The organism is Cohnella sp. GCM10027633, assembly GCF_042675445.1.
Taxonomy (GTDB): Bacteria; Bacillota; Bacilli; order Paenibacillales; family Paenibacillaceae; genus Cohnella.
Genome location: NZ_JBHTGV010000005.1, coordinates 57672 through 173014 on the forward strand (window position 1 = coordinate 57672; position 115343 = coordinate 173014).

The 115343-nt window shown below is 54.2% G+C and carries 100 protein-coding genes, 1 tRNA gene, 3 pseudogenes and 1 riboswitch (2 of these 105 cut by a window edge); of the genes and pseudogenes, 62 read left to right on the top strand and 42 right to left on the bottom strand.

The window, feature by feature from the left end; all coding sequences use genetic code 11:
• The 7 genes from ACFQZG_RS13860 to ACFQZG_RS13890 all read left to right on the top strand — a co-directional run.
• Window positions 1–2536 carry the 3' portion of a carbohydrate binding domain-containing protein gene (locus ACFQZG_RS13860; RefSeq protein ID WP_378153430.1) on the top strand. The gene continues 242 nt to the left of window position 1, outside the view, so the window shows 2536 of its 2778 coding nt (coding positions 243–2778); its start codon lies off the left edge, out of view; it ends in the stop codon at window positions 2534–2536.
• 211 nt (window positions 2537–2747) lie between these two features.
• Window positions 2748–4013, top strand: coding sequence for a beta-galactosidase (locus ACFQZG_RS13865; RefSeq protein ID WP_378153432.1), 1266 nt, complete (start codon window positions 2748–2750; stop codon window positions 4011–4013).
• A gap of 13 nt (window positions 4014–4026) precedes the next feature.
• Entirely contained in the window at window positions 4027–5805 is a 1779-nt protein-coding gene (locus tag ACFQZG_RS13870) for a sensor histidine kinase (protein ID WP_378153434.1), read from the top strand.
• The gene (locus ACFQZG_RS13875; protein WP_378153436.1) at window positions 5780–7414 is read left to right on the top strand and encodes a response regulator transcription factor; all 1635 of its coding nucleotides are present in this window, start codon (window positions 5780–5782) and stop codon (window positions 7412–7414) included. The genes ACFQZG_RS13870 and ACFQZG_RS13875 overlap by 26 nt, the downstream gene beginning before the upstream one ends.
• 133 nt (window positions 7415–7547) lie before the next feature.
• Entirely contained in the window at window positions 7548–9269 is a 1722-nt protein-coding gene (locus ACFQZG_RS13880; RefSeq protein ID WP_378153438.1) for an extracellular solute-binding protein, read from the top strand.
• Between the two features lie 114 nt (window positions 9270–9383).
• Window positions 9384–10310, top strand: a complete 927-nt coding sequence (locus ACFQZG_RS13885) for an ABC transporter permease (protein WP_378153440.1) — start codon at window positions 9384–9386, stop codon at window positions 10308–10310.
• A 17-nt stretch (window positions 10311–10327) separates the two neighbouring features.
• On the top strand, window positions 10328–11206 hold the full coding sequence (locus ACFQZG_RS13890) for a carbohydrate ABC transporter permease (protein ID WP_378153442.1): 879 nt from the start codon (window positions 10328–10330) through the stop codon (window positions 11204–11206).
• A gap of 90 nt (window positions 11207–11296) precedes the next feature.
• On the opposite strand, the gene ACFQZG_RS13895 is transcribed toward ACFQZG_RS13890, so the two are convergent.
• Genes ACFQZG_RS13895 through ACFQZG_RS13910 form a run of 4 tightly spaced genes read right to left on the bottom strand, consistent with a single transcriptional unit; the run spans window position 11297 to window position 15456 of the window.
• Window positions 11297–12112 carry a carbohydrate ABC transporter permease gene (locus tag ACFQZG_RS13895; RefSeq protein ID WP_378153444.1) on the bottom strand — a complete coding sequence of 272 codons (816 nt, stop codon included), beginning with the start codon at window positions 12110–12112 and terminating at the stop codon, window positions 11297–11299.
• Between the two features lie 13 nt (window positions 12113–12125).
• On the bottom strand, window positions 12126–12998 hold the full coding sequence (locus ACFQZG_RS13900) for a carbohydrate ABC transporter permease (RefSeq protein ID WP_378153446.1): 873 nt from the start codon (window positions 12996–12998) through the stop codon (window positions 12126–12128).
• Window positions 12999–13000: 2 nt separating this feature from the next.
• Window positions 13001–14311 carry an ABC transporter substrate-binding protein gene (locus ACFQZG_RS13905; protein WP_378153448.1) on the bottom strand — a complete coding sequence of 437 codons (1311 nt, stop codon included), beginning with the start codon at window positions 14309–14311 and terminating at the stop codon, window positions 13001–13003.
• A complete protein-coding gene (locus tag ACFQZG_RS13910) occupies window positions 14308–15456 on the bottom strand; it encodes an LLM class flavin-dependent oxidoreductase (protein ID WP_378153450.1) in 1149 nt (382 codons plus the stop codon). The genes ACFQZG_RS13905 and ACFQZG_RS13910 overlap by 4 nt, the downstream gene beginning before the upstream one ends.
• 294 nt (window positions 15457–15750) lie before the next feature.
• On the opposite strand from ACFQZG_RS13910, the gene ACFQZG_RS13915 reads away from it, so the two are divergent.
• The gene (locus tag ACFQZG_RS13915) at window positions 15751–16224 is read left to right on the top strand and encodes a MarR family winged helix-turn-helix transcriptional regulator (RefSeq protein WP_378153452.1); all 474 of its coding nucleotides are present in this window, start codon (window positions 15751–15753) and stop codon (window positions 16222–16224) included.
• A 66-nt stretch (window positions 16225–16290) separates the two neighbouring features.
• On the opposite strand, the gene ACFQZG_RS13920 is transcribed toward ACFQZG_RS13915, so the two are convergent.
• Together ACFQZG_RS13920 and ACFQZG_RS13925 are read right to left on the bottom strand one after the other, a co-directional pair.
• Window positions 16291–17883 (bottom strand): glycoside hydrolase family 3 protein, encoded by a 1593-nt coding sequence (locus tag ACFQZG_RS13920; RefSeq protein ID WP_378153454.1) that lies wholly within the window; start codon window positions 17881–17883, stop codon window positions 16291–16293.
• Between the two features lie 18 nt (window positions 17884–17901).
• Window positions 17902–20280: an AraC family transcriptional regulator gene (locus ACFQZG_RS13925; protein ID WP_378153456.1), complete on the bottom strand. Its 2379-nt coding sequence runs from the start codon at window positions 20278–20280 to the stop codon at window positions 17902–17904.
• Between the two features lie 253 nt (window positions 20281–20533).
• Here ACFQZG_RS13925 and ACFQZG_RS13930 point away from each other — a divergent pair, with 253 nt between their 5' ends.
• The 12 genes from ACFQZG_RS13930 (at window position 20534) to ggt (ending at window position 37115) form a co-directional block, all read left to right on the top strand.
• Window positions 20534–21631, top strand: coding sequence for an SGNH/GDSL hydrolase family protein (locus ACFQZG_RS13930; RefSeq protein ID WP_378153458.1), 1098 nt, complete (start codon window positions 20534–20536; stop codon window positions 21629–21631).
• A 12-nt stretch (window positions 21632–21643) separates the two neighbouring features.
• Complete coding sequence (locus tag ACFQZG_RS13935; protein ID WP_378153460.1) at window positions 21644–24172, top strand: glycoside hydrolase family 2 protein; 2529 nt, start codon at window positions 21644–21646, stop codon at window positions 24170–24172.
• 30 nt (window positions 24173–24202) lie between these two features.
• Window positions 24203–26662, top strand: coding sequence for a hypothetical protein (locus ACFQZG_RS13940; RefSeq protein ID WP_378153462.1), 2460 nt, complete (start codon window positions 24203–24205; stop codon window positions 26660–26662).
• A 235-nt stretch (window positions 26663–26897) separates the two neighbouring features.
• Window positions 26898–27797 (top strand): ABC transporter permease, encoded by a 900-nt coding sequence (locus ACFQZG_RS13945; protein ID WP_378153464.1) that lies wholly within the window; start codon window positions 26898–26900, stop codon window positions 27795–27797.
• Window positions 27798–27813: 16 nt separating this feature from the next.
• Window positions 27814–28722 (top strand): carbohydrate ABC transporter permease, encoded by a 909-nt coding sequence (locus ACFQZG_RS13950; RefSeq protein ID WP_378153466.1) that lies wholly within the window; start codon window positions 27814–27816, stop codon window positions 28720–28722.
• 92 nt (window positions 28723–28814) lie between these two features.
• Window positions 28815–30377 (top strand): DUF3502 domain-containing protein, encoded by a 1563-nt coding sequence (locus tag ACFQZG_RS13955; RefSeq protein ID WP_378153469.1) that lies wholly within the window; start codon window positions 28815–28817, stop codon window positions 30375–30377.
• Between the two features lie 92 nt (window positions 30378–30469).
• Window positions 30470–31534, top strand: a complete 1065-nt coding sequence (locus ACFQZG_RS13960) for a zinc-binding dehydrogenase (protein WP_378153471.1) — start codon at window positions 30470–30472, stop codon at window positions 31532–31534.
• A gap of 28 nt (window positions 31535–31562) precedes the next feature.
• On the top strand, window positions 31563–32558 hold the full coding sequence (locus tag ACFQZG_RS13965; RefSeq protein ID WP_378153473.1) for an SGNH/GDSL hydrolase family protein: 996 nt from the start codon (window positions 31563–31565) through the stop codon (window positions 32556–32558).
• A gap of 193 nt (window positions 32559–32751) precedes the next feature.
• Window positions 32752–33453, top strand: coding sequence for an FHA domain-containing protein (locus ACFQZG_RS13970; protein ID WP_378153475.1), 702 nt, complete (start codon window positions 32752–32754; stop codon window positions 33451–33453).
• 17 nt (window positions 33454–33470) lie between these two features.
• Window positions 33471–34766, top strand: coding sequence for a UDP-N-acetylglucosamine 1-carboxyvinyltransferase (gene murA / locus ACFQZG_RS13975; RefSeq protein WP_378153477.1), 1296 nt, complete (start codon window positions 33471–33473; stop codon window positions 34764–34766).
• Between the two features lie 89 nt (window positions 34767–34855).
• Complete coding sequence (locus ACFQZG_RS13980) at window positions 34856–35299, top strand: carboxymuconolactone decarboxylase family protein (protein ID WP_378153478.1); 444 nt, start codon at window positions 34856–34858, stop codon at window positions 35297–35299.
• A 223-nt stretch (window positions 35300–35522) separates the two neighbouring features.
• The gene (ggt, locus tag ACFQZG_RS13985) at window positions 35523–37115 is read left to right on the top strand and encodes a gamma-glutamyltransferase (protein WP_378153480.1); all 1593 of its coding nucleotides are present in this window, start codon (window positions 35523–35525) and stop codon (window positions 37113–37115) included.
• 841 nt (window positions 37116–37956) lie between these two features.
• On the opposite strand, the gene ACFQZG_RS13990 is transcribed toward ggt, so the two are convergent.
• The 4 genes from ACFQZG_RS13990 to ACFQZG_RS14005 form a co-directional block, all read right to left on the bottom strand.
• The gene (locus tag ACFQZG_RS13990) at window positions 37957–38541 is read right to left on the bottom strand and encodes a hypothetical protein (RefSeq protein ID WP_378153482.1); all 585 of its coding nucleotides are present in this window, start codon (window positions 38539–38541) and stop codon (window positions 37957–37959) included.
• Between the two features lie 28 nt (window positions 38542–38569).
• Window positions 38570–39511 (bottom strand): S8 family peptidase, encoded by a 942-nt coding sequence (locus ACFQZG_RS13995; RefSeq protein ID WP_378153484.1) that lies wholly within the window; start codon window positions 39509–39511, stop codon window positions 38570–38572.
• 68 nt (window positions 39512–39579) lie between these two features.
• Entirely contained in the window at window positions 39580–40626 is a 1047-nt protein-coding gene (locus ACFQZG_RS14000) for a hypothetical protein (protein ID WP_378153486.1), read from the bottom strand.
• A 741-nt stretch (window positions 40627–41367) separates the two neighbouring features.
• Window positions 41368–42087, bottom strand: a complete 720-nt coding sequence (locus tag ACFQZG_RS14005) for a hypothetical protein (protein WP_378153488.1) — start codon at window positions 42085–42087, stop codon at window positions 41368–41370.
• Window positions 42088–42263: 176 nt separating this feature from the next.
• On the opposite strand from ACFQZG_RS14005, the pseudogene ACFQZG_RS14010 reads away from it, so the two are divergent.
• Window positions 42264–42991 (top strand): annotated as a pseudogene (locus tag ACFQZG_RS14010) (SOS response-associated peptidase).
• Window positions 42948–43583, top strand: a complete 636-nt coding sequence (locus ACFQZG_RS14015; protein WP_378153490.1) for a hypothetical protein — start codon at window positions 42948–42950, stop codon at window positions 43581–43583. Before ACFQZG_RS14010 ends, ACFQZG_RS14015 begins: the two are co-directional and overlap by 44 nt.
• 127 nt (window positions 43584–43710) lie before the next feature.
• On the opposite strand, the gene ACFQZG_RS14020 is transcribed toward ACFQZG_RS14015, so the two are convergent.
• Together ACFQZG_RS14020 and ACFQZG_RS14025 are read right to left on the bottom strand one after the other, a co-directional pair.
• Window positions 43711–44562: a hypothetical protein gene (locus ACFQZG_RS14020; protein ID WP_378153491.1), complete on the bottom strand. Its 852-nt coding sequence runs from the start codon at window positions 44560–44562 to the stop codon at window positions 43711–43713.
• 249 nt (window positions 44563–44811) lie between these two features.
• A tRNA-Arg gene (locus ACFQZG_RS14025) sits at window positions 44812–44886 on the bottom strand.
• Window positions 44887–45303: 417 nt separating this feature from the next.
• Between ACFQZG_RS14025 and ACFQZG_RS14030 the strand changes: the two genes are divergently transcribed.
• Window positions 45304–46320: a LacI family DNA-binding transcriptional regulator gene (locus ACFQZG_RS14030; protein ID WP_378153493.1), complete on the top strand. Its 1017-nt coding sequence runs from the start codon at window positions 45304–45306 to the stop codon at window positions 46318–46320.
• Window positions 46321–46393: 73 nt separating this feature from the next.
• On the opposite strand, the gene ACFQZG_RS14035 is transcribed toward ACFQZG_RS14030, so the two are convergent.
• From ACFQZG_RS14035 to ACFQZG_RS14050, 4 genes are all read right to left on the bottom strand, one after another.
• Window positions 46394–48967: an ABC transporter permease gene (locus ACFQZG_RS14035; RefSeq protein ID WP_378153495.1), complete on the bottom strand. Its 2574-nt coding sequence runs from the start codon at window positions 48965–48967 to the stop codon at window positions 46394–46396.
• Window positions 48964–49656 (bottom strand): ABC transporter ATP-binding protein, encoded by a 693-nt coding sequence (locus tag ACFQZG_RS14040; RefSeq protein WP_378153497.1) that lies wholly within the window; start codon window positions 49654–49656, stop codon window positions 48964–48966. The genes ACFQZG_RS14035 and ACFQZG_RS14040 overlap by 4 nt, the downstream gene beginning before the upstream one ends.
• A gap of 107 nt (window positions 49657–49763) precedes the next feature.
• The gene (locus tag ACFQZG_RS14045) at window positions 49764–51089 is read right to left on the bottom strand and encodes a sensor histidine kinase (protein ID WP_378153499.1); all 1326 of its coding nucleotides are present in this window, start codon (window positions 51087–51089) and stop codon (window positions 49764–49766) included.
• Window positions 51077–51778 (bottom strand): response regulator transcription factor, encoded by a 702-nt coding sequence (locus tag ACFQZG_RS14050; protein WP_378153501.1) that lies wholly within the window; start codon window positions 51776–51778, stop codon window positions 51077–51079. The genes ACFQZG_RS14045 and ACFQZG_RS14050 overlap by 13 nt, the downstream gene beginning before the upstream one ends.
• A 257-nt stretch (window positions 51779–52035) precedes the next feature.
• Between ACFQZG_RS14050 and ACFQZG_RS14055 the strand changes: the two genes are divergently transcribed.
• Window positions 52036–52308 (top strand): Spo0E family sporulation regulatory protein-aspartic acid phosphatase, encoded by a 273-nt coding sequence (locus ACFQZG_RS14055; RefSeq protein ID WP_378153503.1) that lies wholly within the window; start codon window positions 52036–52038, stop codon window positions 52306–52308.
• On the opposite strand, the gene tadA is transcribed toward ACFQZG_RS14055, so the two are convergent.
• Entirely contained in the window at window positions 52240–52695 is a 456-nt protein-coding gene (tadA, locus tag ACFQZG_RS14060) for a tRNA adenosine(34) deaminase TadA (protein ID WP_378153505.1), read from the bottom strand. The genes ACFQZG_RS14055 and tadA overlap by 69 nt on opposite strands.
• A gap of 258 nt (window positions 52696–52953) precedes the next feature.
• Between tadA and ACFQZG_RS14065 the strand changes: the two genes are divergently transcribed.
• The 3 genes from ACFQZG_RS14065 to cuyB all read left to right on the top strand — a co-directional run bounded on the left by ACFQZG_RS14065 (window position 52954) and on the right by cuyB (window position 56262).
• Window positions 52954–53712, top strand: a complete 759-nt coding sequence (locus ACFQZG_RS14065; protein WP_378153507.1) for a hypothetical protein — start codon at window positions 52954–52956, stop codon at window positions 53710–53712.
• A 300-nt stretch (window positions 53713–54012) separates the two neighbouring features.
• The gene (locus tag ACFQZG_RS14070) at window positions 54013–55494 is read left to right on the top strand and encodes a Mur ligase family protein (protein WP_378153509.1); all 1482 of its coding nucleotides are present in this window, start codon (window positions 54013–54015) and stop codon (window positions 55492–55494) included.
• Window positions 55495–55545: 51 nt separating this feature from the next.
• On the top strand, window positions 55546–56262 hold the full coding sequence (gene cuyB / locus ACFQZG_RS14075) for a cysteate racemase (RefSeq protein ID WP_378153511.1): 717 nt from the start codon (window positions 55546–55548) through the stop codon (window positions 56260–56262).
• Between the two features lie 73 nt (window positions 56263–56335).
• Here cuyB and ACFQZG_RS14080 read toward each other — a convergent pair whose 3' ends face one another.
• Both ACFQZG_RS14080 and motA read right to left on the bottom strand, forming a co-directional pair.
• Entirely contained in the window at window positions 56336–57151 is an 816-nt protein-coding gene (locus ACFQZG_RS14080; RefSeq protein WP_378153513.1) for a flagellar motor protein MotB, read from the bottom strand.
• Window positions 57132–57938: a flagellar motor stator protein MotA gene (motA, locus tag ACFQZG_RS14085; RefSeq protein ID WP_378153515.1), complete on the bottom strand. Its 807-nt coding sequence runs from the start codon at window positions 57936–57938 to the stop codon at window positions 57132–57134. Before motA ends, ACFQZG_RS14080 begins: the two co-directional genes overlap by 20 nt.
• Window positions 57939–58175: 237 nt before the next feature.
• Window positions 58176–58362, top strand: a riboswitch (cobalamin riboswitch).
• A gap of 295 nt (window positions 58363–58657) precedes the next feature.
• Between motA and ACFQZG_RS14090 the strand changes: the two genes are divergently transcribed.
• From ACFQZG_RS14090 to ltrA, 8 genes are all read left to right on the top strand, one after another.
• Entirely contained in the window at window positions 58658–61405 is a 2748-nt protein-coding gene (locus ACFQZG_RS14090; protein WP_378153517.1) for an S-layer homology domain-containing protein, read from the top strand.
• Between the two features lie 54 nt (window positions 61406–61459).
• Window positions 61460–62188 carry a DUF4430 domain-containing protein gene (locus tag ACFQZG_RS14095; protein WP_378153519.1) on the top strand — a complete coding sequence of 243 codons (729 nt, stop codon included), beginning with the start codon at window positions 61460–61462 and terminating at the stop codon, window positions 62186–62188.
• Entirely contained in the window at window positions 62185–63078 is an 894-nt protein-coding gene (locus tag ACFQZG_RS14100) for an energy-coupling factor transporter transmembrane component T (protein ID WP_378153521.1), read from the top strand. The genes ACFQZG_RS14095 and ACFQZG_RS14100 overlap by 4 nt, the downstream gene beginning before the upstream one ends.
• Entirely contained in the window at window positions 63051–64760 is a 1710-nt protein-coding gene (locus tag ACFQZG_RS14105) for an ABC transporter ATP-binding protein (RefSeq protein WP_378153523.1), read from the top strand. The genes ACFQZG_RS14100 and ACFQZG_RS14105 overlap by 28 nt, the downstream gene beginning before the upstream one ends.
• A complete protein-coding gene (locus tag ACFQZG_RS14110) occupies window positions 64757–65581 on the top strand; it encodes an ECF transporter S component (RefSeq protein WP_378153525.1) in 825 nt (274 codons plus the stop codon). The genes ACFQZG_RS14105 and ACFQZG_RS14110 overlap by 4 nt, the downstream gene beginning before the upstream one ends.
• 19 nt (window positions 65582–65600) lie before the next feature.
• Window positions 65601–65888, top strand: a complete 288-nt coding sequence (locus tag ACFQZG_RS14115) for a 4a-hydroxytetrahydrobiopterin dehydratase (RefSeq protein ID WP_378153527.1) — start codon at window positions 65601–65603, stop codon at window positions 65886–65888.
• A 51-nt stretch (window positions 65889–65939) separates the two neighbouring features.
• Window positions 65940–67673, top strand: a complete 1734-nt coding sequence (locus ACFQZG_RS14120; protein WP_378153529.1) for an ABC transporter ATP-binding protein — start codon at window positions 65940–65942, stop codon at window positions 67671–67673.
• A gap of 462 nt (window positions 67674–68135) precedes the next feature.
• Complete coding sequence (gene ltrA / locus ACFQZG_RS14125; protein WP_378153531.1) at window positions 68136–69527, top strand: group II intron reverse transcriptase/maturase; 1392 nt, start codon at window positions 68136–68138, stop codon at window positions 69525–69527.
• 86 nt (window positions 69528–69613) lie between these two features.
• Here the strand turns inward: ltrA and ACFQZG_RS14130 are convergent, their stop codons facing one another.
• Together ACFQZG_RS14130 and ACFQZG_RS14135 are read right to left on the bottom strand one after the other, a co-directional pair.
• Window positions 69614–69817 carry a DUF378 domain-containing protein gene (locus ACFQZG_RS14130; protein WP_378153533.1) on the bottom strand — a complete coding sequence of 68 codons (204 nt, stop codon included), beginning with the start codon at window positions 69815–69817 and terminating at the stop codon, window positions 69614–69616.
• Window positions 69818–69932: 115 nt separating this feature from the next.
• On the bottom strand, window positions 69933–70418 hold the full coding sequence (locus tag ACFQZG_RS14135; protein WP_378153535.1) for a GNAT family N-acetyltransferase: 486 nt from the start codon (window positions 70416–70418) through the stop codon (window positions 69933–69935).
• 148 nt (window positions 70419–70566) lie between these two features.
• On the opposite strand from ACFQZG_RS14135, the gene ACFQZG_RS14140 reads away from it, so the two are divergent.
• The gene (locus ACFQZG_RS14140) at window positions 70567–71769 is read left to right on the top strand and encodes an MFS transporter (protein WP_378153537.1); all 1203 of its coding nucleotides are present in this window, start codon (window positions 70567–70569) and stop codon (window positions 71767–71769) included.
• Between the two features lie 4 nt (window positions 71770–71773).
• On the opposite strand, the gene ACFQZG_RS14145 is transcribed toward ACFQZG_RS14140, so the two are convergent.
• Window positions 71774–72088: a hypothetical protein gene (locus ACFQZG_RS14145; protein ID WP_378153539.1), complete on the bottom strand. Its 315-nt coding sequence runs from the start codon at window positions 72086–72088 to the stop codon at window positions 71774–71776.
• Window positions 72085–72450: a DUF6864 domain-containing function gene (locus ACFQZG_RS14150; protein ID WP_378153541.1), complete on the bottom strand. Its 366-nt coding sequence runs from the start codon at window positions 72448–72450 to the stop codon at window positions 72085–72087. Before ACFQZG_RS14150 ends, ACFQZG_RS14145 begins: the two co-directional genes overlap by 4 nt.
• Window positions 72451–72547: 97 nt before the next feature.
• Here ACFQZG_RS14150 and ACFQZG_RS14155 point away from each other — a divergent pair, with 97 nt between their 5' ends.
• The gene (locus ACFQZG_RS14155; protein WP_378153543.1) at window positions 72548–73045 is read left to right on the top strand and encodes a cysteine hydrolase family protein; all 498 of its coding nucleotides are present in this window, start codon (window positions 72548–72550) and stop codon (window positions 73043–73045) included.
• Between the two features lie 106 nt (window positions 73046–73151).
• Here the strand turns inward: ACFQZG_RS14155 and ACFQZG_RS14160 are convergent, their stop codons facing one another.
• Complete coding sequence (locus tag ACFQZG_RS14160) at window positions 73152–73637, bottom strand: hypothetical protein (RefSeq protein ID WP_378153545.1); 486 nt, start codon at window positions 73635–73637, stop codon at window positions 73152–73154.
• 206 nt (window positions 73638–73843) lie between these two features.
• Here ACFQZG_RS14160 and ACFQZG_RS14165 point away from each other — a divergent pair, with 206 nt between their 5' ends.
• Window positions 73844–74692, top strand: a complete 849-nt coding sequence (locus tag ACFQZG_RS14165; protein WP_378153547.1) for a sulfurtransferase — start codon at window positions 73844–73846, stop codon at window positions 74690–74692.
• 681 nt (window positions 74693–75373) lie between these two features.
• On the opposite strand, the gene ACFQZG_RS14170 is transcribed toward ACFQZG_RS14165, so the two are convergent.
• Entirely contained in the window at window positions 75374–76252 is an 879-nt protein-coding gene (locus ACFQZG_RS14170; RefSeq protein ID WP_378153548.1) for a hypothetical protein, read from the bottom strand.
• A gap of 216 nt (window positions 76253–76468) precedes the next feature.
• Here ACFQZG_RS14170 and ACFQZG_RS14175 point away from each other — a divergent pair, with 216 nt between their 5' ends.
• The gene (locus tag ACFQZG_RS14175; RefSeq protein ID WP_378153550.1) at window positions 76469–77458 is read left to right on the top strand and encodes an ankyrin repeat domain-containing protein; all 990 of its coding nucleotides are present in this window, start codon (window positions 76469–76471) and stop codon (window positions 77456–77458) included.
• Window positions 77459–77565: 107 nt separating this feature from the next.
• Here the strand turns inward: ACFQZG_RS14175 and ACFQZG_RS14180 are convergent, their stop codons facing one another.
• From ACFQZG_RS14180 to ACFQZG_RS14245, 14 genes and pseudogenes are all read right to left on the bottom strand, one after another.
• Window positions 77566–77868 (bottom strand): hypothetical protein, encoded by a 303-nt coding sequence (locus ACFQZG_RS14180; RefSeq protein WP_378153551.1) that lies wholly within the window; start codon window positions 77866–77868, stop codon window positions 77566–77568.
• Between the two features lie 548 nt (window positions 77869–78416).
• A pseudogene (locus ACFQZG_RS14185) lies at window positions 78417–79433 on the bottom strand (tyrosine-type recombinase/integrase).
• A gap of 150 nt (window positions 79434–79583) precedes the next feature.
• Window positions 79584–80408: a YecA family protein gene (locus ACFQZG_RS14190; protein ID WP_378153553.1), complete on the bottom strand. Its 825-nt coding sequence runs from the start codon at window positions 80406–80408 to the stop codon at window positions 79584–79586.
• A gap of 9 nt (window positions 80409–80417) precedes the next feature.
• Complete coding sequence (locus ACFQZG_RS14195) at window positions 80418–80936, bottom strand: hypothetical protein (protein WP_378153554.1); 519 nt, start codon at window positions 80934–80936, stop codon at window positions 80418–80420.
• A gap of 39 nt (window positions 80937–80975) precedes the next feature.
• Window positions 80976–81626 (bottom strand): Cap15 family cyclic dinucleotide receptor domain-containing protein, encoded by a 651-nt coding sequence (locus tag ACFQZG_RS14200; RefSeq protein ID WP_378153556.1) that lies wholly within the window; start codon window positions 81624–81626, stop codon window positions 80976–80978.
• Window positions 81627–81635: 9 nt separating this feature from the next.
• Entirely contained in the window at window positions 81636–82541 is a 906-nt protein-coding gene (locus tag ACFQZG_RS14205) for a nucleotidyltransferase domain-containing protein (RefSeq protein WP_378153558.1), read from the bottom strand.
• Window positions 82542–83572: 1031 nt separating this feature from the next.
• Window positions 83573–83875: a hypothetical protein gene (locus ACFQZG_RS14210; RefSeq protein ID WP_378153560.1), complete on the bottom strand. Its 303-nt coding sequence runs from the start codon at window positions 83873–83875 to the stop codon at window positions 83573–83575.
• A 76-nt stretch (window positions 83876–83951) separates the two neighbouring features.
• Window positions 83952–84599, bottom strand: a complete 648-nt coding sequence (locus ACFQZG_RS14215) for an HNH endonuclease (protein WP_378153562.1) — start codon at window positions 84597–84599, stop codon at window positions 83952–83954.
• Window positions 84599–85834, bottom strand: a complete 1236-nt coding sequence (locus tag ACFQZG_RS14220) for an AAA family ATPase (RefSeq protein WP_378153564.1) — start codon at window positions 85832–85834, stop codon at window positions 84599–84601. The genes ACFQZG_RS14215 and ACFQZG_RS14220 overlap by 1 nt, the downstream gene beginning before the upstream one ends.
• Window positions 85835–85904: 70 nt before the next feature.
• Window positions 85905–86894, bottom strand: coding sequence for a DUF4062 domain-containing protein (locus tag ACFQZG_RS14225; protein ID WP_378153566.1), 990 nt, complete (start codon window positions 86892–86894; stop codon window positions 85905–85907).
• 740 nt (window positions 86895–87634) lie between these two features.
• Window positions 87635–88861: a hypothetical protein gene (locus ACFQZG_RS14230; protein WP_378153568.1), complete on the bottom strand. Its 1227-nt coding sequence runs from the start codon at window positions 88859–88861 to the stop codon at window positions 87635–87637.
• 259 nt (window positions 88862–89120) lie between these two features.
• The gene (locus ACFQZG_RS14235) at window positions 89121–89537 is read right to left on the bottom strand and encodes an IS3 family transposase (RefSeq protein WP_378153570.1); all 417 of its coding nucleotides are present in this window, start codon (window positions 89535–89537) and stop codon (window positions 89121–89123) included.
• Between the two features lie 76 nt (window positions 89538–89613).
• Window positions 89614–89895, bottom strand: a complete 282-nt coding sequence (locus tag ACFQZG_RS14240) for a helix-turn-helix domain-containing protein (protein WP_378154062.1) — start codon at window positions 89893–89895, stop codon at window positions 89614–89616.
• A gap of 36 nt (window positions 89896–89931) precedes the next feature.
• Window positions 89932–90288, bottom strand: coding sequence for a helix-turn-helix domain-containing protein (locus tag ACFQZG_RS14245; protein WP_378153572.1), 357 nt, complete (start codon window positions 90286–90288; stop codon window positions 89932–89934).
• Between the two features lie 237 nt (window positions 90289–90525).
• On the opposite strand from ACFQZG_RS14245, the gene sigY reads away from it, so the two are divergent.
• The 11 genes and pseudogenes from sigY to ACFQZG_RS14300 form a co-directional block, all read left to right on the top strand.
• Window positions 90526–91083: an RNA polymerase sigma factor SigY gene (gene sigY / locus ACFQZG_RS14250; protein WP_378153574.1), complete on the top strand. Its 558-nt coding sequence runs from the start codon at window positions 90526–90528 to the stop codon at window positions 91081–91083.
• Window positions 91058–91420 (top strand): DUF5345 family protein, encoded by a 363-nt coding sequence (locus tag ACFQZG_RS14255; protein ID WP_378153576.1) that lies wholly within the window; start codon window positions 91058–91060, stop codon window positions 91418–91420. The genes sigY and ACFQZG_RS14255 overlap by 26 nt, the downstream gene beginning before the upstream one ends.
• Window positions 91417–91605, top strand: coding sequence for a hypothetical protein (locus tag ACFQZG_RS14260; protein ID WP_378153578.1), 189 nt, complete (start codon window positions 91417–91419; stop codon window positions 91603–91605). The genes ACFQZG_RS14255 and ACFQZG_RS14260 overlap by 4 nt, the downstream gene beginning before the upstream one ends.
• A gap of 28 nt (window positions 91606–91633) precedes the next feature.
• On the top strand, window positions 91634–91828 hold the full coding sequence (locus ACFQZG_RS14265) for a PLD nuclease N-terminal domain-containing protein (RefSeq protein WP_378154064.1): 195 nt from the start codon (window positions 91634–91636) through the stop codon (window positions 91826–91828).
• Between the two features lie 2 nt (window positions 91829–91830).
• Complete coding sequence (locus tag ACFQZG_RS14270) at window positions 91831–92754, top strand: ABC transporter ATP-binding protein (RefSeq protein ID WP_378153580.1); 924 nt, start codon at window positions 91831–91833, stop codon at window positions 92752–92754.
• Window positions 92751–93545, top strand: a complete 795-nt coding sequence (locus tag ACFQZG_RS14275) for an ABC transporter permease (protein ID WP_378153582.1) — start codon at window positions 92751–92753, stop codon at window positions 93543–93545. The genes ACFQZG_RS14270 and ACFQZG_RS14275 overlap by 4 nt, the downstream gene beginning before the upstream one ends.
• Before the next feature lie 112 nt (window positions 93546–93657).
• The gene (gene tpx, locus ACFQZG_RS14280; RefSeq protein ID WP_378153584.1) at window positions 93658–94176 is read left to right on the top strand and encodes a thiol peroxidase; all 519 of its coding nucleotides are present in this window, start codon (window positions 93658–93660) and stop codon (window positions 94174–94176) included.
• A gap of 27 nt (window positions 94177–94203) precedes the next feature.
• The gene (locus ACFQZG_RS14285; RefSeq protein WP_378153586.1) at window positions 94204–94854 is read left to right on the top strand and encodes a peroxiredoxin-like family protein; all 651 of its coding nucleotides are present in this window, start codon (window positions 94204–94206) and stop codon (window positions 94852–94854) included.
• A gap of 32 nt (window positions 94855–94886) precedes the next feature.
• Window positions 94887–95558, top strand: coding sequence for a Crp/Fnr family transcriptional regulator (locus ACFQZG_RS14290; RefSeq protein ID WP_378153588.1), 672 nt, complete (start codon window positions 94887–94889; stop codon window positions 95556–95558).
• Window positions 95559–95671: 113 nt separating this feature from the next.
• Entirely contained in the window at window positions 95672–96454 is a 783-nt protein-coding gene (locus ACFQZG_RS14295; protein ID WP_378153590.1) for an alpha/beta fold hydrolase, read from the top strand.
• A 120-nt stretch (window positions 96455–96574) separates the two neighbouring features.
• Window positions 96575–96859, top strand: a pseudogene (locus ACFQZG_RS14300) (VCBS repeat-containing protein); the annotation flags it as partial.
• A gap of 64 nt (window positions 96860–96923) precedes the next feature.
• On the opposite strand, the gene ACFQZG_RS14305 reads toward ACFQZG_RS14300, so the two are convergent.
• Window positions 96924–97346 (bottom strand): hypothetical protein, encoded by a 423-nt coding sequence (locus tag ACFQZG_RS14305; protein ID WP_378153592.1) that lies wholly within the window; start codon window positions 97344–97346, stop codon window positions 96924–96926.
• A gap of 192 nt (window positions 97347–97538) precedes the next feature.
• On the opposite strand from ACFQZG_RS14305, the gene ACFQZG_RS14310 reads away from it, so the two are divergent.
• The 3 genes from ACFQZG_RS14310 (at window position 97539) to ACFQZG_RS14320 (ending at window position 99306) form a co-directional block, all read left to right on the top strand.
• Window positions 97539–97964, top strand: coding sequence for a MarR family winged helix-turn-helix transcriptional regulator (locus ACFQZG_RS14310; RefSeq protein ID WP_378153594.1), 426 nt, complete (start codon window positions 97539–97541; stop codon window positions 97962–97964).
• A 134-nt stretch (window positions 97965–98098) separates the two neighbouring features.
• Window positions 98099–98863 carry an SDR family NAD(P)-dependent oxidoreductase gene (locus ACFQZG_RS14315; RefSeq protein WP_378153596.1) on the top strand — a complete coding sequence of 255 codons (765 nt, stop codon included), beginning with the start codon at window positions 98099–98101 and terminating at the stop codon, window positions 98861–98863.
• A gap of 17 nt (window positions 98864–98880) precedes the next feature.
• Window positions 98881–99306, top strand: coding sequence for a hypothetical protein (locus tag ACFQZG_RS14320; protein WP_378153598.1), 426 nt, complete (start codon window positions 98881–98883; stop codon window positions 99304–99306).
• A gap of 1 nt (window position 99307) precedes the next feature.
• Here ACFQZG_RS14320 and ACFQZG_RS14325 read toward each other — a convergent pair whose 3' ends face one another.
• On the bottom strand, window positions 99308–99994 hold the full coding sequence (locus ACFQZG_RS14325; RefSeq protein WP_378154066.1) for a polysaccharide deacetylase family protein: 687 nt from the start codon (window positions 99992–99994) through the stop codon (window positions 99308–99310).
• A 272-nt stretch (window positions 99995–100266) separates the two neighbouring features.
• On the opposite strand from ACFQZG_RS14325, the gene ACFQZG_RS14330 reads away from it, so the two are divergent.
• The 9 genes from ACFQZG_RS14330 to ACFQZG_RS14370 all read left to right on the top strand — a co-directional run bounded on the left by ACFQZG_RS14330 (window position 100267) and on the right by ACFQZG_RS14370 (window position 114504).
• On the top strand, window positions 100267–101337 hold the full coding sequence (locus ACFQZG_RS14330) for a Gfo/Idh/MocA family protein (protein ID WP_378153600.1): 1071 nt from the start codon (window positions 100267–100269) through the stop codon (window positions 101335–101337).
• Between the two features lie 12 nt (window positions 101338–101349).
• Window positions 101350–102486 (top strand): SGNH/GDSL hydrolase family protein, encoded by a 1137-nt coding sequence (locus ACFQZG_RS14335; RefSeq protein ID WP_378153602.1) that lies wholly within the window; start codon window positions 101350–101352, stop codon window positions 102484–102486.
• Window positions 102483–104951, top strand: coding sequence for a hypothetical protein (locus ACFQZG_RS14340; protein ID WP_378153604.1), 2469 nt, complete (start codon window positions 102483–102485; stop codon window positions 104949–104951). Before ACFQZG_RS14335 ends, ACFQZG_RS14340 begins: the two co-directional genes overlap by 4 nt.
• Before the next feature lie 17 nt (window positions 104952–104968).
• On the top strand, window positions 104969–105751 hold the full coding sequence (locus ACFQZG_RS14345) for a sugar phosphate isomerase/epimerase family protein (RefSeq protein ID WP_378153606.1): 783 nt from the start codon (window positions 104969–104971) through the stop codon (window positions 105749–105751).
• Window positions 105752–105823: 72 nt separating this feature from the next.
• A complete protein-coding gene (locus ACFQZG_RS14350; RefSeq protein WP_378153608.1) occupies window positions 105824–108169 on the top strand; it encodes an AraC family transcriptional regulator in 2346 nt (781 codons plus the stop codon).
• Window positions 108170–108349: 180 nt separating this feature from the next.
• A complete protein-coding gene (locus ACFQZG_RS14355; protein WP_378153610.1) occupies window positions 108350–109252 on the top strand; it encodes an ABC transporter permease in 903 nt (300 codons plus the stop codon).
• 12 nt (window positions 109253–109264) lie between these two features.
• Window positions 109265–110173, top strand: coding sequence for a carbohydrate ABC transporter permease (locus tag ACFQZG_RS14360; RefSeq protein WP_378153611.1), 909 nt, complete (start codon window positions 109265–109267; stop codon window positions 110171–110173).
• A gap of 74 nt (window positions 110174–110247) precedes the next feature.
• A complete protein-coding gene (locus ACFQZG_RS14365) occupies window positions 110248–111843 on the top strand; it encodes an ABC transporter substrate-binding protein (protein ID WP_378153613.1) in 1596 nt (531 codons plus the stop codon).
• 90 nt (window positions 111844–111933) lie between these two features.
• Window positions 111934–114504, top strand: coding sequence for a beta-mannosidase (locus tag ACFQZG_RS14370; RefSeq protein ID WP_378153615.1), 2571 nt, complete (start codon window positions 111934–111936; stop codon window positions 114502–114504).
• Between the two features lie 143 nt (window positions 114505–114647).
• On the opposite strand, the gene ACFQZG_RS14375 is transcribed toward ACFQZG_RS14370, so the two are convergent.
• A protein-coding gene (locus ACFQZG_RS14375) for a Gfo/Idh/MocA family protein (RefSeq protein WP_378153617.1) crosses the window boundary here: on the bottom strand, window positions 114648–115343 show its 3' portion. It continues 381 nt past the right edge of the window; 696 of the gene's 1077 nt are visible here — the last part of the coding sequence; its start codon lies beyond the right edge, outside the window; its stop codon occupies window positions 114648–114650.

Below are 115343 nucleotides of genomic sequence, written 5' to 3' on the forward strand. Positions count from 1 at the left end.
GGTGGCCAACGGCAACTGGAGCGCCAACCTGACCAGTTCGGAAGTTACCGCATCAGGCACCTGGACCCAGCATACGCTGAACTTCAATTCCGGGTCCAACAGTACGGTGAATTTGCAGTTTCAGGATACGGGCAACGTTGCCGGCACGCTGTACATCGACGACGTGTTTCTCGGCGTGAACGGCGGATCCAATCTGATTGCCAACGGCGAATTCGAATCGGGTGCGTCCGGCTGGTACATTCCGTCTAACGCGTCCGGCATCTTCTCGATCGTTGAATTGCCGCCCGGTTCTCCCTACGGCAACGCGCACAGCGGGTCGTGGTCGATGAAAGCCGCGGTGAGCGGCTCGCCGTCCGGGCAGGGCGCGACAGAGGACAATCTGGCTGTCTCGCAAAACACCAATTACGTGCTCAAGTTCTGGGTATACGGCTCGGGCAAAATGACCGCCAAGGTGGCCAACGGCAACTGGAGCGCCAACCTGACCAGTTCGGAAGTTACCGCAACAGGCGCCTGGACCCAGCATACGCTGAATTTCAACTCCGGGTCCAACAGCATGGTCAATTTGCAGTTTCAGGATACTGGCAATGCCTCCGGCACGCTGTACATCGACGATGTGTTTCTCGGCGTGAACGGCGGTTCCAATCTGGTCTTGAACGGCGGATTCGAATCGGGTGCGTCCGGCTGGTATATTCCGTCGAACGCGTCCGGCATCTTCTCGGTCGTCCAATCCGCTTCGGGGCCTACCCCTACGCCTACTCCTACTCCTACGCCTACTCCTACGCCTACTCCGACACCGACGCCCGCCGGCAATGCGCACAGCGGGTCTTGGTCGATGAAGGCCGCGGTGAGCGGCTCGCCGTCCTGGCAGGGCGCGACAGAGGACAATCTGTCTGTCTCGCAAAACACCAATTACGTGCTCAAGTTCTGGGTATACGGCTCGGGCAAAATGACCGCCAAGGTGGCCAACGGCAACTGGAGCGCCAACCTGACCAGTTCGGAAGTTACAGCAACAGGCACCTGGACCGAGCATACGCTGAATTTCAATTCCGGTTCCAACAGTACGGTGAATTTGCAGTTTCAGGATACGGGCAACGTTGCCGGCACGCTGTACATCGACGACGTGTTTATCGGCGTGAACGGCGGATCCAACCTGATCGCCAACGGCGGATTCGAATCGGGTGCTTCCGGCTGGTACATTCCGTCTAACGCGTCCGGCATCTTCTCGATCGTCCAATCCGGATCGGGACCGACACCGACGCCTCCGCCCGGCGGTGACGGACGAAGGACCTTCATTAGCGGCGTGTATGAGGGCAACTCGATCGAGAACGTGCAGACCTACGAATCCTGGTTCGGAAGAGGCGACTTCTACTTGTACCACGCCACGGGATTCCAGAACTGGAGCGACTACAATTCGTCGCTGACGTTCCTGATCGACAACTTCTGGGAACCGCTCGGCAAGAAGGTGTTCTGGAACATCCCGATCATAACGTCGACCGAAGGTACGCTCGCCGGAGCCGCCACCGGCGCATACAATGATTACTATAGAAGCCAGGCAGAGCGCATCCTCGAATTCGCCGGCGACGAGGAAGACATCTACGTACGGACGGCGTGGGAGTTCAACGGCTGGTGGTTCCCGTGGACGATTGTCGCCGGACCGGGAGAAAACCAACAGCAAAAAACGCAGGACTTCATCAACGCGTTCCGGCAATTCGCCGACACGTTCCACTCGGTGTCCGACAAGTTCAAGATCGAATGGAACGTAAATATCGGCGAACCGATCGCGCTCGAAACGGCGTATCCGGGCGACGCGTACGTCGATATCATCGGCATGGACGTATACGACGAGACGATATGGTCGGACATCAGCGACCCCGCCCGGCGATTCCAGTACACGATAACCAGAGAATACGGCTTGAACTGGCTGCGCGATTTCGCTAAGCAACGGGGCAAACCGGTCTCATTCTCCGAATGGGGGGTCGGCAGCAACGGCTCCGGCGACAATCCGTACTTTGTCGAAGCGATGTACAAATGGTTTAACGCAACCGGCGTCGAGTTTCAGTCGTTCTGGGATTTCGCCGAAGGCCAGCATCGTCCTCCGACGGATTATCCGAATGCGGCAGCCAAGTACAAGCAATTGTTCGGCAGCTACACGGGACCGTCCGCCAGCAACACGTCCGGCAATGTCATCGCCGCGGTGACGTCGCCCGGCGGGGTTAAGCCGAGCAACGCGACCTGGAATCTCGTTTCGGCACCGACGGAAATCCGGGGCATCGCGCTCGATCCCGACGGAAACCAACACATCAGCGGCGTTACGGTCACGATTCAAAATTCGTCGGGCCAATACCTGAATCAGGCTGCGCACTCGTTCGGAAGCACGCCGGTTTACAACCCGGCGGCGTACGATCCGGCAACAGGCTACTGGACGCTTAGCCTGTCAGGCACGAACCTAGGGTCGGGAACCGGTACCTACACGGTTCGCGCTTATCCGAACGACGGCGGTTCCAACACGCCGGGCATGTCCGAATTTACGCGCTGACCCGCGAAACCATGAGGTCGTCTGCGACAGGATTATCTGTCGCGGACGACCTGTTTTTTTTCGAGAACAACAACAAAGCCTTGAGGTTCAAGTACCGAACTGAAAAAACTCGCTAACGGAAAACAATCCAGCTTCAAGGTTTCCAATACTCAAGGCCGCGCCTTGCAACTACGATGAGACTGAACCGCAAATCGAAGGGAGCACGAGCGATATGTCGAAGCGATTTTACACGACGGGCCGGAAAGAAGACGGAGGCTGGGCGCTGCTCGATCCGAACGGCAAGGAATTCTTCTCGCTCGGGGTCAATTGCGTATTCCTTCCGGATAGTTTGAATAGCGCCCAATTACAGGAGGCTTACGGCAGCGACGGCCAATGGTTCCAACGGTTCGCGGACCGGAAGCTGGAGCAGATTCAAGAGTACGGCTTCAACACGCTGGCGGCGTGGCACGAGAAGTACTATTGGGGCAATTCTTTTCCGAAGACGATCGAGCTTCGTCTGTCCCAACACGCGAACAAAGTCAACGTGGATTGGGGCGTGGGCTTTCCGGACGTCTTCTGCGACAGCTTCGTGTATTCGATTCAACGCGTGCTGACCGAACATTTCCACGGCGAAGGACGCATGCTGGAAGACGACCCTTCGCTGATCGGCTACTATACGGACAACGAATTGCATTGGTGGGGCAAGGGCGGCCAATGGGGCATGGACGATATGAAGCAAGGAGCCGATCCGACGAATCTGCTGCAGGACTATTTCGAACTCCCCTCGACCGCGCCGGGGAAGAAGAGATGGGTCCGCTTCCTCGAGGATCGTTACGGCGACATCGACAGCTTGAACAAAGCATGGAACGGCGAATATTGGGCGTTCGACGATCTGCTTACCGTCTTCAGCTATACGGCGGACACCGAGGCATTCGAGCAAGACAAGCTGGATTACTTGAAGCTGATCGCGGAGACCTACTATAGCACGACGACTTCCTTGCTAAGAACGTACGATAAGAACCATCTGATCCTGGGCTGCCGATTGGTCGGAGCCAGCACGCCGGAAGTCGTCTTGGAAGTCATGGGCCGATACTTGGACGTCGTATCGCTCAACTTCTACACCCGCGAATTCCCGGGCAAGTGGTTGACGCGAGTGAGCGAATTGACCGGCAGGCCGGTCATGGTAACCGAATTCAGCATCTGCGCCGGGCGCCAAGCCGGTTACTTGAGCAGCACGAACGGCGCGCAGCACGCCACGGTGAAAGATCAGAGCCGCCGGGGACAATTGTATGATAAATTTATTAAACAGGCTGTCGCGTTACCGTCGTGCGTGGGCGCCCATTGGTTCGCCTTATACGATTTCCGCTCCGTCCGGCACCCGTTGAATGGCAATTACGGGCTGCTGACCGCCGACGATGCGCCGTGGGAGGAGTTCACGGAAGCCGTAAAGGCGACGCACCGCGATGTCTTGAGCGCAAGCCCGACCCAATCGTCGTAAAAGGGGATGTGCGATGTTGCTGGACCGTCTGACGATCTTCCATAAGGTAATGCTGTTCATCGTGTTCCTGCTCATTCCGATCCTCGTCTTGCATGCCTATTCGAACCGGGTATCGGTCGGAGTCGTGCAGAACGAGATCGAGAACGCGATAGAGAGCAGGCTCGCCTTCGCGCAGAGCAGTCTGAACCTGCAGCTTGACCATCTGACCAAAGCCGCTATGCAGCTGGGAAGCGATCCGATCGTGAAGTCGTTCGAGACGATCGAAGGGTTCGAGAGCTATTTCGACATCGTCGACACGAAGCGGAAAGCGGAAGAGCGAATTACCATACAGAATAACTTGTCGGATTGGCCCTCGCGGAGCACGATCTATTTCCCCAAGAAGCAAGAAGCGATCGATCCGGCCGCTTTGATTACTTATCATGCCGATCAACTGGCGGGACGAGTCGCCAACGAGTGGGTGACCGAGAAGAAGGAAGGCGCTTCGAGGCCGAATTACCAGTTCTTCTACTACTCCATTCGTTCCTCGTCGGGATACAGCGATCCGCTCAAGGCCGACAACGTCGTCGAGCTGCGGTTCGACGACGACAATCTGATCCGGTTGCTCGACAATTATAAGGCCACGGGCCAAGGAGATCCGTTCATGTTCCATGCGGAGCTCGGCATCGTCGCGAATCCGAAGCAAAACGAGAATCTGACCGAACAAGTGGCGAGGTTGCTAAGGCAACGGCCGCTTGAGCGGTCGGATTCTTTCCGTGCCGAGCTGTCCGGCCAAACTTATCAGGTGAACTACTTCCGGACGAATCTCAAGGGCTGGGCGATCGTCGATTACGTCCCGATGCAACAGGTGCTGTCTCCGATCGTGAGCAGCACCCGGCTGTTCTACGCTTCGATCGCCTTGCAGCTGCTGCTCGGCGTATTCGCCGCTTTCATGCTGTATCGGCACGTCCAGCGCCCGATTCTAACGCTGATGCGAAGTCTGCGCAAGGTGAAGAACGGCGATTTCAACACGCGGATCCAAGCCGTCAAGAACACGGAGTTCAGCTTCGTCTTCCAGCGGTTCAACGATATGACGGAACAGATCCAACGACTGGTCGAGAACGTATACTCCGAGCAGCTCCGATCCCGGGACGCGCAGCTTAAGCAGCTTCAATCGCAGATCAATCCTCATTTTCTGTACAACTGTCTCTACTTCATCGTGAATATGGCTCGGTTGGAGAGGCTCGAGCCGATCGAACGCATGGCGATCAACCTGGGCAACTTCTTCAAATACACAACCCGGTTGGAGAAGCCGGACACGACGATCGCCGACGAGCTTCTTCTTATTCAGAACTATCTGGAGATTCAGAAGCTGCGGTTGAACCGAATCGACTATACGATCGAAGTGCCGGAGAAGCTTAAGCTATTCGAGATTCCGCGATTGCTGCTGCAGCCGATCGTCGAGAACGCGGTGATCCACGGGATCGAGCCGAAGCCCGGGGGCGGCAGCATTCTCATCACCGGGGGCATGGAGCAAGACGGCGTATGGCTGGAAATCGAGGACAACGGGGTCGGAATGTCCGAGAAGCGGCTTCAGGAAGTCGTACAGCGATTGAAGCAACCGGTCAGCGATAAGACCGGATACGGCGTCTGGAACGTGAATCAGCGGCTGGCGCTGCGATTCGGGGATCAAGCCAGCGTGCAGTACCGTCCCGCGGAGAACGCGGGAACGATCGTAAGGCTGGCATGGACGCCGACCGATTATAACGGACCGGAAGGAGAGGGTACGGATGTTCCGAGTGATGATCGTCGATGACGAATACTCCGTCATCGAAGGGCTTAAGTATACGATAGCTTGGGATAAGCTGGACGTCGATCACGTATACACGGCTTCTTCCGCCTACGAGGCGCTCGAACAGCTGAACCAGCATCATGTCGATATCGTCATTACGGATATCCGCATGCCGGGGATGAGCGGGCTGGAGCTGATCCGCCGAATTCGCGAGCGCTGGTCAGGCACCCGCTGCATTATACTGTCGGGACATGGGGAGTTCGATTATGCGCGCGAAGCCATACGGGCGGACACGACGGACTATCTGCTGAAGCCGATTCACGAGGACGAGCTGGCGGAGACGGTACGCAGGGCGCAAGCGAAGCTAAGGGCCGAGTGGGAGCAGATCAGCGAATACAACGCTTCCGTCGTCGCCTTGCGGGAGCATATGCCGCTCTTAAGGCACAACCTGCTCGGGGATCTGTTGCAAGGACGAGTGCCGGACCGGGAGGCTTTGCAGCTGAAGCTGGGGTTGCTCAAGCTGCCGTTCGCGCAGGGCGATTCCATCGCGTTGCTGCTCGTCCGGCTGGAGGACGAATTCTATAGCAACGGCGCGCGCAGTCCGCATCTGCTCGAATATGCCGTATGCAACATTACGGAAGAGATTTTCGGAAAGCGATTCGATACGTGGCACCACTCGGATACCCATTCTTATCTGGTATTCGTCCTCCGGCTCCGGGAGCAAGAGCAGGGCTCCGACGCGGCAGAGCCGGCTCGGCCGGAAGAGGACAAGCTGCGGCTGGTGGAACGGTTAGCCGCGCAGGTGCAGACGAGCGTCTTCACTTACTTGAAGGGCACGATCTCCATCATGGTCAGCGATTGGGGCGCGTTCCCCGGCGATATTCGCGGGTTATATGAAACGGCGATGACTTCGTTCCGCAATCGGATCGGCAGCAGCAGCGGGTTGTTCTTCTCGATGGGCGACGACGATCGGAAGGCTGTCAAGACGATGGCTCTCGACGAGCTGTACCGGCTGCCGACGCTGCTTAATTTGCTGGATACGGGCAAATGGGACGAAGCGGTCCATAAAGTCGATGTTATCTATCAGGATTTGTTGGGCCGCTTTCCTACTTCGCGAGAGCATCTCATGGAAGCTTACTACTCCATCGCGTCGAGCTTCCTGCATTTCGCCCATAAGAACGGCCAACAGGTGTCCGAGAGCATGATGGACGGCGTCATGCCAGGCAACGATAAGTTCCGCTCGGCTTCCCTGCTCAAGGAATGGGCGATCTCCGTTCTGGGCCGTCTCCGCGCCAGCGCAGACGACTATACGACCGACTCGCGCAAGGAACTATTGGCGAAGGTTCAGTCCTATATCGTCGATCATCTGAAGGAAGACGTGTCCTTGCAGTCGATTGCCGATTACGTTCATTTTCACCCCGTATACTTGTCCAAGATCTTCAAACAGGAGACCGGCGAGAACTTGCGGGACTATATCCACCAGATTCGAATGCAAAAAGCGGTGTACCTGCTGAAGCACTCCGATCTTAAAATCTACGAAGTCGCTGAGCAGGTCGGACTTGACCATGCGTACTTCAATAAAGTATTCAAGAAGCAGTTCGAACGCACGCCCCAGGAGTATAGGGAAAGTTAAAAACACCCCGTTGTCTGAATAGTTAATAAAGTCATAACCATCTTGCGTTCTTCCAATATCCCCTCATGGAAGCGCTATCTATACTGGAGTTAGCCAACCAAATCAATGAATTGAGGAAGGGGATCGCTAGGATATGCAGAGACGACTATCGATGGCAATCGCGGTTTCGGTAATCACGGCATCACTGCTCGCGGCGTGCAGCAATAACAACGGGAACAACGCAAGCTCGCCCTCCACGTCGGCATCTTCATCGGCTTCCACGACGACCGAGGCATCCTCCAGCCCGGAGAGCTCGTCGGGCGCGGCCGTCATGAAGGACGGCAAATACGATCCGCCGATCGAGATCACGACCGTGAAGCAGATCGGTCCGGAGCTGAAGTTCAAGAACGGAGAGACGCTCGACGACAACGTGTTCACGCGTTGGTTGGAAGATCGGATGGGCATTAAGCAGAAGATTCTCTGGACGACGCCGACGACCAACGACGCGTTCAAGACGAAGCTCATGCTGACGTTGACCGCGAACGAACCGATGCCGGATTATCTCTACGTGCCCGCGGACGTCGCGCACACGTTGATCGATTCGGGCAAGTTCCAGCCCATCGACGAGCTGTGGGAGAAGTACGCTTCGGACGAGTGGAAGGCGGCGATGGCGGAGACGAAAGACGTATGGCTCCCGTATAAGCGCGATGGGAAAACGTACGGCATCCCGATGATCGAGGCGTCGCTCCTCCACGACGACGTCATGTGGATTCGCCAGGACTGGCTGGATAATCTGAATCTGAAGGCGCCGACCACGACCGAGGAATTGGAAGCCGTCATGGACGCGTTCGTGAACCAAGATCCGGACAAGAACGGGAAGAAGGACACGATCGCTCTCGCCGCCGCGTTGAAGAACGTCAAATACAACTTGGCGACTTGGATCGGACTGAATCCGATCATGGGCTCGTACGGGTCCTTCATGAGCATCTGGCATCAGAACAAGCAAGGGGAAATCGTGTACGGCACGACGACGCCGGAGACGAAGACGGCGATCGGCAAGATCAAAGAGTGGATCGACAAAGGCTATCTGCATAAGGAAGCCGGCATTCAGGACGAGGTCAAGGCGATGGAACTGTTCACGTCGGGCCAGGCGGGCATCTCGTTCTCGACCCAATGGGCTTACAGCTGGCCGTTCAACGCAACGGAGGGTAACGTCAAGGGCGCGAACGTCCAGCCTTATCCGCTTCCGGCAGGACCGGACGGCCAGATCGGCCAGATCGGCAATGGGCTTAACCACTGGCTGGTGCTGCTCGTCAACAAGGATATGAAGAATCCGCAAGCGTTGTTCGAGTATCAGAACTATCTATACGAAGTGTACGAAGATCCGCCGAAGGGCGGGGAGTTCGAATTCGGGTTCGCCAGAGGCTACGATTACGACTTCGTCGGAGGCAAGCGGGTGACGACGGAGAACGAAATTCCGGGCGGCAGGCACGCGCCGCAGTTCCTCTTCATGGCTCCAGTCGTACCGTCCAAGCAGATTAAGGCGTTGGCGGAGCTGGCCGACGGCAGAGCGCCGGCGACTCCTTACGAAGAAACGTTGAACACGTTCCCGATGCAGTCGAAGCTGGCGGCCAAGTATATTTACGAGCAGCGCGAGCACACCGTGAACAATCTGTACAACGGTCCGCAGACGCAGACGATGAAGGATAAGCAGGAGAACCTAGACAAGATGGAAGCGGAAATGTTCAGCAAGATCATCTACGGCAAAGAACCGATCGATTACTTCGACAAGTGGGTTCAAGATTGGAAGAAAGCCGGCGGGGATCAAATCCAGCAGGAAGTCGCCGAATGGTATAAAGCCGCGAACGGCGGGTAATCGTCGAAGGTCGATTCAAGGAATTCGGAACGTGGCCGCAGATTTGCCCGCGCACGCAAGGCAGGCGGATCTGCGGCCGACTCATTCTTCATAGAGAGCAAGGAGTGGAGGAAGATGGGCAAGGCAATATCGCGGCGAAGCCGCAAGTGGAACCTCGAGCGCAATTGGCCGCTGCATCTGATGCTGATTCCCGGCGTTCTGCTCACTCTTGTGTTCGCTTACGTTCCGATGGGCGGAATTATCATGGCGTTCCAAGATTTCAAGCCTTGGACGGGGCTAACCGATTCGCCGTGGGTAGGATGGCGGAATTTCGAGAAGCTGTTCGAACAGTCCGATAGCGTCCAAGTCATGTGGAACACGTTGATTATCGCCGTATCGAAGATTATCGCGGGCTTGATCGCCCCGTTCTTGTTCGCGCTGCTGCTGAACGAGGCGCGAATCTCCTGGTTCAAGCGTTCCGTGCAGACTCTCGTTTACTTGCCGCACTTCTTGTCTTGGGTCATCCTAGGCGGCATTCTGCAAGAGATTCTGTCTACCGACGGAGGAATGATCAACAAGCTTCTGGGAACGGCGTTCGGCATCCAGCCGATCTTCTTCCTAGGCGACGGAGAATGGTTCCGAATTACGGTAGTCATCAGCCACGTCTGGAAGGAATTCGGGTTCGGAACGATTGTGTTCCTCGCTTCGCTCGCGGGCATTAACCCCTCGTTGTACGAAGCCGCCGTCGTCGACGGCGCGAATCGATGGAAACAAACCTTGTATATTACGATTCCGGCCATGATGCCGATTACGATCGTGCTTGCTACGCTCTCGCTCGGCAACGTTCTCAACGCGGGATTCGATCAAATATTCAATCTGTACAATTCGCTCGTGTACGACAAGGGCGACATTATCGATACGTACGTCTATCGAACGGCGATCATTAGCGGCAATATGGGTCTAGGAACCGCGGTCGGCCTGTTCAAATCCGCGATCGGATTCGTAATGATCGTGGCCGCTTACCGGCTTGCCTACAAATTCGCAGGTTACCGCATATTCTGACGGAAGAGGGGATCGGCATGCTCTATCGTACGAACGGCTATCGTCTCTTTACTTGGTTCAACACCGTCGCGCTCATCGTTATCAGCCTGTGCTGCGTGCTTCCGATGGTTCATATTCTGGCCGTTTCCTTAAGCGGAAGAGATGCGGCGATGGCGAACTTGGTGTACTTATGGCCGGTCGACTTCACGTTCGACTCGTTCATCGATACGTTGTCCAACGGCAACTTCAGCCGTTCGCTCCTCGTATCGGTGGAGCGGACGCTGCTCGGCACCGCGATCTTCCTCGTCATCGCCGCCGTTACGGCGTACCCGTTATCCAAGGAGTCTTCCAGCTTCAGAGGCCGTTCCCTATACGCTTGGTTCTTCGTATTCACGATGCTGTTCTCGGGCGGCCTCGTGCCGAACTATATTCTGATTCTGAAGCTGGGCTTGAACAATTCCTTGTGGGCGCTCGTCCTTCCGACGGCCGTGGAAGTATGGTCGATCATCCTGCTGCTCAACTTCTTCCGCAACATTCCGAAGGAGCTGGAGGAGGCGGCGTTCATCGACGGAGCCAGCCATTTCAAGACGATGTGGAACGTCTACTTGCCGTTGTCGCTGCCGGCTCTCGCCACGCTATCCTTGTTCACGATGGTGTTCCATTGGAACGAATGGTTCCATGGCATGCTCTACAATACGGACGCGAAGAATTACCCGTTGGCGACGTTGCTGCAGACCATTATCGTGCAGCAGGATTTCACCAAGATGGCCATGAATCCGGAGGATCTGGAGAATATATCGAATAAATCCGTCAAGGCGGCGCAAATCTTCATCGGCGCTCTTCCGATTCTGCTCGTGTATCCGTTCCTGCAGAAGTTTTTCGTCAAAGGGATCGTGCTCGGGGCGGTTAAGGAGTAGGGTCGGGGAGAAAAACGGATCGGGGAGAAAATCGGGCGTAACCAACGCAAGGAACCGCACGCCTGTGCGGTTCTTTGCGTTGATTCCTGCTTACCCCTTAAGCGCTCCCGCCGATATGCCAGCCACGAACTGCTTCTGCAGCAGCGCGAACATGACGATCATCGGCACGTTGATGACGACGACGGCCGTAATCAGGCTCGGATAATCGGTCCCGTATTCCCCGCGGAACTGCAGCATCGCGAGCGGAAGCGTCAGCTTGGAACGCTCCGAGATGAGCAGCAGCGGGAACAGAAGGTCGTTCCAGATGCCGACGAACAGCAGCGTCGCGGCCGCGGCCAGCGGCGGAACCGACAGCGGCACCGCGATGCGGAGGAACATTCGCCACTCGCCCGCCCCGTCGATCGCCGCCGCCTCGAACAGTTCGCGCGACAGCTGCCGGACGAAGCCGGTGATGAGGAAGACGGAGAACGGCAGCATCATCGACGCGGAGACGACGATCAACCCGGTTCGGCTGTTCGTGAAGCCGAGCTGCTGGATCATCGAATAGATCGGAATCATGTTCACTTGCGAGGGCACGAGCAGACCGGCCAGGAATAATCCGAACATGATCTTGCCCGCCCGCCCCTTCGACCGGTAAATGCCATAGGCGATCATGGTTGCCAACAACAGGACCAGCGCCACGGTCGTTACCGCGACGATGACGCTGTTGGCGAAATACGTGACCATCGGTTGCTTCTTGAACAGGTCGACGTAACGATGGAGGCTAGGCGCCTGCGGCCAACCGATCGGGTTCGTATAGAACTCGCCGGTCTCCTTAAGAGAGGTGAGCAGAATCTCGACGAGCGGAACGGCGATCACAAGACCGAGCGCCAGCAGGAACAGGGATCCGGCAATTCGTAACGGCATAGGTCAACCTTCCTTACTGCGTAATGCGATTCGCTCGCAAGCTCTTGAATTGGATGAACGTAATCAAGGCGATGATCGCCATGAAATAAACCGAGGCCGCGGACGCTTCGCCGAACCTGTAGTTCTGGAACGCGGCCGTGTAAATGTAGGTAGACAAAATCTCCGTCGAATAGGAGGGACCGCCCTTCGTCATGACGAAGATCAGATCGAACGCCTTGAACGAGCCGATCGTCGTCAGCGCGACCGCGATCGTCGCGGTCGGAGCGAGCAGCGGCCACGTAATCCAGCGGAATAGCTGCCACCGGTTGCCTCCGTCGAGCGTCGCCGACTCGTACAGGTCGGCGGGAATGCCTTGAATGCCGGCAATATACAGGAGCGCCATCTGGCCGAGGTGAGACCAGATCTGAACGGCCGCGACCGAGTAGATCGCCTTGTCCGGATCGCCCAGCCAGTTGCCGGCGAGCGAATCCAATCCGATGCTTGTGAGCAGATTGTTCAGAAGCCCGAGCGTCGGATCGTAGACGAAAGCGCCAATGAAGGCGATCGCGACGGACGAGATGATCGCCGGAAAGAAGAACAAGCCCCGAAGGGCTACGTTCTTCCTGCTGTTGGCCGACAACAGCAGGGCGACGAGCAGCGACAGCACCGATTGAACGATGACGACGGCCGCCATGAACTTCAGATTGTTGAAGAACGCCTTATGGAAGATGAGATTCTCCGCCACGTTCTTGAAGTTGTCCAGTCCGACGTAGCGGAACGTCTCCGACATGCCGTTCCAATCGGTGAACGAATAGCGCAGCCCGTTCAGCGTCGGGAAGACGAAGACGACGAGGTACAACAGCGTACCCGGGACGAAGAACCAGGCTATCGTTCTGGAGGTAGCCATGATTACTTCTTCACTTGCTGATCGATGATCGCCTGCGAGTCCTTGGCCGCCTGCTCCGGCGTCGCGCCGGACAGCACCGATTGAATCGAGCTGACGACGGCCTTCTGCACTTCGATGTTCTGGATCAGATAGCGCGGTTGGAACCGCGTCTTGCGGGTCGTCCATTCCGCGATGTCCTTAAGCTCCGGACTCGTGTACTCGACGCCCTTGATCGTGACGTTCTGACCGGTCTCGTTCGCGTACTTCGCGGCGATATCGGCGCGGCTGAGGAACGAGATGAACGTCTTGGCCGCTTCCTGATGCTTGGACTTGCTGTTGACGCCGATCATGAACGTCGTCGTATGGATGCCTTCGAATACCGCTTGGTCGGCCGGTACCGTAATCGGCGCGAGCAGCTTCATCTGCAGGTTCGGGTTCGCTTTCTTCAAGCCGACGATCGCATACGAACCCGCCGCGATCATCGCAGCCTTCTCCTGGACGAACAGGGCCACAGCCGCTTCCGAGTTCGAGCCGGAGGCGTCCTTCTGGAAGAATTCCTTGTCGTTCAGTTCCTTGATCTGGGTCAGCGTCTTAATCCACCATTCGTCGCCCAGCGTCGTCTCTCCGGCTTCGAGCTTCTGGAAAATCTGCTCGTCCGGCGCGTTGTTCATCATCATCGTGTTCATGAATTGCGAAGCGTCGCCCGGGTAGGCGATCGGGATGATGCCTTCCGCCTTCAGCTTCTCGCCGAGGGCGAGGAAGCCGTCCCAATCCTTCGGCGGCTCGAGGCCAAGCTTCTCGAACAGGCCGACGTTGTATACCGGCATGTTGTAGACGAGCTGATAAGGCAACGCCAGCTGCTTGCCGTCCTTCTGCCCGGCTTCTATAAGCGTAGGCTCGAAATTATCGATGAAGGGGGAGCCGGTCAGATCCGCGTACAGGTCGGACTGCGCGATCATCGAGAATTGCGCGCCGGGGAACGAAGCGAACACGTCGCCGACGGAGCCGTCCAGCAGCTTCTGCTGCGCGATGGACTGATATTCGCCGGACGGGAACGTCTGCATCTCGACCTCGATGTTCGGATATTCCTTCTCGAATTGATCGATGATGGCGTTGAACGAATCGGCGTCCTCGGAGCGCCAGTGGATGAAGCTGATCTTCTCGTGCTTGGCAGGCTCGGCGGATGTCGTCGCCGCGGGGCTTGCGCCGGCGGATGCGCCGTTGCCCGCCGCCTCGTTGTTGCCGTTATTGCTTCCGCATCCGGATACGGCCATTGCGATTGCCAGCAACGCCGCCGGAGCTCCGAATATCATACGCGATTTCAATTTACTCATGATTGAACGACCTCCAACTGTTGTTTTCTTTTCTCGTATTTCTCGTAGAACAAGCCGATCGCTTTCTCGCCGAAGATCTTCGCTTCCTCCAGGTGAGGATAGCTCGAGAGCACGAAGCTGGAGATGCCCAGATCCACGTACTCGAGCAATCTGTCCGTCACCTGATCCGGCGTGCCGACGAACATGAGCGCTCCGCCCGACCGGACGAGCGAGATACCGGCCCATAGGTTCGGTCCGACGATATAATCGTTGTCCTTGGCCGATTCGAAGATTTCGTTCTGCCGGCTTTGGTTCGTCGTCTTAATATTGTTCAGCGCGGCACGGCTTGCCTCGGCGACGCCGGGATCGACCTTGCTGATGATCTCCCATGCCGCTTCCCAAGCTTCCTCCTCTGTGTCGCGAACGAGCACCTGCGCCCGGAGACCGTAGTCGATCTTGCGCGGCTCGCCGGAAGTTTCTTCGTATTCGCGCCGCAGCTTCTCGAGATCGTCGATCTGTTCCTTGATCATCGCGAGCGGCTCGGCCCACATGAGGTACACGTCCGCATACTTCGAAGCGACGCGCTTGCCGGCCGGCGAGCTGCCGCCGAAGTAGAGCGGCGGATGGTCTTGCACCGGCGCCGGGTAGCTAACTCCGCCGTTAATGCGATAATACTTGCCTTCGAAGTACATCTTTTCCTTGATGTTCGGGAAGTCCTTCGACTGCGCCCAGACGCTCTTGACGATGTGGAGGAATTCGTCGGCCCGCTCGTACCGGCCGTCGTGGTCGTGCGCGAGCGGATCTCCCAGCGCCAGCAAGTCCTCTTCGTGGCTGCCCGACACGATGTTGATGCGCGCGCGCCCCTCGGACAAGTAGTCGAGGCTCGCCGCCATCCGCGCCGCCTGCACGGGCTCGATCAATCCCGGACGCAGCGCCGCGAGCGGCTTCAGCTTCTTCGTGTGGCTGATGATCGCCGACGCCACGGGCCAGACGTCGACTCCCGTCGGGATGAGCGTGAATTCGAAGCCGGCTTGCTCGACCGTCTGGGCGAGCTCGATGATGAACGCGAGGTCGGCTTTGCGCTGCGGAGGCACCCCGAGATATTTGCCGTCTCCGAACGTCGGAATGAACCAGCCGAACTCCACTTTTTGGTCATGATCGGACATTGTTGTTCAAGCTCCTTTCGCTGATGTCGCACGGATATATGCCAAAAAAGACACACTCCCCGCGTATGCGGTAGGGTGCGTCTCTGGCTGTCCAGTGGACTCATAATTCCTAGTGGAATAGTATGATATTGTGCTGTTTTCTTATCATAGTAGGGGGCTCGGATTTTGTCAATGCATTGACTAAATTTTAATGTTTACTTAATATTTCGATTTAAGGTCGAATTTCGATTGGTTAAACCAGATGAATGCGCTATCTTAATAGAAGTTGGTAAAGTTGACGGGGGCGGAGCCGGCATGGTCGAGAGGAACGAAACGTTGCGCAAAGCGTCGCATATCGTCATTGAGACGATCACGACATCCAATCTATTGCAGAAGACGACCGCCTACATGGTGTCCGAGGTCGGCCTGTCCAGCGGGCAGCAGTGGCGGATGCTGCAATTGATCGAGCGCGGGGGAGAGGTATCGCCGCAGTCGCTGATCGACCGGCTCGTCGTATCGAAGCAGAACGTCGCGGCGATGATCGACCGGCTGGAGCAGGACGGTTTTCTGGTGAAGAAAGTTCATCCGACGGATAGAAGGAGCATTCTGCTGAGCATCACCGACAAGGGACGCCAGGCGCTCGAGGTGATGGAAGGGATCGGCGCCAGGTATCGCGAGCTCGCGTTCCGGGACTTCGACGCGGAGGAGATCGCGCGCTTGCACGCGCTGCTCTTGAAGCTGCAGGGGAACTTGATCGGGTTGGCGGGGCCGGGTACGGAGCGGTCTTAGAGCGCACCAATAACGATGAAACGATGTAAGAACCCCGTCATGGCGATGACGGGGTTATGCGCTCAATCAATTATGGGCGAACAACCGGGCGTTGATCGGACGAGCCCCCGTGATCGACTCCAATAGCAGTTCGGCCGTACACTCGATATCTCCGTACGCATTCACGATCGTGTCGATCGAAGCCTCGTATTCCTTATGAACGAAGGGATGGAAGTGGGCGATGAAGATTACCGGAGTCCCCAGCTTCGTCCAGCCCCCCATCATATTCCGCGCCACTTCGTCATGCAGCCGAACGACATTGAGCCCGTAGCTCAGGCGGCTGCCGATCGAACATAGGATGACATCGTACGTTTGCTCGCGGGCGGCTTCGAACAAGGCATCGGGGCCGGGATCAAGCCATTGGTCGACCGTCCCGGCGAGCTTCCCGACCTCTCGCTTCATCCGTTCCCATAGCTCTCCGTAACGCTCGTGATCATTGACGATGACCGCATGAAGAACCTTCGTCTCGGGCGTCATGCGGTAGGGGAGCAGTTCTCCGCGGTCTCTGACGACGGTAATGCTTCGTTCCGAGACCTCCTTCGCTACCGCGGCGTTCGCCGATTTATCGAGAATGAAGCCTCCTTGATCAATGGACGAGGACGAATCATCGAACAGATGGAATTGCTGCTTCAGGGAAACGATTCGGCTAGCCCGATCCCTGAGCGTCTCCAGCGTCAATCTTCCGTCCTTATGCCGCTGCTCCATCTCCTGATAGAAGCGCTCGTCCATTCGCGGGAACAGCAGCATGTCGCAGCCGTTCGTAAGCGCCGCCGCGCAGGCGTCGTAATAATTCATGTAGCCTACGACGCCGCCCATCTCGATCGCATCGGACACGACCAATCCCTCGAAGCCCATCTCCTGCCGAAGCAGGTCGATCAGCAGCTTGGACGATACCGTCGCCGGCGGGTACAGGCCCCGTTCGTCGGGCTCGTCGAAGGCGGGGAGCGCGATATGCCCCGGCATGATCGTCATGGCCCCCCGATCGATCAAGGCTTGGAAGACGCGCCCCGGTCCGTTCCTCCACGCCGCGGCATCGAGCATGAGCTTCGGCGTGGTGAGATGCTGGTCCCAAGAGGAGTAACCGTCCCCCGGAAAATGCTTGATCGTCGCCATCATGCCATGCTCCTGCAGTCCGTCCATGTAAGCTCCGGCGATCTTGATCGCTTGCTCGGGCCGATTGCCGGCGCTTCTCGTGCTTACGACGGGACTGTCGGGATCGATCGCCAAGTCCGCTACCGGTGAGAACGTCCAATTGTAGCCGATCTCGCCGGCTTCCCCGGCGGCGATCCGACCGGCCTTGTAGGCGAGCTCCTCCGAATTCGTCTGGCTTAACCCCATCATCGAAGTGAACTTCGTAGCGCCCAAGATCATGTTGCCGGGACCGCATTCCATATCGCTGACGATGAACGGAGGAATGTCGGACACTTCCTTCAACCGGCGAATGGAGCGTTCCAGCTCCGCGCGTTCCATGGGGTGGAAGAACATCGCTCCGAATTCCTCCAGCTTCTCTGCTCCGATCCGGCCCAAGGTCGGGCAGCAGACTTGCTTCAATAGCCGATGGAAACCCATTTCCTCGACCATGCTCTTGGCTCGGTCCGTCACGATAATACGATACTTCATCGGGAGTGGCCTTCTCTCTTATTTCGAATGGGAAATCGATTGTTTGAGCTGATTGACGTTGTTCTTAAGCGCGTACTCCTTAGGCGTGAGGCCGAACCGTTTCTTGAACAGGCTGAAGAAGTAGGTTTCGTTCACGACCCCGACCTGTTCCACGATTTCGCGTACGCTGAGTTCGCTTCCGGTCAACAATTCCGCCGCTTTGGTCAGCCTCGTCTCGTTAATGAAGTCGGCGATGGATACATGCATGGATTCCTTGAACAGATTGCCGAGACGCCGTTGCGTGATCTTCATCATCGAAGCGATCGAAGCCAGGCATAGCGTCGGTTCGTTGTAGTGCGTCGCGATATATTCGGACACCGTCTCGACGACGTAATGATTGACTTTAGGCGACGCGTCTACGCCTCCTTCGCGGGTTTGCAGCACTTGCCGAAGTGTATCCATGAACGTGTCGAAGATGCCGCTTAACGTCTCGTTCTCCATGATCGGAATCGAGAACGCGGACAGATCGACCGGTAGCGGGGACAGAGACGCGCCGGGTCGCAGTTCCAGCGTTTTTTTGGTCGTTTCCAGCAATCGGAACGTGGAAGCCATCGCGTTGTAGTAGCTGAGCTGAGTCATCTCGTGAAACAGCGGCCTCAAGGCGCGTTCGATCTCGGTCAAGTCGCCTTTGACGATCGCTTCCTGGTAGCGCTCTTCCAGAGGCTTGGAGTAACCGGTGTTAGGGCTGGATTCGTTGACTTGAACGAGCTTCGAATCGATGAACGAATAATGGCCGTAGTGGAACCGATAGACGGATTGTTCCAACGATTTGTTATATAGGGCAGGCAAAGATTCGATACGATTCATCGCAGGACTGAGGGAAGCGGTGAACGTGATTTTGTAATACCGCTCCACGAATTGCTGCGCTTCTTGCGCGAGTGAGGCCGTCTCCTCCTCGAAGCGCCCGTCTTCCGGCGGGAGACTCATAATCAGGGCGACGTGGTCGTCTCTCAGATTCAGGCCTTCGTTCGCGTATTTCTTAGAGACCCATTCCGACACGATATTGATGATGGCGAAGCGAATCGTCTCTTGATCCCGCTCGGAGAAAGTCTGCCGGAAGTGCTTGTAATTATCGATCTTCAAGAGCAATACGGCATAAGTTCCGTCCATGGGCAAGTCGATCTTCGTATCGCGGAAAATATCCGTCATCTCGGCCTGGCCGATGTTCACCTTCTCCGTCAGAAGACGATTGAGCCAATAATGCTTCATGACGTCCTTGTACTGGTACCTCTGCGAATCGAAGAGGTTCAATTGCTCCAAGGAATGCTTATAGACGGAGTCCAGATACGAGATCTCGTCTCTTCCGCCTCGCGGATCGAACGTATGCATGCGTCCGGAGGAGACGGTCTGCACCAGGTTGCCGATCGGGCTGTAGATCTTGCGGGAGATGCTCACGGAAATGACGATGGCGATCAGGAAGACAAGGACCGTAATGAGAACGATACTGGTCTTGAAGCTCTGAATGTATCCATAGACCTCTAACGCGGGCTGCGTCTTCAATAAGGTCATGCCGATGCTGTCGATATAACTGAACGTGACGACGTACGGGGCGCCCATATATTTGACCTTGAAGGAGCCCTCGGTCGCCGCCGAGGGATGGGACTGCTTGTAGTGCGCGAATTTCTCCCGGAACCAGCTCAGTTCGTCTTGGTTACCGACGGGTTGATCGGTATTCACGATGCCGTCGTTCTGATCGAGGAGGATGATGCTGCTCTTCTGCCCGCGATCGTTCATGTTGATCTGCTTGATGTTCTCGAACAACCATCCCGGCTTGACGTTAACGACCAACGCGCTCGGTTTCTTATCGTCCTTCGAGGTTTCGTACATGAAATAGGAGAGAACGTATTCGCTGTCGAGGCGTTCGTTCACGACTTTGTGGATATCGCGGTACACCGGTTTCAGCTTGGGCAGCACTTGGTCGGACGACAGCATGTCCGTCAGCTGCGGATCGTCGAAGAATACGGGGGATCCCGCATTGTAGAATTGATTCAGGCTGCGATTGTAGATGCTGATGGAATGCACGTACGGATAAGGGGACGTTAAGGAAGCGACGGCCGTATTCATGCGGACGATGACGTCGACCATATTCTCTTCTTCGGCGTACATGATCTTATTGACATCTCCGTTTAAGTACATGGATTGAGTGAGCCTGATAAGGGCATCGTTCATCTGGTTCGTATTGTACTCGACTTGGAAAAGAATTTTTTTGCTGTTGTCGGCTTCTCTTTGGACCATTAAGTTCTGCGCGTTCCAATAGATGACGACCGACAATACGCCCACGATGAATAGGGCGGACGCGCTGAACGACAACGCCATCTTCAAGAGGATTCTCGATTGGATTCTCGTCTTATGCTTCAAGCGTATCATCCCCTTATATGCCTAGTCGAAGTGACAATATATCAGCAGGCGGGAAAAGTAAATACAACGGACAAATCTCGAAGAAACGAACATTAATTAAAGAGTTTATTGCCCTATTCTAACGCCGACAAGCAGGGAGACCGGTCGTCTCTGCTTCTATTCTCGCGTATTCGAAGATAACGACGTAAATCAAAGTATACACGCAAACCGAGTGTCGCTAGATTGAAGGGAACCGATAGAGAGGAGGAATGGAATGGAAACGATTAGGAACCGGAACGGCCTGACGGAGACGAGGAGGAAGCTGCAAAGCGGCGCTCTGACGTTAGGTTATATCGGCGGATCGATAACGGAGGACGGAAGACCGTCGCACAATTGGCCGGAGCCCGTCACGCGTTGGTTCGTTGAAATGTACCCTCAGGCCCGAATCGTCGTCGAGAATGCGGCGATCGGCGCCACGGGAAGCGATCTGGCCTTATTTCGCGCGGAACGCGATCTCATTAACCGCCATTGCGATCTGGTCTTCATCGAATACGCCGTGAATGACTATCTGACGGATTCCGGGAAGCGAATGAAAGCAAGAGAAGGGTTAATCCGCAAGCTGCTTGCGGACGGCCGAAGCGAATTGATTCTGGTCTATACCTATTCCCAGAGAATGTACGAGGACATGTCCCGCAACCGTGTGCCGGATTCGATCGCCGAGTTCGAGCAGCTGGCCGAGCATTACGGGATAAGCTCGGTATGGGCCGGACTTCATGCGTGGGAGGAAGTCGCCAGAGGACGAATGGCTTGGGACGAATGGTTGCCGGACGGCCTGCACCCGACTCATCGGGGCAGCTTGAGCTATGGCCGGAGCGTGATCTCTTTATTGGAACGACAGTTAACGGAACAGCCGCGCGCCGATAAACCCGTACCGAAACAGCCGTTGCCGCAGGCCCTTCATCGGGATCATTGGGAGCATACGGAGATTCTGCCTTTCGCGGAAGTACGACTGGAAGGGCCTTGGACGATCAAGCGGGCGACCGCCCTGATGCCTAGAGTCGATCAGTTGCTATGCACGTCGGCGATCGGGGCGAAGATGTCTTTCACCTTCAAGGGGAGGGGACTGGCTCTTGCGTTCGACTTCGGCAAGAAGTCGTCCGAATTCAAGTATCGGATAGACGGGGGCGAAGTTATTACCTCCAACCGCGATAGGCCGGCATGGTGCGGAGACGGAGGCTGGCTTCGGACGTACTGGATCGCGGACGAATTGCCGGACGGAGAGCATCGTTGCGAGCTCGAGGTCGTTCACGGGGACCGCGACGAATGCAGGGGGACGAATTTTGCATTAGGGATAATCGGAATCGTGAAGTAGGGGGATCTCCCATTGAGACAGCTAGCGTTAAATGACGATTGGTTCGTTCGTTGCGAGGAGCTTCACGCGGGGCCGGAGAAGGCTTCGGAGGTCATGCGGAAGGAGGGCGGCTGGCTCCGCGCTTCGATTCCTTGCGACATCCATATGCCGCTGATCGAAGCGGGGATTATCAAGGAGCCGTTGGAAGGGATGAACTCCTTCGACTGCGAATGGACGCAGTTCAAATCCTGGTGGTTCAAGAAGAGCTTCATCGTCGACCCGGCGTTCATGGCCTGCGAGACGGTCGAATTGACCTTGGAGTCGCTGGACGCCGAGGCGGATATCTTCCTGAACGGCGTCCATCTCGGGCATCATCGCAGCGCCTTCTACCCGTTCGCGAAGAAGGTGAGAGAGGCGTTACGGGAAGGCGAGAACGTGATCGCGGTGCGCGTAACTTCCGGCGTGGAGCACTATAGCGACCAGGATACGGCCTTTCTTCGCCATAACTTGATCGACTGCGAGGCGTACGGAAGAGGAGACAGCCGCAGAACGTTCGTCAGGAAGCCGCAATACGGGTTCGGTTGGGATTGGGGACCTAAGGTGCCGACTTGCGGAATCATGGGGGACGTCACGCTAACCGGATACCGGGAACTCGCCATCCGGGGAGTCAGGGCCTATACGAAGAAGGCGGACGCAAGGGCGGAGCTTCGCGTGGAAGTGGAGATGGAGAGCTTGCGCCCCTTGTCCACGACGGAAGCGACGATAACCGTCGAGGTTCTCGACGGCGAACGCGTCGTCCTTACGCTCGAGGAAGAAGCGTGCGTCCGTTCGGGGATTCATTATCTCGATCTGGAAGGCATCATTGAAGGGGCCAAGCTGTGGTGGCCGAACGGGATGGGAGCGCCTCACCTCTACGAGATTCGGGTTGCGGCGAGGACGGAGCGGGAGAGCGTCCACTTTCCGAGCTTCCGCTACGGCATTCGTTCCGTTCGCTTGCTGCAGGATAGGGTGAACGGCGATGAAAGGCTGTTCGCGGTCGAGATCAACGGCGTCCGTACGTTCGGCAAAGGGGCGAATTGGATTCCGGCCGATTCCGTGTATGCCCGGGTTTCGGACGAGAAGTACGCCACGTTGATCGGGGAGGCGAGGGAGGCCCAATTCAATATGCTGCGGGTGTGGGGCGGGGGCCTCTACGAACGCGATGCGTTCTATCGTCGATGCGACGAGGCCGGCATCATGGTCTGGCAGGACTTCATGTTCGCCTGCGGCCTGTTCCCCGATCACTTGGAATGGTTCCGCCGGGAGGCGGAAGCCGAGATGGACTATCAGACCCGCCGCCTGCGCAACCATCCTTCGATCGTCCTCTGGTGCGGGGATAACGAGGACCATTGGGCGATCGTCCAATGGACCGCGGAAGGCCGGAAGCCGCCCTTCTTCGGAGGCGCGATTCTCTATAACGAGCTGGCACCGCGGACCGTCAGGCGCAACTGCCCGGACATTCCGTATTGGAACGGATCCCCCTACGGCGGAGAGCAGCCGAACGATCATCGCATGGGAGACGTGCACCATTGGCACGAAGGCATGATGAGCCCGGTCATGGAGAAGCGCATTACGCCCGAGGAATACGATCGCTTGGACGCCAAGTTCGTCTCCGAATACGGTTACGTAGGGCCCGGCCGTAAGTCCTCGATCGAGCGCTACCACGGCGAAGCGCCGCTGGATCGGAACGGGGACATCTGGAAGTATCACAATAACTTCTTCGAGAAAGAAACCGTCGCCGCCGGCGTAAGCAAGCATTATATCGATGCCGACGGCTTGTCGATCGACGACTATCTGCACTATGCGGGCGTGTGCCAGGGACTCATGTACGGCTATTCGCTGGAATCGTTCCGGTATCGGGAGCGATGCTCCGGCGGCCTGTTCTGGATGTATAACGATTGCTGGGGCGAAGTCGGGTGGTCGATCATCGATTATTACGCGAAACGCAAAATCGCCTATTCCTACGTCAAGCGGGCGTTCGATCCGGTCAAGCTTATCGTTCGCCGGGAAGGCGACGTCGCGAGAACGATCGGGATCAACGAAACCCCGGAGCCGATTCGGCTGGAGGCGGAGGCGGGGTATCTGTCCTTCGACGGGCGACGGCGCGATACTCGTCCAATTACGATCGAGCTGCCTCCTTATTCGCGCAACGAGGTCTTGTCGTTGCCGTTAGGCGAGTACGATTATCTGCGAGGAACGATGGTCGTTATTCCGGCCGAGCATCATCGTCGGAAGCATGGGGTCGCGCCGGCAGCGCTTCGAACGGACGTCTTCCGCAAGCTGACCGTTCCCGAAGCGAAGCTATCGATTACGTCTTTCCAAGCGCGCGATAACGAGGCGACCTTCACGGTTCGTTCGGACGTATACGCTCACGCGGTCCACTTCGGCTTGGACGACGGCGCGAGGCTGTCCGACGAGTACTTCGATCTGCTTCCGGGCGAGAGCAGGCAAGTGACCGTGCACGGGGTCGATGCTTCGTTCGATAGCGCGAGTCTTCGGCCGACGTGCATTAACAACAACTAAGGCAAATCGAATGTTCCGGGAGGATAAGCAATGGGTACAGCAAGCGAGAAGTCGGCTCTGAAGAGAGTCACGTTGGAAATGAGTCTGAAGCCGTTCACGAGCATGGAGCCGTCGGCCATCGATCGCGTATGCGAAGAGGCGATTCGGCAATGGCTGCCTCTGATCGGATTGGCGGATAGCTGCTCGATGCTTCTCTGGGTGGCGGACGGCAGCGAGATCTTAACCTGGAACGGCGACTTCGACGGCGAGATCGAATGGGGCCGGTATATCGGATTCGCCAACGAAGAGAAGTTCGGCCATATTAAGAGCAAAGACGATCCCGCGGTCGCCAAGCTATATCGGGATAACCCTTGCCGGATCACCTACGGGGACTTGCGGTATATCGTCGCGGCGTTCAAACGGATCGCCGACCTGAAGTTCGGCATTCGCATGGCGGTGGGCGCCACCTTCGACGCCGGGCCCGAGTTCGCGTATTCCGACTTCAAGTACAAGGATCATCCGGAGATCAACAAGGCCGAGCTCGGCGGGCAATACGTCGCGTTGAGAGCGGACTATACGGTCGTCTGCACGTGGTCCAAGCTGCGCGAGGACAAGGTCGCGTATGCGGCGTTCCCGGACGGAATACCCGAGGGCACGCCGTTCGGCCGGTTCCTGGGACGGCAATGCGCAAGCTTCCTGCCGGCGCTCGGGTTCGATTACATCTGGTTCTCCAACGGCTTCGGGTTCTCGTACTTCCCCTGGACGTATCTCGGCGCGAACTTCGACGGGACGACGCTGCCGCTGGCCGATTACGAGGAATTGTCGGGCAAGATGCTCTCCTTCTGGGAATTGTTCAAGCAGGAGTGCCCCGGTTACCGGATCGAGGTTCGCGGCACGAACTTCGGAACGGGCATGGACTTGGCGAAGGATTTCATTCCGCTGAAGCAGTTGTACGAGTCCGGATACATCGAGTATCCGCCTCCGAACTCGCCATGGGGCGCGCTGAACTTCGACTTCGGCCTGGAAGTGACCGCTTATATGTCGCGAATAGCCGTCCTTCCCGGAGAGACGTATCCTTACCGCTTCTACGCGAACGATCCGTGGTTCTGGCAGAATCCGTGGCGGGATCTGTACGACAGGGAGCCTCACGATATCTATTGCCCGCTGTCCGTCGCCAGAATGAACGCGCAAGGGGAATTGGAGAATCCGGGCATCGTGGAGATCTTGACCGTCGATACGGAGAAAGGCGAATTGATCGAGACCTGTCCGCAGGAGGTCATTCCGCATATTCGCAAGGCGATCGAAGACTTCCCGGACGAACCGGGCATTCTGACGTGGCTGTATCCTTTCGGAGAGTACCATGCTTCCGTAGCCGAGTCGGCCGACCGTTCGAGAAGCATCCTCTTCGAAGAGTGGTTCGTGCGCAACGCGGTCAACGAAGGCTTGCCGCTGAATACGGTGCTTAACACGGACGACTTCAGGGGCATGGGCGAAGCCGGCCGAAGGAAACTGCATCGAACGGTGATATTCACGCCGACCTCGTGGTTGAACGCGGGGAATGCCGACGATCTTCTGGCTTACGTTCGCGACGGAGGGCAAGTATTATTGTACGGACCGGCGCTCGACCCTGCCCTGCAAGAGCTGTTGAACGTGCGACAGGAGAAGGGCCTCGAAGGAGAAATGGACGTTTCGATCGCGCTGACCGAGGATTCCATCGCGGATAACGGCCCATCGACGTTCGTCATCGATCATGATCCGCTTATCGGCGGCGGCGGAATCGGCGAAGCGATCGCGGATGCGGGCGATCCTTATACGCGCGTCTGGTCGGTCGCGAAACAAGACGGACAAGAACGCGTCATCGCCTTAACCCGACAGTGTCCGGAATGGAACGGTGGGAAGGTAGGCTGGGTTCGCGGATCGTTGCCGTTCCAGAGGGGCAACGTCACGGATTTGCCCGTCAGACAATCGAGTCGCTATAGGGACGTGTCGGTGCTCGCCCGTTACGTGCTATCGCAATTCGGGTATTCCCTCCTGCAAGAGAAGCAAGATGCCGCCTCTAAGCCGGCATTGCTGTTCATCGCCCGCCATGACAATGGATTCCTCTTCACCGGCTGCCGCCAGGATACGTCCGTAGCTCTGAAGATGCGATTCCCCGACGGCGTTCCAATCCTTATCGGCCAGACGACGAAGGTAGGCGAAGGCTCGTCCTTATATTCGATGGATAAGACCTTCCACGACGAATGCCGCCTATTCGTCCGTCAATCGAACGGGAGCTTGGTATCGTGCAGAGAGCATTCGCCGATGCCCACGCCGAACAAGAGCTCGACCCGTCTGCTCGCGGTTACCGGACTAAGAGAGGCCAGCCTGACGATCTACCCGCCGCTGGCCGCTCTCCGAGCGGCAAGGGTCGAAGTCAAATGCGGTAACGGTTATCTGGAGCTGGGGGATTATGCGTCGAGCGATTGCATCAAGCTCGATCACGTAGACGGCGCAATCGAGATTTCCTGGTAAACGCCCTGCAGAACGAAGAGTCTCGCGGTCGATTCATCGCCCGCCGAGGCTCTTTTTCGATACCCGGAAGCGCGCGTTCAGGCCATTATCGAAGTTTCGTGCATATATCGGAGTCCCCTAAAGCCCGGTTTTCCGCCGAAAAAGCATTATTCGAAGAAACGGACAAAGTTCAAAATATACGGATCGCGCCGAGTGTCCTATCGTTGGGGTATCACCTCGAGCAAGGAGCAAGCCAATGAAAACGTTGAGAAAAAACTACGGGTTAACCCTACTGGCATTGCCGGGCATCGTGCTGCTCTTCATCTTCGATTACGTTCCGTTGTATGGATTGCTGCTTCCTTTCAAGGACTACAAATACAATCTGGGAATCTGGAACAGTCCGTGGGTAGGCTTCGACAACTTCGAGTTCCTGTTCAAGGGCGACGTCCTGCGAAGAGTGCTCAGGAACACGATTCTGTACAACTTCGTGTTCATCGCGCTAGGTACGGCGGTCTCGGTCGTCGTCGCGCTGCTTCTTCGGGAAGTCGGCAAGAAAGCCGTGAAGGTGTATCAGACGGTGTTGTTCATTCCTTACTTCATCTCGTGGGTCGTGGCGGGCTTCGCATTCCAAGCGCTCTTGAACATGGACTACGGGGTGCTCAACAAAGGGTTGGCGTTGTTCGGAATAGAGCCGGTCATGTGGTATAACGATCCGACCTATTGGCCGTACATTCTCATCCTCGTGGCGATATGGAAGGGACTCGGTTACGGGGCGGTCATCTACTACGCGGCCATCATCGGAGTCGACACGGAGTATTACGAAGCCGCGAAGATCGACGGCGCGACCAAGCTGCGGCAGGCGGTATCCATTACGATTCCGATGATCATGCCCATTATCGTCATGATGGTCATCCTGCAGATCGGCAAAATCTTCTATAGCGATTTCGGTCTCTTCTACAACGTGACGATGAATTCCACGTTGCTCTACCCGACCACGGATGTCATCGATACGTTCGTCTATCGCTCCCTGGTCGATCTGGGCGACATCGGCATGGCCGGAGCCGCGGGCTTCTTCCAATCGGTGGCCGGGTTTACGCTCGTCATCCTGACCAATTACGTCGTCAAGAAAATCAACTCCGACAATTCGTTATTCTAAGGAGAGAGTATCCGCCATGTCTACGCCGACTAATCCGCTCGCTCGCTCGCCTTATATAGGAAGCCGAATGATCATTCATTGCATCTTTCTTCTGGTATGCTTCGTCTGTATGTATCCGTTCTTGGTCGTCTTGGGGACGTCGTTCCAGAACGAGAGCGAAATCCTGATCTCGGGTTACGCCGTCTTCCCTAAAAATTTCGATCTGGCCGCGTATTTCGTCATCCTGCACAATCCCGGCGTCTTGCTTAACGCGTATATGGTCAATATTTATACGACGGTAATCGGGGCCGTAGCGGGACTCTGGATCACGACCAGCTTCGCCTTCGCGATCTCCCGGAAGGACTATGCGTTTCGGAAGCAGCTATCGTTCTATGTATTCTTCACGATGCTGTTCCAAGGAGGGATGGTTCCCTCGTACATTCTGATGGTAAGCTGGTTGGATCTGAAGAATAACATCCTGGCGCTGATTCTCCCCTTCCTCATCACCGGCTGGCACGTATTGCTGATGAAGGGCTTCCTGCAATCGCTGCCGGACGCGCTGTTCGAGTCGGCCAAGATAGACGGAGCGAACGAGTTCAGGATCTTCACGCGCATCGTTCTGCCGCTTACCAAGCCCGCGCTTGCGACGCTCGGCCTGTTCCTGGTGCTGCAGTATTGGAACGATTGGTGGCTTACCTTGTTGTATATCGATAACGAGAACTTGATGAAGCTGCAGTATCTGCTCATTCGCGTACTGCGCAACATGGAGTTTCTGAATAGTGCCGAGGCCATCCAATACGGATTGGTTAAGCCGGGACAGCAAGTCCCGAGCCTCAGCGCGCGGATGGCGATGTGCATTCTCGCGGCCGGGCCGATGTTGGTCGTCTTCCCGTTCTTCCAGAAGTATTTCGTGCAAGGGTTAACGGTAGGTTCCGTCAAAGGATAGCTTGCGCTTGGGATCAATACGGGCGCATGGATCCGCGGTCCTGCGACTGTTTGATATAGATTCATATACCTATAAACCAGGGAGGCCTTTGCATGAAATTAGGCAAGTTCAAAGTAGAGAATAAGTTGGGCGTTATTCTATCGGCGGGCATGCTAGCTCTCGCGATAAGCGGATGCAGCTCGAAGAACGACAACGCAACGGAATCAAGCCCGGCCGCAAGCGTAAGTCCGTCGTCGCCAGCTGCCAGCCAAGCGGCGGATCCGATGGATGAATTCGTCGACGTAAGCTGGTATATCCGCAAACCGATCGACACGATCAAGGATCAGGAAGCAATCGAGGCGGAAGTCAACAAGGGCATCAAGGAAGCCATCAACGCGAACTTGCACATCAACTTCATCGACGCGGCCAGCTGGGACGACAAGATGAAGCTCATGTCGGCGTCCGGCGACGATTACGATCTCGCGTTCACCGCGAACTGGACGAACGCGATCGACTTGAACGTGCAGAAGGGCGCGTTCCTGCCGCTTGACGATCTGCTGAAGGAATACGGCCAGGATATTCTCGCGAAAGTCGACGAGCGCGCTTGGAAAGCGGTCACTTATAACGGCAAGATCATGGCCGTCCCAAGCCAGAGCCCGTTCTCGACGCCGGGCGGCATCGTATTCAAGAAGGACTTGGTCACCAAGCATAACTTCGATTATGCCAACGTTCATACGCTGCAGGATCTGGAGCCGTATCTGGCCCTCATCAAGCAGAACGAACCGGGCATCACGCCTCTGCTCGTTACCAAATCGGTGAATGCCCCGGGCGATTACGTCACCGACCATACGAACATTACCAAAGGCATCCGCTACGACGAGATTGCGGGCAAAGCCGTGTGGGAGCTCGATATTCCGCAATTCATCAATAATTACCGCACGATGAGCGAGTACTACAAGAAAGGCTACGTGGCTAAGGACGCGGCCATCAAAACGGACTTCATCGCCGAAGCGAAAACCGGGAAATACGCGGTCATGCGCGATTCCGGCGGCTATACGGAGGACGGCTCGAAATCGACGGCGCTATTCGGTTACCCGACCGTGGAGTCGCTCGCGAGCTACCCGATGATCGGCACGCCGAATATGGTGACGGCGGCGACGGCCATCAGCGCGACGTCCAAAAATCCGGAACGGGCGATGCAATTGCTCAATCTGGTGTGGAAAGACAAGAAACTGTCCAATACGCTCGCCTACGGTCTGGAAGGGAAGAACTATACCGTGAAATCGGGCGCCGGAACGGACAGTCCTTCCATCGAAGCGAAGAGCGGCGCGGAGCAAACTTGGGCGATCTGGCATAACTGGGTCGGACCGTTGTGGGATCAGTGGGATTCCAACTGGAACTCGACGGCTTCGCTCGAACGGATGCAGAAGAACAACGACGAAGCGAAGACGTCGTCCATCCTCGGGTTCCTCTTCAACGGGGAAGTCGTTAAATCCGAAGCGGCGCAAGTTAACGCGGTATACTCCGAGTTGTGGCCGGTCATGCAGACGGGATCGATGCCGGACTACGACAAATTCGTAGCCGATATGAGACAACGGTTGACGGATGCGGGCTTGGATACAATCCTGGCCGAAGTACAGAAGCAAATCGACGCTTGGAAAGCGCAAAATCAATAATAGTGAAGTTACGAGGCTGCTAAGGCTTCCACCGTAGCGGTGGAAGCCTTAGGTTTCGATTGGGCCTTACAAGGCAGAAACGGAGGATCCGTATGGGCAAGACAACCATCCGCGCTATCGTCTTCGAGCAAGAGAATCAGGTCGGCTTCGGCGAATTCGAATTACCCGATAGGAAGGAAGATCAAATGCTCGTCAAGACGCGCTACACCTTCGTCTCTAGCGGTACGGAGACTCGCGTACTTGGCGGCCACTACGGCGCCGCGGGCAAGTTTCCGCTCATTCCTGGGTACGCCGCCGTCGGCGAAGTGGTCCGCTTGGGGCAGGAAGTCAAGGGGTACCGCGTAGGAGATTACTTAAGCTATAATCCGCAGACGGGTCCGGCGGGCATCCATTCGCAATGGGGCGGTCAGGCGAGCTACCATCTCGTAGGGATGTCGGACAAGCCGGTCGTCTTGCCGAAGGATGCCGATCCCTTGGACTATGCCGCGAGTCAAGTGGCGGCGATCAGCTTGAGAGGCGTCATGGCGGCGCAACCGCAGCCGGACGAGTGCGCCGTGGTCATCGGACAGGGGGCGATCGGCGCGTTCTCCGCCGGATTCCTTGTCGGCAAGGGATGCAAGGTCATTGCGGTCGATCTTGCCGAAGCCAGATTGCAACGCTCCTTAAGCTACGGCGTCCATGCCTGCGTGAATGCGTCCGACCCGGACGTCGCCGAGCGAATTCTCGCTTATTGCGACGGCGGAGCGAACATCGTCGTCGAAGCTTCGGGCTCCAAGCAGGGGGCGGCGCTGGCGCACAAGCTTATCCGGAGAACGCCGAACAATTACCGGGACCCGAAGACGTATTACGTGAACCCGATATCCGGATTGATCGGTCACTGGCCGCGCATCGTCTATCAAGCCAACTATCTGGATCGGTTGAGCCTGGATCCTAGGCACGATCTGAATTCGGAAGGCGTCCTCCTGCTTATGCCGGGCGACCGGGGGGCGGAAGATCGGTTGAACGCGGTAGAGGCGATTCGGAACAAGCTCATCGATCCCAAGCAGTATATCGATCGCGTCGTTCCTTATACGGAGGCGCCTCTCGCGTACGAGCAATTGCGGCTGCACCCGGACCAAGTATTCTCTGTCGTCTTCGATTGGTCCGAAGCGAGATAGATGAGCCAAGGAGGATGGAGCGATTCAGATGGTTAGCATGCAGAGGGCGGAAGCGTTCGTGTTCGTGAAGGAAGAGCCGTCGCCTCTTCGATACCGGCCGTTGCCCGGACAAGCGTTGGAATTGCGCAGCCATTCGGACCCGGCCCATCCGGGTAACGTTCGCTTCGAGGAAGGCAAGGATTACATCGTCGCTTATGACGAGGGATCAATTCGTCGAGTGGTGGGAAGCCGCATTCCGGACGGTTCTCGCCATCCTTTGTACGGAGTGTGCCCGTTCGACCAAGCGAACTATCCGGACTACAGCAATCGGGCCTATACGGTATACGCGGATTATCCGATCGAAGCCGGCCAGAACGAAGCGAGCGTGACGGTCGCGGACGTGGAACGATCCGGGCTGCTCGATCGCTTAACCCGCAAGCTCGCTCGAGGAGAAGAAGCCGTCTACGTCATTTACGGCGATAGCATCAGCGTCGGCAGAGAAGCGAGCGAGCCAAGGCTCGCCTATGGCAATCGGCTCGCGGAGCAGTTAAGGCGTCTATACCCCGGCGGCCGTCTAAGCGTCGTTAACCTGTCGGTCGGCGGAGAGTCGAGCATTGGCGGCGTTAACCGGGTGCAGGCCGACGTGATTCCGCTAATGCCGGATTTGGTGTCGATCGGCTACGGCATGAACGACCAGTACAAGCTCGATAACGGCAACGGCGTACCGTTGGAGGATTACGAGAAGAACCTTCGCCTCATGATCGATACGATTACCGAGAAGTGCGGCAGCGACATCGTATTGGTATCCCCTTGCGAGCCGAATCCGAACTGGCTGTACGCGAGCGGAGATATCCATCTGTATGCCGAGACGATACGAAGGTTGGGCCGGGAGTACGGGGTGGGAGTGGCAGACGCGCATGCCTTATGGCGGCAGGAGCTCGCCGCGGGCAAGACGCCGGAGAGCTTGCTCCTCAATAACATCAATCATCCCAATGATTACGGTCATTGGATCTATAGCCGCGCGTTCGCGATGATGTTGAAGTAGTTGTGGCGAATCACCGCGCATTACAAGAAGAACCGCAGCCGCTGCGGTTCTTTGCTTTAGGTTTAACGTTACCGAAATGTGAGCGCGGCGTCAGCGAAAAGCGGTTTAACTAATCCTCGACTTAAGTTACGATTATTAGTGGCAATAATAGTAATCGCGGTCGATCGTCTGCACTAGCCAACGGAGGTGCAACATGGAAGAGGACTTTGCATGCCTGTACGTGATTCGGGGAGAACCATACCGCTCGGGCACATGCGTGAATCTAAGCGCGGATGAAACGTTAGTCGGCAGGGTGTCCCACTTGGTCATTCCGGATCTGACCTTCACGAATGCGTTCATTTCCCGGAAGCATTTCATTATCCGCAAGGAGCATGACCAGGCGGTGCTGTACGACTTGGGGAGCCGTCACGGCACGGAGATCAACGGCGCAAGGCTAACGCCGCACACGCCGTATACCCTTAACAACTTCGATATTATTAAGCTCGCCAAGGGAATGATCGTCCTTCACTTTTCATACTTATTCGCCGAGCAGACTCTCGAATTCGAACCGTTGAGCCTGACTAAGCAGCTGGAAATCCCGGAATCCCGACCTACGATCCATTGGGAGAAGAGAGAATGCGTGGTTGGAGACAAGCGGATTCCGATGTCGGACAAAGAATATTCGCTTATTCGCGTGCTTCATGAGAAAGCGAACCAGCTCGTTACGCTCGAGGAGATTCGATCCAAGGTCTGGCCGGAACGTTCGCTCGGGGCGAACGGTTTCTCCGACGTATCTCTCGACGAACTGAACGCTTTGGTGTACCGGATTCGCAAAAAATACGGCAAAGACACCTTCCTTATTAGCGCGGTACGCGGCAACGGCTACGTACTCGAATCCGAATTGAAATCGTCCTAACGAAAGCGGGTATCTTCATGAGATATATCCAGATGGAGACTTCAGGCTCGTTGAACGGAACGGTACATATACCGGGAGCCAAGAACAGCTCCCTTGCCTTGCTAGCCGCCGCTTGTCTGGCAGACGATGTCGTAACGCTCGGAGGAATTCCGCGCATCGAGGATGTAGGCATCATCGCGGGAATCAGTCGGGATATCGGCATGGCGTTCAAGCAGGAAGGCGGCACGATCGTCATCGACCCGCGCAACATTCACAGCGCCGTCATCGATCCGGGCAAAGCTTCGAGATACCGGGCTTCTTACTATTACGCGGGCGCGCTGTTGTCCAAGTTCGGCAAAGTCACGATCGGATTCCCGGGAGGCGACGATTTCGTCTCGAGACCGATCGATCAGCATCTTAAAGTTTTCAAAGCGCTCGGGGCGAAGGTTCATATTTTCGAGGACTATTACGTAGTCGAAGCAGCGGAACTGACGGGAGCGGACATTTATTTCGATATGCTCACTTCCGGCGCGACGATCAACGCGATGCTGGCTGCGGTTCGTGCAAGAGGACGTACGATACTGCACAACGCGGCTTTGGATCCGGAGGTGGTTGATACCGCCGCGTTCTTGAACCGGCTCGGCGCTCGGATCTACGGGGCGGGAACGGCGCGTATCCGCATTGAAGGCGTCCCTTATCTGAACGGGGGAGCTCATTCGGCGATTCCGGACCGATTGATCGCAGGGGCTTTCCTGATGGCGGCCGGAATCCACGGGGGGCGGGTTACCGTCAAGGATGTCATTCCCGAGCATCTGGGCGCTTGCCTCGCCAAGATGGAGGAAATCGGGATGGATGTGGAGCGCGGCGAGAACCACATTACGGCAAGTCGCGCCGGCTCGATCAAGGCGACGCGGATCCGCGCGGGCATGTACCCTGGATTCGCCACCGATCTGCAGCAACCGATGACGGCGCTGTTGCTTCAGGCCAAGGGCAAGAGCATCGTTACGGACCGCGTCTTCCCGAAGCGATTCGCTCACGTGCCGCAATTGCGGCGGCTCGGCGCGGAGATCGAGCTGCGCAGAGAAAGCGCCTTTATCCGCGGGGGTCTACCGCTGCAAGGCGGATGGGTGCACGCTACGGACGTGCGCGCGGGCACGTGCCTGATTCTAGCCGGGTTAGCGGCCGAGGGCCGTACGTGTATAACGGGCGTCGAGCATATCGAACGCGGATACGAGGATGTCGTCGGCAGCTTCCAAGCGATCGGCGCCAAGCTATCGATGCGTGAACTGGATGCGCAGGAATCGCCTGCCCGGAACCGTATGAATCGTATGTGATTCGAACTTGGTTAGTCGTGTTGTCACATAACGCGTTCCCGTATTGTCTATAATCCGTACAGACAAATTACAGGAATGGAGAGATTCGCATGAACGCAAGGTTCGACTTCTACAAAGCCAATCCGGAGGTTAGAGCCGCGATGCTGAAGCTGGAGGAGTTCATCGCCGGCAGCGGACTCGACAAACGGTTATACGAGTTCATTAAGCTACGCGCATCGCAGATCAACGGCTGCTCGTATTGCATCGATTCCCATGGGGCAGATTTGATTAAAATGGGGGAGTCCGTTCAGCGGCTGCTGCTTCTGCCGGTCTGGCACGAGGTGACGATCTACTCCGAGGAAGAACGCGCCGTGCTGGCGCTGACCGAAGCGGTCACCAAGATCTCCGAAGCCGGCGTGCCGGACGACGTGTACGAGCAGGTGCGGAAGCACTTCGACGAGCGTCAGTTCATGGCGCTGATCATGGCGATCAACACGATCAACAGCTGGAACCGCATCGGGATCTCGACGAGACTGTTGCCGGCCGCGAGATAGATAAGCATGAATAATCGCAACGTTAAGACCCGCACACTGATGCGGGTCTTAAACATTTCTAAGGACGGCGCGCCCGATACGATTCGAAACAACATAGATTGAATCATGCACAATGAACCTCTCGATATTTAGGTGGTCCGACAAAATCGCGCGGATCGATTGACTCGTTGGTCGAATCGAAGAATAATGAGTCAACGTTAACTTCATTAGGAGAGTGGGATAGATGGGGAGCGGGATGACGATCGGGAGTCGCGCCATGGTAGCTTCTCCTCATGCGGGGGCGAGCGAGGCGGGGGCGGAGGTTTTGCGCAGGGGCGGCAACGCTTTCGATGCGGCGGTAGCCGTAAGCGCGGCGTTGGGCGTCGCGTACCCGCACATGACGGGGTTGGGCGGCGACGCTTTTTTCATGCTTTACGAAGCTGGCTCCGGAGAGCTTGTCGGTTATAACGGCTCCGGAAGGGCGGCGGCGGACGCAACGATCGGCGCATACGCGAATCGGGGGTTGGAGGCGATTCCGAAGCGCGGGCCGTTAAGCGCGATAACGGTGCCGGGGATGGTCGACGCTTGGGAGCAGGTTTGGGCGCGTTACGGCCGATGTTCTTGGGAGCAGGTGTTGGAGGCTGCCGTCGGGTACGCGGAACTTGGTTGTCCGGTGTCTCCGAATTTGCGCGAGTGGATCGTCCGCGATGAATCCGATATAAGGGCGAACGCGGCAATGGCGGACGTGTTCCTCCCGGGAGGAACGATTCCCGCGATCGGCGACATGATCGTGCAGCCGGATTTGGCGAACGCGCTGAAGGCGATTCGGGCCGGCAGGAGCGAGGCGTTCTACCGGGGCGAATTGGCGAGGAGCATCGCGAAAGACGTCCGGGAAGCGGGGGGATTCTTGGGCGAAGGGGATTTTGCCGCGCATCGCGGGGCCTGGGTTAAACCGATCCATACGGATTACCGGGGTACTCGAATCTATCAAATGCCGCCGAACTCTCAAGGATTTACCGTCCTCATGATGCTGAATATTTTGGAGCGCTTCGACCTGACGTCCATTAAGAGAGGGTCGGCGGACTTTTATCATCTTATGGCGGAGGCCGTCAAGCTCTCGTTCCGGGATCGGGACCTTTATTTGACCGACCCGGAATTCGCGGATATTCCGCTGGACGATCTGCTGTCCAAGGCCTACGCGAAGCGTCTGGCGGCCTCGATCGACCCGAATGCCGCGAGCGGAAGTTTGTCCGCTCCGATGGGGCAAGATACTGCCTATGCGGCCGTCGTAGATGAAGAAGGCAATGCGGTTTCGTTCATTCAAAGTCTTTATTTCGATTTCGGTTCCTGTTATATGCCGGGAGGGACCGGCGTCATTCTGCAGAATCGCGGCTCTTACTTTTCATTGGATCCGGCTCACGTGAACGCCTTGGAGCCGGGTAAAAGAACGTTCCATACGCTCATGCCCGCGATGGCGTTCAAGAACGGCCTGCCTTGCCTGCTATTCGGCACGCAGGGGGGAGAAGGGCAGCCGCAAACCCAGCTTTCGATCGCCACGGGCGTTCTGGACTACGGCTTCACGGTGGAGGAAGCGATCGGGCAGCCGCGCTGGGTGTTCGGCAGGACGTGGGGGCAAGATAGCGACAGTCTCAAAATCGAGGGGAGAATCGCGGAGGAGGACGTGAAGGCGCTCGAGCGGAAAGGGCATCGCGTCGAAGTCGTGCGGGAGTGGGATGGGCTCATGGGTCAGGCGCAGGCCATTTGGATCGACAGGGAGAACGGGCGTCTTCACGGCGCGGCGGATCCGCGGGGCGACGGCATGGCAATCGGGTGGTGAGAGGGTGACGGGGCGGCGGTCGCGCTGCTTGCCTACGATTTCAAACCTCATCGTTATGGACGCACCGGACGAATCCTCGCCCCAAAGTACGATTCCTCTCGCATATCCATGAACACAAAAAGAACCACGCGGTCGCGTGGTTCTTAGTACTTGTAAGGTGGCGGCCCCGAGATGAATTGAACATCCGACACCACGTTTAGGAAACTGGAGATCGCGGGGCTATCCTTTTGTATTACCCCAATACTTCAAGCCTTTCCCTGACGCGGTCAAGCCGGTGTCTAGCTGTTGTCACGATACTCAAAGTAAGTACTTTCAATGGTTCTGTGACGTCGGGAATTACAGAGGGAGACACAATATCAAATTGGCAGGAAACCAAATAATTTCACGAATACTAATATAATTGTAAACACAAAAGTAAAATCTCAAGATTTATAGTGATTTCGTGCAGATGTAAGTCGCTGACTTGACTGTTGCAAAAACTTATCGTCCAGGAATTAAGACTAAAGCTATTTCTTTAGAAGCTTCGTCAAAAGAATAAACAGAAGAAGGACAACGCTTTTGGATGGAGAAATTGTTGGGCAAATCATCGTTTAGGTGTATCAAGCCGTTATTCGAAATTCTGAGGCATCTTAAGAGCCGTGCCTAAACTGTCTTTAACCAGTACTACTACAGGTGTGCCCATTTTCGGTTTTCAAGCAGGAAATCGAGCAGTTTAGTAAGTTACTAAGTCCCGAGTTAAATCACCTTTGCTTAAAGATCCACTTGATCCTCGACGAAAAGAAATGGTGCATAAAGAGAAATCGATGTCTTCTCGAATTAATTTTACAAATTCCTTAAAACACTACCATAATTGGCTAAAAACTTCGTTGTCATGTTTATCCAACCCAATGAGTTGTTCTAGTTTGTGGTTTTTTTCACTTACAGAATAGGTTAAATAACTTCTCTTCGTTTGTGTCAAAGAAAAAATATTATTAGTTAAGTCTGAGAACCTAATAATTATAGTTGTTATTCTAGGATCATTCACTGTACCAGATATAATTTCATATCTCCGTTTCAAAGATTCATCTAAGTCACCAATCACCTGTAGTTTAGTAATTGGTGACTTAGTATCTCTTTTCGTTTGTTCAAATCTTTTAATGACATATCTATTCTTTGACTTGACTGCGTAGCCGGATCCTTCATAACTAGTATTATCGGCAACAAACGTATACGCCAAAAATATATGATTCTGTTCGAAATATTTTATTTCATTTACATTAAACTCTGTAACATTTCCAATATCTATTGTTGCCTTTTTTTCCATTTCATTAAACAAATCTTCTTCTGTACTTTCGATTGTTCCATCTCTATTATCAATACCAGTGCTACACCCTTGTCCTTGTAGCAGAAGAATTAAAACAAAAATAACAGTCAATAGGTTCTTCATTATAAATGTCTCTCCTCAAACACTTATATTAGGATAGAGATGATTCAAAGTTAATTATCCTCACTTTTTTTCTTTCGTGCTTCCAGTTACTTGAGATTTGGATAGATGAACTAATAATTTTTGATTCTATATCCTTTGGAGAAAATTTTGGGTATTTTGCTTTTAACAATATTGCAAGTGCAGTTGCAACTGGAGCTGCAAGTGAAGTTCCAGTTTGATTCATAATTAAATACTTGCCATTAGTATATGAAATAGTGGGTATACTTTCGCCAGGCACATAAATATCTATACGATCATTATAAGTAGAATTCTGAAGAATGTTATACTCCTCATCCAAAGCCCCCACAGAAATTAATCCTTGTATTTGAAAGGATGCAGGATAGTTATATTGATTACTGCCACTATTCCCCGCCGAACATATTATTGTTACTCCATTAGCAATAGCAGTCTTAATGCTTTCAAATAACGTCGGGTCATCAGCAAATGTTCCCATGCTTATATTAATAATGTCGACCCTCTTACTAAGAATAGTTATAGCCTCAGCCAGACTCTTGGCATTTATATCAGTATCCGCTAAATTATATCCAATAAGATCGATTCCCGGAATTACCCCTAAATAGTCTAGTCCATCAATTTTTTTAGATGCTATAATACCGGATACAAACATCCCATGCATGTTTGTGGGTTGTTTGATGATTTCATTACTAATAATTTCCATACTAATCCCTGGAAAATTATGAATTAATCCTGAATCAATAATTCCAACTCTGATTTTCTTTACTTTTTCTAAACTAATATTGGTCTTTAATGGGATGTTATTAATTGTATTTAACTGTGAACTTCCCAGTGTATTAATTGTAAACATTTCAATGTGAGATTCAAACTTTGCTTTTTTAATAAGAAATAACAAAAAGAAAATTAACAAAGTGAGAAAGAGAACTTTACTAGTTTTATTAAGTAAACTACCCAATGAGGATTCCCCTTATTTATAAGCAATTCCCTCACAGTGAGGGAATTGCTTATAAATTTCATTTAAAATTATGCATATTTTCCAGCGAAATAAAAGATACTTGATTCTCCGTTAGCTTCTACAATTGCATACTGATGCCACTGTCCGCCGGTGGTAACACTTATTCCCAATCCAAAGTAAGAAGCGGTGAATGCACCTGTAACTTCCATCCATGCGTCTGTATATCCTTGTACATACTTATTTAAACCACTTCCCGAGGATTTTGGGGACCCAATATTTTCCGACTTAACTAGCGCTACTCCATAAGCTGCAGTAACTCCTGTATTGTTGGTTATATTTAATGTCGATCCTTGAAGAGAACCATCGGAGTATGTAGTTGCTACATAGTTGAATGATATTGTGTCTTTAACTTTAGACCAGCTCACAACTGCATCGAACTTCCATTCTAGCCAAGCGTTATAGTATTTGGTAGTCGTGGGCCATTGATAACCGTTGTCGTAATATGCTTTTCCAAATTCGTAATTGACGCAGGTGGATGAATTCCAATTACCAGAGATATGAGGGGTTACATTATTGCAAGCGGTATTGGTAGTTACTTGAGAATTATTAACATCTTGTACTTCTTCTACCCCTGTACTTACGCTGATTGAACTTCCATCAGCGAATTCCAAAGTAAATTTTTGTGGCATTTTTCCTTCTTTTTTGGCATATTTGTCAAGATACTTTTGCATTTCCTTTTGGCCATTTTCCCTTAAATTGATCTCTGATAGTAATCCCTTCTTTAAGGCTCTACTGTCTAAGGCAAGTACATCATTTTGAAAGTCTTTTTTGTGTAAACGTACATATTCATCACTTAAATCATCCTTGACGTAATTGACGTTCAATTTCACATTCCCATTCTCGACACTTTCGACCAGTTTGTCTAGTTTTGCATAATATAAGGCTTCTTCAGTGTTAAGTCCAGATTGTTCCAAATCCAGCACTACCTTGGTGTCATATGAATTTATTGCTTGCTGTATATTCAACTTATTGGAGTCAATCGGACTTGCTGCAAATACAGATGAACTGCCGAGTAGAGAAAACAATGAGATTGTTAGAATAACCTTCTTTATCAAAATTAAATCAATCCTTCCCTATTTGTAATTTCGCGCGCTTAATAATATATTCGCAGTAATGTCTTGACCCAAAAGCCTCGTGTGTTAACTTGGAAGTTACAATAGAAACGTGAGTATATTCCTCCTAGAGGGTCTAAGAGCGCTTTATGTCGGGAACAGAGGAGATGGTATGATCGTATTTAATTTATTGAGTCATGCTGTTAGTTGTTAAATCCAAAGTTAAATTATTACGACAAAGCTGTAATTTTTCAATTACTGACGGATAAAATGTCCACCGCCTCTGCGATGGACTGCCCGTTTCATCACTTGCATTAACTGTTTATTAAAGGTAAAAGATAACCCAGTTAAATAGACAGTTGTTAAAATATCAATATTCACCGCCTTTTCATGTAAAATGAAGACAGCACTTTTGCAATAAAACACAAAAGGATGCCGAGGCCTTTGCCAATGAGCCGTCGGAAGCAGGTTGGCAAATTAATTCCACAAAGAAGCTATAATGTCAACAAGAATTGAAAACTTTGAAATATTGTTGACAAACTATTTATAGCATAAATTACCTCAAATGGAAAGTGATTTTTATCAATTTTTCTATATTTATACAAAAATGATTCGATTGTGTATTTGGATTGTGTATTTAATATGTTGTATAGTTTAACTGGACAGTGAAAACTTCAAACCCTTAAGCAGTCAGCGAATCGGCGTCATTACAGGGCTTTTCCTGCTTTGAACGAATTATTGCAGTTATCGATAATGCGGGTATTGGGCGAACAGGCGAAAAATCATTTTTCGCAAATACACCGCTACCGAAGCCTCGGAAACGATAGCCTTGGATGGTGTTCGCAAATAGCGCCAAAACAGGCCAGACGTTCGGGTCGAGAACTTCAAGGCGATCAACTGAAGCAGGCCGGTGGCGATGCAACTGCACATGACGAATCCTTCGATCGCTTCGAGCGTTTGGCGAATTCGTTTTTGATCCCGTTCATTCTTCACCTGCTCGATTGGAGGCGTATCGGACTTACGCTGATAACGATTTAGCTTCGGCATCGACTTGCTCCAGAAGCGATAGCCGAACGCGCCGATCACCTGTTTCATTTCCCGAAACGCACATTCGATCTTGAACCGGTAGCCGTACAGCTCGATAATCTCCGTGGCCACGAGCGTCAGACCGGTACTCACCAGGATGGAGAGCTGCTCGCCTCGCCGCACCAGGACAAATCGCAGTGGCTGGTACAGCTTCTGCCCCCACAACAAATCTAGACACAAATAGAAGACCGTCTCCTGCTTGCCATACAGCAACACCTCGGCTGTTTGGAACGAATCTGCACGGGTTTGAAAGAGCGCTTTGAGCTTGATCTTCACGCCTTTCTTCGGCGGACGTCCTCGACCTTGCTTCTTGGCTTGCGGAAATTCATAGGCTGTGGCGTTGACTTTGGCCTTCGTAATCAGATCAAGTCGGACCATGGTTTGCGTGAGCGTCCATCGAAGGGCATTTTACTTTGTCCGTGCCACCATTTCATTATGACAGTCTACCTATTTTTGATCAGGGGGAGCACATTCCGGTTTTTATTAGGCAAGCAACAGAGTAACGAGATTTAACCCGGAATGTGCAACACCTGACCTTGGATAATAGGTTCACAGTGTGCGGACGTTATACGATTACGGTGACCATCGATGAACTGATGGCGTTATACGAAGCAGAAGTATCTGGGGCTGCTTTTATTTACCTCGCTATAATATCGCTCCTATGCAACTTGTACCTGCAATTATCAATGACGGCGAACATAATCGAATCGGAGAATTGCGGTGGGGATTGCTTCCGAGTTGGTCAAAGGCAGACGATTGGGGAGCTAAAGCGATCAATGCCAGGGCGGAGACCATCGGAGATAAACCGGCGTTCCGGGGGCTGGTAACAAGCAAAAGGTGATTAATTCCTTCAGACGGTTTTTACGAATGGAAAAGAAACGGGGATAATAAACAGCCCTACCGAATTGTGCTGCAGGATCGGCCCATATTTGCATTTGCAGGTTTGTACGATACATGGACAAGCCCGACTGGTGACAAGATCAGTACGTGCACAGTTATAACGACGACACCCAACGAGCTTATGTCCGACATTCACGATCGGATGCCGGTAATCCTTGAACGTGAAGATGAAGTGGCATGGTTGAACAGGAAACTGGACGACAAGGATTTCTTACAGGCGTTATTGCGGCCGTATGACGCAAATCGGATGCGGGCATATAAGGTGGGCGCAGCGGTTGGCAACGTGCGGAACCAAAGCCAAGAGTTAATTGATGAGGTTGTCTGGGGAGGGAATACCGTTGGAGATTACGAACTTTCCATCGTTAAGGGCAGTATCAGATAGATTCGTAGGCGAAGTCATTGGTGGAAAAATGAAAGATGAACAGCATGCTAGAAGCTTGCGTATTTCATCCATACAAAGCAAACTAAATCACTCGAAATATCATTTGAATCGGTTTTTGCAAAATTACAGTTTTGAATTGCTTAGACAAGAAGCGGGGCAGGAACTTTTAAGAGCGGAGTTTTATGCCTATCTAGGGGCGCTGTTAGGTTCAATCGACCTCGTTCTTCATGAAGTCAACGTTCTATATGGCTTAGAGATTGGTGAGAGACGGGTCAACCCGGAGAGGGTTAGGCAGGCATTGCGTTCTACCTCATACATAGAGATCCTACGTGAACTTGAGAGTTTAGAAACATTCGAATGGTACAAGTCCTTGAAAGATATGCGAAATAAAGCGACACATAATCCGGGGATGATATGGACCGTTTATGTAGGAGGAGATAAATCCGGAACAATTACTCTTCCTGATGATCCGTTTGATCAAGAATCTGATTCAACAATTGAAATAAGTCTTTACCTAAATAAGACATATGAACATACAGTTAATTTCATCGACCATGTTCAATTCGTGATTTTAGAGGAACTGCCAGAATAATGAACCTAAATGTATACTTTGGGCAATTGCGAGATAACTTCAACCCAAGTCCTCTTGCAAAAAAACCACAAAATAAAAGGAACCGTAGCAGTTTTCGGTTCCAAGGTATTCAGAAATGAAAGGAAGTTTATGTATTCTTTTGGTACTTCTCCTTCAATAAGTGATCAGCAATCACAACTTCTAATGATTTCGAGTTCTCCAACCTGTCTAAATCCTTCATTGCGGTATCTAAAATTTTTTGTTGCTGATTGTCACTCATTTGAGCAACAAAGGTATTCGTAGCTTCAATCCTATGATTAAGAAAATCACCGAAGCCCGGCACAGCGCACACTTGAGGAATTTTTACAGTTCCTCTCCGATAAATCTTTGTGCTTTCCCACCCCTTCAAATCCTTTGGATGGATGTGGGAGACCATGATGATTCCCGGTAATTTGGCATAGATAAATGCATTTGAAGTGTTGTTAGCTACAGTTGCGTCAGTTGTTCTAAGCAGGTATGCGTTAGTATATTCTAGAATCGTTACTTCTGAACCGACTGATTCTAGAGTATCAAGGAAAAATATGTGGTGCTTGTACCCTCCAGTCTCCTTGCTCCTACCCAACAGATACTCGCGCCAGATTTCAAGGCACTTTACCAACTCGTCCATGAGGTTTTCTGGCATGCCATTCTTGGGATCTCTGACTTCCAAGATCCCCACTCGCCAGTTTATCGATATGAAGAATTTTAATAGCCATTCGTCATAATCAAATCTTTTTTGTCCATTTTGGAAAGGAATAAATACATTCTCTGCAAATCGTTTCTCGTTTATAGAGAATAGCTCTTCGCACTCGCCACACAGCAGATAAAGTTTTGCCAAATCTTGAGCTCTTCTGTTTGGGTTCAATGCAGACCGAAGGAACCCTGTAGCGGATGTCTCCTTGATCCATTTGCCTATAAAGTTTGGAATGATGTGACTTTCTCTAAGCTCTTTTGTTTCCATGCATAAGGCACATTGACTTATCGGCATACTCCACCTCTTTACAGGTACTCTTCGCCTTAATTATACCCATTTTATCATTATCAGCCGTTATATTTTCACACAACTTGATTGAGGTAATCTACGTTTCGTTGCTGTTCTCATGTAGCTAAGCGCGACCACAGGACATTCTCGACATTGACCCTTTTTATCAACTTATCCGAAAAATAAAAAGAACCGCGTATCCACGCGATTCTGAAAAGATTGGTTAAATGGCGGCCCCGGCCAGAATCGAACTGACATCTACCCTTTAGGAGAGGGTTGCTCTATCCGTTGAGCTACGGAGCCATATTAAAGTTGTGTTCGTTGTGGTCCTGTTGTTGTCCTGTTGTTGTCCTAATGACAACCGGAGGACAATCTTGCCAGCAAGAACCTCGTATGAATGTACTCTTTACAGTGAAAAGAATCTCATCACAGTACGGGTCTTCTATGCTTTAGTGAAGCGCGCAGCGACAAAGATTCAAGGCGTGATCTCCAGTTTAGGAAACGTGTGCTCTATCCGCTGAGCTACGGGGCCAAGCCAAACGCACAGTTTTAGGAAACCGTCGCACTACCCTGCCGAGCTACGGGCGCGCGGTGCGAGATTTATTCTATCAGATATCGGCCCGGGAATAAAGCACGAATGCGATACGTCCCCGCACGCGTAGTCAGGCTCGGCCCTCGTATGTTACATTAGGCGTAGTTGGGAACGAAATGGGGATTGGCATGGCTACGAACATTCGCGACGTCGCGAAGGCGGCGGGGGTATCGGTGGCGACCGTATCCAAGGTGCTGAACGGCTATACGACGGTGAATCAACAGACGAAGGAGAAGGTACTCCGCATCGTGATGGAGACGCGGTTCACGCCGAACTCCGCGGCGCGGGCGCTCGTCGGGCGCCGGTCGATGACGATCGGCATGTTCCTCACGACGGGCGTGGCCAACCCCTTCTTCGCGCATATATTGGCCGGGATGGAGCAATCGCTCAAGTCCATGGGCTACGACTTGATCTACTTGACCCAGACGCCGGGGAGCAAGGTGGAATACAGCTTCGTCCGGCATTGCCAGAGCCGCAACGTCGAAGGCGTCGTCGTGTTCGGCTTCCAGCACGAGGACACAGACTTTAGCGAACTGACCGATTCGGGCATTCCGGCGCTGTTCATCGACCTCGACGTGAGGGACAAGCGGACGGGCTACATCAGCTCCGATAACGAGGCGGGCGTCCGGGAAGCGGTGCGGTACTTGACCGGGCTGCGGCATCGCCGGATCGCGTTCTTGTCGGGCATCGAGAATACGTACGTGAGCCGCCATCGACTGCAAGGCTACCGGGCCGGCTTGGCGGAAGCGGGAATCGCGTTCGATGCGAGTTACGTCGTCGGGAGCGATTTCGAGAAAGCAGGCGGCTACGCGGCGATGCGGCGGCTGCTGGCGCTGCCGGAGCGGGATCGTCCGACCGCGGTCATCTGCAGCTCGGACACGGGTGCCGTCGGCGCGATTCAAGCGATCCGCGAAGCGGGGCTGTCGGTGCCGGGCGACATCTCGGTCGTCGGCTTCGACGACATCGATCTCGCGAGTCACGTGCATCCCGCGCTGACGACGGTGCGGCAGGACACGATCGCGATCGGCCGGCAGGCGATCGAGCTGCTCGACGGGCTCATCACCGACGAGGAGAAGCAGCCGCCGGAAGCGATCGTGCCGACGCGGCTCGTCGTTCGGGATACTTGCGCGGTCGCGAAGGAATAGTTGGAATAGAAACGGCACCTCTGCCGAGCGCGATTCGCGTTCGGGCGGAGGTGCCGTTTTTGGTGAATAAAACTTACTCCTCACGCAACCGGTCGATCAGGCTCGCCTTGTTCATCCGCTTGAGCGGACCTTGCACGGACAGCAGCCCGACCGCGATCGCGAGACCGCTGGCGATGAACGCGCCGGTCCAAGGGAAGACGAACGGGATGCCTTGCGCCTCGTTGATCTGCGTGAACAGGAAATAGCTGATCGCCATCCCGAGGCCGATGCCCCAGAAGCCGCCGATGACGCCGAACCAGACGCCTTCCGCCGAAGCCATTCGCCGAACTTGTCCAAGCGTCATTCCGACGGATTGGAGCAAGCCGATCTCCTTGCGGCGCAATAACAGGTTTGTCTGCACCGTGTTGATGATGTTAAGGCTACCGATCGAACCGATGATGATGAGGAAGCTGTAGACGAAGATCTGCATCTGGAGCGCGAACTGACGCTCCTCTCGTTGCTCGGACACGATATCGACGAGCTGTGCGCCGTACTCGATATCGGACTCGCTCTCGAGCGCTTCCTTGATCGCATCCGTATCCGCGCCGTCCTTGACGGAGATCTGCACGCCGTACATGGCGGTCGTCGGCGCCATGTCGGGCTCGAACGCATCCTTGTACACCCAATCGATCGTCGACTTCGCTCCGATCGCGATCAGCGACGTCTCGGGATAAGGCATCCCGAACGGAGATTGCGACAGGATGCCGCCGACCTTTAGCTTGCGCTCGATCGGGTTGCCGTCCTTGTCCGAACTGATCTGGTACGTCAGCGTGTCGCCGACCTTCAGGCGGGTCATCTCTAGCTGCTCCCGCTTGTTGGAGGAAGGGATGAACGGCTTCGCGGTCTGAATAAGCAGCACGGCGTTATCGGCGGCGAGCTTCGCGGGATCGGCCGTGCCTGATTCGAGATATTTCTTGGCCTCGGCGAACCTCGCGTCGTCGTAGACTTGCAGCTCCGCGTTGATCGATTGGAGCTTCGTTCCGTCGCGATCGGTCTCGGCCGGAACGGTGTCCGTCTTCTCCAGGAATCGCTGGTTGACGAGCTTCGGATCGAGCCAGACGTTTCCGCCGAACGAGCTGTATTGGCCATACACCGCGTAGACGCCCGGAATCGAACGGATTCGTTCAAGTTGCTCCGGAGTAAAGCGGTCTTGATCCAGAGGGAACACGCGATCGCCGTTCGCATCTCGAGCGCCGTTATACGGATACAGCTCGAACGCGATCTTCGTGTTCTCTGACGTGTCGACGGTCAGATTCAGCGCCTGTTGCGTGAAGTAATGGAACACGATGAACAGCGTGATGCTGACCGCGATGGAGAACGTCGTGATCCGGAATTTCGCCTTGTTGCGACGGATGTTCGCCGAAGCCATCTTGCCTTCGATGCCCAACAGCTGCAGCAAGGAAGGAATGCGCATTCGGCGGTACGATTCGCGGACGATGCTGCCCGCGCCCTTGGCGGCTTCGACCGGGGATACGGAAGACGCTTTGCGAGCCGGCAGCCAAGCCGCCACGTATACCGCGAACAGGCCGACGCCGACGCTCAGTCCCATGATCCACCAGTGGAACGTCAGCTCGAAGCTATCCATCTGCAGAATGCTCATGCCGCCGCGCATCATCAGCCAGAGCGCGAGCCAGAGGCCGGCCCAGCCGACGGCGAGCCCGAGCGGAATGGCGATCGCGGACAGCACCGTCGCCTCGCGCAGGACGAGATTGCGAATCTGCCGCGGCGTCGCTCCGAGCGTGCGCAAGAGGCCGAATTGGCGGATGCGCTCGAGCACCGCGATGTGGAACGCGTTGTAGATGACGGCGATAGTCGAGAGGGCGACGAGACCGATGAGCGTGCCGAACACGACCGCGAGCGCGCTGTTCAGGTTGTCGTTGCTCGATTCGCCCAACAGTCCGAGCAGCTCGTAATTGGTCTGGAACGACTTGTTCAGAGTCTCGAAATGGGGAAGCTGCTCGCTGATGTCGACGCCGGGCTTGAACGTCAGGTAGAGCTTCAGGTTATACTCGGGGTCTGCGTTATTCTTCCATTGCGCGAGAAGGCTCTCGTCGTCCATCCCCGTATACATCTCGGACGAGCGATTGATCTGGCTGCTCTTCTGGTTCTTCAGCACGCCGACGATCGTGAACGTTGCGGGGTTGCCCTGCATGTCGTTCAGCGTAACCGTTCCGCCCAGCTTCGGCGACGAAGGCAGCAACGCTAGCAGCCATTGCTCGATGATTACCTCGTTCGCGGCCTGCGGATATCGGCCCTCATCCAGGTGAATCGGAAGCAGGTCGAAGCCGGCCGCGTTAACGCCATACAGTAGGGCGCCTGTCTCTTTCGGTAGCTTCGTAGAGCCGCCAGTAACCATGATGGCTTCCCGGTCGATCAATACGTTGTTCTTCAATTCGCCCGCGAGTTCGGGGGTAGCTTGGGTATACGCGATATGGAAAGAACCGTCCTCGTACTTCGCGTTGGCGAGCATGTTGTCCTTCAGCGCCTGGCCCATCGTGCCGAGAGCGCTGATGAGCGCGACGGACAGAATGATGCCGACGATCGTCAGGATCGAACGGCGGCGTTGCTGCTGCAGATAGCGCCCGGCGAGCGCGCCGTAGCTCTTCATGCGCCCCTCCCGCCGCTGCGCGAGTCGCTGACGAGCTTGCCGTCTTGCAGCTTCAGGACGCGGTCGGCTTCCGCGGCGATGTTCATGTCGTGCGTAATGATGATGACGGTCTGGTGGTATTGGCGCACGGCGATCTTGAGCAGCTCGAGCACCTCGCGGCCGTTGGCGCTGTCGAGGTTGCCGGTCGGCTCGTCGGCGAGCACGATCGCGGGGCGATAAGCCAGGGCGCGGCCGATCGCGACGCGCTGCTGCTGTCCGCCCGACAACTCGGAAGGCAGATGCTTGCTGCGTTCCTCGAGGCCGAGCGTCTTGATCAGGTCGCGAACGTACGCCTTGTCCGGTTCGCGGTGGTCGAGCAGCAGCGGCAGCTTGATGTTCTCTTCGACGTTCAGCACGGGGATGAGATTGTACGATTGGAAAATAAACCCGATTTTCCGCCGGCGGAACACCGCCCGTTCCTTCTCCTTCAATCCGTACAGATCTTCGCCGTCGATGTGGACGTAACCGCCCGTCGGACGGTCCAAGCCGCCGAGCATATGAAGCAGCGTGCTCTTGCCCGAACCGCTGGCGCCGACGACCGCGACGAATTCGCCTTGCTTAATGGAGAAGGAGACGCCGGATAACGCGTCGACCTTCGTGCTTCCTTTGCCGTAGGACTTGCTGAGTCCGTCTACCGTAATGACGTTCATAGGGAATGATTCCTCCCGATATTGGATTCTGGGGCAGGCCAGGGCGGCTTGCCTCCGGTATGAACCCAGTATATCGTCGCCACCTTACACGCATGGGGGGCCGAAGCTTACAGAGTTGTAAGGGAAGCCGGTTCGGTCGATGCCAAGGGGAGCGGCTGCAGAGGAATCGTCAGGAAGAAGACGGCGCCGCCGTCCGGGTCGTTGCCCGCGGACAGCACCCCGCCGTGCTTCTCGACGATCGACTTGGCGAGCGGGAGGCCGAGGCCGACGCCGCTGCCGCCGGATGTAGTTCGGTAGAATTTCTTGAAAATATGGGGCAAATGCTGCTCCGAGATTCCCGGTCCCCGGTCGGCGATTCTCAGTCGCACGAAGATCGGCGTCCGTTCCCAGGATACGGTGACGGCGCTGCCCGACGGGCTGACCTCGATCGCGTTCTTCAACACGTTGGCGATCGCCTCCGATAGCCAGTGGGTGTCGTGCGGCAGCACCGGTTGGCCGCCCGCACCCGCCTCTTGCTCGGCCAAGACGAGAGACACGCCGCGATCGTCCGCCAACCGGCGGACGGAGGCCAAGCTCGAGCGAACCGTATCCGCGAACGGGCCGGGCGCGATGTGAAGGTCAAGGGCGTCCGCTTCGATGCGAGCCAGCTTGAGCAGCGTTAAGATAAGCCATTCCATCCGGTCCAACTCCCGCTTGCACGTCGCGAGGAACTCCGCCGCGTGCGCCGGATCCGTCTTCCCGTTCCCGAGCAGATCGACGTAGATGATCAAGGAAGCGAGCGGCGTCTTCAATTGGTGGGAGATGTCGGCGACCGTGTCCTTCAAGAAGTCCTTGTCGCGGTGAAGCTGCTCGATCGTCTCGCGAAGGCGCAGCGACAGCTCCTGCACGCCGTTGGCGAGCAGGCCGATCTCTCCTTCGCCATAGATCCGCTTGGCCATGGGCACATTATGTTTGACCGTATTGTCCAAGGAAACGGACAGCTCTCGAAGCGTCTTCAGTTGCCGATTCGAGTCCCGGAACAGCCGCCAGGCGAGCAACGCGATTAGCAGCAAGCTTCCGCCGAGGAGCAGCGACAGCGACCAGGACCCGAAATTCCCGAGCGCGGGAAGCCAGCGCGATTCGATGCGCGAAGTGACGCCGTACTCGGCCAGCCACTTGCGTCCGGTTTCCACCGTCTCCGGCGTCGGCGGCTCGGCAAGCGCCTGGAGCCAGCGCTCCGCGCTCTTCGGATCGCTCTGCGACAGCGAGCCTGCGATCGCGTACTCCTGCGCGAGCCACTGCCGCTTCACTCGCTCCGTTGCATAGTGGCTAAAGATCGCGGCGAGCAGGCACACCGCCGCGGCGAACGCCAGCATCGTCCACGTGAAGCGGCGCACGGACGGATTGCGCCACGTCGCCCCGAAGCCGAGCCGCGGTCTTCTCACCCGTTCCATCGGTATCCCGCCCCTCGCACCGTGACGATGCGCTCCGGTTGCTGGGGATCGTCCTCGAGCTTCTCCCTCAGTCTGCGCACGTTGACGGCGACCGTGTTCTCGTCGAGCACCTCGGCTCCGTCCGGCCAGACGTGCCGAAGAATCTGTTCCTTCGACAGCACCGAACGGGGATGCGACATGAACAAGGAGAGCAGCCGGAATTCCGTCACGCTCAGCGGAATGTCGGTTCCCTCCTTCGTCAGCCGCATCTCGCCCAGATGGAGGGCCAGACCGCCGGACTGCAGGACCCCTTTGTCCTCCTCGGGCTTCGCCGAAGCGGCCGGCGCCCTGCGCCGGAGCACGGCTTGAATTCGGGAGAGGAACTCCCGTAGCCGGAACGGCTTCGTGATATAATCGTCGCCTCCGAGATCGAGGCCACGAACGATGTCGAATTCCTGATCGCTGGCCGTCAGGAAGATGAGAGGCGTATCGTTCGTGCGCCGGATCTCCGCGCAGAAGTCGAAGCCGTTGCCGTCCGGCAAGTGCACGTCGAGCAGCAGCAGGGCGAAGCGCTCTTCGCGGAGCAGCCGCCGGGCCTCGTCCAAGCTGAAGGCGCTGCCGACTTCGAAGCCTTCCTGCTGCAGCGTGAACTGGATGCCGCGATGCAGCGATACGTCGTCTTCTACCAGTAAGATGCGCGCGGTCGTCATGATCGGTCTCCCCACATTTAGATGAAAAATCGTCAAAAATCGCAACGCCTGCACCATAACTGGTACGCAATACCCAATAAATGTCGGAAAATAATAGCGATTTCTTGGAAATTCGTCGACAGCATTCTACAAAATTTTGAAATAATTTGTCCTATAATGAGTAAGGATTAATAAACCTAGCATTGCGTGACGAAAGTCCGACGAGACATTGACGAAAAATTGCGAATGATAGAGAAAGGAGCGGTCAGGAGTCCCATATGGAGACAGAACAATTAATACATCGACTCCAGTTGCTGCAGCTTCGCCTCTGCGAGATGGCGAACGACTTAGGCAATCTGACCGATCCGGAGATCGTCGCGGTCAGCGAGGAAGCGGACATGCTTATCGTTCAGCTTCAGCGACTGCGCAGGGAAGAAGCGGAGAATAATAAGCGAACGGGCACGATTCCTCCGGTTACGCTGCTACCGACTTCTCAATCGACGGAAGAAATCGGTCAGCATTCCCGCACATTCTTCGCGGAGCACTCCTGATTCCCAAGGAGAGACGTGATTGAATCGGCTATCCTGCAGCAAGTCCATCAGCGTCCCGACGCAGCCGGCTTTCGGATCTGCGGTGCCGTAGACGACTCGTTCCACGCGCGATTGCAGAATCGCACCCGCGCACATCGGGCACGGCTCGAGAGTTACATATAGCGTGCAGCCCAGCAACCGCCAAGCTTGCAACGCTTCGCTGGCCTGCTTGATCGCGATCATCTCCGCATGAGCTGTCGGGTCATGGCTTGTCTCGCGCAAGTTATGTCCCGCGCCGACGATGACCCCGTCCTTCACGATTACGGCGCCGATCGGCACCTCGCCGATGGCTTCGGCCAGACGCGCCTGATTAATCGCCTCCCGCATCCACCGTTCGTCTTCCGTCATGGCGATTCATCCCCTTCCCGTCCGATTACCCACAACCGAACATGCATTCGTTGTTAACATGCTGTGCACAAATCTGTGGATAACCGACGCGTTGTCCACAGACTTGTGCACATTTTGTTAGTAGGGGTGGGTACAACTTCAGCTTTATTGTAACAGGTTGGAAAATAAGGTCAAACCCGAGCCCCGCCCGAATACAGTAGTAGTGGACAAGCGAATTCGCCTGTTCTTACGCGTAACGGAAGACGAGGGGGACTGAGGATGGAGGCCGTGAGCCAAGCTTTTCGCGCGCATCCCGACTATCGGCCGACGGGCAAGCTGACGATCGTCGGCCAGGCGCGCTGCTCCGCGGAACGAATGAACGCTTATCTGAGAAGGCGGAATCCGAAGGCGCCGGAGCTCGCCGAGCTCTACTTGCGGCTAGGGCATAAGTACGGCCTCCGCGGGGACGTCGCGTTCTGCCAGATGATCTACGAGACGCGCGCATGGACGAGGGCTTATACGGGGCCGTCGTGGTCCCCGCTTATGCTCGCGCAATGGGCGGACGAGCAAGAGGTCGAGCGTCTGATGCGCCTCCTGTACGTATTCGCGACGGACGAGCCGTTGCCCGCCGCCAAGGCGGAGGATCGCAGCTCGCCGATGGCCGAGCTGATCCAGCGCGCCGGATGGCAAGGCGCCGCGCCTTGCTGGGAGGACCTGAACGGCAAGTGGACGGAGCGAGGCGAACGCTACGGGCAAGACGTCGTCGCCATCTGGCGCAGTATGAAGGAATGGCGGGGAGAGGGGGAAGTGCACATGCTGACGAACGAGGAGCGCGAACGCGAGATCGGGCTGCGGCTGCGCGGCAGAACGGCCGTACGCCGGGCTGCCGATTGGAGCGAGGTCATCAGCGAGGATATGACTTGGCTGAAGGAGCGGGAGCTGCTGCCGTCGCCGGTGCCGCATCCCGACAGCAAGGTGACGTGGGCGGAGCTCGCGTCGCTGCTGCGCCGGATGCAGGAGCCGACGGAGCGGGAATAGGGGAGGGCTGGGGCTGCCCGCGGGGCGGCTCTTTATTTTGGGGCCGGGCGCGCGAGCACGGTTTCTTTTTCCGGGCTGGAAGCCCGGAGGAATCGCAAGTACAGACGGCCGATAAGCCCGCGCCGGGAGCCTGCTCCCATGCCCTCGGAAGCTTGTATTATGCGGGTTCATCAAGTAAAATTGGGTTGCGAAACTACATCGCGCTCATTAATGAAGCGGGACGGAACATCCCGCCTCTTACATACCGGGAGTCGCTCGCGGACCGTTCGGTGCGGCCGTTCAAGGAAGGGGTAAGCGCCAATGGCATCGCTCAAGGAGCTTCTAACATCGATTACCGCGTTGGAATCGCAAGGCAACGCGGATATACAGGTATCGGGGGTGGCCTACCACTCCCAGAAGGTCGCGGAAGGCGACGTATTCGTCTGCGTGACCGGCTATAAGACGGACGGACATAAGTACTTGGCGGACGCGGTTCGTAGAGGGGCCGTCGCGGCGGTCGTCGAGCGGTTCGTGGACGGCGTCGACGTGCCGCAGATCCGCGTGGACAATAGCCGCATCGCGCTCGCGCGCTTGGGCGCGGCGTTCTACGGACGCCCCGCGGACAAGATGAAGATGATCGGCATTACGGCGACGAACGGCAAGACGACGACGTCCTACATGGCGAACGACATCTTGGAGAATCACGGGCTGAAGACCGGCTTGATCGGCACCGTCGTCATCAAGATCGACGACGAGACGATTCCCGCCGAGCTGACGACGCCGGAATCGCTCGATCTGCAAGCGTATCTCGGCCGGATGGTCGACCGCGGCGTCTCCCACGTGTGCATGGAAGTGTCGTCCGCGGCGCTCGAGACGCACCGTGTCGAGCAGGTCGACTACGACATCGTGACGTTGAACAACGTGAGCCGGGAGCATATCGATTCCCACGGCTCGTTCGAAGGCTACTTCAAGGCCAAGTCCAGCTTGATTCGGAACGCGGGCCCGCATGCGGCGGCGATTCTGAACTTGGACGACTCGTATTCCGCATCCTTGATCGGCGAGACGAAGGCGCAAGTCGTCACCTTCGGCGTGAAGAGCCGGGAAGGCTATATCCATTGCAAGGATCTCGACCTGTCCACGGGACGGGCGAAGTTCAAGCTGGAGATCGTGAAGCCGTTCAGCGTGAACGGCGTCGACTACCAGACGGGCGAATTCGAAGTGTCGCTCGGCGTGCCGGGCTTGCACTCGGTGTACAACTCGATGGTCGCCATCGTCATCGGCATGCTGTGCGGCGTGCCGACGGAGACGATCCAGCGGTCGCTGCGCGAGTTCAAGGGGGTGGAACGCCGGTTCGAGTTCGTCCACGAGGGCGATTTCTCGATCATGGACGACCACTTCGCGAACCCGGGCAACATCAACGTCACGCTCGAGACGCTGCGCTTCATGGACTACGAGCGGCTTCAGCTCGTGTACGCGATCCGGGGCGATCGCGGTCCGACGGTGAACCGCGAGAACGCCGAGGCGATCGTCGCCTGGCTGTCGAGGCTCGAGCTGAACGAGATTACGGCGACGAAGAGCGTGTCCCACGTCACGTCGAAGGACAAGGTGTCGGACGAGGAAGAGCGCGTCTTCATGGAGACGATGACCGCGGCGAACGTGAAGGTGAATCTGTACGACGAATTGCCGGACGCCATCGCCCACGCGATCGACCGCGCGGAGAAGGGCGATCTGATTCTGCTCGCCGGCTGCCAAGGGATGGATCCGGGCGCGGAGATCGCTCGCGAGCTGCTGCTACGCAAATAAGTGCGAATCGCGAATCGCTCGCCTCGCACGTTCAGTAAAGTAGGGTAACCAATGGAACAGAAACGGTTAGGCATCATAGGCGGCATGGGACCGAAGGCGACCGCCGTGTTCTTGGATATGCTCGTCGACCATACGGAGGCGGAGAGGGATCAGGATCATATCGATATGATCGTCTTGAATCACGCGTCGCTGCCGGATCGGACGTCGATCATTCTGTCCGGCGAGAAGGATCGCTTCCTCGGCGCCGTGGAGAAGGACATCCGGCTGCTCGAGCACGCGGGCGTCTCGAATATCGCGATTCCGTGCAACACGTCGCACTATTTCTACCAAGACATGCAGGCGATGACGAGCGTGCCGATCATCAATATGGTCGACGAGACGCTGCAGGAGATCGCGCGCCGGTACGAGCCGGGCAGCAAGATCGGCGTCCTCGCGACGAACGGCACGCTGCGAAGCGGCATCTACCGTCAGACGTGCGATAAGTACAAGATGCGCTATCACGAGATCGATGACCAGATGCAAGCGGACGTCATGAGCATCATCTACGACGACGTGAAGCGCGATAACAACGTCAGCCCGGATAGGCTCGAAGCGATTATCCGTACGCTTATCGAAGACGGCGAATGCCGATGCGTTATTCTTGCGTGCACGGAGCTTAGCTGCATACCGCTGAGCGATGCGGCGAGGGCGAGCAGCATCGATGCGATGGCGATGCTCGTGAAGCGATCGATCGAATTGTCAGGCAAGACGCCGGTGAATCTGGGGTAACGGATCTTATAGAAGAAGCCTTGCATCCGCGGTGGATGCAAGGCTTTTTGGTATGCTTACGGATTATGCGTCGTTATTGCGCGGCGTCCGCGACTTCGACGGACACTTCGTTCGTGCCCTCCGGATCGACTTCGACGTACTTGCGAAGAATCGATACTTCGACGCGGCGATTCTTCGAACGGCTCTCTACCGTGCTGTTCGACTCGAGCGGCCGGAATTCGCTGTACCCGATCGCGCTGAAGCGGCTAGGATCGAAGTTCGGATTCTCGAGCAGAATCTTCATGAAGTTGGTGGCGCGCTTCGTGCTCAGCTCCCAGTTGGACGGGAACTCGGTCGTGCTGATCGGTTGGTTGTCCGTATGGCCGGCGACCTGAATTTCGTAATCCGGGTAGCCGTCGAGCATCTGGCCGATCGCCGTCGCGAGCTTCTGCGCGTCGGGCTTGATGACGGCGCTGGCCGGAGCGAACAGGGCGTTGTCGCGGATCGTGATGAGCAGCTGCGACTGGTTGAGCTGCGTCTCGAGCTGGGATGACAGGCCGTTCTGCTGGATATACTTGTTCAACTGCTGCTGCAGTTGCTCGAGATTGTGTTGTTCTTCTTCCTTGAGCGTCTGGCGCGACTTGCCGTCGTCCCGCTTGGGAAGCTTCTGATCGGCGCCGCGTCGCTGCTCTTCGCCGATGACTCTCGGCGCGGCCGGGAGCACGCCGACGCCTTGGCTGAAGGCGGTCTTGAACGCCTTGCTCAGCTCCTCGAGCTTGGACGTATTCACGGAGCTGACGGAGTAGAGCACGATGAACAGGGCGAGCAGCAGCGTCATTAAGTCGGAATAGGGGAGCAGCCAAGATTCGTCGGGATGCTCCTCATGAGGTTCATGCCGTTTTCTGCTCACTGCGCTCTTCCTCCTTCTCGTTGAACACTTTGCGTTCGGTCGGAGTCAGGAAGACGAGCAGCTTCTGTTGGATGGCGATCGTGGATACGCCGGATTGAATCGAGAGCAAGCCTTCGACCATCATGAGCTTCAGGTCGATCTCGCGCTTGGACAAGCGCTTCAGCTTGTTCGCGATCGGGTGCCACAGGACGTAGCCGCTGAAGATACCGAGCAGCGTCGCGACGAATGCCGCGGCGACCGCGTGGGCGAGCAAATTCATGTTATCCAAGTTCTGCAACGCGGCGATCAGGCCGACGACCGCGCCGAGTACCCCGAGCGTCGGCGCGTACATGCCCGCTTGGGAGAAGATCTGCGCGCCGGAGCGGTGACGGTCCTCGGTGGCGGAGATGTCCTCGAGCAGGACGTCGCGGACGAAGTCTTGGTCGTTGCCGTCGATGATCATGCGCATGCCGGTCTTCAGGAAGTCGTCTTGGATTTCCTCGACGCGCGCTTCGAGCGCGAGCAAGCCTTCGCGGCGGGTAATGGTCGCCCATTCCATGAACATGTAGATAACCTGTTCGCGGGGAAGCAGTTTCGGTTCGTTGAATGTGATTTTGAACAATTTCGGCACTTTCTTCAAGTCGGACATCGGGAAAGCCACGAGAACGGAAGCGGCGGTACCGACGAAGATGATGAGGTAGGCCGCCGGGTTGTTAACGAGGCTGACGAGCGGCGCTCCCTTGAGATACATCCCGAAGACAAGCGCGATTAGGCCGATCGATAACCCCAAGATTGTTGAATTTTTCATGGTACACCCCATATATGTAAGGATTAGTAGAAGACGGTTCATAGACGTGAACGTCAACCGACACGTTAATAGGATTATCGACATTCCGGCTGCAAAGCTTTAGAGGGGAAACGCGATTTTCGAAGTTATTCGGAATTTATTCGAATCTCTTGGCCGTCCCGGGTTGATTCGCCAAGCTTTGCTAGGACTTAGGCTTATGGACAGTGCCAAGCCCTCGTGTTAAGATGGCAACACAAGTGAATTCGGCGGAAAACAGGTGCTCGCAAGAGCTTAATAGAGAAGTTCGGTGCAAACCCGACGCGGTCCCGCCACTGCCCATGGGGAGCGAACCGGAATGCCACTGCGCGTCTTACGGACGTATGCGGGAAGGCCCGGCAAGCGATGATCCAGGAGCCAGGAAACCTGCCTGTTTTCGACAAACACCCGATAACCTACGAGGAATAGGGGAGGTGTGGCGGCACTCGTTGCGTTCTTGCATGCTTGAGGCGGTAATCCGCCTGAAGGGCGGAATGCGGCGAAACACGAGGCGGGGTGCGTCCATTCGGGCGTATCTACTGCCGTTCGCGGTCATCGGCACCGCGAATTCGAAGTGTGGGCCATCACGCAAGCATCCCTCGGTCTTTCCGGGGGATGTTTTTTTGTTGTTACGAATGAGGGAGCTGCGATTCGCTTGATGACGGAGCCCGCAAGGGCCCATGGGAGTCGAGGGGGAGATCGGAATGGTATCGAAGGGGAAAATGTTGTCGAGAAAGTGGCTCGGCGTCTTATTGGCGCTGGCGATCGCGTTGCAAGGAGCGGCGGGATTAGGCGCGTTCGCAAGCGGCGCGCATGCGGAAGAGGCAGCGGTCGCCGCGCCTACGCGGGCGCAGGTGTCGGTGGCGCTCGGCAAGCTGCAGAGCTTATATGGAGCGGCTACTGTACCGCCGAGCGATTGGGTCGCGTTCGGCCTGGCGCGTTCGGGCAAGCCGGTTGCGGACAAGTATAAGAAGGTCGCCGAGAAGGCGGCTTCGGACGGCAGCCTGCGGCTCGCGACGGATTACGCTCGCGTCTCGCTCGCGGTCAACGCGAACGGCGGCGACGCCGCGAGCGTCGGGGCGGGCAAGGTCGACCTGCTCGGGAAGCTGGTCGGCATCGAGAAGATGACGGGGCAAGGGCCGAACGCGCCAGCCTACGCGCTGATCGCGATCGACGCGGCGGGCTACGAGCCGGGCAAGAACGCGGCATGGACGCGGGATAAGCTGGTCAAGTGGCTCGTCGACAACCGCAACGCGGACGGCGGCTGGTCGCTGTCGCCGGGCAAGAGCGACGTGGACGTCACGGGCATCGTGCTTACTGCGCTCGCGCCTTATCAAGAACGGGAGGACGTTCGCGGGATCGTCGACGGCGCGCTGACGTGGCTGTCCGCGGCGCAGCGTCCGACCGGCGGGTTCGGCGGACCGGCGGAATCGAGCGAGAGCGCGGTGCAGGTGCTCGTCGCGCTGACGTCGCTCGGCATCGACCCGATTAACGACGAGCGGTTCCAGAAGAACGGCGTATCGGCATTGGCGCGCTTGCTGGAGTTCCGGTCGGCCGATGGACGATTCGCGCACGCGATCGGCGGTCAAGCGGACGCAATGGCGACGTTCTACGCGCTGCTCGGATTGGCGGCGGTCGACCGTTGGCAAGACGGATTGCCGGGGTTGTACGCGGGTCTTGGTCAAGAGGCGACGACGGGCAAATATTCGGTCGTCGTTAACGGCCTGAACGGTCAGCTCGCGAGCGGAACGGCCGGCGGCCGCACGGCGCTCGAGGCGCTCGTAGGCGCGCTGAAGAGTACGGGAACGGCTTATACGATAGACCGTCATCCTCAATACGGCGCTTTCCTGACCGGAATCGGCGGCATCGCGAACGGCAAGCTCGGCGGTTACGACGGCTGGAACTTCGCGGTGAAGCGCGGCGGCCAGTGGGTCACGATCATGGAAGGCATGGCGACGTTCAAGCTGCAGGTCGGCGACGCGCTTTACGTCTACTATGGAGATTCGGCAACGCAGTTGATCCATTCGGTGACGTTCGAGCCGGCGAAGCCGCGCGCGGGACAGCCGGTGACGGTCAAGGTCGAGCAGGAAACGTACGATTGGGATAAAGGCGAGGTCGTCGTCTCTCCGGCTGCGGGCGCGACGGTAACGATCGGCGGACAGACCGCGGCGACGGACGAGAAGGGCGCGGCTACGTTCAGCTCGTTGCCTCAAGGCGAGCAAGCCGTGTCGGTTACGGGGTATGCGAGCGGCAAGGCGCCGACGTACGTGGCATGGCAATCGAAGCTTGCCTTCGCATCGTACACGAAGCGGGTTACGGTACGCGTCGAAGGAGATTCGGGCGTCATCGCTTCCGGGTTGTCGCATGGCGGTCTGGCGCTGGAGGCGGTGGAAGCGCTGCTGAAGGCGAAGGGCGTGAAGTATAACGTCGCATCGATGAGCTTCGGCAAGTATATCGATTCGGTAGCGGGCGTAGATGCGGGCAAGTACGGCGGCTACGACGGTTGGTACTTCGCGGTGAACCGCGAAGGCAAGTGGTTCGCGCCATCGGTCGGCTCGGACGCGTTCCTGCTCGAAGACGGCGACGAGGTGCTCGTCTACTACGCGGGCGGGGCGACGAAGCTGGCGGAATCAGTGGTCGTAACGCCGGCGAATCCGAAGCCGGGTCAAGACGTAACGGTGAAGGTATCGTATCGTCCGGTGAATCCGGAGACGTACGCGTTGGACCCTGCGCAGCCGGTTGCCGGCGCGACGGTGAAGGCGGGAGCGGTCACGGCGGTTACCGACGCGAACGGCAACGCGGTATTGAAGGGCTTGAAGGAAGGCTTCTATACGCTGGAAGTAACGGGCTACGCGAAGGACGCTGTGCCTAACGTCGCGCGGATCGCGCAGGCGCTCGCGGTAGCCGGCAGCTATGCGGACGAGAAGGCGATCGCGGCGTGGGCATTGCCGTCGGCAGCGATCGCGAGAGCGTCCGGCACGCTGCTCGGCGTAGGCGACAGCGCGAAGGCCGCGTTCAAGCCGCAGCAAGCGGTCACCCGCGCGGAATTCGTGGCGGCGCTCGCGCGCGCGCTCGGATTGAGCGCGACTAGCGGCAAGACGGCGTTCGCCGACGTGCCGGCTAGCGCTTGGTACGCAGACGAGGTAGCCGCTGCGGTGAAGGCCGGTCTGGTTAGCGGCGTGTCCAAGACGCAATTCGCTCCGGACGCGACGTTGACCCGCGAGCAAGCGGCGATTCTGCTGACGCGCGCGCTGAAGCTGAAGGGTGAAGGCGTTACCGCGCTGAAGGACCTCGGCCAAGTGAGCGCGGGAGCGGGCGACGCGGTGCAAGCGGTGTTGTCGACCGGCTGGATGACGGCGTACGAGGGCAGCTTCTCGCCGAAGGCGAAGCTGACTCGCGAGCAAGCGGCGGTCATCGCCGCTCGCCTCGTCGTCGCGAATCGCGTGAAATAAGAGGCCGGCGCATAGAGTAGATAAGATTAGATTCGAAGGAAGGAGGGGAAGCGAATGGGCGTAACGCGGAAGAGGACGCGAGGGTCGATCGGCAGCATCGTCGCCATATGGCTCATCTTGCTGGCCCTATTGGCGGGGTGCGCAGGCGCCGATGCGAACGAGGCTGCGAATACCGCGCCGTCGACGGGAGCGGCGAATGCCGAAACCGCGGCACCGCCCGATGCTTCTCCTGCTTCGATAGATGAAACGCCGAGCGAGACGCAGCAATCGGGCGCCGTTACGTCGCCGCCCGCGAGCGAGATCGCGAAGCCCGCGGACAACGAGGGCAGCGAACCCGCGAAAGCTTCTCCGCCGCCGAAGACGGCAACGCCGTCCGCGGAACCCTCGTCGCCGATCGTCTCCGAGCAGCCGGCAGTCGAGGTCGAGAAGATCATTACGTTCTCGATCGTCGGCAACGCGGAGTGGGGGACGATCGTAGACGGCGAGACGGTCGAGCTGAAGGACGGGGATACCGCGGCTTCCGTGCTGAAGCGCGTCGCGAAGGCGCACCGCTTGGCTTACGAAATTCGCGGCAGCGGCGCGATGACTTATATAGAAGGAATCGACGGATTATACGAATTCGACCACGGACCGACGAGCGGCTGGAAGTTCCGAGTGAACGGCCAAGCGCCGGACATCGGCGCGGGAGCCTACGAGCTCAAGCCGGGAGACCGGCTGGAGTGGCTCTACGTCGAGAGCGACGAGCTCGCCGAGTCGGGTTCGGGAGAGGAGCCGCGGCCATGAACGAAGGCTTCGGATTCCGCTCGCTGCATCCGATCGTATTGCTTGCCTACTATGCCGGAGGGATAACCTTCGGCATGTTGTTGTTTCATCCGGTATTGCTCGCCGCGGCATGGTTAGCTGCGATCGTCGTGAACCTGCACTTGGACGGCGGGCGAGAGTGGCGGCGATGGAGCGTGCCGATGATCGTCGGCTTCGTGCTCATCATGGTCACGAATCCGCTGCTCTCCCATCGCGGCCGAACGGTCATTACGTATTGGGGAGACATGCCGCTGACGTTGGAATCCGTCGTGTATGGCGTCACGCTGGCGCTGTCGATCCTGTACGTGCTGACGCTTTTCTTCTCGTACCGGCTCGTCATGACGGAGCAGAAGTTCCTGTTCCTGTTCACGAGAGTCTCGCCGAAGGCGGCGCTCGTCGCCATGATGGCGACCGGCCTCGTGCCGCGGCTGCGCCGCCGGATGAACGAGCTGATGCTGATCCAGCGAACGCGCGGCGTGACGGTGACGGAAGGCTCGCTCGCCGCTCGGGCGCGGAACGGCGCGAGTCTCGTCGGAACGCTGCTCGCTTGGACGCTCGAGGACGCGCTGCAGACGGCGGACTCGATGCAAGCGCGAGGTTACGGCACGGGGGCGCGCAGCACCTATCTGGGCTATCGATTCCGCGCCAGAGACGGGTGGACGCTCGGCGGGCTGGCCGTCTGCGCCGCGGTAATCATCGCGGCATGGGGCGGCGGTCACGGCATGATGGCCATCTATCCGAAGCTGGGCAGCTTCCGGCTGACGGCCGGAGACGCGGTGGCGATGGCAAGTTATATCGGGTACCTATTCGTGCCGCTAGGCTGGGAATGGAGGGATCGCGGCAAATGGCGCATCTTAACGTCGAACAAGTAACCTTCTCTTATCCGGATGCGGCCGTTCCCTCGCTCTCAGCCGTAACCTTGCGCGTGCGGCGCGGCGAATTCGTCGTGCTGTGCGGACCTTCGGGCAGCGGCAAGTCGACGCTGCTGCGCCTGCTGAAGCGGGAGGTGTCGCCCGGCGGCCGCATGAGCGGCGAGATCCTGCTGGACGGCACGCCGCTTCGCGAATGGCCGGCGCGGGAGCTGGCGGCTCAAGTCGGCCTCGTCATGCAGCATCCGGACAACCAGCTCGTCGTCGACACGGTGGAGCACGAGCTCGCGTTCGGTATGGAGAACTTCGGCCTGCCGCGGGATGCGATGCGCCGCCGATTGGCGGAGATGGCCGGTTTCTTCGGCTTGGAGCCGCTCTTGGACAGGCGCACGGACGAGCTGTCCGGCGGGCAGAAGCAGCTCGTGAACTTGGCGGCGGCGATCATGCTGCAGCCGCGCGTGCTGCTGCTCGACGAGCCGCTCGCGCAGCTCGATCCGCTGGCGGCGCGGGAGCTGCTCGGCATGGTCAAGCGGCTGAACTACGAGTGGGGCATCACGGTCGTCATGAGCGAGCATCGACTCGACGACCTGCTTCCGTTGGCGGACCGGATCGTCCGCATGGAGCGGGGCGAGATCGCCTTCGACGGCGAGCCGAAGGCGTTCGCGCGCGAGGCATGGCAACGGCGGAATGCGCATTGGGACGCGGCGCTGCCGCCGGTCACGCGTTGGGCGCTGGCGCAAGATGCGGCGATCGCCGAGCCGCCGCTGACGGTCAAGGAAGCGCGGACTTGGCTCGCTTCGCAGGCCGGTAGGTCGGCGCGACCGCAACCGGCGCCGCCCCTGACGCGAAGGGATAGTGACGAGATGGAGCGCGCGCTCCTTCTGACTCGAGGGGATCGTGACGAGAAGCGCGAGGAGAAGCAGCTCGACGCGCGAGAGCTGTTCTTCGCCTACGACAAGAGATCGCCCGCCGTGCTAAGGGGCTTGGATTGGCAAGTCGCCCGAGGCGATTGGATCGCGTTGTTCGGCGGCAACGGCAGCGGCAAGTCGACGCTGCTCCAGCTTCTCGCCGGGCTTCGCGAGCCGCTGCGCGGCGACATCCGGTTGAATGGCACGCCGCTTCGGCGCATATCATCGAAGACGAAGTTCTCCTCGATCGGCTACCTGGCCCAGAACCCGCTGCTTCATTACGCGCACGAGAGCTTGTACGCCGATCTGATGTCGGCCGCGGCCCGCGCTGGCGTGGCGGGAGCGGACAACGCGGACCGGGAAGTGCGCCGGCTCGCGGAACGGTTCGGCTTAAGCGGGCTGCTCGATCGCCACCCGCACGATCTGAGCGGCGGCGAGCAGCAGCTCGGCGCGCTAGCGATGACGCTGTTCGGCAAGCCGGAGCTGCTGCTCCTCGACGAACCGACGAAGGGGCTCGATCCGTATCGGAAGAAGGCGCTCGGCGAGCACCTGAGCGACGTTCACCGTCAAGGAACGACGCTACTCCTGGCGACGCACGACGTGGAATTCGCCGCCGCGCACGCGAATCGCTGCGCGCTGCTATTCCGCGGCGAGATCGTCGCGGACGGCGAGCCGGAGCCGTTCTTCCAAGGCAACGTGTTCTACGCGCCTTCGCTTCACAGGTTGATCGGCGAGCCGCATAACGCGGCTATGCGGGAGGTGACAACGCAACGATGACACGGAAATCGGCGCCAGCACCAACCGCACCAACCGCACCAACAGCGTCAACCGCACCAACAACGCCGCATCGCAAGCGCACGCTCTCCGCCAAGCTGCTCATCGTTCCGATCGCCGCCGCTTACGTCGCTCTCGCCTACCTGGCGCTGGAGCGGGGCAATTCGCTGCTCATCGGCCTCGTGCTCGTGCTGCTGTCGATGATCCCGTTCGCGCTGCGCTTCGAGCGCCGCGAGCGCAAAGCCCGCGAGCTCATGCTGATCGCGGTCATGGCGGCCGTCGCGACGGTGAGCCGCATCCCGTTCGCCGCGTTGCTGCCCGGGTTCACGCCGGTCACGTTCGTCGTCATCGTCTCGGGCGTCGTTTTCGGCGCGGAGGCAGGCTGGATGGTAGGAGCAACGGCGGGGCTCGTGTCGAACTTCTTCCTCGGCCAAGGGCCGTGGACGCCTTGGCAGATGTTCGCATGGGGCATGGCCGGCTACACCGCCGGACTGTTCGCGCACCGCAGCGAATGGCGTCGGAAGCGGCTGCCACTCTCTCTGTTCGGGCTTGCGTGGGGCTTTCTTTTCGGATGGATCATGAACGTCACCCTCGCCCTCGACCAATGGATGCAGACGCGTTCGTGGGACGCGGTTCTCGCCAAGTACGCGCTCGGCCTTCCGTTCGAGACGATCCATGCGACGGCCAACGTCTTCTTCATCCTGGCGTTCGCGTCTTCGTGGATTCGGCTATTGGAACGGTATCGACGAAAGTACGGGGCGTTGGAGCGGATCGACCTCGTCGCGGAGAAGCCGCAAACATCAAGAGCTGCCGCAAGGCAATGAAGCATAAGGAGGCTACCCCATGGCCAAGCAACCGCTGCTAACCGAGCAAGAACTGCAAGACCACCTCGCCGGGCTCGAAGGCTGGAAGCTCGAGGAGAACGGTAAGACGATTACGCGGAAGTACCTGTTCCCTTCCTTCCCCGAGGCGGTCGCATTCGTGAACAAGGTCGCGGACATCGCGGAGGCGCAGGTGCACCATCCGTTCATCTCGATCGATTATCGCAAGGTGACGCTGCGACTGACGACATGGTACTCGGGCGGGCTTACGATGCTGGACATCCACGCCGCGAAGGCTTACGATCAGTAGAGCGGCATGGCCGCCAATCGCACGATTGTCGCTCTCACGGAGGCATAAGGAATGATTCGTCGTTTTTTAGTATTTTATAAGCCGTATAAGAAGCTGTTCATGCTCGACTTCAGTTGCGCGATCGCGGTCGCCTTGCTGGAGCTCGCGTTCCCGATGGGCGTCCAGTGGATGATCGATTCGCTGCTGCCGACCGAGAACTGGGGCAAAATCACGTGGGTGTGCGCGACGCTGCTCGCGATGTATCTCCTGAGCATGGGCTTGCAATTCGTCGTTAACTATTGGGGCCATAAGCTCGGCATCAACATCGAGACGGACATGCGCCGCAAGCTGTACGAGCACGTGCAGAAGCTGTCGTTCCGGTTCTTCGACAACACGAAGACGGGGCAGATCATGAGCCGGATGACGAACGACCTGTTCGATCTCGGCGAGATGGCGCACCACGGGCCGGAGGATCTGTTCATCGCGCTCATGACGCTCGCGGGCGTGTTCGGCATCATGTTCATGGTGAACTGGGAGCTCGCGCTCATTACGTTCGTCGCGGTGCCGCTGCTGGCTTGGATTATCGTCTACTTCAACCAGAAGCTGAACAAGGCCGCGACGACGATGTTCGAGCAGATCGCCGAAGTGAACGCGCGCGTCGAAGACAGCGTCCAAGGCATCCGCGTCGTGAAGTCGTTCAGCAACGAGAAGTTCGAGATGGAGCGATTCACGGAACGCAATCGCGGGTTCCGCCTCGCGAAGCTTCGCTCGTATCTGACGATCTCGTACACGTCGGCCAGCATCTACATGCTGACGCGGCTCATCCTGATCATCGTGCTCGTGTTCGGCGCCTGGTACACGTACCAAGAGCGGCTGACTCCGGGCGAGTTGGTCGGATTCCTGCTGTACGTGAATATTTTCATGAAGCCGATCGAGAAGATCAACGCGCTCTTGGAGCTGTATCCGAGGGGGATGGCCGGCTTCCGCCGGTACTGCGAACTGATGGACACGGAGCCGGACGTGAAGGACGCGCCGGACGCGATCGATGCGGGACGCCTGCGGGGCGACATCTCGTTCGATCGGGTAACGTTCGGGTACGAGAACCACGCGCACGTGCTGAAGGACATTAACCTGAGCATTCGCTCGGGCGAGACGGTGGCTCTGGTCGGTCCTTCGGGAGCGGGCAAGTCGACGCTGACGAGCTTGATCCCGCGGTTCTACGAGATCGACGAAGGCGCGGTGACGATCGACGGGACCGACATTCGCCGGATGACGCAGCAGTCGCTGCGCAGCCAGATCGGCATCGTGCAGCAGGACGTGTTCCTGTTCAACGGAACGATCCGCGAAAATATCGCCTACGGACGCCTCGACGCCACCGAAGAGGAAATCTGGGACGCGGCGCGCAAGGCGAATCTCGAGCAGATGCTCAAGGGGCTGCCGGAAGGGCTCGACACGTTCATCGGCGAACGCGGCCTGAAGCTGTCCGGCGGTCAACGCCAGCGGCTGTCGATCGCGCGGATCTTCCTGAAGAATCCGCCGATTCTCATTCTGGACGAAGCGACGTCCGCGCTCGATACCGAGACGGAGCAGCAGATCCAGCAGGCGCTCGAAGAGCTGTCGGTCAACCGGACGACGCTCATCATCGCGCACCGGCTGGCGACGATCCGCCACGCGGACCGCATCGTCGTCGTGACGGAGGAAGGCATCGAGGAAGACGGCACGCACGAGGCGCTCATCGCCAAGGGCGGCACGTACGCGCGGCTGAACGCGGCGCAGTTCGGGACGCCGATTCCTTCGACGGTATAGCACCCATATAAGCAATAGAAAGCCGCCGGAGGTAACCCCCGGCGGCTTCTTCGTAGTACGCCCAGCATGGGCGTCATCTCTAGGGTGAAAGTCCCGAACGGGGGCTGGCGAACGCCTACCGTTAGCCAAGAGCAAGGGTGTCTGCCGTGAGGCAGAATCTGAAGGAAGCTGGAGGCAAATGCACGAGCCAAGGTACACGAACTGGATTTGAGGCAGAGTTAGCCGGATGAGTCACCTATACATGACGAAATCCTAAGTCGCCAAAGGCTCTCCCTGTAGACTCCAGTGGCTGCGGGCAGAAAGATGACGTTCTTATCTGGGGAGACCTGTGGAATAGGCGAACTAAGTTCGTAACCGCGACTGAGAAGCCGCGCAGAATCCACAGGAGTCAGCAGAAGCCATAGTACGCAGGGGGTTGCAACGCCTTGCGGAAGGGCTGAACCGAAAGGAGAGAGGAAGCCGATGCGTTCGCACGAAGAGCAAAGACAGCAGAAAATCTCGCAAGAGAGCTCACGGCAAAGAGAAGCGGTGAAGCCGCTAGGGTATGCCGGAGCGCCGAGTTCTTCGTCGGCACAAGTCGCCCCTCCCTCTCGCGAAGACCAAAACGAACTGTTGGAGCGAATGCTCGAAGGGAACAACCTTCGACTCGCCTACAAGCGGGTGGTACAAAACGGAGGAGCCCCGGGTGTGGACTGTGTAACGGTAGCAGAGCTACAAGCTTACCTGAAAACGCGCTGGGACGCGGTGAAAACCGCTCTTCTCACAGGAACGTACAGACCGATGCCCGTCAAACGGGTGGAAATCCCCAAACCCGGAGGCGGCGTGAGGCTGCTCGGTATCCCGACCGTAATGGACCGCTTTCTCCAACAGGCACTTCTACAAGTGATGAACCCCATTTTCGATGCAGATTTTTCTTGGCACAGCTACGGCTTTCGCCAAGGAAAACGAGCGCACGACGCGGTAAAGCAAGCCCAGCGCTACATCCAAAGCGGTCTGCGATGGGTTGTAGACATGGATCTAGCCAAGTTCTTTGACCGAGTGAATCACGACATGCTTATGGCAAGAGTGGCGCGGAAAGTAACGGACAAGCGTGTCCTGACTCTAATCCGAGCCTATCTGAATGCCGGAGTTATGGCAGATGGGACGCTGGAAAAGACGGAAGAAGGAACGCCACAAGGCGGGCCCTTAAGTCCGCTTCTAGCCAATATCTTGCTAGATGATCTGGACAAAGAATTAACCAAACGAGGGCTACGGTTTGTCCGCTACGCGGACGACTGTAATATATTCGCGGCTAGCCGACGAGCTGGGTTGCGCGTGATGGAGTCGGTCACTCGCTATGTGGAAGGAAAGCTGAAACTAAAAGTGAATCGAGAGAAAAGCGCGGTAGACCGACCTTGGAACCGCAAGTTCTTAGGTTTTAGTTTTCTCATGGACAAGCAAGCAACGATTCGATTAGCACCACAGACCATCTCCCGATTCAAGGAGAAGATTAGGGAGCTGACGAGTCGAACGCGCTCGATGTCCATGGAGAGCCGCATTACCATGCTTAACCGCTACCTCGTTGGATGGATAGGCTACTTCCGACTAGCGTCCGCGAAGAAACATTGCGAGAAATTCGACCAATGGATTCGTCGCAGATTACGCATGTGCTTGTGGAAGCAATGGAAACGGGTACGCACCCGAATCCGCGAACTCCACGCGCTAGGCGTACCTAATTGGGCTTGTCTAATAATGGCCAACTCACGTCGAGGTACGTGGGAAATGTCTCGAAACATAAATAACGCCCTTCCGACTTCCTATTGGGAAGCGAAAGGGCTGAAAAGTATGCTTTCACGTTACCTGGAGCTTTGTTAACTTTTCGGAACCGCCGTATGCGGACCCGCATGTACGGTGGTGTGAGAGGACGGGGGCTAGCCGCCCCCTCCTACTCGATCCTTGAATCAGTCGTCCTTCGCGACCTTCGGCAGGAGCGCCAGCGCGTACAGCGCGGCGACGCCGATGACGGTATAGACGATTCTCGACCCCACTTCGTCCGCACCGTCGAAAATCTCGCTAACGACGTCGTACTCGAACAAACCGACCGACAACCAGTTGAGACCACCTAGGATGATGAGAATCAGTGCCGCTAGATTGAGCGCTTTCACTCTGGAATTGCCTCCTTTGGGGGCGGCTGCGACGCTGCCCTGATCTGGGAACACTTCCTAACGCTATCCAGTCGAATCTGGTTGACCACTATAAGTTATGTGCGGGGCGCGAAGGTTATGCTTGTTGCCACACCATGCAGTAGATATAGACGATGCCGTGCGTCGCCCGACGCGAATAGCGATCGGTCACCTTGAACCCGGCTTTCTCGTAGGCGCGAATGGCGCGCTTGTTCCACTGCTCGACCTCGAGATCGATCTCCGCGCCAGGCTTGCGTCTTCCAGCCTCTACGACCGCGAGCTTGATGATCGCGGGTCCGAGCCCCTTGTCGCACAGGTCGGGGCGCAGTCCGATGCCGACGCGGATCGCGCGGTCGAGCGGGAACAGCTGCACGTAGCCGATCAGCTCCTCGCTGCCTGCGTCGTCCGCATCGCGAACGGACAGATATTGCTGGCGACGAATGTCGGCGTCCGCGAACTCGCGGCCATCGCGCAGCATGTCGGCCCATGCAGGCCATCGGTACACGTCGTAAGGAGGCGGATAGCGCCACTGGCTGACGGCTTGCGCCTCTTGCTCAGTCATCGGATGTAGTTGCGGGTTCATGGCGGTCTCTCCTTATTTTCCGGTACGGGCTAGGTGCTTCCAGTATACAGGATCGGATAGCGATACGACACAATGCCGCATATCGAGGGGGTCTGGGGTCATGGTATGATGGGAGGGCACCACCGCAATCGCATCAGGGGAAGGGGTAATGTACATCATGAATCGGTTGCTCTTCTTGGCATGTACCGCATTCATCGTAGTCGGATTAGGGCAATTGGTCGTCGGCGCGGTCATGGAGCCGATGGTTCAATCATATGGCATCAATTACGGGGCGGGCGGACAGCTCGTCATGCATCAGTTCCTCGGCGGAATGGTCGGGGTCATGCTGGCACCGCTGTTAATCGGCCGAATCGGCAAAAAAAAGCTGCTGCTCTCGGCGCTCGCGATCATGACGATCGCGGAAGCGGTGTACGTGAGCCAGCCTTCGTGGGGACTCATGCTTACGGCGGCACCGTTCGCGGGCTTCGGCTTCGGCACGACCGAGGCGGTCGTCGCCTCGTTCATCATCGGCTCGGCCGGCAAAGACGCGAACGTGGCGATGAGCCGCGTCGAGGTGTCGTTCGGCGTCGGGGCGCTGCTCATGCCGTTCGTCGGAGCTTGGCTGATCTCGATCGATCAGTGGGTAGCGGCGTTCGCGGTCGTCAGCGCGTTGGCGGCCATAACGTTGATTCTATGGATGATCTGGTGGCCGTCGGTGTTGGATCAGCCGGTCAGCGCGCAGGCGGTGGCCGCGGCCGCGAAGGAGCGGAGCGCCATGAGCCGCGGGCGGATCGCGATGATTCTGCTCGGGGGCGCGCTGTTCTTCCTCGTGTACGTCGGCTTCGAGATGAGCTTCGTCCACTACTTGCCGTCGCTGCTCGTTCAGAATAACGGGCTCGCCGAATCGACGGCGTCGATCTCGATTAGCGTATACTGGGGCGCGATGGTGCTCGGCCGATTGGTGTCGGGTCACGCGGCGGACCGGTGGGGCAGCGGCACGTACATGATGGTCACGTGCGTATTATGCGCCGTTCTGTTCACCGCGTTCGGCGGGGTCGAGAACGTATCGGGCGCGTTCGTCATCGCCTTCTTGACCGGGCTGGCCATGTCCGGCATGTACTCGGTCGCGCTCGTGTTCGTGAACCGCGCGGTGCCGGGCATGTCCGAGAAAACAACAAGCCTCATGATGGTATTCGCCGGCATCGGCGGCGCGTTCATGCCGAAGCTGACCGGCTGGTTCCTCGACGAGCACGGTACGGACGCGACGCGCTGGCTGTTCGCCGTCATGGCGGTCGTCATGCTGGCCGTCATCACGTGGGCGCTGCTCGTCGCGCGGCCGGAGAAGCGCAAGGTTGCGCAGACGGCGGCGTAAACGCCTATTGTCCGCCGTCCTTGGAGCGAGACCCGATCAAGTAGCCGATAATCGTCGATTCGACGGGCAGCACGACGAGCGTCCACATGTCCTTCAGCCCGAATTCGGGCGAGCGATGCTTGTCGGGCAGCAGCGTATAGGCGAGCGCCACGAGCAGGATGCCCAGCGCGATTGTGCCGACAATATACAGGCGGACGTTCTCGCCGGAGCCGAAGAAACGCCCGAGAATGCCGAGCTCCGCCTTGCGGCGTTCCGTCTCCGCGTTCGCGGCGATGATCTTGCTGGCGACCTTCGGGTCTTGGACTTCGATCTTGTTCATGTCCCGTCGACCCCCTCGCCGGCGAAGAACGTGAACGTCAGCGACCACGCGCTTGAATCGAAGTTAATGAGCACCTCGTACCGGAGAGACAGCTTGCGGTTGTTCAGCACGCCCAGATGGATCAAGTCGTGGTTGCCGGTGGGCTTGCCCCGGGGGAAGTTCACGCACGCGATGCGAACCTCGTTATAGCGAACGAGCCGAATGTCGGTCGTGAAGTCGTTACGCTCTGGTTCCCTTTCGATACAGAAGACGAACTTGAGCGGATCGTTCTCCTCGGACAAGGTGACCTCGATCGGATTCATCCCGTACGCGAACACTCTCCCGTGATAGACGACCTCGTAACCTCCGGACGATATTTTCACCAGGGCATCCCTCCGCAATCTCGTTAGTACAGTGTACGATGCGGGGGAGGGGGACATGACTAGGATGATTACCTTACACCATGAAGGAGCAACTATGATGAGAGTCGGATTCATCGTTATCGATATGCAAGCCGCTCACTTGAAGGGCGTAGAGAAGAGCCTCGTGAGTAGAGCTTGCGAGTATATTAATCATGTATCCGGGATGTTCCGATCTCAAGGGCATGTCGTGATCCACGTCCAAGACATCGAAGACCGGACGGAAGCGAATCGAGACGAGTTCCTCACGATTCCGGAAGTTCAGATGGACGACAACGACCCGGTCGTGACCAAGGTGTATACGAATTCGTTCTGGAAGACCGAGCTGGAACAGCTGCTGCGAGATCAAGGCATTGAGATGATCATCCTGGCAGGATATGCCGCGGAGCACTGCGTCTTAGGTACCTATAACGGAGCCCGCGAGAGAGGATTCACGCCCGTCATTCTGCAGCATGGCGTGCTGAGCAAGCATGCCGACGTCATTACGGCGACGTACAGGGATCGGAATATCGTCTCGTATTCCGTTGTTCCGTATTTGTTGGGGAAGTCCGCGAAGTAGAAGCGCGATTGACCCGTAAGCGGTCACGTCGTGCATCATGTCCATCGTACGGGTCACGCTCATGGGGGCGTGGCCTTTTTTTCGCGTTGTGCGATTGGAGCCGAGCTCAGCAGTTGCCCTTGCAGTTGTTGTAGATCCGCTCCGCTTCTTGCAAGCATTCTTGCGCCGGCCGGCCTCTGAGTCTGCAGGCAACGATGTATTGGGAGTAAGCCAGTCGGCACAACGGAACCCTGATGAAGCAGGGCATGAGCTGCGGGATCGGGTTGTTCTTATCGAACTTGCGCAGTTCCTTGGCCAGCTTGTCGAAGGCTCGGGCCAAGGCATTGCCGAGCTTGTTGAGCTTGCGATCGTCATACACGCGGAATTGCTTCCGGATCCGCTTCGACGTGCCCTCCGACTTCGGCGTCACGCTACTCGAAGCGACCACGAGCGGTTTGCCGTCTAACGAGATCTGCATGACGCCGTCTAGGCTGCCGTTCGGGACGCGCTGGGTTTCGACGAAGCCGACTTCCAAGAGGCCCTCCTTCGTCTTCACCTGGGCGTCCGCGGAGAATATCGCCGTATCTTCGACTTGCTTGAACACAATCGCCATCGTCGTTCTCCTCCCTTGTGCATTCATCTATATCTCATGCCGAACAGGGCGGGAAGGCAACGGATAATGATCTATGCGGACCGAAAATAATTCGTTAACGCTGGGACGCGTTGAGTCTCCGATTGGGCGTGGTCGATGGTGGCATAATGGCGCTCGTCCTGCGATAATGAGGGTATATAGCGAGGATTGAGGAGGCTTATACGCACATGCAAAATATCGTTCCAATGAAATGGTTGTTCGCCAGACTGTACGAGTCCGACATCGTCATCGTCGACTGCCGGTTCCAGCTCGGTAAGCCCGACGCCGGCCGACAGGCTTACGAAGAGTCGCACATTCCAGGCGCTGTGTATCTGGATCTGGAGAAGGATCTGTCCGGGCCTTTGGAGGCTGATGGACACGGTGGTCGGCATCCGTTGCCGGACATCGCCGACCTGACCGCAACGCTGAGCCGTGTCGGCATCGGCAACGCTTCCCGCATCGTCGCCTACGACGATCAAGGCGGGGCGATGGCTTCCCGCTTGTGGTGGCTGTTGAAGTATCTGGGCCATGAGCAAGTGTACGTGATGGACGAGGGCTTCACGGCTTGGCGCGCGGCTGGATTGTTGGTCAACGCCGATCAGAAGGTGCTAATCCCGGCTCCTTTCCTCGCGACAGTGCAACACAACATGCTCGTCGAGGTGGAAGAAGTGCAGGAGATCGTCGCGGCGGCGGACGGGTCTGTGGTTCTGGTGGATTCTAGGGAAGCACCGCGCTATCGCGGGGAAGTCGAGCCGCTGGATAAGAAGGCGGGGCACATTCCAGGCGCGATCAATCGCTTCTGGAAGGACGGGCTTGGCGAGGGCGGAGCTTGGAAGGATGAAGCGGGACAGGCGGCAAGATTCGAGGATTTGCCTCGGGATAAGCCGATTGTTGTGTACTGCGGCTCCGGCGTTACGGCTACGCCGAACGTGATCGCGCTTCAGGAAGCGGGATTCAGCAAGGTTAAGCTGTATGCGGGTAGTTGGAGTGATTGGATTTCCTACGCGGACAATCCGATTGAGACGGGAGAAGAGTAAGAACCGAGAACCCTCGTCGGACACGGATTTGAGGGCTGTGACAGGTTGCTTCTTGATGACCTGTTGCAGCCCTCTTTGGACTTTTCTGTCAACAGATTGCAAACAAGAACCCGACGAAAGCAGTTGCAGGAACCCCGGAGCCAGCAACAGTCCGGCAGTCATGTCAGGTTGCCCGACAGTCCAGCAGCAGCCGGAACCGAACACAGGAACAGCAAGAGCAAGCTAGATTCAGCCACAGCATGGGTACTCGCTTGGCTTCTCTTGCTTGCTCTCGGATTATTATTCAGCCACTCCCCCGGTAAGGGTTAAGTCGGGGGTCACTTGGGGTTCAGTTCGGGGTACAGTCGCTCGTTATCGCTCGTAGCGGTTCTGCTGCTTGGGGTTCAAGAGGTTCAGTCAGGTTTGCATTACTCCGGGTTGCTGCGTTTGCATCTTCCTATTGCTGTGTTCCTCTTGGGGGTTAAATATCGATTGTACCCCCTGAACCCTTGTAAGCCGGAGCCGTTCGGAGCGGCTAGGGCTCGCCTGAACCCCTGACTGCCCCCCGGCTGCACCCTACTGTACCCCTGAAGCGGCAGGGAAAGCTGTGGGTTCGGCGCGACTGCTGTTGCGTTGCTCAGTAGCTCATCCAGCTTGGCTGCTGCTTGCTCCTCCAATCCCGGCAAAACGTGCGAATAACTTTCAAGCGTGTTTTGAAGCTTTAGCCCCCAGTATTCGATTATAATCTTCAATTATTTCATAGTAACCCATGCCATTAAAAGTGAAATTAATGTAACTATCAGGCTCGATATTATAACCTAAATTGGCCTTTTTAATAGTACCAATACAACAGCAAATTACCTCCTCTTTCAAGGACCTTTTCAAGTTAACATACTTTTTGAATAACTCAAACTGAGCAAATTCAGTTTTGTTGTTAGCTACAAAATCCGGCTGAAAGCGAATTTTCACGCTACCTTGCTGCTTTGGAGTAAGGTTAATATAAGCGTAATCATCAAAGACGTACATGCTCCTAACCTGTCCGATAACACAACGTACTTCCCTAAGATCAGCTTCACTTAATGCGTCGAAGAGTCTGGTATAAATGTACGGACCTTTACCAGTATCCTTCTCAACAGCATCACTCGCTAACGTTGCTGCTCCAGAATCACCGGACGCCTCCGAGCCTCCATAATGGTTATGGGGGACGTTGGTCGTGGAATCTTCCGAATGCTCCGGTTTCTTCGTATAACTTTCATACGCTCTTTTTAGTTTATCTCGAATTTGCTTTGAAGATGGCCTGTACTTAGATTCTTCTTCTGTATTTGTAGCACCAGCACCTTCGTTATCCGAATATTCAACTGCGTTTTTGCAGCCTTCTTTATGTACCTTTTTTGGCCAAGTCTTAAAGAATTTACTTTCCGTGTCCTTCCTCTCGACAAATGACAATAGGGTTTTACAGCCTGACTCGGTACAAAATAATTTTTTGCGATATTCTGCTTCATACAAATCTTTAGTTAATAAGGAGGCTGCTATGGGTTTTTGGATATCACCGGATTTGTAGAGTGCTTTTTCAATTTTCATAGTTCGCAACCTCCTCTAAATAAATAGTAGGATTTAACATAATTTTATCAAAGTTTGATTGCATTTTGAACCATAACTTCCCAAACTCAAAGTGCCACTAAGATTCCTCATGGAGTCTCAGCGGCACTTTGAGTTTTAAACTTCTGGCAATCTTGGGAGCAATAACAGAGATGGTTTAGGCTGCAATTCCTGAACTTCGTCAGCCTCTTTCACTTCTTGCAAGAAGCTACGAAGGACTCTAAAGACGAAACCGCACTTATGATCGCCACACAGAAAGGCAACATCGAGGCGATTGACCTCTTGCTTAAAGCCAAATCTGACGTGAACGCCGTCAACAGCAAAGGAGAAACGGCACTAAGCTACGCTGTCGATGCTTCTCAGCTTCAAGCAGTTCAACGGCTTCTGGACAGCGGCGCGGACGCCAATCTGATGGCTGGGAGCACTACCTTGCTTACACTCGCCGTACGTTCCGGAAATGCAGAGATCGTCAAGCTGCTGCTGGACCAAGGTGCCGACTCGAACAAACAACAAAACGGTAGAACGGTACTGTTCGAGGCTGTCCAGAAAGGCTTGTCAGATGTGACGAAGATTTTGTTGGATGCCGGAGCCGACCCTAACGTCCAATCACCAGAGGGCGACAACTTATTGTTCTATACCCTCGACCACGAACAGCCGGGAAACGCGAAACAGCTAATCGAGCATGGTGCAGACCTGACTCTCAAAACTAAGAGTGGGGTTGGACTGCTGACTCTCGCCAAAACAAAAGGATACTCGGATGTAGCTGACGCGCTGATCGCCAAAGGAGTCAAAGATGTCAGCCTGCTGACATACACAGTGGCAACGACCACGGACGGCTTCTCGATTCCCAAACCGTTGGACGACAGTACCGTTACGCTAGGTGCTCACCAGAATCATCCGAACCCACAGATGACGTTTAATCTCAACCGGTCGGCCAAGTTTTTCAAGGCTACTTTCGTCAGTGGACGAAAGGAGATAGAGTCCGACTATAACGTCAGGTTGACTATTGAAAGTAATGGAAAGAAGCTGTACGAGAGCGATTATCTTAGCATCAAATCAGCGGCACAAAACATTGCTATTGATGTCAGCGGTGTTCAGAAGCTGACGTTCATTCTGCAAGCAGACAAGCTCTTTAGCATCGTGGAGTCGAAAGGGCTGCTACAGAACCCGACGATTTACTTCCCATAGTTTGAACGCTGACGAGGCATTTCTTTTGGACTCTTAGGTGCGAAGGGCTACTATCGCCCTTTCCGGACTTGAAGACCAACGGAAGTGCCTTTTCGCTTTTCAGAAGCCTACTCTTCATCTCGATCTTTCAGTGGCCGATTCTTGCCGGTTGCTCTACTGTGCCGGAAAGATATCATCATCTTAGCCAGTTGCAGGTGCAGCAGTTCTGTCCGAAGCTCCCTTTCCTTGTTGTGGACAAGCGTTAAAACTTCTTCCACAGTCAGCAAGTCGATTTTGTCACCATGCCGATACAGTTGCCCCTTGCCCGATACGCATTCCTCGCACGTTTCAATCTGCAAGAGCAGTCTTGTTTCTTGCTCTTCAAGCCGGGAATATTCCTCGAATAGCTCCTCTTTCGTCCGCTCCGTCAATACATGCCGCTCCCCTCGCCACGAAAAAAACGTCAGCCATTCCCAACACTTGGGCGTGGCTGACGCTTCGTTCGTTTAATTGATTTCCTGCTGCCTCCAGTAAAACATGCCCAAAATATGCTTGTCAATTATCTGTAGGAAGTGGAACGAAGCGGACAATCGAGAGGTCTTCGCGCCATATCATATGGTAGACTGACACGGCGCAAAGAGTCACAGAAAGCAAATCGGGAACATCATCGCGTCAGTCCCTTTCACCGCTGTTTGTTCTATTCAACACCTGACGCAGCGACTTCATCTGCGTGGACAAAAGCGATTGTTGTTGCAAAACCGGAAGAAACACTCCAACCGTGTCGCTCGTTTACTTGGATGTATCTATCTCTCTAGCCCCGTACCGGGATACTTGAAGTATCATAAGCACACGACCGCATGAACGCCACTGTGAAAAGTCATCCGATACTACCCGAAGAATCGCGGCTATTTATGGTTCAGGTATAGGTTGGAGGTAGTTATATTGAGTCGTGTTGTCCAGCCCTACAATACTATCATGGTTACACGCCGACGAGCGGACTGCTTAGTGCGTGTTGCTCTTGCAGATCGCGGTTGTTCAGTTGGACGTAGTTCCGTACCATGCTTAGGTCGTGGTGGCCGAGTATCTTTTGCAGGGAAAACGGGTCTCCCCCGTTCTTGACGTACAGCGTAGCGAATGTGTGCCGGAACGTGTGCGGAGAGACGCGAACGCCTGTGATCCCCGCTGTCTCGCCGTGCAAACGAATGCGTTTGTAGGCTTGGTTGTACGTCAACGGCTTGCCGTTGTTCACGAGAAACACGTTGGCAGGACTACGATTGGTGAACTGCGTTCGGTTCTCTTGGATAAGCACTTCGATAAGTTCCGCAGTTCGTTTACTCTATGGTACAACCCGCGACTTGCCGTTCTTAGCAACGCTGGCGCGGACGGTAATCGTCCTGTCAGTTAGACTAAGGTCATCCACAGCCAAGTTCAATGCCTCGTTGATCCGAAGCCCGGTATCGAAAAGCACGGTGAGGAGCACATAGTCTCGGAAACCTGTGTACTCCCTTTGGTTTGGCGCGGCGAGCAGTTGCAAGACCTGCTCCTTCTCAAAAACTCCGATAGTGTCCTCTTTGACCTTTTGCAGTTTGATACGGGAAGCAAGGTCGACTTTCAGATATCCTTCGTCGAGGAGGAATCGTAGGAAGCACTTGAGCGTCCGGGTGCGAATGTTCACACTTGCTGGGGACAAGCCTTTGACTGTGTTATGGCTCTGCAACGTAGGGTGTCCGTCGTACAGCGTTTGTTCAGTCAACATGTGCCCTACATACTGGCGAACGTGGTCGGCGGTCAGTTGCTCCAGGTTGAGCATCGGGTACTGATCGACCAGCCAGCGTTGCAGGTATCGGTAGTGGTTCTTATGGTCGTACAGCGTTCGGAGCTTCAAACCCTCCGTTTCCTTGACTCGAAGGAAGATACCAAAATAATAGTCAAGCGGATGGTGTAATGTGATCGCGGCGGAAATCAGTCGTTCACGTGATGCGGTTACCGTGGGCATATGGATCACTCCTCTCAGATTGGATGCAAAAAACCGCCAAGGTAATGGCGGCTGATAGACTGGGGTTTATAATTACATTTCAATTTTATTTCCAGCGGCTTCACTTTAACAAGTTAGCTTGTGGTCATTATCTATAATCAAATTCAACTACTACTTCCAAGTATGCACGCAGAACATCGGTATGTTGTTTCTTGGGGTACTTGTTTGAACAGTAATACGATGGTGATTAAAGAGATCATTGTCAGTTCCATGACAACACATCTTATATTTCTTTCCGGAGTCACACGGGCAAAGTTGATTGCGACCTACCCCAATGAATTCTTGCTTCCGTTCCTTTAGAACACTGAGAGTCCAATCATCATATGGGCCAGAAATCTGAGTTAACAGAGTATCTAGCATTGAGTAATTATATTCCATACCTTGAGGGAACAAAACAGTATATTTGTCGAATGGATTTGTTACAACTGCCATAGCTAAAAATTCAACATCCTGTATTATACGACAGCATTGTTCACCATCGTATATTTCTCCTACTCGATGACCACAAGGTCTTCTTAAAGATATGGTAGCACCACATATTGAACAAGTGGCTCGTTTTACAATCATCTCGCGACTCATGAAGTACTGGTATGGAAACAACTGTTGGTACTGATGAATCATTTTGTCATAAAATTTTAGATGGTACTTATTATCTTGAAAGTCGAGATGCTTTCTCAAAAAGGATAGCTCTATATCGGTACGATCAAAGGCCAACCACGCATCAAAATGCTTCTTTTCTTGCAAATTCCGAAAGGCAGATAAGTAACCTTGAATTACTTTATATGTTTGTTCAAGGCACCAGATTTCTTTTGCCTCAGATTGATTGTTCAAAGATACTGCAACTGCCTTTAGTGATTTAAGATTATAGGGAATATCCTCCTTGAGGATATTGTCCCGAAAATTTTGCAAATAATCTTTAATTGTTGAAATATCCATAGCTACAGCCTACTCGTCCAAGAGATTAATCGCTTTAATAGTCGATTCAAACTTGTCAGCATCGCCTTCATAAGAAATCCTTTTAGATTTTCCCTTTGTTTCAACTATTAGATCTACTTTTACTTTAAGTCCATTACGACGTGACTTCAGCTTATCATACAAATAGTTGGTTATTAATCCGGTAACGATGGGAAAAGCAAAAATAGTCATTATGATATTAGGAATGTTTATTAGGTCAGAATGGAGCTCAAGTTCTTGGAACTGTTCATCGGTAGCGCAAATATCAAAATTAACATCGGTTCCTTTGGAAGCATCTTTTACGTAGTGATAAAATTCCCCTGTTTGTTCGGGAAACAGGGGATGTTCGTGGTCTCGGAAACCTTCATCATATGGAAGAATCAGTGCATTTGCATTCTTCATTTCTTCTGTATATTCTTTTGGGAAATATGGCTTTTCGAATACGTCTTGAAAAGTTATATTAACATCATTTATCTCAACCTTAGATACTTCTTTACTTTCATGAATCATTGCGCTGCCCCCTTTTGTCACTATCGGTGATTATATCTTCTAAGTTGCGTGCGGTTTTGGAAATGTAACTCCAGCTTGAAAGGATTCAGCCAATTTCGTTGAAATATGTTCAACCCGCATCTCGCCAGAAGTGCCTCTACTTGTCCAATACTCACCAATCATATTGGCGGGTGGAGTTCCAAGAATGTCAAAGACAGCAGTACCATCGTGAATCTCACTTCTGTGCCTAACTAATGTACGAGGTTTATTTGTATAAAAATAAATCAGCCTTCTAGTCCCTGTTTCCTCATCCAACAAAAACGAAGATACAAAACTGTAACTCGAAGACTCTGCCGTATACAATGTGCAGTTAATGGTCAAGAAACTTTGTCTAATTACAAGAAGAATTGGGATGGAGGGCAAGGTTTGTTTAGTGTCAGGGTTTATCCAATTAGATTGAAGTTCCCCTCTCCATGTACCTTGCAAGATAGGAATCTGAACAAGCCACCCCTTAAAAATCTTCATTTTCCAACCGTATTTAATAAACAACGACCAAATAACTAAGTCTAATGTAATCACCGTGGGTACTTGTTTGAACACAGCAGACGAGAATTCCAATTTTATTTGATAAACTAGCAGCAGCAAGCTCCATATTAAAACAGAGATGACCAGCGTTGCCCATAAATAGAGTTTAAAATTGATACTCTTCATTATTCCACCTCACTTATATCCCACGTAATTCCACGCATCGATCAGAAACTGATTTGCTTGTTGTCTTGTCCAAGGCTGCGATTGTCTAAACAGATATTTCAGTTCATTGACTTCGCCCCATTCTGAGCAGCCTTCCTCCGACTTAGTGCTATTATATAGATGAATAATTGCTTCCCTTACAAGATCAAAATAATTATTCGAACTAAAGATGTTATTGGGCACATTCCAAATTAAACACTCAATAAGGAATGATGGAACATATTCTGCAGATTGTACCCCTTGTTCTTTCATTTCATTTCTTAACCGCTTAAATACCCGAGTTGTAAATTTGAATTTATTTCCGGTTTCTTTGTTTTTACTGACGCCATTTTCATAATGCTGCTTAGGCCAGTTGATTATTCGACTCCCTGTATCTGGTCTCAGTTCAATTCCGGATAAATAATCATACCCTCCGTTAGCGGTATAAAAGTATCTTCTGTGTTCAAAGCAAGGTACAACATCTGCCTCAACCCGGTACGTGTTAGCCTTTATATCAAATGCTTTATTCCCCCGTGCAACGCTTGTTCTTCCAAACTTATTAACCAATGCTACTTCAACTGCATTCTTAAATTCCGAATAAGTATATGATGATGGTACGATATTAAAGTCATTTGCTGATTTGGGTGGATTCTGTGGCAGATCGTAGAAAAATGTGTCCTTTAGCTTTACACAAATATCTACATCACTATTAGCTCGAACATTGGTGTTATTTCTATAAGAACCTTGAGGGATAATTTCTATGTTCATTTTTGATAATTCTAAATCGGCTTTTATCGCATCTTTAATCATAGTCTCGGCGTTAGCGCATTTATCCTCTTCTGTATCGCTTGCTGGCTTGGTCCAGCTATTAAAAGTTTGATTCCAATCTCTAGCCATCGATAAGCCCTCCGAATTAGGTATAATTACCCACAAATAATAGTATATCACGTCTCATGTGAGCTGTCTCTCTAGTATTCCCTTATTTGAGATATATTGCAATCCTTATACAGAAAACTGCCAACAAGCTGCAAACTCAGACTCAGTCCGTCCACACCCCGGCCCATCCTACGGTACATCAGTTTGCTTCACTTGTCCTTTTGTTGGCGATCCGTTCGGCTTGACCCAGCCACAGGTGGATGACTCGCCCCGATTCAAACCGTAATGTCGCCCAAGCCCGTCGTTCACGGGCTTCTTGCTCCCTAAGTCTTCCCAAACGTAGCCCACGGAGATCGTTGCACATGGGCGCTGGCGTATCATCCGAGGCATTCACGCCGCGCTGATCGGAACCCCTACTTTTTGACGTCGGAACTATTCGAGCATAGGGGTTCGTGGGGGAGTAAGGAGCTGGAGTGATTGGAGTAGTTATGAGGGGAATGTGGTAGCGACGGGAGACGAGTAAGTGCGAAGAAACGCAAAGTAGTACTAAAAATCATTTAATACATCGTCTTGGGGCTAAACGCCCTGGCGATGTATTTTTATTGTCCGAAGTTAACACGGAATCAACAAGGGACTCATAAAAGTATTTACAGATCGATTCAAACGGAAACTTGATCGCACCGGGCAGTCCTAATATAGCGATTCTGTAACCCCACCATCTATACGAGTCAACAAAATGAATGGTTCGTGAGAGTTATTCAACACAGAATCAATGAGCATATTTTACATTTCATAACTAAGTTTACCAATAAACAAAATCGCCGGTTCGATATGCGGTTTTTGAATATAATTATAGAGATTCATTAATTAGGTGTGCTTTTTCATCTGGTTTGTGAAGAAATAATATAGAAAACCAGAGCCTCTTTTCAGAGGGTCTGGTTTTTTCGTTGTGAAATGAGCGTTTCTCAAGTAGAATGCATTATCTCCTATTTAGGCAATCTTCTTCAAGTATGAGTCACAAATAATTATGTCTTTTGGTGATGGGATTTCCATTATTCTGGAGGAGTTATTGCTCGTATTAATTTTCTTCTTGTGGATTCAATCCACCGAACTATTGCAATAATAAGATTATGCATTGCCTCGAATATGGCGATAGAGGCTCCGATGATAAAAATGCTTGTTGGAATTGAATCGGGTTTAGGGTCTATCAAAATATAGTCTTGTCCAAGCAAAATAAAGAAAGTTAAGTATAGTGGGAACTTTAGTCCCGTCAATACTCCCTCAATGTTTCCGAGACGCTCAATCCATATGTTAATTTTTGCAATGACTGTGTGAACTCTTTCTTCTTCAGTCATAATAATTTTCGCCCCTAGAAAGTAATATTTATGGTTGTTGATATATTTGTTCTTCTTTTGATTGTTTCGACAATTTTCATCCAGTAATCGCGAGGTCGAATAGCAAGTGATCTGCCATTAAAGTAAACTCCTTATCGGGTTTAGTATATTTCAATAAATCTTCTAGTACCATCCGTCGTAAAGTTGGATTATCGGTAATTTGGTATTCTTTAATAAGTGGCTTTAATAAATTAATATGATCTATTCTACGTTCAATTAATTCAGGTCTATCTAATTTTAATAATCTAATCGTAAGATCTGCTCTAACATCCCCATCTTTCGGAAAAGGTATTGGGCCGACAAATTTGATCTTATCTTCTGGAGTATCAATGTAGGGGTTAATTAATGGAAGGTTTTCATCAAAGTAATCCAGTTTATTTTGATTGCACTTTGTACATCCAATTGTAAGGTTTGACCACATAAAAGTCTTGTTAGGTACCTTGCTTTTGGGCTCGATATGTTCTATATCTCCATGGTCAATATGAGTTATTTTACTTTCACAATAAGCACATTTGTTTTTAGTCTCTGTTAACAAAGCATCTTTAATTTCATGGTGACGATAGCGAGCTTTCACACTATCTGGAATTTTGGTGTTTAAGGTAACATAATTCATTAACTCTTGAGTCCACTCGATTTCTTTTTCTACTAAGATATCTGGTTTTTCGGCTTTTATTATTGACCTCATTATCGATTGCCTCCTTGGAGGAAACCGAGTGCTTGGGGTAAATGGTCAGCCAGTCCTAATGCAGACAGATCGTTTTTTAAGGACAAGTAGCTCTCAGGAGTCAATTCATTTCCTCTGTACTTATCGAGTATGTTATTTAAATCTTCTTCGACCCAAATAGGCATAGTGATAGGCACACCGAGTACATCTCGTAATATTTGTGCTGCGTTCCCAGCTTTATTTTCAAAGTCAAGTAAATAACTATCAACTGTTCTTTCGTCATTATATTTAAGAACATATACAAATGATTCTTTTACCGAATTCACCATTAATGGACTGTGAGTACTTACAATAAATTGAGCATTAGGAAACGAATCTATAAGACTTGGCAACAGTTGTCTTTGCATTGAGGCGTGTAAATGATTTTCGGCTTCGTCAATTATCACAAAAAACGGCTCATCTTTACCTGCCTCAAACATGTATATTTGCCATGCTAAATCTAATATTGCTCCAATTCCACCAGACACAGAATCCAATAAAAACTCTCCACTTTTTGTAACTAATACTACTTCTCCACTTCTAATATTTAATGTTTCGAAACCTAGAGTTGGAGGAAGTAGCTTCTTCAAAATTTCAATAAAACCCAAAAAAAGCTCAAGTGCCTCAGAATCTGAGGTAGCATACTCATTACCTTTTCCAAAAACTGCAAGACTGATTAATGATGCTTTCATTTGATAAATAGGAGGGTCTGAATATTGACCAAGTGTACGTTGCATTACTGAAGAGTTAAACATGTTATATGCTTCGTTTCTAGTGTGTGCTTTTACAGGAATTGATGTAATTTGACGATATGTATAAGCTGTCCGATGTGAGGGTATATTTATACCCTTCAAACTTGGATGTGGATTAATTGAAATTCCGTAAATTGCTTGATCAGTATTTAACGGAGCATTTATATTAAGAATTTGTCCATTTTTGAGAGTAATGTTACCTATACTAATTTGTTGATGTGCATCAACATCTTCTTCAAGTTTTAATCGACGACTAATACGATATTTAAATCCTTTATTCATTTTTCCCTTTATTGGAGTGGACAGTTCATTAAAACCCCAACCCACAAGCCTAGAAAAGAGTCGGAGTATTGTACTCTTTCCTGCACCATTTGCACCCGTTATAATAGTAATTTTCGGATGAAGCGAGATTTCAACATCCCTGAATTGATTCCAATTTTGAATAGATAAATTATTAAAAATCATTATATATTTTCCTCCGAAATCATCTTAATTTTGCTTGATTATAAGAGTGACTCTATTCGATACACTCACTTTAATAACTCATCTCCTCTGAATCTTTTGAAACTGCAGCCTGTAATTCCTCAACATTTAATATAATGTAGTGATCAGCCCATAGTTCATTGCTTATGTATACAAGGTCCCATGATGAATCGAATAACTTTTTCGCAATACGAATAAACATTCTTTCACTTTGATCAAGAGAAATCGCTGCCCAGTTAATATACTCATCTAATTGATCATCATTTGAGTTTGGCAGTAATTTGAATCCAATATTCGAGAGATATTGATTAAGCTGACCGACATTTAAAAAAACAATTTTATATGAAACATTAATTACTTCTCCTAGTCTAACAAAGGCAGGATGATTTGTTTTTAACATCTGGCTTAGGGAAGCATCCCTATTTGTATCACGTTCTACAAAATAATCTGCAATTCGATGGAACATTTCAGCAGCATCCTCAAGCTTCTCTACTACGTTAAATCTGATTCGTTCTTCTTGTGTTTTAAGGAGTTTTTGAAATAGCCCTGACCATTGTTCTTGAAGTTTTGTAATTATATCTTTTGATGTTTCAAAGGCAAACATAGGTTTATTTATATCTAACTCATTTAACTCATCAAGATATTCATATATACGCCTATCATCTACATGTCGCCATTTCATTGATTTCAAATTCTTATTGAGTTTATATGTCTCATATTCCGCTTGTACGTTTTTATCAATAAAAATATAAATTTGCTTGTTAAGGTATATTGCTGTTTCAAGTTCCTTTTGACTAATTGACATTCTTCCATACGACGACTCAGAACCAAAACGGCTTCCAATAATTGAAACAAAAATATCACAGTTTTCCACTTCATCATAGCAATCCTGATCTAATACATCATCGTTTCCATAAGGTATTTGCCCTTCTTCATTTCTAATTGGAATATATCCAAGGCTGTTAATAAAAGTATCAATGTTCTCACGAACTTGTTTTAGATCATAGAAAGTAGAACTAATGAATACTCTGGGCCTTGCCATTTACAGATTTCCCCTTTTAGTTTCATTTGAAACAATTATTCGACAAAGATATAATCAATCCTTTTTGTGCACATATTTCGTAATAATCCACTCCGGTTCATTACGTGAAAGCTTAAATAAGAGAAGTCCGCAGTTGGAGTGATTGGATCGGATATCCGGATAACCAAATAGCTGTTGGGGATGAAGGATAACCGAGAGACGTATAGCAGTACTTATACAACAAACAAGCCGCCATGTAGCTCAAGAGCCATGGCGGCTTGTTTTGTATACCTGATGTCAACAGCAAGTCAACGACTCCTACTGATAGTTACCCTGTAAGTACTTACAGAACGGGGCGACCACACGCCCGTCATGCTCGTATATACAGAGAAAGAGCTGGGACGTGACACCATAGCGGTGTTGCGAAACTCGTTTCTGCTCAGTTAAATCAACACGAAGAGTTTCAGAGATGTTGATTCAACGTAAAATCAACAAGGAATCAGAAAACCTTGAACGGCGCCTTAGCGCACGCTGAGAAATCTGGTTTGTTCAGTCGCAACTTTATTACAGATGACAAGTCTACGTCATTACCACCGAACATGCTCCATATGGTCTTCATCAGCCTCACTCCCACATATTTAGTTGTCCTAAGAAGTAGTGCCTGCTATGCGTATACATCGCTATGTTGCCTACGTGCGTGGTGATGTACTTTTGATAAAACGTCTGTACCCCCATCATTACGGTCTGAACCAAATATGTTCTCATAGGTAAACAGTATCACGAATTAAATCATGAAAAATTTTTTTCGATTGTTCCGGGAGCATATTAGATATTACTTTGGCTTCATTTTTTGCGATCTCATTGCTTATATAAAAATTGTTTTTTTCGATTAGGGATGAGAAGTCATTTAATGCAGTAATGATTTTATGGTAATTTGGATTGTCCCTAGAGTTGTTCCAGATAATTCGGTATATAAATTTCATAAAGTATTGTTTTCTTTCATCGGCAGTCTCCCCATCGAAAACATACTGGAGTTTTCTGGATAATTTCTTGTCGTTATTGGTTTGCTTTTGATCTGAGAATTGTATTGAATTATAGTAATGGACGATTACTTCATATGTACCAGATGTAATTCGTGGATCGGTGAGGTTGATGATAAAGGTCGTTTTAGAAGTGTCCTCATCAAATCGATCTAGTAAAATTCCATTTGAAGTATCCTTATCGCATTGATAGAGTGGACAAAGAAATCCTCCTGAGGCATTTCCGTTAAACGTTGCTAAAGCAGTTTTATCTACAGATGAGTAGTAAATACCTTTTTCAAGTCTAAGGGATGGAAAGTAATCATAATAAAAAGATTTCAGTGAAAAGATAATCAGAATTATATATCCAACCACGAGATACTTAATATACCCACGGTGAAGAAAAGACTCTCTTGTTACTTTTTTAATAATTATTATTGGTACTGTAGCAATCAATGAACTATAAAACAAAATACTATATACTTGTAGGTTTTTTGATGTATTTATAACAATAACCGGAATTATTATTAGTACACAGAGTATGCAATACATTAAGTAGAAGATAACGCGAGAATATGCTATCTCTAACTTCCTAGTCGTAATCGTTGAGTTGGGAACGAAATAAAAAACAAAATTTATTATGAAAACTCCAACCGGAATAAATGCTGAAATAAACATTGCTTCACCGAAATGTAAAATAAAGTTCCACCTTGAGATAAAGTCATATTGGCTATCCAAGAACAACTGTTTTTCCAATCCGGATAATAATTTCAGAATGTATACAAGGCTTGAAACAACTAGAATTGTAATTATGGAATATTTAAAATTAAGTTTATCGTTTTCAGCAAGCGAACTATTGGTGTCAATACTTACTTGTTTAGCTCCCCCGTTCTCAATGAGGTCATTTTTGTGTTTTTTTAACCCCCAGGGTAATATTCTTTTTTTCTTATATATATCAACTCTTGACATTGAAAAATTCACTTCTCTCTAGTTACTCCGATTTACACTAAACGATACTATTTTCGAAAATCGCTCAGCATTTTTCTACATTTAAATACTATGTTCGATATGTTACTAATCATTTCCTTTTTCTTTATAACTTGATGAAAAATATGCGATGAGGGCATTTTGTAGTAGATAGCCGACAGCGTGCTCTACGCAATTAGTGAATTGTTGGGCTGCTTACGCCGGTGGAGCGGAGAAGTGTGGAAGGCGATACCGCTGTCATCTAGTCGGCATTTCTGGAACGCATTGCGCTTAAATAAGCTTTCTGACCGTTGCCGTACTTCAATTCAGTGACATCTGTTAGCCACTTCTCATTTGGAGCTTCCGCCTGGAACTGGCGGTTTAATACGTTCTCAGCAACGTGTTGAGGTGTAGAATGCACATATTTCTTTTTCTTCCGACGGATAACGGATTGAATCCCTTGTATCTTCATCAGGCGATACATACGTTTGTGGTTAATCTGCTTCTCCGTTTGTCGACGCATATGCAGTGTCAATTGCCGGTAGCCGAAGGTACCTTCAACCTTCTCATGCAACGACATCATGACTGCCGTTAGCTCCAGGTTCTCCAGTTGTCGTGGACGGGGTTTGTGACTGAGCCACTTGTAGTAACTTGACCTTGGGATCCCATAATCTTGCACAGAAGCTTCACGCTAAGCGACTCTGACTGCTGCACCGCTTGGCTAGCAAGGTATATGTGCTCCTGACGATGCCCGTTCAGCGACGCCTCCTTTCGAATTCCTGCAGCTTTTTTAAGAGCGCATTTTCCGCCCGAAGTCGCTCGTTTTCGTACTCCAATTTCTTCATAGTGAGCTTTTGCTGATCAGCCTCGGTTAACTCTTCAGGGGCCTTCGTACGTCCTCTGCCGTCTTGAAAAGCGTTCTCTCCACCTGCCTCATACTTCCTTACCCATCCATAAACTTGCTGATAAGAGACCTGGTATTGGCTCACAGTCTTCTGGTAATCCCGATTATTAGAAAAGGCAGTAGAGCACGATATCGATCCGTTCCTGCCATGTTGTTGTACGTCCCTTGGTCATAGTTCCTTGTAGTACGATGATAAGTTGCTATGACCATTATACTTGCGTATCCAATCGATAAGTTGAGTTGTGCTAGCGATTTTATACTTTTTAATAATTTGATTATGCGAATACTTGCCCGTTAAATAATCTTGAACAGCCTCAACTTTAAGTTTCGCAGAGTAGCTGTTATTGCGAGTACGGGTCTCTAATCCTTGAATGCCGTACTGATCGTATTTTCGTCTCCACTTTTCCAACGTACTGATATTCACGTTGTACTTCTGGGCTATCTCTCTCTGAGTACTACGCCCGTCTTCAAACCCCCTTATAGCCTCTAACTTTTCTAATCCGCTATATTCATTTTTTGTACCCAACAAAATGCTCCCCTTTAAGCAACAGGTTTAATTATTTCACCTGTCTACTTAAAGGGGAGCGTTTCAATATGATCGCCGCCGCTGTGTATTTTTCTATGTTCACGATGGGCTCGAATAAGACCGAGGTGCCGGTATCCGCGGTGTATTTAGTTTAATATTAATTTTACATGAATGAACAAATGGATAAACTCGAGCGTCCTATGTTCAAACGCAGCTAAACGAAAGGAGTCCCGGAGGATGAGTCACCCTAACGCTGAAGAGACGTCCACGATCCGACTCGCCGTCCGGGGCGACGGACCGGCGTTAGCTAGGCTTCTGCAAGCGAATTATGCCTTTCTCTATCGCTACCTGCTCAAAGTCACGATGAACAAGGCGTTGGCGGAGGATCTGGTGCAGGAGACGATGCTGAAGTCCATCGAGCGGATCGGTACTTTCCGCGAGCAGTCCAAGTTCTCGACTTGGCTCATCGCGATCGCCTCCAGATTGTATTCGGACGAGATACGCCGGCAAGGGCGGGAGAGCAAGTGGCGAAGCGAAGAGCAGAGCATGCAAGCGATTCGATTCAAAGCGGCTTTGGACCAAGAAGAATGGCCGTACGCCCTTGATGCCTTGGCGGGGCTTCCTCCGGACGTTCGGTTGCCGCTTCTATTGAAGCATTATTATGGCTATGCCTATAAGGAGATCGCGGAGTGGCTCGACATTCCCGTCGGGACGGTCAAGTCAAGGCTGCATTACGGATTGGATCGATTACGAAAGGAGCTGACAGAGCATGACCGATCGCGTTCCGAGGTTTGATAAGAAGAGCAGGGTCGTTCAGGATGATGAATCCGAGCTGTTCGAGGAGCTTCTGGGCAGCTCCTTGCGTGACTGGGACGGTCGCACGGATCCGGCAGTTCCTCATCTTATCGAGCTGGAGTCGCTCGTGGCTGAACATAAGAAGTCTACGGAGCGCAATTTATGGATGGATTTGCTTAAACTATGGGGAGTCGGCCTGTTCGCCTTGGCGTCGCTATTCCTTCTTCTCCGGTGGAACACGGCCGTATTCGCCATTGTACAGGGCGCGGTAGCTATCGGAGCGATCGCCTTTCTGGCTGCTTCATCCCGAATACGTCGTCGGGAGGCGAAGGAATGATGTCCCATACGGACGTTATGGTAGTCGTAGGCGCCGTAATCTTATTGTTGGCCCAATCGACTTGGTTATATATAGACGCGCGGCAGCGCAGCAGATATCCATGGTTCTGGGCGATCTGGGGACTGATTCAGTGTCCGACTCCGCTGATCTTCTATTGGTGGTTCGTTAGAAGGAAGAGAAAGTAACTCGGGAGGCGATTATAGGTTGGATAAAATGACCGATTCGGAACTGTTAGCCACTCTAATTCCAATGATCATTCTGCAGCTGGCGCTTATGATTACAGCGCTCGTGCTGCTCGTCAAGTCGGATCGCGTACGCGGACCCAAGTGGGTGTGGACGCTTATTATCGTGTTCGGAAGCTTGCTAGGCTCGATCGCTTTCTTCCTATTCGGCAGGAGGTCGTATTAGCGATGGCGCTGCTTACCGTTGATCGGCTGACGAAGAAGTTCAACGACGTGGTCGCGGTGGACGGACTTAGCTTTGCGATTGGCGAAGGGCGCTGCGTGGCGTTGCTCGGCCCTAATGGCGCAGGCAAGACGACGACCATTCGCATGCTGACAGGGTTGCTGGCGCCGACTTCCGGAACGATTCGCTTCGAAGGGATGAGGGCAGGTCAGGACCTGAGAGAATGGATCGGGTATTTGCCGCAGACCCCATCTTTCTATGGCTGGATGACGGGGCGGGAGTTCCTTGTTTACGCCGGTCGTCTGTGCGGATTATCGGCCAGGGAAGCGGGAGCCAGAAGCGATGAACTGCTGGCGCGCGTTGGCATAGAGAAAGACGGTAAGCGTCGCATATCGGGCTATTCTGGCGGTATGAAGCAGCGGCTTGGCCTCGCGCAGGCGCTCGTTCACCGCCCGAAGCTGCTCGTGCTGGACGAGCCGGTATCCGCTCTTGATCCTATCGGCAGGCGGGATGTTATGACGCTGCTGGGGGAGCTGAGCAGCGAGACGACGGTGCTGTTCTCGACGCATGTGCTCCATGACGCCGAAGAGCTCTGCGACGATATTCTCATCATGCGCGGCGGGGAGCTTGCGATCGGAGGTTCTCTGTCGCAAATTCGCGAGAATCATCGTCAGCCGGTGGTGTTGCTGGAGACCGAGGGGGATCCGCAGTCCGTTCAATGGTTGAAGGCATGGCTGAATCGGTTACCGGAAGGGCTCGAGATATCGGAGGTTATGCCAGCGGGCGTTAAGTTAAGCGCAAGCCATCTCGACACGCTAAGACGGATCGTAATGAGGGAGTTAACGGCGGCGGACATTCGCTTAGCCAAGCTCGAATTCGGATATACCTCCCTAGAGCATTTGTTCTTGAAGGTGGTGGATCAGCCATGAGGCAATGGTTAGTTCTGTTAGGCAAGGAATGGCTGGAGATGGTCAGGAGCTTCCGGATTCTCTGGATGCCGATCAGCTTCATCGTGCTCGGCGCATCGCAACCGATCATGGACTATTTCATGAAGGACATTCTCGCGAACGCAGGCAACCTGCCGGAAGGGGCGATTATTCAGATCCCCGTGCCTAAGCCGTTCGAGGTCATGGCCGGCGCGTTGCAGCAATATGGGGTCATCGGCATGCTCCTCATCGCTTTGACCAGCATGGGAGCCTTGTCTAACGAGCGAAGCTCGGGGACGGCGGCGATGATTCTCGTGAAGCCGGTGTCCTTCACCTCGTTCGTCATGGCCAAATGGACGGCGATCCTACTGCTGGCAACGGGGTCGTTCTTGCTCGGTTACGGCGCTGCATGGTATTACACGTACACGCTCTTCGATGTCGTCGAGTGGCAGGGCGTGTTGCAGAGCGGGATGCTGTTCATCCTATGGATTGCCCTTATCGGCACGCTGACGCTATTGTTCAGCGCGCTCCTTCGCAGCGCGGCGGCCGCTGCATTCTGCGCGTTAGCTGCCGCGGTCGTGTTCACGACTTTGTCAGGTACCCTGCCGTATGAGCAGAGCTGGAATCCTGGCCGCCTGCCCGGACTGGCCGCCGAGATTCTGAACCCGTCCGTTCACTCTGTAAGCGGAGGCGGAACCGGCGCACTCTGGTTGACTGTGCTAGTCACCGTTATTGTAATCGCAGTGGGACTGCTGATTACCAGGCATTCACTTAAGCGCGGGTTGTCCGAATAGGGGATTAGGGGATATTGTTCTAATCCAGTGTGACAAAGTTACGGTTACGCGTATTTGATTTTGTTACTATTCAACTCAGGAGCTCGATCAAATATCCAAGGAGGAATTATCAATGACCCAAGAACGCGCAGGTGTGGCGACAGCGAAAGGTTACCCCATTACTCTCGTAGGTCCGGAGCTTAGAGTCGGAGATACGGCGCCTAATTTCAAAATTAATCAAGATTTACTGAAGGAAGCAAGCCTATCCGACTATGAAGGCAAAATCAAATTGATATCCGTCGTTCCTTCCCTGGATACCCCCGTTTGCGACTCGCAAACGCGGCGGTTCAATGAAGAGGCATCGCAATTGGGTAATGACGTCATCTTCATAACCATCTCGGTCGATCTTCCTTTTGCTCAGAGCAGATTCTGTTCCACCGCCGGCATCGACAGAATGATTACGCTCACCGACTACAAACACCGCTCATTCGGTGAAGCGTATGGCGTACTCATCAAAGAACTGCAGTTGGAATTGAGGGCGATCTTCATTCTAGACGCGAACAATACGATTCGGTATGTCGAATATCTCAAGGAAATGACGGATCATCCGGATTATGAAGCCGCTATTAGCGCTCTTCGCGAATTAATCTAATCGTAATTAACCAAAGGAGCCGTTACCATGAGCCATGTACGACTAGAAGAACAATTAGCGGATGCCAAAAATCAATTTACGGCAAGCACGCCCGTAGAGGCGCTTGAGTTATTAGAACGGTCGCTGCGCGAATTGCAAGACTCCGGTAATTATCCTGGCGTTTCGATCGGCGAGAAGGTCAAGGATTTTACGGCAACGGATGCGTTAGGCAATAAAGTCAGTTTGTACGAAGAGTTGTCCAAAGGTCCCGTGGTGTTGGTTTTCTATAGAGGGTCATGGTGTCCGTTCTGTAATCTGCAATTGAAAGCATACCAACGAATTCTGCCTCAAATTCACGCTGTAGGCGCGCAATTGATCGCGATCAGTCCTCAATCGCCGGATAATTCGTTAACGATAATCGAGAAGCAAAATTTAAGTTATAAGGTTCTTAGCGATAATAATGGCCTTGCCGCAGCCAAATATAATATTCTTTACGAGGTTCCCGACTATTTGCAACATATGTTGGAAAGCGTAGGTTTGAACTTGGCGGAGTATAACAGCACGAACCGTTGGATCTTGCCGGTACCGGCAACGTTCATGATCGATGAGAGTGCAATTGTTCGCTCTGCCTACGTAAACCCTAATTTCATGCAACGAATGGAGCCGGCGGATATTTTATATGAATTACAGAAGCTGTAGTCGAATATGTAGCCAAAGGGAGGATGACGCCATTGTCTTCCGTTGTTGATCGAATCCCTTATATTGTTTCTCGCTTCCCCAGCTTGTCCGATATTAGGATTCAAGACTGGAACAATGAAGAGATCAGCATTCTAGAATTGCAGCCCGGCTTTCAGATCGATGAGGGCAAATTGCTGGAGCATGCCGTTCTGATCCTTGAAGGAACAGTAAGAATGTATAAAATCAGCGCCGGAGGAAGAGAAGTAACGTTATATCGAATTAGAAGCGGCGAGTGCTGTCCTCTAATGATATCCAGCATCCTCGGAGAGACCGAATACGAAGCCTCGGCTTCCCTCGAAAGCTCGTGCGTCGTTCTTGCGTTTCCGGTTCTCTTATTCAGAGATTGGATGGACCGCCACAGAAGCTTCCGTCAGTATATATTCAAGATGATCTCCAAGAGGCTGATCACGATGTCCAATCTGCTAGACAGCATCAGCTTCAAATCAATCCGCGGTCGAATTGCGGAGTTCCTTATCGAAAAGACGGATAATAACAGCAATTCCCTCGCGATTACGCATGATACCCTGTCCATCGAGCTGGGAACGGCACGAGAAGTGATCAGCCGGACGCTGAAATCGCTTGAGAACGAAGGGTTGCTCAAATTAGCCAGAGGTCGGATTAACGATATACGTTGTGATGAATTAGAGAAGTATATCGAAGAGTAGGCGCATTCCGAGCGGAGTGCGCCTTTACTTGCTTCGGCGGAGATTACAGGCATAATACCGTCGTATTCCTAATAGGTATAGGGGATGCTCCACTTCGGATAAGGGGGAGAACTTTGGCCTATTATGTGACGGTAGAACCGGGTGTTCGGGTATTCGTGCAGGATTTGAATCCGACGGGGAACAAAACGATATTGTTCATTCACGGCTGGCCGTTAAGCCATAAACAGTTCGAATATCAATACGATATTCTTCCGTCGATGGGAGTCCGCTGCATCGGCATGGATTGGCGGGGGTTCGGCAATTCGGATAAGCCCTACACCGGGTACGGCTTGGATCGATTGGCGGACGACATCCGAGTCGTTATCGATACGCTGCAATTGCAGAACATCACCTTAGCGGGACATTCCGCGGGCGGAACTTTAGTTGCCCGGTATATGGCAAGGCATCAAGGTCGCGGGGTATCCAAGCTCGTCTTGATCGATGCGCAAGCTCCGGATTCCGTCCCGAAAGAAGCGGCCGATATGTTTATTTCGGGTACGTTAACCGATCGGCCTGGATTGATCGCCGGTCTAGCGAATCAGTTCTTCTTCCAACATATCTCCGCCCCGTTCTCGGATTGGTTCTTTCAAGTGGGATTGGAGGGAGCGGGTTGGGCGACGGCGGCGGTTATGACGACGTTGAAGGAGCAGAACGTGCGGCAAGATCTGGCGCATATCCATGTGCCTACGCTGATCGTTCACGGCATCCATGATAAAATCGTTCCATTCCCCAATGCCCAAGAAACGAATCGGTTGATCAAAAATTCGGTCCTCGTGCCGTTTCAATACAGCGGTCATGTGCCTTTCTTAGACGAGCGCGAGAAATTCAATCAGGTATTGATGCAATTTATAGGTTGATTGTAACTATGGAAACATACTATGAAGGTTGAATACATCGCCATGGGGCTGATACCCTGGCGATGTTTTTTTTAATTCTGAATGTAGGACTGAGCGGACTTGTCGCTTCGATTGCGCAGGTACATCATCGACATCTCCGGTAGAGACAAGGAGTATCTTGGAGAGATCTACAAGGCTAACGGGAAGTTGAGGCAGCCTATATCAGGGTTCGTAAATCCGTTAAGCGGCCTATATCCTGTAGATTTCGATGGGAATCATGTTTATGAGCTGCTTGCGTATCAAAAAATAGCCGGAAGATATAACGCAGATGCCTTGGGTTATGTCTTGAACACCTTGGCGTGGAGTGGGAATCAATTCACTTTGGGCGATCAGAATGTGGCGATCTTCGGCGCGCCGATTCAATAAAGAAGTGCTTGAGAAATGAAAAAACAGAGCATGTACTTCGCTCTGTTTTTTTGTTGGCGCGTGACTATGCTAATAGAACGATGACAAGCAGCTCGAAGAGAACCAGAGTGAGAATAGCGGCATCGCTAGGTCCAAAAAAAGGAGGCCCGCCGAAGCCAGGGCCACCAAAGCCAGGACCGCCGAAGCCAAAGCCGGGACCGCCAAAGCCAAAGCCAGGGCCACCAAAGCCAAAGCCAATGCCAATGCCAGGGCCTAAAAAGCGCTGTCCCGAAGGGTTCGCAACCCTCAGTTGAACGTGGTGGCCATCTGTGCCCACAATCATGCCTTCGAAGGTAAGGCCATCCAAGGTCTGAACGCGAACCATCCGGTTAACGTGCGCGCAGATAATCTGGTGTACGTGATCGCGAATGGATTTTAAAGCGGATGCTTTATTCGAATCTGATTGATAAAGTACGGGATACATCGTTTCCGGCTTGTGATCAGCCATGGACATTACCTCCGAGAATCCTATAGTTCACTTCCGTTCATGCTATGCACGAGCCTAGTTCAAGGTTCGGCGATTGCCGCGACTGCCGGCTGGCCATCGCTCAGAAATGTTGGGTTTGACATCCTGGAAATCCCCACCTTATAATTAGGATGCTAATCATATAGACGCGATCTCAGAATGGAGCCATACCGCATGTCTCAATCCATCCTTTACTTGAAGAGAACCTATATTATTATGCGCAAGGAGCTTGACGTGCGGTTAAGCACATACAATCTGACGACTTCGCAATTCGAGATCCTAGGTTATCTTGCTCAATCCGGAGGGTTGGAGCAGCAGAAGCTCCAGCATCATAGCGGAATTACATCCGCGACGTTGACCGGTATATTAGATAAGCTGGAGGCTCGGTCATATATCTCCCGTAAGCCTAGCCATACAGACGGAAGGGCTAACGTAGTGACGCTCACGCAGCAGGGCAACGAGGTGTTCGGTAAGCTGGTGGATCTGATTCTGGAATTCGAGAACGAGATGCTTCAAGGGTTCACGCAAGCCGAGAGAGATCTGCTGGGACAGTGGCTGCAACGAGTGGCCAAGAATCTAGGCGATAAGGAATATTATTAAGGGGGCTATTAGCCTCCGCCTATAGTTAGGATCCTAACGATCTGAGAGGGGGTGAGTACGATGCTGCGTACACAAGTAAACGGATGAAAAACGCTTGCATTATAGCTAGGATCCTAACTAATGAGGGGGATAATATGAGAATCGTAGTGACGGGAGGAACAAGCGGAATCGGTTACGGGACGGCGCGCTTAGCCGCGGAACGCGGTTGGAAGGTGACGATCGTCGGACGGAATCGAACGCAAGGCGCGAAGATTGCCGCGGATCTGGGGGCGGACTACCTCCATGCAGATCTGTCCAAGATGTCGGATGTGCGTCGTTTGGCGGAACAGCTCGAAGGACCGATTGATGCGTTGGCGCTGTGCGCGGGAGGAATATCTACCGGCAAAGAGGTCCGGCTGACCCCTGAAGGGTTGGAGACGACTTTCGCAACAAACTATTTGAGTAAATTCGCGTTAGCGGAAATGCTTGTCCAGCAGAACAAAATCGCACCCGGCGGATGCATCGTTATGGTAGGCGGCAATGGCGCCCACAAGAAGGCTTCGACCGCTTGGGCCGAGCCTCAAGCCGGTCTGCAGGCCGCGATGAAGGCAGCGCTTGCGGTCGATCTCTATGCTTCCGAGCTCGCCAAGCGATATCCGCGGTTACGCGTGCATACCTGCTATCCGGGAATGGTTCGAACGAATCTGTTCCAAGAAGCGCCATTGCTGTTCCGATTGTTGTCTCGACTATTCGGCCAGCCGATAGCCCAAGGTAGCGCTTATCTAGGCCGGCTGATCTTGGAGAAACATTCGGGGGTACATTGGCAGCAGGATCGCCCCATGCGTTTCCGCGTTCCGTTGCCCGAAGGCCAAGTAGCCGAGGCGCTATGGGCATATAGTCGACAAATTCTGACCACATAACTAAGGGGGAGTAAAGCATGCGCTATAAAGCGGGCTGGCTGGTGCCGAATCCTATTCTGGCGTTAACGCACTACGTGCCGGTAGTAACGATGGAGGATTTCCGGGATATCACTACGGATGCGCGCGTGGCATTGCAAGAGGCGACGCAGCCCTTTCACCTTCTGATCGATAATCGGATTATCGCCGAACGAACGGTCGCCAATCTGGATGCAATGTTGAAAGCTCTGCCGATCCTGGAACATACGTACTTGCGATGGATTGTTGTCGTGCTGCCCGATGCTATCAGAGAGACTGCAGCGGATAGACAAGTTCAGCGTCATGGGTCGATTCAATTAAAATACGTAGACAGTCTGACTTCCGCATTCCAGCATCTTGCCCTTGAGGATGACCGTATAGGCGGGGTGGCCGACATGGAATCGAGTTGGGGCGATTGGAACATCTAGACTATTGCTTGTACGTAAGCAGTTCGGACACCGTTACGAAGCGGAAGCCTCTTTTCTTGAGTTCAGGCAAGATTAGTTTCAGTGCCGCTACGGTTTGGGTTGCCCCTTCAACATAATCATGGAACAGAACAATATCCCCGTTATGGGCATTGTTCAACACTTTGCTCACGATCTTATGTACGCCGGGCGTATTCCAATCCTCCGTGTCTTGATGCCAAGACCATAAGATGATCTGATAATTCAAATTCTTGGATACGCGGACCAACTGCTCGTTGTAACATCCCCCGGGAGGGCGAAACAGATGCGGCTTCTGCCCCGTGACTTGGATGATGGCTTCGTTGGTCCGCTCCATCTCGGAACGAATCCGATCATTCGACACCCGTTGATTGAAGTACGGATGATTATAGGTGTGATTGGCCACTTCATGTCCTTCCATCGTTTCCCGAATGACCAAATGAGGATACTGCTCCACGCGTTTCCCTATGACGAAGAAAGTAGCCTTGGCGTCATATTGGCTTAACAGATCCAATATCGTCGGCGTGTCGTTCGGATCGGGACCATCGTCAAAAGTTAAAGCGATCACTTTCTCCTTGGTCGGCACTTCCCAAATAATTTCTTTGCGACCCTCATAATAAGCTCGGCTGTTGAACGGAGACGAAAAAGCCGTCGTCAGTAACGAAAAGAAAATACAGAGGAGAAGAACGCCCGAACGAAAAAGAAGCAAACCAAACAACCTCCAAGAATGCTGATGGTATCTATATTTCCTAATTAGGAGCAGGTTGTATGCATGATCCGAATCTCTTCCGGACCCATTGGGCTCCGGATTGTTCGAGTTCCTCCGAATAAACGGCCGAGAAGCCGGCATTTGAAGAAATCGACCTAATTTGAAGTGTACACTGCCGGATTAGGCGGTTTAGATTAAAGTTGCCGAGACGGTGATAGGGAAGAGGGGAACGCAACATGACGAAGTTGAAGGTCGGTATTATCGGCGTGGGAGAGGTAGCCCAGATCATTCATCTGCCTATTCTGGAATCGTTGCCGGAGCTGTACGAGATCGTGGCGCTGTGCGATATTTCGCCGAAGCTGCTCGCGAAGATGGGAGAGAAGTATTCGGTCGGGAACTTGTATACGAACGCCGAAGAGATGCTCGATCGGACGGAGATGGACGCCGTATTCGTCCTGAACAATATGGAATACCATACCGATTGCACCGTGGCCGCGCTGCGAAGGAATATCCACGTCTTCGTCGAGAAGCCGATGTGCGTGACCGAAACGGAAGCGCAGACGATTATCCGGGCACGGGATGCTTCGACCGCGCAAGTGATGGTCGGATACATGCGGAGATTCGCGCCGGCTTACGTCCAGGCGCTGGACGAGGTCCGGACATTGGGGCCGATCAATTACGCCCGCGTCAGGGATATCATTGGCCCGAACGCTTTCTTCACCGGCCAATCGGGTACGCACGTCTACAGATTCGACGATATTCCGGCCGAAGCCGCGCAAGACCGCAAGTCGAGGAATGCCCGCCTGATGAAGGAAGCGATCGGCGAACAATCTCCCGAGACCTACGCGGCTTACGGTCTGCTGCTAGGATTGAATAGCCATGATATCTCCGCCATGCGGGAACTGTTGGGAGTCCCTACCGGCGTGAAGGCGGTCACGTCTTCGCATGGTGGCAGATTCAAAACCGCGATTCTGGAGTTCGACGGGTATTATGCCGTCTTCGAGACCGGAGTGGATCAGCAAGGCAGATTCGATGCCCATATCGAGGTGTTCGGCGAGAGCAAATCGCTTCTTATCCAATACGACACCCCGTACTTGAGACAATTGCCGACGACGCTGCGGATCAGGGAGACGATCGGCCAAGCGCTGGAAGAGACGGTCATCCGGCCGACGTACAAGGACGCTTACTCGTGTGAGCTCGAATATTTTCACCAAGTTGCAGCCACGGGAATGCCGCCCAAGACGACGCCGGAGGACTACGTGCAGGATCTCAAGATATTCGCGATGATGATGGATGCCATCAGGTAAGGAAGTGACGGGATGAGCGGAACAGATCGTAAAGCCGACAATCATGCGGACCATAACTTGAGGGTTGGCGGGACAACGGAGTCGGACTTGCAATGGCTGTCGGCACTCGAAGCGCCGCTGCGCGTTACGGGCTTGCCTTGGCTGGAGCGGGACGGCGTGTATCGCAGGTTGCCGTTGCAACCGAGCCACCCGATTCGTCCGGAAGTGGATCGGCTGGCGAATTATACGACCGGGGTACAGGTCCGGTTCCGGACGGATTCGCCGAATCTATACGTGCGGGTGAAGCTGGCCGCTCCCTATAGCATGTATCAGATGACGGCTACGGGCCAGTGCGGCGTGGATTGTTATATCGGGGCGATCGGAGACCAGCGGTATATCAACACTTCGCGGTTCGATTTCACCCGGGCGGAGTATGAATCCGTGCTATTCGATTCGTTGCCGAGGGAGATGCGGGACATTACGTTGAACCTCCCGCTATATCAAGGCGTGAAGGAACTTCATGTCGGCATCGATCCCTCATCGGAGATCGCGGCATTCCCGGGGTTCCCCGTCGGCCAGAAAGTGCTTCTCTACGGAACGTCGATTACGCACGGCGCTTGCGCGACCCGGCCGGGCATGGCTTATCCGAACATTCTCAGCCGAATGTTCCCGCTCGAATTCGTGAACCTGGGCTTCTCCGGCAATGCCCAAGGGGAGCCGGAGCTCGCCCATCTCCTTAGCCAGATCGAGGAGCCGGGGCTGCTGATTCTGGATTACGAAGCGAATACGCCAAGCACGGAACGGCTCCGGGAGTCGTTGCCCGAGTTCATCCGAATCTATCGCGAGCAGCATCCCGAAGTTCCGATTCTCGTCGTGTCGCAGATTCGTCTCGCGAGGGAAGCGTTCGACGGCGAGCAAGCTTCCCGCAGGGAAGAGCGCAAGGTGATCCAGCGGGAAGAGGTCGAGCGGCGCCGCGCCGCGGGGGATCGCAACGTTCGCTTCTTCGACGGGGCGCTGCTGCTGGGCGACGATCCCCAGGATTGCACGACGGACGGCATACATCCTTCCGACCTGGGCTACGATCGCATCGCGAAGACGCTTCGGCCGGTCATTGCGGAGCTGCTGCAAGCCGTCGTCGAAGGAGCAACAGGAAGGGACGAAGGGAAATGAGCCGAGCGCAAGCGGACAGACGACTTAAGCGAGTCACGTTGGAAATGAGCTTGAAGCCTTTTACGAGCATGGAACGGTCCTCCATCGAAGCGGTATGCGAGGAAGCGATTCGGCAGTGGCTGCCGCTAGTCGGCATGGCCGACAGCTGTTCGATGCTGCTATGGGTCGCGGACGGCAGCGAAATTCTGACTTGGGACGGCAATTGGGAGCGCGAGATCGAATGGGGGCGCTATATCGGCTTCGCGAACGAGGACAAGTTCGGCCATGATCCGCACGACCCCCGTAACGCCAAGCTATACCGGCCCGACGCGTGCGCGATCACTTACGCCGATCTTCGGTTCATCGTAGCCGCGTTCAAGCGGATCGGCGCCGATAGGTTCGGCCTTCGGATGGAGGTCGGCGCCACGTTCGATGCCGGACCCGAGTTCGCCTATTCCGACTTCAAATATAAGCTTCATCCGGAGATTAACCATGCCGAGCTCGGGGGCAAAGAGGTCGCGCTGAAGGCGGATTATACGGTGGTCTGTACTTGGTCCAAGCTGCACGAAGACCGGACCGCTTATGCCGCTTATCCGGAGGGTATACCCGAAGGTACGCCGTTCGGCGAATATCTGGGGAGGCAATGCGCAAGCTTTCTTCCGCAGCTCGGGTTCGATTACATCTGGTTCTCGAACGGCTTCGGATTCTCGTACTTCCCTTGGACGTACTTGGGGGCGAATTACGACGGTTCATCGATGCCGTTGGCTGATCACGAAGAGTTGACGGGTAGAACGCTGTCGTTCTGGGAGCACTTCAAGCGGGAATGCCCGGACTTCCGTACGGAGGTGCGCGGCACGAACTTCGGGACGGGAATGGATCTGGCGAAGGACTTCATACCGTTGGCGGAACTGTACAGGAGACAATACATCGAATACCCGCCGCCGAACTCACCGTGGGGAGCGCTTAACTTCGACTTCGGCCTGGAGATCGCTTCTCACATGTCCAGAATCGCGGTACTGCCGGGAGAGACGTATCCGTATCGCTTCTATCCGAACGACCCCTGGTTCTGGCAGAATCCTTGGTGGGACCTCTACGATCGGGAGCCGCACGACATCTATTGTCCATTGACCGTCGCCCGCATGAATCGCGAAGGCGAGCTGGAGAATCCGGGCATCATCGAGCTTCTGACGATCGATACGGAGAAGGGCGAATTAAACGCGGATTGTCCGGCCGAAGTCATTCCCCATCTTCGCCGGGCGATTCGGGACTTCCCGGATCAAGCCGGCATCGTGACCTGGCTCTATCCGTTCAAGGAATACCATGAGGCGGTTGCGGAATCGGCTAATAACGCGAAGACGATCTTCTTCGAAGAATGGTTCGTGCGCAATGCGGTCAATCAAGGATTGCCTCTCAATACCGTGCTTAGCACGGACGAATTCGCGGCGATGGGACGCGAAGCGAAGGGCAAGCTGCGGGAGACGATCCTCTTCGTTCCGGCTTCCGGGTTAGCGGGCGAGAACGGCCGGCTTCTGGAGAAGTTCGTTCGGGAAGGCGGCAAGGCGATCCTCTACGGGGCGGTTGAAGATCCGCGCTGGCAAGAGATGCTTAACCTCCGGCAGGCTCACGGGTTAGAAGGCGAGTTCGCGCTGACGACCGTTATGCGAGCGGACTCGATACTAGGGGATACCGCCGCAGCGGCCCGAACGTTCAAGCACGATCCCCTGATCGGAGGAGGCGCGCTTAGAGAGGTTCTGAACGACGGGGACGATCGGGCCACGAAGGTATGCGCGACAGCGACGGCGACCGCCCCGGGGGAAGAAGAAGCCCGAGTGGTTGCCTTGACCCGGGAGCTGCCGGAGTGGAACGGCGGCAAAGTCGGTTGGGTCAGAGGCTCCCTGCCGTTCGAGGGAGGAACGGTAACGCACCTTCCCGTTCGGCAAGCCGAAGCTTACTCCGACCTCTCGATTCTCGCTCGGCAGATGCTCTCGGAATTCGGATACGAGCTGCGGCAGACGAAGCAGGAAGAGGCGAATAAGTCCAATCTGCTATTCGTCTCCCGGCGCGATAACGGGTTCATCTTCACGGGTTGCCGTCAGGATACTTCGGTAAGCTTGCGCATGCGCTTCCCGGACGGGGTTCCCGTCATTACGGGGCAGACCGTTAGAGCCGGACAAGGCGACGCCGCCTATTCGTTCGATCGTACATTCCGCGACGAGTGCCGCATCTTCGTCGAACAGCAAGAGACGACGAACGTCTTCTGCCGGGAATACATGCCTAACCCTACGCCGAGGAAGAGCTCCGTTCGCTTCATCCACGTCACCGGCTTGCGCGAAGCTACGGTGACGATCTACCCGCCTCTGGCCAGTCTGGCGGCGGACCGGGTCGAAGTAAGAGCCGACGGCGTCTATCTGGATCTGAAGGGTTGCGCGTTCGGCGACCGATTGGTTATCCCGAATATAAGCGGAGAGATGGAAGTCACATGGTAAACCGAGGGGGAACCGAATTGAAGCACTTGAAGCACAAATTCGCGGTTCAATTATATACGCTGCGCAAGGAATGCGAGCAAGATCTGCCGGCGACGCTGAGAAGGCTCGGCGAGATGGGATGGGCCGGGGTGGAGACGGCCGGGCTTCACGGGCATTCGGCGGAGGAGATCGCGGAAGTGCTGAAGGAGTCCGGGCTGAAGACGGCCGGCATGCACGTCTCCGTCGAGCGATTGCGATCGGATGCGAAGGGCATCATGACGGAAGCGAGACTGCTAGGCACGAATCGCTTGATCTGCCCGTCGGTGCCGCACGAATGGCGCGACGAACAAGGCTACGTCCGATTGCGCGAAGAGCTGAACGCGGCGGCTAGGGAGCTGGGCGCCGAAGGATTCACGGTCGGCTTCCACAATCATGCCTTCGAGTTCGACACGAACGTAGACGGGCAAGACGCGCTGAGTTATCTCCTCGAGCCGGTACCCGATAATGCCGTTCTTGCGGAAATTGATGTATACTGGTTGACGAAAGCAGGCTATGATCCGGCTTCGTTCATCGCCCCTTACGGCGGACGAATGCCGACGATGCACCTGAAGGATATGACGGACGACGACCGCCGCACCTATGCGGAGATCGGCGCCGGCATCATCGACTTCGAGCCTCTGCTCCTATGGGGAGAGAAGAACGGCGTCGAATGGTACGTCGTAGAACAAGATCTATGCGAGGGCGATGCGCTGGACAGCGTGAGGATCAGCTTGAGCAACCTGCATGCGCTGGCCGACCGGCTAGAAGCGAGAACGCGATAAGACAGCCTTGCAAGAGGGACTGGCGGATGCCAGTCTCTTCGGCATTGTTCATGATAAGAGGGGGACAAGCGAATGAAGCGATTCGGGATCAAAGCTTATTACGTCAGGATGGTTCTCTGGATCAGCATCGCCATTCTGCTCATCATCATCGCGCTGTCGTCGGTCGTCTACATCAACTCCCAGAAGCTGCTCGTGAAGAACGAATATGCCTCCAACCAGAAGATCCTGTACCAGGTCAAATACAATATGGCGTTCATGGACGACGCCATCAGCAGCCTATGCAAGACTCTCTATCTGAACAGCGACGTAGGCGCGGTGATGTACGCGAAGCAAGAGGATATGGTCGACGTGGCCAATCGGCTGAATAAAGTGACCAGCTCCATTACGTCGACCAATCCGTACATTCATTCCCTGACGATCTACAATCGCAACTTGGACCAAGCTTACAACGCGGGAAGTCCCATATTCTTCGAAGACCAGCTGATAGGCGATCTATACCGTTCGGACAATGTGCCGCCTAAGATGAAGCCGATCTTCCGCGACATCCGGAAGCTGGTGAACAGGGAGTCCCAGCCGGAGAACGTCTTCTCTTACTTGATGTACGAGACCTCCGCGGAAGACCTTAAGCCCGAAGGCGTTATCATCATCAACGTGCGGGCGGAATGGCTGCTGGACAACATCCGGCAGATTAACATGATCGATCAACGCAAGGGCGACAATATCTTCCTCTTGGACGAATCCGGGCAGTATCTGGCCGACGGCACGGGCAACAACGAGATTATCCAATGGTTGAAGTCCGACTTCGCCGAATACGAAGCCGCGAATCCGAACGGCGATTCCGACGGCTTCTTCCAGAGCAAGCACGGAGGTACCTCGTATCTGGTCACTTACTCCAGAGTCGAGAGCGCCGGGATTACGTTGCTGAAGACGCAGCCGGTTCAAGAAGTGTACCGATCGATCGCGAGTCTGCGCACGAGCATCGTCATCATCACGGTGATTACTTTGTTGCTCGCTATCCTGATCTCGATACTCATCTCCCGCAGAATCTATCGGCCGATCGGCAATCTCGTGAGCTCGGTCAGGCGAGACCGGCCGCGCGGAGCGGGGGAGGACGTGACCGGAACCGTCGACGAAATCTCCTATTTGAACGCCGTATATCGGCAGTCGATGGAAGAGCTGGAGCTGTTCTATAAGGAAAAGCACGACAACAAGGACAGGATGAGGCATTATTGGCTGAGCCGGCTTCTCGACGAACGGTTCGCGATATCGAGAGATGAGCTGTCCGCCGTATTCCAAGAGATGAGAATCTCATTGAACCCGCAACATTCGCATGCGGTATGCTTGCTCAGAATCGATAATTACAAGGAGTTCCAGCAGACGTTCAACGCCAAGGATAAGGAAATGTTCCGGTTCGCCATGCTCAATATCGCTTCCGAGACCGTGGCTAGATCGTATCCCAACGAAGGAATCGATATGAAGGAAGAGCACGTGCTGCTGATCGTAAGCGTTCCGGCTCAGGACGATTCCTGCGAGTCCAAGCTCGCCGAGCTGATCGCCGAAGCGCAGGAGAGCTTCTCCCGATTGTTCAAGCTCACCTTCACGGCTTCGATTAGCGGCAAGACCGAAGAGATCGGCGGGCTGCACGCCATGTACAACCAGACGCTGGATCAGTCCATGTACCGGCTTCAGCTCGGCCACGGCTCCGTCATTACGCAGGCGCGAATTCGCAAGAACGCCGACAGCAGGAAGTCCGGTTATCCCAAAGAGCTGGAAGAATGGTTCGCGGAGACGATCAAATCGGGCAACGTCGCCGCAATGAAGGAAGTGTTGGCTAACCTGTTCGGGGAGATGGAGACGCTCAGTTATCACAATGCCTTGGTCTCCATTATTAGACTGGTCAATACGGCCATCGTAGCGTTGGACGAAGCGAAGATCACGCCGGCGCCCTCTCTCCAGATCGCCTCGATCGGCCGCCACATTCTGGAGAAGGAGACGATGGCCGAGATCCATCGGATCATCAGAGGCGGCTTGCAGGATTCGATGAATAAGGAGACGACCGACGAGAATGCGGATACGTTGAATTATTTCGTCGTAGACGCGGTCACGGAATACATCCATAAGAATTATCAGGACTTGTCTCTGAGCCTGCCTTCGATCGCGGCGATGATGAAGATCTCTTCCCGCAATCTGAGCAAGATCTACAAGCAAGCGACGAATCTGTCGATTCCCGATCTGATTAACGGCGTGCGGCTGACCAAAGCGGCGGAGCTCTTGATCGAGGAGGATCTAAGCGTCTACGAGGTCGTTCAGAAGGTCGGATTCACGAACGAAACCTACTTCTTCAGTCTGTTCAAGAAGAAGTACAAGGTAACCCCGAAGGAATACGCGCTGCAGAGGAACGTGAACAAAATCAATTAAGCTGTCCTAACAGAGCTTCGGCGATAACCGCCGGGCTCTGTTTTTGCGTTTATGCTCCGAAACGCGGCTTCCGCGACGGTTATTTGAAGGAAATGACCGGATTTAAAATATACAGCGGCGCCGTCCGCGCCTAAAGTTGGGGTAGGAACAAACGCAACGAGCAAAGGAAGTGCAGGAAGCATGATCAGGATGATGAAGAAGAACGCTGGATTGTCGATGCTGGCGCTGCCGGGATTCGCGCTCATCATTATTTTCAATTACGTGCCGCTCTACGGGCTGCTGTTGCCCTTCAAGACGTACCGTTACAATCTCGGAATATGGAACAGCCCCTGGGTCGGGTTGGACAACTTCGGTTACCTCTTCCATGGGGACGTCCTGTTCCGCGTACTGAGGAATACGATTCTCTACAATATGACGTTCATCGTGCTCGGCACCACGCTCTCGGTCATCATCGCTCTGCTTCTGTACGAGCTGAGCCGGAAATTCGTGAAGGCGTATCAGACGATTCTGTTCATCCCGTACTTCATCTCTTGGGTCGTGGCCGGATTCGCGTTCCGCTCGCTGTTCGATATGGAACACGGCGTCATCAATCGCTTCTTGGTCTCCATGGGCGAAGAGCCGATCCTCTGGTACAGCGATCCGAAATACTGGCCTTACATTATCGTGATCGCGGCGGTGTGGAAGGGATTGGGTTACAGCTCGGTCATCTATTACGCGGCGCTAATGGGCATCGATTCGGAATATTACGATGCGGCCAAGATCGACGGAGCCAGCAAGTTCCGTCGGGCGATCTCGATCTCGGTGCCGATGATCAAGCCGATCATTATCATGCTCGTCATCTTGCAGATCGGCAGCATCTGCTACAGCGACTTCGGATTGTTCTATAACGTGACGTTGAACTCTTCGCTGCTCTATAGCACGACGGATGTAATCGACACGTTCGTCTACCGCTCGCTGATCGACTTGGGCGATATCGGGATGGCCTCGGCGGCCGGGTTCTTCCAATCGATCGTCGGATTCTGCCTCGTTCTCGTCACGAACACCATCGTCAAGAAAATCAATCCGGAAAACTCACTCTTCTAAGGGGCGCCGACCATGAAAGATTACGCGACGACAATCGCAAGAAAACCGCTGCCCGCCGGAAAGCTGATGATCCATCTCGTCTTCCTGGCGTTATGCATAGCCTGCGTATTCCCGTTCCTGGTCATTATCGGGACATCCTTTCAGACCGAGAACGATATCGTGAAATACGGGTATTCCATCCTGCCGAAGAATTTCACGTGGGATGCCTATCGAGTCATCCTGAATAGTCCCGGGACGTTGTTCCAATCTTACTTCGTGACGATCGTGACGACCGTAATCGGTTCGCTCATCGGCATGTGGGTGACAACCTCTTATGCGTATGCGATCTCCCGCAAGGATTATCGTCTCCGGTCCTTCCTCGCCTTCTTCGTGTTCTTCACGATGCTGTTCCACGGCGGGATGGTTCCTTCCTATATTCTGATGGTCAAGTGGCTCGGGTTGAAGAACACGATGCTCGCGCTCATTCTGCCCTACCTGATCAGCGGTTGGTTCGTCATGCTGATGAAGGGTTTCCTGCAGACGATTCCGGAAGCGGTCATCGAGTCGGCCAAAATCGACGGCGCGGGCGAGCTGAGAATATTCGCGCAGATCGTCCTTCCGATCTCGAAGCCCGCGCTGGCGACTCTGGGTTTGTTCTTCGCCTTGCAGTATTGGAACGACTGGTGGCTGACCTTGCTCTACGTCGATAACGACAACCTGATGAAGCTGCAGTATCTGCTCATCCGCGTCCTGAAGAACATGGAGTACTTGAACTCGGCGGAAGCCATCGAATACGGGCTGGTGAAGCCGGGAATGCTCGTCCCGTCCTTAAGCGCGCGAATGGCGATGTGCATTCTCGCGGCGGGTCCCATGCTGCTCGTCTTCCCGCTGTTCCAGAAATATTTCGTGCAAGGCTTGACGGTCGGATCGGTTAAAGGTTGATAATTAACACCATAAGGATTACCGGCCTATGGTGCTGATTATAAATGACACGAAATAAAAGGGAGGCAATCCAAGTGAGTCGTGCAAAAAAACCAGCATCGAAGAAGTGGTTCTTGTCGGGAACGTCCGCCATGCTAGCAGCAATGATCGTCTTAAGCGGTTGCAATTCGAATTCGAACGCGAACGAGAACGCGTCATCCAGCCCGAGCGGAAGTTCGGAAGCATCGCCGTCCGGCGCTTCGCCGTCCGCTTCTCCGGAAGCTGCCGGCAACGAGACGGAGGAATTCGTCAAGCTCAGCTGGTACATGCCGAAGCCGATCGACAACATGAAGGATCAGGATGCGGTCGAAGCGGAAGCGAACAAGATCATCAAGGAGCAATTGAACGCCGAGCTGCACCTTAACCTCATCGACAATGCCGGCTGGGAAGACAAGATGAAGCTGATCTCCGCCGCGGGCGAAGCCTACGATATCGTCTTCTCGACCTTCTCGTCCAATCGGATCAGCGACAACGTCCAGAAGGGCGCCTTGATGCCGCTCGACGACCTGCTCCAGAAGTACGGCCAGAATATACTGGCGAAGGTCGACCCCCGCGCTTGGAAAGCCGTAACGTACAAGGGCAAGATCATGGCGATTCCGGCGCAGACGCCTTACACGCCGGGAAGCGCGCACGTCTTCAAGAAGGATATGGTCGAGAAGTACGGCTTCGATTATAAGAGCGTCAAGAACGTCAAAGATCTGGAGCCGTACCTGGCCGAGATCAAGAAGAACGAGCCCGAGATGATTCCGCTTCTGGCAACCGCCAACGGGACGGCTTCCGGGGTGGCGCTGTTGGACTACACGACGGTTACGCCGGGCATCTCCTTCAGCGAGCAAGACGGGAAGATCGTCAAGATTCTGGACGTGCCTCAGAACAAGGAAAACTACAGAACGATCAACGATTTCTACAAGAAGGGGTACATCGCTAAGGACGCGGCCATCAAGACGGACTACCTGGCCGAAGCCAAGTCGGGCAAATACGCCGTCATGCGCGATTCGGGCGGCTATACCGAGGACGGCTCGAAGTCTACGGCAACCTATGGCTTCCCTACCGTCGAGACGCTGTACGGCTATCCGACGATCTCGACCAACTCGATGACGGCTGCCGCATCGGCCATCAGCGCCACTTCCAAAAATCCGGAAAGAGCGATGATGCTGCTGAACCTGATCTGGGGCGACAAGTACTTGCTCAATACGCTGGCTTACGGCGTGGAAGGCAAGAACTATACGGTCAAATCGGGCACGACGCAAGATGGCAATCCGACCATCGAAGCGACGAGCGGTTCGGAGCAAACGTGGGCGATCTGGCACAACTGGCTCGGGCCTCTGTGGGATCAATGGGATTCCAACTGGAACTCGACGGCCGCTCTCGAAGCGATGCGCAAAAACAACGATAACGGCAAAGCGTCCGGCATTCTCGGGTTCATCTTCAATCCCGAGCCGGTGAAGAACGAGATCGCGCAAGTGAGCGCCATTCAGAAGGAATCCAACCCGATTCTGACGACGGGCTCGATGCCTGATTTCGAGAAATATTACACGGATCTGCAGCAACGGCTGGACAAGGCGGGCATGGATACGATTCTGGCGGAAGCCCAGAAGCAATTCGACGCTTGGAAAGCGGACAACAGCTAATTCGTTCGGACCGATAACGGCGGCTCTACTACGGGGTAGTAGGCCGCCGTTTTGTATGACTTACGCAGCGGATCAGAAGGAGAAACGGCAATGAAAAGAGCGATTGCGTTAACGGGACAATGGAAGTTGAAAGGCGAAGGCGCGACGGCGGAAGGCGGTTCGGCGAGGATCGACATCGATGCCGAGGTACCCGGTCACGTGCATCAGGATTTGCTTGCCGAAGGCCTGATCCCGGATCCGGGTTATCGCAAGCAGGCGGACGAATGCGCTTGGGTCGAAAGCTGGCGCTGGTCGTATAGCCGCGAATTCGAGTTCGAACGCTTAGACGAGGGACGCGCGATGTTGGAGTTCGAAGGGCTCGATACTTACGCGGATATATATCTGAACGGGACGAAGCTCGCGACGACGGACAATATGTTCATCCGATACCGCTTCGACGCGTCGGGTCTGCTTCGAACGGGAACGAACGAGCTCGAGGTTCGATTCCGCACCGTCTGGGAGGGCACCGCCGCTAAGCCGTACGCGGGCCGCGGCGCGGCGTTCACGAGCGAGCGTCTCTACGTTCGTCGCATGCAGTGCACGTTCGGATGGGATTGGGTCGGACGTCTCGTCAGCTACGGTATCTGGCGGCCGGTCCGGCTTGTCATCGAGGACGTCGCGACGATCGACGATCTCCATGTCTATACGAAGGCGATCGATGGACGGGGGGCGGCCGTCGGCTTCGCGTTGGAGACGAGCTCGCGTTCGGAGCAGCCTCTCAGGGTCGAGGCCGCGATCGTCGACCCGGCCGGCCGCACCGTATGGCAGGCCTCGAGGAAGATGCTCGGCCATAAGCTGTCGCTGACGGCGGACTTGGAGGAGCCGGAGCTCTGGTGGCCGGCGGGATACGGCGAACAGCCGTTATATAAGGCGATCGCCAAGCTATACGGAGAAGCGGGACTCGTCGACGAACAGGAGCGCTCGTTCGGCATTCGGACGACGCGAATCGAGCAGCTTCAAGATCGGCCGGGGAGCGCCGAAGCGGGGATGACCGACAGGCTGCGCGCGCTCGGCACGGAATGGGACTTGAACGGGGAACGGCCGGGAAGCGGGTTCACGCTCTTGGTGAACGGCGTCCCGATCTATTGCAAGGGAGCGAATTGGGTGCCGAGCGATCCGTTCCCGGGTCGAATCCCCGATGCGCATTACGAGAATCTTCTTCGTCTTGCCGCCGAAGCCGGTATGACGATGCTCCGCGTCTGGGGCGGAGGCATCTACGAATCGGAAGCCTTCTGGAACGAGTGCGACAAGCGCGGGATTCTCGTCTTCCAGGACTTCATGATGGCTTGCGGCACTTATCCCGAGGAGGACGGGGAATGGATGTCTTCGTTAGCCGCCGAGACAGAAGGCGTTATTCGTTCTCTTCGGAGCCGGCCTAGCCTGATCTTGTGGAACGGAGACAACGAGAACGGCATGTTCGACGGCGAAGAGGATCCGAGTTACCCGGGAAGGGCGATCTCCGAACGGATCACGGGACGGCTGTGCGCGGAATTGGATCCGAATCGACCGTTCCTGTCGACCAGTCCGTTCGGCGGCAACAAGAACAACTCGTTCACGATCGGAACCGCCCATTACACGGGAGCCTTGCTGGAGATGTTCGACGTCTTCCGCGGGACAGATCTTCGCCATTACCGCTCCTACTTCGCAAGCTTGCTGAGCCGCTTCTGTCCGGAGTTCCCGATGTTCGGCACTCCTGAGATCCACACGCTAAGGCGGTTCATGACCGAAGAGGATCTGAACGATCCGACCTTCGACATGCTGGAATATCACACGAAGAACCATCCTGCCTTGGTCGATTACTCGCTATTCCGGGCGCTGCTCACTCTGGCCGACAAACTGACGCCTCCGGCCTCCTCGACGATAGAACGGATTCGGCGCATGTCCTACGTGCAATACGAGATAACCCGGCTCGTCGTCGAGGTCTACAGGCGCAATCGTCCTTATACGGGCGGCATTCTGTTCTGGATGTTCAACGATTGCTGGCCGGCCAGCGGATGGAGTCTCGTCGATTATTACGGGTATCCCAAGGGCGGGTATTACGGCTTCAAGAAAGCCGCCCGCGCGGTCATCGCATCGATCGAGCGGCAGGAAGAGGATGGCCGGTACGCCTTCTGGGTATGCAACGACAAGCCGGAAGCGATCCGAGGCAAGGGGATGCTTCGCGTGTTGAGGCTGGACGGTTCGATAGACGACGATGCAACCGCGTGGACTCGAGAGTTCGTTTTTGCGGTGGAAGGGGGAACTTCTTCGAAGGTCTTGACGCTTCCGTTAGAGGAACTGGACGCCGTGCTTGATGACCGTCAAGTACTGATCATGGATATCGCGGGGCCTTTCGGGGACGATCGATACATCTATAGTGCGGGTATTCCGGCCGACATGGACCTTCAACCTTCCGGAGCGCGCATCGAGTCCCGGACGGAAGAGGCGGACGGAGGCAGCTTGGTCGTTGCCGCGGATCGGTATGCCAAAGCCGTCTTGCTGCACGGCGAGTATGTCTTCACGGACAATTACTTCGATCTGTTACCCGGCGAACGCAGAACGATCGGCTATCGAAGATTGGCAACGGGGGCCGGAGCCCATTCCACGGGAGCTGGGGAGATAGAGCTGATTAGCTGGAATTGACGAACGCGAGTATCCGCAACATAAACAACGCCCTCGACCGCTCCTGCCGGAGCGATCGAGGGCTGACTTTTTCTTGTCTTAAATTTCGTAAACCAGTAACAACCGCATTAGCGGATCCGCAGACCTCGTCTACCCGATTCCTCTCACTCGGCCCAAACTTGGTTGTGGGTAACGATGGTTGTACCCGACTTTACGGCCTCCTGCATGACCAGTCCGAGATAGTGGTCTTGGCTGGCCTCCGCCAAGCTATAGAAACCGGGGCCGCCGGCCGAGTAATTCGCCATCCGCGCCAAGCAATCAGCGATGGCGATTTCATCGTCCGCCAGTCTGCCCGGAGCGAACTCGTTGCGGTAGACGCATTCTTCGCCGCACAGGATCGTCTTCAGATGGAAGCCCTCTAGGTTGCCGTCCTGTCCGGCATGGACGCGCCTGAGGCTCGTCTCGACGGGGGTGCGGAAATCCTGCAAATAGCGGACGTCGGAGTTGTGAATCTCGCCCGAATCGCCCCGTACCAACATCCGCGGTGAACGAATCCAAGAGAAGTATTGGTCGCCGGTAAAATCGTACATGCCGAGCCGATCGCCGAAATCAAACATGGCGATCGTCTGCTCCGACTCCGTGATGCGGCGTTCGAACGGGCCGCCATCTCGTCCCCGGCCTTCCACGATCGGCGAACGGAATTTCATCCCGCGGATCGACGCGTTATCGAAGCCGACGCCGAGGAACCGGCGCATCAGCACGATGCCGTGATAATCATGCGCGGCCGAAACTTCGGCCAGCGTAATTCGGCCAAGCTTGCCGGAACGTGCGACCGCCAATCGAGCCGCATGATTCGGCTG

Bases quoted from the DNA above. Each gene is read 5' to 3' on its own strand.
- ACFQZG_RS14040 (WP_378153497.1), bottom strand. From the start codon at position 49,656: ATGAACGTCATTACGGTAGACGGACTCAGCAAGTCCTACGGCAAAGGA.
- ACFQZG_RS14050 (WP_378153501.1), bottom strand. From the start codon at position 51,778: ATGACGACCGCGCGCATCTTACTGGTAGAAGACGACGTATCGCTGCAT.
- ACFQZG_RS14110 (WP_378153525.1), top strand. From the start codon at position 64,757: ATGACACGGAAATCGGCGCCAGCACCAACCGCACCAACCGCACCAACA.
- ACFQZG_RS14355 (WP_378153610.1), top strand. From the start codon at position 108,350: ATGATCAGGATGATGAAGAAGAACGCTGGATTGTCGATGCTGGCGCTG.
- ACFQZG_RS13990 (WP_378153482.1), bottom strand. From the start codon at position 38,541: ATGAAGAACCTATTGACTGTTATTTTTGTTTTAATTCTTCTGCTACAA.
- ltrA (WP_378153531.1), top strand. From the start codon at position 68,136: ATGCGTTCGCACGAAGAGCAAAGACAGCAGAAAATCTCGCAAGAGAGC.
- ACFQZG_RS14120 (WP_378153529.1), top strand. From the start codon at position 65,940: ATGATTCGTCGTTTTTTAGTATTTTATAAGCCGTATAAGAAGCTGTTC.
- ACFQZG_RS14330 (WP_378153600.1), top strand. From the start codon at position 100,267: ATGACGAAGTTGAAGGTCGGTATTATCGGCGTGGGAGAGGTAGCCCAG.
- ACFQZG_RS14260 (WP_378153578.1), top strand. From the start codon at position 91,417: ATGATGTCCCATACGGACGTTATGGTAGTCGTAGGCGCCGTAATCTTA.
- tpx (WP_378153584.1), top strand. From the start codon at position 93,658: ATGACCCAAGAACGCGCAGGTGTGGCGACAGCGAAAGGTTACCCCATT.
- ACFQZG_RS14195 (WP_378153554.1), bottom strand. From the start codon at position 80,936: ATGATTCATGAAAGTAAAGAAGTATCTAAGGTTGAGATAAATGATGTT.
- ACFQZG_RS13950 (WP_378153466.1), top strand. From the start codon at position 27,814: ATGTCTACGCCGACTAATCCGCTCGCTCGCTCGCCTTATATAGGAAGC.
- ACFQZG_RS13890 (WP_378153442.1), top strand. From the start codon at position 10,328: ATGCTCTATCGTACGAACGGCTATCGTCTCTTTACTTGGTTCAACACC.
- ACFQZG_RS14265 (WP_378154064.1), top strand. From the start codon at position 91,634: ATGACCGATTCGGAACTGTTAGCCACTCTAATTCCAATGATCATTCTG.
- ACFQZG_RS14020 (WP_378153491.1), bottom strand. From the start codon at position 44,562: ATGGAAACAAAAGAGCTTAGAGAAAGTCACATCATTCCAAACTTTATA.
- ACFQZG_RS13920 (WP_378153454.1), bottom strand. From the start codon at position 17,883: ATGAAGTATCGTATTATCGTGACGGACCGAGCCAAGAGCATGGTCGAG.
- ACFQZG_RS13930 (WP_378153458.1), top strand. From the start codon at position 20,534: ATGGAAACGATTAGGAACCGGAACGGCCTGACGGAGACGAGGAGGAAG.
- ACFQZG_RS13980 (WP_378153478.1), top strand. From the start codon at position 34,856: ATGAACGCAAGGTTCGACTTCTACAAAGCCAATCCGGAGGTTAGAGCC.
- ACFQZG_RS14350 (WP_378153608.1), top strand. From the start codon at position 105,824: ATGAAGCGATTCGGGATCAAAGCTTATTACGTCAGGATGGTTCTCTGG.
- ACFQZG_RS13945 (WP_378153464.1), top strand. From the start codon at position 26,898: ATGAAAACGTTGAGAAAAAACTACGGGTTAACCCTACTGGCATTGCCG.
- ACFQZG_RS13915 (WP_378153452.1), top strand. From the start codon at position 15,751: ATGGTCGAGAGGAACGAAACGTTGCGCAAAGCGTCGCATATCGTCATT.
- ACFQZG_RS14215 (WP_378153562.1), bottom strand. From the start codon at position 84,599: ATGAGGTCAATAATAAAAGCCGAAAAACCAGATATCTTAGTAGAAAAA.
- murA (WP_378153477.1), top strand. From the start codon at position 33,471: ATGAGATATATCCAGATGGAGACTTCAGGCTCGTTGAACGGAACGGTA.
- ACFQZG_RS13910 (WP_378153450.1), bottom strand. From the start codon at position 15,456: ATGTCCGATCATGACCAAAAAGTGGAGTTCGGCTGGTTCATTCCGACG.
- ACFQZG_RS14165 (WP_378153547.1), top strand. From the start codon at position 73,844: ATGCAAAATATCGTTCCAATGAAATGGTTGTTCGCCAGACTGTACGAG.
- ACFQZG_RS13955 (WP_378153469.1), top strand. From the start codon at position 28,815: ATGAAATTAGGCAAGTTCAAAGTAGAGAATAAGTTGGGCGTTATTCTA.
- ACFQZG_RS13965 (WP_378153473.1), top strand. From the start codon at position 31,563: ATGGTTAGCATGCAGAGGGCGGAAGCGTTCGTGTTCGTGAAGGAAGAG.
- ACFQZG_RS14270 (WP_378153580.1), top strand. From the start codon at position 91,831: ATGGCGCTGCTTACCGTTGATCGGCTGACGAAGAAGTTCAACGACGTG.
- ACFQZG_RS14360 (WP_378153611.1), top strand. From the start codon at position 109,265: ATGAAAGATTACGCGACGACAATCGCAAGAAAACCGCTGCCCGCCGGA.
- ACFQZG_RS14230 (WP_378153568.1), bottom strand. From the start codon at position 88,861: ATGTCAAGAGTTGATATATATAAGAAAAAAAGAATATTACCCTGGGGG.
- ACFQZG_RS14320 (WP_378153598.1), top strand. From the start codon at position 98,881: ATGCGCTATAAAGCGGGCTGGCTGGTGCCGAATCCTATTCTGGCGTTA.
- ACFQZG_RS14305 (WP_378153592.1), bottom strand. From the start codon at position 97,346: ATGGCTGATCACAAGCCGGAAACGATGTATCCCGTACTTTATCAATCA.
- ACFQZG_RS13875 (WP_378153436.1), top strand. From the start codon at position 5,780: ATGTTCCGAGTGATGATCGTCGATGACGAATACTCCGTCATCGAAGGG.
- ACFQZG_RS13905 (WP_378153448.1), bottom strand. From the start codon at position 14,311: ATGAGTAAATTGAAATCGCGTATGATATTCGGAGCTCCGGCGGCGTTG.
- ACFQZG_RS14035 (WP_378153495.1), bottom strand. From the start codon at position 48,967: ATGAAGAGCTACGGCGCGCTCGCCGGGCGCTATCTGCAGCAGCAACGC.
- ACFQZG_RS14225 (WP_378153566.1), bottom strand. From the start codon at position 86,894: ATGGCAAGGCCCAGAGTATTCATTAGTTCTACTTTCTATGATCTAAAA.
- ACFQZG_RS14105 (WP_378153523.1), top strand. From the start codon at position 63,051: ATGGCGCATCTTAACGTCGAACAAGTAACCTTCTCTTATCCGGATGCG.
- ACFQZG_RS14275 (WP_378153582.1), top strand. From the start codon at position 92,751: ATGAGGCAATGGTTAGTTCTGTTAGGCAAGGAATGGCTGGAGATGGTC.
- ACFQZG_RS14340 (WP_378153604.1), top strand. From the start codon at position 102,483: ATGAGCCGAGCGCAAGCGGACAGACGACTTAAGCGAGTCACGTTGGAA.
- ACFQZG_RS14095 (WP_378153519.1), top strand. From the start codon at position 61,460: ATGGGCGTAACGCGGAAGAGGACGCGAGGGTCGATCGGCAGCATCGTC.
- ACFQZG_RS14055 (WP_378153503.1), top strand. From the start codon at position 52,036: ATGGAGACAGAACAATTAATACATCGACTCCAGTTGCTGCAGCTTCGC.
- ACFQZG_RS13885 (WP_378153440.1), top strand. From the start codon at position 9,384: ATGGGCAAGGCAATATCGCGGCGAAGCCGCAAGTGGAACCTCGAGCGC.
- ACFQZG_RS14090 (WP_378153517.1), top strand. From the start codon at position 58,658: ATGGTATCGAAGGGGAAAATGTTGTCGAGAAAGTGGCTCGGCGTCTTA.
- ACFQZG_RS13940 (WP_378153462.1), top strand. From the start codon at position 24,203: ATGGGTACAGCAAGCGAGAAGTCGGCTCTGAAGAGAGTCACGTTGGAA.
- ACFQZG_RS14310 (WP_378153594.1), top strand. From the start codon at position 97,539: ATGTCTCAATCCATCCTTTACTTGAAGAGAACCTATATTATTATGCGC.
- ACFQZG_RS13960 (WP_378153471.1), top strand. From the start codon at position 30,470: ATGGGCAAGACAACCATCCGCGCTATCGTCTTCGAGCAAGAGAATCAG.
- ACFQZG_RS14100 (WP_378153521.1), top strand. From the start codon at position 62,185: ATGAACGAAGGCTTCGGATTCCGCTCGCTGCATCCGATCGTATTGCTT.
- ACFQZG_RS14045 (WP_378153499.1), bottom strand. From the start codon at position 51,089: ATGGAACGGGTGAGAAGACCGCGGCTCGGCTTCGGGGCGACGTGGCGC.
- ACFQZG_RS14200 (WP_378153556.1), bottom strand. From the start codon at position 81,626: ATGAAGAGTATCAATTTTAAACTCTATTTATGGGCAACGCTGGTCATC.
- cuyB (WP_378153511.1), top strand. From the start codon at position 55,546: ATGGAACAGAAACGGTTAGGCATCATAGGCGGCATGGGACCGAAGGCG.
- ACFQZG_RS14030 (WP_378153493.1), top strand. From the start codon at position 45,304: ATGGCTACGAACATTCGCGACGTCGCGAAGGCGGCGGGGGTATCGGTG.
- ACFQZG_RS13900 (WP_378153446.1), bottom strand. From the start codon at position 12,998: ATGGCTACCTCCAGAACGATAGCCTGGTTCTTCGTCCCGGGTACGCTG.
- ACFQZG_RS14170 (WP_378153548.1), bottom strand. From the start codon at position 76,252: ATGAAAATTGAAAAAGCACTCTACAAATCCGGTGATATCCAAAAACCC.
- ACFQZG_RS14065 (WP_378153507.1), top strand. From the start codon at position 52,954: ATGGAGGCCGTGAGCCAAGCTTTTCGCGCGCATCCCGACTATCGGCCG.
- ACFQZG_RS13865 (WP_378153432.1), top strand. From the start codon at position 2,748: ATGTCGAAGCGATTTTACACGACGGGCCGGAAAGAAGACGGAGGCTGG.
- tadA (WP_378153505.1), bottom strand. From the start codon at position 52,695: ATGACGGAAGACGAACGGTGGATGCGGGAGGCGATTAATCAGGCGCGT.
- ACFQZG_RS14160 (WP_378153545.1), bottom strand. From the start codon at position 73,637: ATGGCGATTGTGTTCAAGCAAGTCGAAGATACGGCGATATTCTCCGCG.
- ACFQZG_RS14220 (WP_378153564.1), bottom strand. From the start codon at position 85,834: ATGATTTTTAATAATTTATCTATTCAAAATTGGAATCAATTCAGGGAT.
- ACFQZG_RS14140 (WP_378153537.1), top strand. From the start codon at position 70,567: ATGTACATCATGAATCGGTTGCTCTTCTTGGCATGTACCGCATTCATC.
- ACFQZG_RS13870 (WP_378153434.1), top strand. From the start codon at position 4,027: ATGTTGCTGGACCGTCTGACGATCTTCCATAAGGTAATGCTGTTCATC.
- ACFQZG_RS14210 (WP_378153560.1), bottom strand. From the start codon at position 83,875: ATGACTGAAGAAGAAAGAGTTCACACAGTCATTGCAAAAATTAACATA.
- ACFQZG_RS14335 (WP_378153602.1), top strand. From the start codon at position 101,350: ATGAGCGGAACAGATCGTAAAGCCGACAATCATGCGGACCATAACTTG.
- ACFQZG_RS14135 (WP_378153535.1), bottom strand. From the start codon at position 70,418: ATGAACCCGCAACTACATCCGATGACTGAGCAAGAGGCGCAAGCCGTC.
- ACFQZG_RS14115 (WP_378153527.1), top strand. From the start codon at position 65,601: ATGGCCAAGCAACCGCTGCTAACCGAGCAAGAACTGCAAGACCACCTC.
- ACFQZG_RS14315 (WP_378153596.1), top strand. From the start codon at position 98,099: ATGAGAATCGTAGTGACGGGAGGAACAAGCGGAATCGGTTACGGGACG.
- ACFQZG_RS14255 (WP_378153576.1), top strand. From the start codon at position 91,058: ATGACCGATCGCGTTCCGAGGTTTGATAAGAAGAGCAGGGTCGTTCAG.
- ACFQZG_RS14155 (WP_378153543.1), top strand. From the start codon at position 72,548: ATGAGAGTCGGATTCATCGTTATCGATATGCAAGCCGCTCACTTGAAG.
- ACFQZG_RS14145 (WP_378153539.1), bottom strand. From the start codon at position 72,088: ATGAACAAGATCGAAGTCCAAGACCCGAAGGTCGCCAGCAAGATCATC.
- sigY (WP_378153574.1), top strand. From the start codon at position 90,526: ATGAGTCACCCTAACGCTGAAGAGACGTCCACGATCCGACTCGCCGTC.
- ACFQZG_RS14070 (WP_378153509.1), top strand. From the start codon at position 54,013: ATGGCATCGCTCAAGGAGCTTCTAACATCGATTACCGCGTTGGAATCG.
- ACFQZG_RS13970 (WP_378153475.1), top strand. From the start codon at position 32,752: ATGGAAGAGGACTTTGCATGCCTGTACGTGATTCGGGGAGAACCATAC.
- ACFQZG_RS14205 (WP_378153558.1), bottom strand. From the start codon at position 82,541: ATGGCTAGAGATTGGAATCAAACTTTTAATAGCTGGACCAAGCCAGCA.
- ACFQZG_RS13895 (WP_378153444.1), bottom strand. From the start codon at position 12,112: ATGCCGTTACGAATTGCCGGATCCCTGTTCCTGCTGGCGCTCGGTCTT.
- ACFQZG_RS14370 (WP_378153615.1), top strand. From the start codon at position 111,934: ATGAAAAGAGCGATTGCGTTAACGGGACAATGGAAGTTGAAAGGCGAA.
- ACFQZG_RS13880 (WP_378153438.1), top strand. From the start codon at position 7,548: ATGCAGAGACGACTATCGATGGCAATCGCGGTTTCGGTAATCACGGCA.
- motA (WP_378153515.1), bottom strand. From the start codon at position 57,938: ATGAAAAATTCAACAATCTTGGGGTTATCGATCGGCCTAATCGCGCTT.
- ACFQZG_RS14005 (WP_378153488.1), bottom strand. From the start codon at position 42,087: ATGGTCCGACTTGATCTGATTACGAAGGCCAAAGTCAACGCCACAGCC.
- ACFQZG_RS14285 (WP_378153586.1), top strand. From the start codon at position 94,204: ATGAGCCATGTACGACTAGAAGAACAATTAGCGGATGCCAAAAATCAA.
- ggt (WP_378153480.1), top strand. From the start codon at position 35,523: ATGGGGAGCGGGATGACGATCGGGAGTCGCGCCATGGTAGCTTCTCCT.
- ACFQZG_RS14190 (WP_378153553.1), bottom strand. From the start codon at position 80,408: ATGGATATTTCAACAATTAAAGATTATTTGCAAAATTTTCGGGACAAT.